The organism is Klebsiella sp. MBT K-1 (assembly GCF_002556465.1).
Taxonomy (GTDB): domain Bacteria; phylum Pseudomonadota; class Gammaproteobacteria; order Enterobacterales; family Enterobacteriaceae; genus Klebsiella; species Klebsiella grimontii.
The window spans coordinates 171,828-287,170 of the sequence record NZ_PDEL01000001.1; the positions used below are offsets into that span (position 1 = coordinate 171,828).

Consider the following 115,343-nt stretch of genomic DNA (forward strand, 5'->3'; position numbering starts at 1 on the left):
CCATTACGCTGAAATTTATGGCGGGAGTAAAAACGTCCCCTCTCCCCGTCGCCAAATACTATCCTGAATTCGTGACAGACTTAGCATAATCCTAACCGTTCAATCCTGTCCGCCGCCTCTCCTCGAGAATTTGGCACGCTTATTGTTAGTGATAATACAGCGCTGGCAGTCGCTAATTCGGCAACTCTGCATATCCGACCGCACAGCAATCATTAAGCCGTCATTTACGACCAGGATTGAAACATGAAAACTGTTAACGAACTGATTAAGGATATCAATCAACTTAACTCGCATCTCAGTGAGAAAGACTTTCTGCTGACTTGGGAACAAACGCCGGATGAGCTGAAACAGGTGCTGGATGTCGCCGCCGCGCTGAAAACGCTGCGCGCTGAAAATATCGCCACCAAAGTGTTTAACAGCGGCCTGGGTATTTCCGTGTTTCGCGATAACTCAACCCGCACCCGCTTCTCCTATGCTTCCGCGCTCAACCTGTTAGGTCTGGCGCAGCAGGATCTGGATGAGGGAAAATCGCAGATTGCCCACGGCGAAACGGTGCGTGAAACCGCCAACATGATCTCCTTCTGCGCCGACGCCATCGGCATCCGTGATGACATGTTCCTTGGCGCGGGCAACGCCTATATGCGCGAAGTCGGCGAAGCGCTGGATGACGGCCACAAGCAGGGCGTGCTGCCGCAGCGTCCGGCGCTGATCAATTTACAGTGCGATATCGACCACCCAACGCAGTCCATGGCGGACCTCGCCTGGCTGCGCGAGCACTTCGGCTCGCTGGAGAACCTGAAAGGCAAGAAGATCGCCATGACCTGGGCCTATTCGCCGAGTTACGGGAAACCGCTTTCGGTACCGCAGGGCATTATCGGCCTGATGACCCGCTTCGGTATGGAGGTCACCCTCGCCCACCCGGAAGGCTACGACCTGATCCCGGACGTTATCGAAGTGGCGAAAAACAACGCACAGGCCTCCGGCGGCAGCTTCCGCCAGGTCAACAGCATGGAGGAAGCCTTTAAAGACGCCGATATCGTCTATCCGAAATCCTGGGCGCCGTACAAAGTGATGGAAAAACGCACCGAACTGCTGCGCGCTAACGACCACGAAGGGCTGAAGGCGCTGGAGAAAGCCTGCCTGGAACAGAACGCCGGGCATAAAGACTGGCACTGTACGGAAGAGATGATGAAGCATACCCGCGACGGCGAAGCGCTGTACATGCACTGCCTGCCGGCGGATATCACCGGCGTCTCCTGCGAGGCGGGCGAAGTCACCGAAGGGGTCTTCGAGAAGTACCGGATCCCGACCTACAAAGAGGCAAGCTGGAAGCCGTACATCATCGCCGCGATGATCGTCTGCCGCAAATACGCGAACCCGGGCAAGGTGCTGGAGCAGCTGCTCAAGGACGCGCAGAAACGCATCAAATAATCCCCCGGCTGGCCCACGGGCCAGCCCCACGACTGTCGAACTTCAAAGGATAAGGATCGAGTATGTCTGCTTTCTCATTGAAAATGGATATTGCCGAAAACCGTTTATTTAACGCGGAGACTTCACCGCTGTTTTCACGCCAGCAGGCGCAGCAGGCTCGCCGCTTTCATCAAAAGATTACCGGCTATAAGCCCACGCCGCTGGTGGCGCTGAACGAACTTTCCGCCCTGTTTGGCGTGCAAAAAATCCTCGTCAAAGACGAATCCCGGCGCTTTGGCCTCAACGCCTTCAAAATGCTCGGCGGCTCTTACGCCATCGCCCGGCTGCTATGTGAAAAATACGATTTAGATATCAACGACCTCTCCTTCGAAACGCTTAAATCCAGCATCAAAGAGAAGATGACTTTCGCCACCACCACCGACGGCAACCACGGCCGCGGCGTGGCGTGGGCGGCCCGCCAGTTAGGCCAGAACGCGGTCATCTATATGCCGAAAGGCTCCGCGCAGGAGCGGGTTGACGCCATTCTGCGCCTCGGCGCGGAATGCATCGTCACCGACATGAACTACGACGACACCGTCCGCTTTACCATGCAGACCGCGCAGAATAACGGCTGGGAGGTGGTGCAGGACACTGCCTGGGAAGGCTACACAAAAATTCCGACCTGGATTATGCAGGGCTACGCCACCCTCGCCGATGAAGCGGTAGAACAGCTCTCCTCAATGGGTATCGCCCGCCCTACGCACGTGCTCCTGCAGGGCGGCGTGGGCGCGATGGCCGGCGGCGTGCTGGGCTATCTTGCCGACGTCTACGGCGCAAAGCATCTCCATTCCATTATCGTCGAGCCGGAGCTGGCCGACTGTCTCTACCGCTCTGCGCTGAAGGGCCAGATGGTCAACGTCAGCGGCGATATGGCGACCATTATGGCCGGCCTTGCCTGCGGTGAGCCCAACCCGCTGGGCTGGGAAGTGCTGCGCAACTGCGCCACGCAGTTTGTCTCCTGCCAGGACGCCGTCGCCGCCCTCGGCATGCGAGTGCTGGGAAACCCGACGGGCCAGGATCCGCGCATTATTTCCGGCGAATCCGGCGCTGTCGGTCTCGGCCTGCTGGCGGCAATTCATTTCCATCCGCAGCGCGACGCGCTGATGCACAAGCTCAAGCTGGACAGCCGCTCCGTGGTGCTGGTGATTAGCACCGAAGGCGACACCGACGTTAAGCACTATCGCGAAGTCGTCTGGGAAGGCAGGCATCCGGCGGCGCAGTAGCCGACTTGGCAAAATTCCTCCCGCCGTGCGGGAAGCTCGTATTCAGAACTGGAGAACATCGTTATGGCTAAGCAAATTCCGTTCAACGCAATCCTGGAAAAATCAAAACAGTACGAAAAAGAGATGACCCGTTTCCTGCGCGATATGATCGCTATCCCCAGCGAAAGCAGCGATGAGAAGCGCGTGGTGCACCGCATTAAAGAAGAGATGGAAAAAGTCGGCTTCGATAAAGTTGAAATCGATCCGATGGGCAACGTGCTGGGCTACATCGGCCACGGCCCGCGTCTGCTGGCGATGGACGCGCACATTGATACCGTCGGTATTGGCAATATCAAAAACTGGAACTTCGACCCGTACGAAGGTATGGAAACCGATGAGCTGATCGGCGGACGCGGCGCGTCTGACCAGGAGGGCGGAATGGCCTCCATGGTATACGCCGGTAAAATTATTAAAGATCTGGGCCTGGAAGATGAGTATACCCTGCTGGTCACCGGTACCGTTCAGGAAGAGGATTGCGACGGCCTGTGCTGGCAGTACATCATCGAACAATCCGGCATACGTCCTGAATTTGTGGTCAGCACCGAGCCCACCGACTGCCAGATTTACCGCGGGCAGCGCGGGCGTATGGAGATCCGCGTGGAGGTTCAGGGCGTCAGCTGCCACGGCTCCGCCCCGGAGCGCGGCGATAACGCCATCTTCAAAATGGCGCCGATCCTGACCGAGCTGGAGCAGCTTTCGCAGAAGCTGGGCTATGACGAATTCCTCGGCAAAGGCACCCTGACCGTTTCCGAGATTTTCTTCACCTCGCCGAGCCGCTGCGCGGTGGCGGATAGCTGCGCCGTCTCCATCGACCGCCGTCTGACCTGGGGCGAAACCTGGGAAGGCGCGCTGGATGAAATCCGCGCGCTGTCGGCGGTGAAAAAAGCCGCCGCGGTGGTCTCGATGTACAACTACGAGCGTCCCTCCTGGACCGGCCTGGTCTACCCGACCGAATGCTACTTCCCGACCTGGAAAGTGGAAGAGAACCACTTCACCGTCCGCGCCCTGAGCAACGCCTATGAAGGGCTGTTCGGCAAAGCGCCGGTGGTGGATAAGTGGACCTTCTCCACCAACGGCGTCTCCATTATGGGCCGCCACGGCATTCCGGTTATCGGCTTTGGGCCAGGGAAAGAGCCGGAAGCCCATGCGCCAAATGAGAAAACCTGGAAATCGCATCTGGTGACCTGCGCCGCGATGTATGCCGCCATCCCGCTGAGCTGGCTGGCCACGGAGTAATCGTTCGTCCTGTCTGCCGCCGCGTCCTGCGGCGGCATATTGAGGTTTCTATGCGCGTACTGATTAAAAATGGCCTCGTCGTCAACGCCGACGGCCAGGTAAAGCAGGACCTGCTTATCGAAGATGGCCTCGTCAAGCGCCTTGCCGATTCAATTGAGGCCGAACAACCCTGCGAAGTGATTGACGCCGAGGGCTGCTACGTGATGCCCGGCGGCGTCGACGTTCATACCCATTTCAATATTGACGTGGGTCTCGCCCGCAGCTGCGATGATTTCTTTACCGGCACCCGGGCCGCGGCCTGCGGCGGTACCACTACCATTGTTGATCATATGGGCTTCGGGCCCGTCGGCTGTCATCTACGCCACCAGTTCGAAGTCTATCGCGGCTACGCCGCCTATAAAGCCGTTATCGACTACAGTTTTCACGGCGTTATCCAGCACGTTAACCACGGCATTCTCGACGAGATTCCGATGATGGTGGATAGCGGCATCAGCAGCTTTAAGCTCTATCTGACCTACCAGTACAAACTCAACGATGATGAGATATTGCAGGCGATGCGCCACCTCCAGCGCGCCGGCGCGCTGACTACCGTGCATCCCGAAAACGATGCCGCCATCGCCCAGCGCCGGGCTGAATTTATCAACGCCGGTAAAACCGCGCCGCGCTATCACGCCCTGAGCCGCCCGCTGGAGTGCGAGGCGGAAGCCATCGCCCGAACCATCAACCTTGCGCAGCTGGCGGGTAACGCGCCGCTGTATATCGTGCATCTTTCCAACGCCCTGGGTCTGGAATATCTACGCCTGGCCAGAAGACGCCGCCAGCCGGTGTGGGTGGAGACCTGTCCGCAGTATCTGCTGCTGGACGAGCGCTGCTACGAGCGCGAAGACGCGCTTAACTATCTGCTCAGCCCTCCTCTGCGCAACGCCAGCAACAACGATGCGCTATGGAGTGGTATCAGCAATGGCGACATTGACACGGTCGCCACCGACCACTGCGCGTTCTCAGCACAGCAGCGCAGGCAGATCTCCGGCGGCGACTTTAGCCGCTGCCCGAACGGTCTGCCGGGAGTGGAAAACCGCCTGCTGCTGCTGTTCTCGCATGGGGTCATGACCGGGCGCATCACCCCCGAGCGCTTTGTGGCGCTCACCAGCGCCAATCCGGCGAAGCTGTTTGGCCTGTGGCCGCAGAAGGGCTTGCTGGCGCCCGGCGCCGATGGCGACGTGGTGATCATCGATCCCAAACGCACCACCACCATTCGCCACGACATGCTGCACGACAGCGCTGACTATTCACCCTATGAGGGCTTTATCTGCCAGGGCGCGATTCGCCAGACGCTCTCCCACGGCAGGGTGATTTTTGATAACGGCACCTTTAGCGGCACCGCCGGGCAGGGCCGTTTTTTACGCCGACAACCCTTTTCCACCGCTCACCTGGCCGTCAGCGGAACAGAAACGTAATGAGAGGATGCTATGAGTAAAAAAATTGTTCTCGCTCTCGGCGGGAATGCGCTGGGCGACGATCTCGCCGGACAGATGCAGGCCGTACGGCACACCGCGCGGACGATCGTCGATCTTATCGCCCTTGGCCATCAGGTGGTAGTGACTCACGGTAACGGCCCGCAGGTGGGCATGATCAACCAGGCCTTTGAAGCCGCGGCCAAGACCGAGGCCCACACGCCCATGCTGCCGATGTCGGTCTGCGTGGCGTTGAGCCAGGGCTACATCGGCTACGACCTGCAGAACGCGATTCGCGAAGAGCTGCTGTCGCGCCAGCTGGATATTCCAGTGGCGACCCTGATAACCCAGGTGGAAGTGGACGCTAACGATGAAGCTTTTCTTAATCCGACCAAGCCCATCGGCTCGTTCTTCAGCAAAGAAGAGGCCGAAAAGCTGAGCCAAAACGGCTACATCATGAAAGAGGACGCCGGGCGCGGCTACCGTCGCGTCGTGGCATCGCCTAAGCCGGTCGATATTATCGAGAAACAAACGGTAAAAGCGCTGATGGATGACTGCCACGTGGTGATCACCGTCGGCGGCGGCGGCATTCCAGTGATTCGCGAGGGTAACCATCTGCGCGGCGCCAGCGCGGTCATCGACAAGGACTGGGCCAGCGCGAAGCTGGCGGAGACGATCGACGCCGACCTGCTGATCATTCTCACCGCCGTGGAAAAGGTGGCGATCAACTTCGGTAAACCTGACGAACAGTGGCTGGATAACCTCTCCCTGCGCGATGCCGAACGTTTTATCGCAGAGGGACACTTTGCCAAAGGCTCGATGCTGCCGAAAGTGGAAGCCGCCGCCGCCTTCGCCCGCTCCCGGCCGGGACGCCAGGCGCTGATCACCATGTTAAGCAAAGCCAAAGAGGGTATTGAAGGGAAAACCGGCACCATCCTTAGCCAGTAAGCCACGCGTTGCCGGGCGCCTCCCGGCAACATTTCCCCTGGCAGGACCTCAGATTTCCACCGTCTCCACGGCATATTCCTGCTGGCCCGCCTGTTTCACCTGGTTCATCAGCCCCCCCGGCGCGCCGTTTTTCACCTGCAGGATCTCCGCCAGCACGCTGATGGCGATCTCGTTTGGCGTCTCGGCGCCGATGTCGTAGCCAATCGGCGCCCGCAGGCGGCTGATATCCGCCTCCGGCACGCCGTTCTCCCGCAGCTGGCGTACAAAGGCCTGCACTTTCCGCCGACTGGCCAGCAGCCCCAGCCAGGCGACCGGCTGGGTTATCAGCCTGTCCAGCGCCTCCCAATCCTGGTTGTTGGTGGCAATCAGCACGAAATCCTGCGGCCGTACCGCCATCGCCTCCACCACGTCCGTGAAGCTGGCGGCGTGCGCCAGCCGCGCCGAAGCGGGGAAAGCGTCGGGACAGAGGCTTGCGGCATAGGTATCGCCGACGCAGATATCAAAATCCAGCAGCGCCGCGGCGTGGGCAACCGCGCGGTTAACGTGCCCGGCGCCGACCAGCAGCAGGCGCGGGCGCAGGCCGTGAACGCTGATGTATACCGACATCGCGCCGCCGCAGTCGGAGCCCACGGCGTCGCTGCCGGTGCGCGCCATACGGCCGTGAAACATTCGCGATTCCCGCTCGCGCAGCGCCGCCTGCGCCGCATCGATAACTTTACGCTCTACCATCCCGCCGCCAATGGTCCCCACAATCGAACCGTCCTCTCGGATCAGCATCTGAGCGGCGTGTCGGGGGGTGGAGCCCCGGCTTTCAACAATCTGCGCGAGGGCAAAGGGGCGGTTCTGTTCTTCAAGCCGTGCTGCTTCTGCGAAAATATTCATACCAACCTCAAAGGCAATTTCTTTTACGGTTTTGGGGATTGTCTGCGATATTGCCCGGCTTCTCAGTTTGAGAGCTCACCCTCCGTTGAAAATACCGTCGCAGCGACCGATAATGGCTATGCAATATTTATACTGCCCCGCCGTTTTTTATCGCGAATTGTGAATCAGGTCATTTTTTTAGCCCTGGCGACGTTGAAATTAGGCTATCGCGCCGATTATTCCGTCAACCGCCGAGCCAAATTTCCGCCGCCCGCTGAAAACGCCGCCGGGCGGCCCGGGTAAATTATCATTCTGATATTTGCGATCTGATTTTGAGAAATCTCACCCGCTCAAAAAACGTATTGATTTGAGTTCTCATTCCCCAACGATGAAATTATTCACGCCGCGGCGTTGAGTTTCGACCTGGTTCACAAATTAATTATTCCGCCGCCGCGGTTTGAATAACTGGTGTGATTGTTGCTCCTCTTCCGTTATCCGTCGGGATGATGACCACCGGCAATGTCGATCTTACAATGATATCTAAGGAGTGGGTTATGGGAGATATAATGCGTCCCGTGCCGTTTGAGGAGCTATTAACGCGCATTTTCGATGAGTATCAGAGTCAGCGATCTATTTTTGGCATTCCTGAACAGCAGTTTTATTCGCCGCAGGCGCAGCGTTCGATCGGCGTATTCGGCGAAAGCTGCGCCACGCCTCTCGGCCCGGCTGCCGGGCCGCACACCCAGCTGGCGCAGAACATTATTACCGCCTGGCTAACCGGCGGGCGGTTTATAGAGCTGAAAACCGTTCAGATCCTTGACCGCCTGGAGCTGGAAAAGCCCTGTATCGATGCGGAAGATGAGTGCTTCAATACCGAATGGTCCACTGAATTTACCCTGAAAAAAGCCTGGGATGAGTACCTGAAAGCCTGGTTCGCCCTGCATCTGCTGGAGCAGGTCTTTCCGCTGGCGACGAACAAAGAGAGCAAGTCGTTTATTTTCAATATGAGCGTCGGCTACAACCTTGACGGTATTAAGCAGCCGCCGATGCAGGAATTTATCGACAACATGATGGACGCCTCCGCGCATCCTAAATTCGCCCAGTACCGCGACACGCTGAACCGCTGGCTGCAAAATAAACCCTTTATTGACAGCCTGCCAACATGCGCGCGCAAAGACGGGCTGGACAACCTGGCGCAGCGCGTACCGGCCAGGCTGGTCCAGGGCGTCACCCTCTCGACGATGCACGGCTGCCCGCCGGATGAGATCGAAGCCATCTGCCGCTATATGCTGACCGAGAAAAATCTCAATACCTTTGTGAAGCTCAATCCGACCCTGCTCGGCTATCCGCGCGTGCGCCAGATCCTCGACGCCTGCGGCTTCGGCTATATCGGCCTTAGCGAAGCGTCGTTTGACCACGACCTTAAGATCGACCGGGCGCTGGAGATGCTGACGCGCCTGATGGCGCTGGCGAAGGAGCGCAGCCTCGGCTTTGGCGTCAAGCTGACCAACACCCTCGGCACCGTCAACAACAAGGGGGCGCTGCCCGGGGATGAAATGTATATGTCCGGGCGCGCGCTGTTCCCGCTCTCTATCAACGTGGCCGCCCTGCTCTCGCGGGCGTTTGACGGCAAGCTGCCGATCTCCTACTCCGGCGGCGCCAGCCAGCTCAACATTCGCGAGATTTTCGACACCGGTATTCGCCCTATCACCATGGCCACCGACCTGCTGAAGCCGGGAGGATATCTGCGCCTGAGCGAGTGCATGCGCGAGCTGGAGAAAGCCGACGGCTGGAACATGACGCAGATCGATGTCGAGCGCCTCAACGCGCTGGCGGAAAAAGCGGTGAGCATGGACTACACCCAGAAACAGTGGAAGCCGGAAGAGCGCATTGATACTGGCGAGCCGCTGCCGCTGCTGGACTGCTACGTCGCCCCCTGCGTGACGGCCTGCGCCATCAAGCAGGATATTCCGGAGTATATCCGCCTGCTGGGCCAGCATCGCTACGCCGACGCGCTGGAGCTGATCTATCAGCGCAACGCTTTACCGGCCATCACTGGCCATATCTGCGATCACCAGTGCCAGTACAACTGTACGCGGCTGGATTACGACAGCGCGCTCAACATCCGCGAACTGAAAAAAGTGGCGCTGGAGAAAGGCTGGGACGCGTACCGTAGCCGCTGGCATAAGCCCGCGGGATCCGGCTCCCGGCACCCGGTAGCGGTGATCGGCGCAGGCCCTGCCGGTCTCGCCGCCGGCTACTTCCTCGCCCGCGCCGGGCATCCGGTCACGGTTTTTGAACGTGAAGCCAACGCCGGGGGCGTGGTACAGAATATCATTCCGCAGTTCCGCATTCCCGGGGAACTTATCCAGCACGATATTGATTTTGTCGTCGCCCACGGCGTCAAAATTGAATACGGTTGCGATCCGCATCTGAGCGTGGAAAAGCTGCAGGCGAAAGGTTTTCGTTACGTGCTGGTCGGCACCGGTACCGATAAAAACAGCGGCGTGAAGCTGGGCGGCGACAACCAGAACGTGCATAAGTCGCTGCAGTTCCTGCGCCAGTTTAACCGCGGCGCCGAGCTGAATCTGGGCAAACATGTGGCCGTGGTCGGCGCCGGCAATACCGCGATGGACTGCGCCCGCGCGGCGCTGCGCGTACCGGGCGTGCAGAGCGCGACCATCGTCTATCGCCGTTCTCAGCAGGAGATGCCCGCCTGGCGCGAAGAGTACGATGAGGCGCTGCTCGACGGCGTCGGCTTCGAGTGGCTATGTAACCCGGAACAGTTTAACGCCGACGGAACGCTCGTCGTACGCGTCATGAAGCTGGGCGAGCCGGATGAGAAAGGCCGCCGCCGTCCGGTAGAAACCGATGAACTTCGCACGCTGAAAGTCGACTCCCTGATTACCGCCATCGGCGAGCAGCAGGACGGCGAAGCGCTGTCGGCAATGGGGATCCCGCTCGACCCGCAGGGCTGGCCGGTGGTCAACGCCGATGGCGAGACCAGCAAGCCGAACGTCTTCCTGATCGGCGACGTTCAGCGCGGCCCCTCATCTATCGTCTCCGCTATCGGCAACGCGCGACGGGCCACGGACGTGATTCTGGCCCGGGAAAATATCGCCAGCCGCTACGGAAACAAAGTCTGGAACAATGTCGATCCGGCGAAGGTGTACCAGCGCAAAGGCGCCATCGCCGTCACCCTGGTGGATAAAAACCAGCGCGAGGCTTTTGTCGAGCAGGAAGCCAGCCGCTGCCTGGAGTGTAACTACGTGTGCAGCAAGTGCGTCGACGTCTGTCCGAACCGCGCCAATATTTCCGTGGCCGTCCCGGGCTTCCAGAATCGCTTCCAGACCCTGCATCTGGACGCTTATTGCAACGAATGCGGCAACTGCGCTCAGTTCTGCCCGTGGCAGGGAAAACCGTATAAAGACAAAATCACCGTGTTCAGCCTGGAGCAGGATTTTGTCAACAGCACCAATCCGGGCTTCTTCGTCGCGGGCGCCAGCGTCAAAGTGCGTCAGGACGACCAGACGTGGCAGTTGGAAATAAACGACCGCGGCCAGTTTAACGAGGTACCGGCCCAGTTGGATGCCATGTGCCGCATCATAAGCCATATTCATCAGCACCAAAGCTATCTTCTGGGAGGCGTTGAAGTATGAGTATCCTGATCCTGAAAAATGCCACCGCCGCGCAGATCTATCCGGCGAAAGTGTGGGAGAACGTCGATATCGCCATTGAGAATGATAAAATTCTCGCTGTCGGCCCCGGCCTGTGCCAGCGCTATCCGCAGGCGCAGGTGAAAGAGATGCGCGGGCAACTGGTGATGCCCGGCATGGTCTGCTCGCACAATCACTTTTATTCCGGCCTTTCCCGGGGGATTCAGGCCAATATCGCCCCCAGTCCGGACTTTATCTCCACGCTGAAAAACCTGTGGTGGCGCCTTGACCGGGCGCTGGATGAAGAGTCGCTCTACTACAGCGGGCTGATCTGCGCTATGGAGGCCGTACGTAGCGGCTGCACGGCGGTTATCGATCACCATGCGTCGCCCCACTATATCACGGGCTCCCTGAGCCAGTTGCGCAACGCCTTCCTCAAAATCGGGCTGCGCGGGATGACCTGCTTCGAAACCACCGACCGCAACTTTGGCAGCCGCGAGCTGCGCGACAGCGTTGAGGAGAACATTCGTTTCGCCAGAGAGATCGACGCCGCCCGCGAGAAGGGAGACCAGCCTTATCTGGTCGAGGCCCATATCGGCGCCCATGCGCCGTTCACCGTGCCGGATGAAGGTCTGGCGATGCTGGGCGAAGCGCTAAAAGCCACCGGCCGCGGCCTGCATATCCACGCGGCGGAAGACCGCTACGATGTCTCTCACAGCCATCACCTTTACGGCAAGGATCTGCTGGCGCGGCTGGCGGAGTTCGGCCTTATCAACAGTAAAACGCTGATTGCTCACGGTCTGTACATCTCCGATGCTGACGTGGAGCTGCTCAATGCGCAGGACGGTTTCCTGGTGCACAACGCGCGCTCCAATATGAACAACCACGTCGGCTACAACCACCGCCTGCCGCAGATCCGCAATCTGGCGCTCGGTACCGACGGCATCGGTTCCGATATGTTCGAGGAGATGAAGTTTGCCTTCTTTAAACACCGCGACGCCGGAGGGCCGCTGTGGCCGGACAGCTTCGCGAAGGCGCTGAGCAACGGCAATGAACTGTTGAATCGCAACTTCAACGCCCGCTTTGGCCGCCTTGAGGCGGGCTATAAAGCGGACCTCACCCTTTGCGACTATATGGCGCCGACGCCGCTTATCGCGGAAAACATCGCCGGGCATATCGCCTTCGGCCTGGGGTCAAACAGCGTGCGCAGCGTCATGGTGAACGGCGTGATGATCTACGAGGATCGCCAGTTCAGCTTCGACTGCGAGCCGATATTCCGCGAAGCGCAGAAAGTGGCGAAAAAAATGTGGGCGCGAATGGACGCGCTCCCCGCGTAGCCCGCGTAAAAACGCTAAACCGGCCTGGCAAGCCGGTTTTTTTTGCTGACAGAACTCGGGCGTGTGAAATTGCCCGGGGGCTTCCGCGCCGCCGGGCGCAACGTTTACAGCGACAGCAGCGCGGCGGTGGCGATATTGCGCTGCTTTTGCAGCGCGCTGAGCTGCTCTTCGGTCATGATACTCAGCGCCGCCGTCGGGCAGACGTCAACGCAGGCGGGGCCGCGCTCCCGGGCGCCGCAAAGATCGCACTTAACGATAACCGGCGTCAGGCCGGCCGCCACCTCGATGGCAATCGCCCCAAACGGGCAGGCGATCGCGCAGCTCTGGCAGCCAATGCAGCGCCCGCCGTCGGCTTCCACCTTCTCCGCCCCCATGCTCAGCGCCCCGGTCGGGCAGGCGCCCACGCAGGGCGCATTCTCGCACTGATGACACATCACCGGTACGCTAAGATCGTCGAGGCGCATCACCTTCAGGCGGGGGTGAAACTCCGCCCCCGGCGCCACGTGTTCCAGCGCACAGGCTACCTCACAGGTCCGGCAGCCGATGCAGGCCTGCGAACTGGCAACGATAAAACGGGTCATATCTCCTCCCGGGCCGTGAATTGCGCCAACATCTCGCTGGCCGCCTGCCGCCCGGCGACCATGGCGGTGACCACCAGGTCCGCGCCGGTCACGGCGTCGCCGCCGGCAAAGATTTTGTCATGGCTGGTTTGCGTCGTTCCGCGCCCTTTGCCGCCGGTGACTATCTGCCCCCAGCGGTCCAGCTTAATGCCGTGGCCGCGCAGCCACGGCATCTCGTGAGCCTGAAAGCCAAACGCCATAATGAGCACATCGGCTTTAAGTTCAAACCCGGAGTCCGGGATCGGCTGCGGCCGGCGGCGGCCGTCCGGGCCCGGATCGCCCATCTTCGTGCGGATCATCTCCACCGCGCAGACCTGCCCCTTACGGTTGAGCTGAATGCGCTGCGGCTGCACGTTAAACTCAAATTTCACCCCCTCTTCCCGCGCGTTCACCACCTCTTTTTTCGACCCGGGCATGCTTAGCTCATCGCGACGGTAGGCGCAGGTTACGCTCTCGGCCCCGCGACGAACGGCGGTGCGCAGGCAGTCCATCGCCGTATCGCCTCCGCCAAGCACCACCACGCGTTTCCCCTTGATGTCGGTCAGCGGATACTCGGCGCTCTCTTCGAGCCCCATCACCTCGCGGGTGCTGGCAATCAGAAACGGCAGCGCCTGAATCACGCCGGGGGCGTTCTCTCCCTCCAGACCGGCGGCCATCAGACCGTAGGTGCCCACGCCGAGGAAAACGGCGTCATAGTTTTTCAGCAGATCGGCAAAAGCCACGTCGCGTCCCACCTCCTGGTTGAGATGAAAATTGACGCCCATGGCGCTAAAAACGTCGCGCCGCCTCTCAAGCACGTTTTTATCCAGCTTGAACGGCGGAATACCGAAGGTCAGCAGGCCGCCGATTTCCGGATGGCGATCGAAGACGTCAACGTGCACGCCCGCGCGCACCAGAATATCGGCGCAGCCCAGTCCGGCGGGCCCGGCGCCAATCACCGCCACCCGCTCCGGGCGCGGGGCCACGTTGTCGATGGTCGGTCGCCAGCCCATCGCCAGCGCGGTATCGGTGATATAGCGCTCAAGATTGCCAATGGCGACCGAGCCGCCCTCGTTCTTTAAGGTGCAGGCCCCTTCGCACAGCCTGTCCTGCGGACAGACGCGGCCGCAAATCTCCGGCAGGGAACTGCTTTGATGGCACAGTTCCGCCGCCTCGATAATCTTGCCTTCGTTCACCAGGCGGATGAAATCGGGAATGTGGTTATGCAGCGGACAGGTCCAGTTGCACCACGCCTTCTGTGCGCAGTAGAGGCAGCGTTCGCTCTCATATTCCGCATCGCGCTCGCTCAGCGGCTGATAGATTTCGCCGAAATGCCGCAGGCGGTCATCGGCGGGCACTTTTTTCGCCCCAACGCGCGGAGGTTTATTGAGTATCGCGTTACGTCTCGCACCGCGAACGCTCTCCAGCGGTCTTTCCAGCGCGGAGCGGATCTGCCGCGCGGTGCGCAGCTGGTTAACGGCGGCTTCATCCATCAGGCGCAGCGCCTGGGTTGGACAGCTGGCTACGCAGGCCTGCTGGCCGGACGGGTGCTGACGGCAAAGATCGCACTTCTGCGCCAGCTGCGGCGCGTCGTCATCGTTGGCCACCATCTCAATGGCGCCAAAAGGACAGGCGATGACGCAGTTTTTACAGCCGATGCACAGCGCCTCGGTAAACTGAACGCTGTCGTTAGCCACGCTCAGCGCCTGAGTCGGGCACGAGCCGACGCAGGGGGCGTCGTTGCAGTGGCGGCAGGTCGTCGCGCTGCTGGCCTTGCGGTTGAAGAACACGCGGATGCGCGGAAGAAAGTCGCTGCGCTGCTGGGGCCAGCTGTCCTGGCGATGAGAGGTGACGCAGGCCACTTCACAGGCGTGGCAGCCAATACAGTTTGCAGAATCGGCAACGATAAATTTATTCATTTGCTTCCCTTTATTATTCCAGGACTCACCGGGGAGCAATGCAATAATCAGACGCTTTTTTAAAAGCGATTAATATGCCGCTCATTTTTGCGAGCAGCCTCAAAAAAACGGCTTTATTCCCGCTTAGCGACTCGATAAATATCCCCTGCCGCGGAGCGATGATGTTTTCCTTCACCCGGGTTTAATCATGTTGATAATTCACCGTATCGATCGCGATACCAAAATGAGATTCTGCCTATCTCAATGTGATAGCGCGCGTTTATTTATCGCGGGGCGTCTTGCAGGAAATTTCAGACTGGAAGATATTCCGCCCTTTTCGCGTGAGTTATTTCACACAATTCCCCATCAATTCCCTCAGCGCTTATTTTTGGCACAGCTTACGCATATCCCTCATTGTGCGCGCAACACGCTGATGAACGTATCGGCTCAGGGAGGCAGCGGCCTTCGAATCGTAACTTCAACTTTGTCCTCGCTTATACAGAGTGAAGTCGTACAGGAGATAACAACTTCATGAAAGATATCGCCAATTCCGCCTCACGAAACGGGAGCTCGACCGCGCCGGTCGATGAAGTTTTACCCGTTACGCAAATGATTCTTTATGGGCTACAGCACGTGCTGGTGATGTACGCCGGCGCCGTCGCGGTTCCGCTGGTGGTGGGCAACGCGGTAGGGCTCCCGCCGGAACACATTATTTTACTCATCAGCGCCGACCTGTTTATCTGCGGCGCGGCCACCATCGTGCAGTCGCTGGGGGTCGGTAAGTGGCTCGGCTGTCGGCTGCCGCTTATCCAGGGCTGCACCTTCGCGGCGCTAATCCCGATGGTGCTGATCGGTAAGGAGTACGGGATCGGCGGTATTTCCGGGGCGGTGATCGTGTCCGGTATATTCATCCTCTGCTGCGCGCCGTGGATTAGTAAGCTCATCCGCTTCTTTCCCAAGGTGGTGATGGGCAGCATCGTCACGCTTATCGGCATGTCAATTATGCCGGTCGCAGGCGGATGGATTGGCGGCGGCAGCAGCGAAATGAGCGGCTTTGGCGCCCCCTTCTCGCTGCTGATGGCGGCGATTACGCTGGTGATTATTCTCAATATTTACACCTTTGCCTCCGGCGTCGTGAAAAACACGTCGGTGCTGATCGGTCTTATCATCGGCACCGTACTCTGGAGCTGCTTTAAGCCTCTCGACTTTAGCCTCGTCCACGCCACCCCCTGGCTCCATCTACCGACCCTGATGCCCTTCGCCAAACCTGAGTTTCACATTATTCCCGTCGCCCTGCTGTCGATGGTGATGGTGGTGGTAATGGTGGAAACCATGTCCTCGATGATGGCGACCGGGGATATCGTCGGGAAAAAGGTGGACGCGAAGATGCTGCGCAACGGCCTTAACACCTGCGGTATCGCGACCACTATTTGCGGCTTCTTCAATCTGTTTCCCTACGCCGCGTTCGCGCAGAACGTCGGCCTGATCGGTTTAACCGGGGTGCGCAGCCGTTTTGTGGTGTCGGTCTCCGGCATCATTCTGATTCTGATGGGCGTGTTCTCAAGGATGGCGGCGCTGGTGGTGCTGATACCGAAACCGATCCTCGGCGGCGCGGGCATCGTCATGTTCGGTATGGTGGCGGTGTCCGGTATTCGTACCCTGGGGCAGGTCAACTACCGCAACAATAATAACGGTATGGTGGTGGCATTAACGCTCGGCCTCGGCATGATGCCGGTGCTGGTGCCCAACTTATTCACCCAGTTTCCGCCGATGGTTCAGCTGTTTCTGCACAGCGGGATTACGATCGGTACCCTGACGGCTATCGTCGCCAACCTCACCCTCAACGGCAGCGTACCTTTGCGCGTTAACCACGAAACGCCGGTCCCCGATCCGGCCCCGCCAAGCTCGGCGGCGCGCAACATGGCCGTCAGAACCGTCAGAATGTGGCTCCTGCTGCGCAAAGTTCAAAAGGAGAGACAGCCGGAAGAAGCCCAGGAGGGGTAATGATGCTCACCAGACTCCTGTTCGCATTGCTAACCCTGCTGCTGCTGGCGATCCCCGTCGTGCAGCAGGGGATCGCCCAGGGCCTGAACGGCCGCTTTAGTTTTGCCCTGCTGTTCTAAGGTTAAGGACCCTTGCTATGAAGAGAATAACGACCGTCTGCCCCTACTGCGCCTCCGGCTGCAAAATGCAGCTCACGGTAGAGGAGGGAAATATTACCCGCGCCGACGCCGCGATGGGAAAAAACAATCAGGGTACGCTGTGCCTGAAGGGCTACTACGGCTGGGATTTTATTAACGATACCCAGATCCTCACGCCGCGCCTGAAAACCCCGATGATCCGCCGCCAACGCGGCGGCAGGCTAGAATCCGTCTCCTGGCATGAGGCGCTCGATTACGTCGCCACCCGTCTGAGCGCCATTAAAGAGCAGTATGGGCCGGACGCGATTCAGACCACCGGATCTTCGCGCGCCACCGGCAATGAAACCAACTACATCATGCAAAAATTCGCGCGCGCCGTTATTGGTACCAATAACGTCGACTGCTGCGCTCGCGTCTGACACGGCCCTTCGGTTGCAGGTCTGCACCAGTCGGTCGGCAACGGCGCGATGAGTAATGCCATCACCGAGATCGATAATACCGATCTGGTGTTTATTTTCGGCTATAACCCAGCGGATTCGCACCCTATCGTGGCGAATCATATCCTCAACGCCAAACGCAACGGGGCGAAAATTATCGTCTGCGATCCGCGTAAAATCGAAACCGCGCGCATTGCCGATCTGCACCTTGCTCTGAAAAACGGCTCCAATATTGCGCTGCTCAACGCCATCGGGCACGTCATTATCGAAGAGGATCTGTACGATAAATCCTTCGTCGCCGGGCGTTCCGAAGGCTTCGACGCGTATCGCAACATCGTCGAAAGCTATACGCCGGAATCGGTGGAAGCCATCACCGGCATCAGCGCCAGGCAGATTCGCGAATGCGCGCGGCTGTACGCCACCGCCGGAAACGCCATGATTCTATGGGGAATGGGGGTGACCCAGTTCTGGCAGGGCGTCGAAACGGTGCGCTCCCTGACTAGCCTGGCGATCCTCACCGGCAACCTGGGGAAACCGCACGTCGGCGTTAACCCGGTACGCGGCCAGAACAACGTCCAGGGGGCCTGCGACATGGGCGCGCTGCCGGACACCTTTCCGGGCTATCAGTATGTGAAATTCCCGGAAAACCGGGAGAAGTTCGCCAACGCCTGGGGCGTCGAGAGCCTGCCGGAGAACCCCGGCTACCGCATCAGCGAGCTGCCGCACCGCGTGGCGCGCGGTGAAGTGCGGGCGGCGTATATCATGGGGGAAGATCCGCTGCAGACCGACGCCGAGCTTTCCGCCGTGCGTCAGGCCTTCGAGGATTTGGAGCTGGTTATCGTCCAGGATATTTTCATGACCAAAACCGCCGCGGCGGCCGATGTGATTCTGCCCTCGACATCGTGGGGCGAGCATGAGGGCGTCTATACCGCTGCGGACCGCGGCTTCCAGCGTTTTTTCAAGGCGGTAGAGCCGAAGTGGGATCTGAAGACCGACTGGCAGATCATCGGCGAGATCTCCACCCGCATGGGTTATCCGATGAAGTACGACAACACGCAGCAGATCTGGGATGAGCTCCGCCAGCTGTGTCCCAACTTTTTCGGCGCGACCTACGAGAAGATGGGAGAGCTGGGCTACGTGCAGTGGCCGTGCCGCGACGAGTCGGAGGCGGACCAGGGCACTTCGTATCTGTTTGCGGAGCGCTTCTCAACGCCGAACGGGCTGGCGCAGTTCTTCACCTGTGAATGGCAGGCGCCGATCGATAAGCTGAGCGACGAGTATCCGCTGGTGCTCTCCACGGTGCGCGAAGTGGGCCACTACTCCTGCCGCTCGATGACCGGCAACTGCGCGGCGCTGGCCAAACTGGCGGACGAACCGGGATATATCCAGATCAACACCGCCGACGCCAAACGGCTCGGCATTGAGGACGAAGAACTGGTGTGGGTTAACTCGCGCAAAGGCAAGGTGATTTCCCGGGCGAAGGTCAGCGACAGGCCGAATAAAGGGGCGGTCTATATGACCTACCAGTGGTGGATCGGCGCCTGCAACGAGCTGGTCACCGAGAATCTCAGCCCGATAACTAAAACCCCGGAGTATAAGTACTGCGCGGTTAACGTTGAGCGCATTGCCGATCGCCAAGCCGCCGAACGGTACGTTATTGATCAATACAACCAGCTGAAAACCCGTCTGCGCGACAGCGCCGCAGGGTAAAAAATATCGCCCCGCGGTGCGCACCCCGGGGCGATAGTGTCTCTTCTCATTCCCTTCGCCAACGCTAACCGACAGCGGCCTGATCCTTACGGCAGCGACGCGCGACCTCAAGATACTGCTGCGGAGTATCAACGTCCCAGTGAATCCCCTGACTCGCCACGGGAATAACGCGCACCGCCATCTGACCGATAACGTCTCGTAGGGTGGCCCCTTGCGGGGCGCGATGAATCAGCGAGATTGCCCGCTGCGGCAGAAGAACCGGGTGGCCTTTACCGCGCTCGTAGGCGGGAATAAGACAGCTCTCGGCGTCGGGGTTGTCCCACAGCCGGCGGTAGACGCCCGGCGTCACCTCCGGCATATCGCCCAGCGCCAGAAAGAACCGGGAGTCGCGAATATGGCTGACCCCGCACTGCACAGAAGAGAACATGCCGTCCTGATATTGCGGGTTAAAGACTACCTCAACGCCCGGATGATCCTGATAGCACGCGGCCAGTTCATCACCGCGAAACCCCGTCACCAGCACCACCCGATCGCAGAACGCCAGGGCGCTGGCCAGGGCGCTATCCAGAATCGTTCCTTTGCCCCACGGCAGCATCATTTTCCACTTGCCCATCCGGCTTGAGAGCCCGGCGGCCAGCATAATGCACTGTTTATCGACTTTTTTTCTCATTGTCATCCTCCTCCTGCAGCCGAAAAAGCGCCGCCGTCGACTGGCGACGGCGGCGCTTGCGGCGATCAGGGTTTCAGCACCGCTTTAATCGAGGTGATGATCGGCTGATATCCCGTACAGCGGCAGATATTGCCCTCCAGCGCCTCTTTCAGCTCATCGTCGCTGGGGTTCGGGTTGGTATCCAGCAGCGCCTTGGCGCTCATCAACACGCCGGGCGTGCAGAAGCCGCACTGAACGCCGCCGTGACGAATAAAGGCGTTCTGCAGTTTTTTACCGACCGGATCGTGGTGCAGCGCTTCGACGGTGGTGACCTCCGCCCCGTTGCACTGGGCGGCCAGCAGCAGGCAGGAGCAGACGGATTTGCCGTCCATAATCACGGTGCAGGCGCCGCACTCCCCCACCGAGCAGCCCTCTTTGGTGCCGGTTAGCTTCAGCTCCTCACGGAGAAAATCGATCAGGCGGACATTGTCTTTCACATCGCGGGCAATGCGGATGCCATTCACTTTTAGCTCAATATGATTCATGTTCATGGCTCCTTATTTTTTCTGCTCTGTCATGACTTCCTGCAGCATCTGCCGGAACATATCGATAAATACCGGGACCTTATAAGGCGCTGACCAGCGTCCCCCGATGGCTTTCTCTACCCTGGCGTGAAGCACGCCGGCCGCGTAGTCAATGGTGGCGGCGTCCAGCGTCCGGCCGATGAGCGCCTGCTCAACCTCAAGCAGCCGCTGCGGTTTGGCCAGCAGCGCGCCATCCACCAGACGGCACAGGCGAACCACGCCCTTATCGACCATGAACTGCCCGGTCAAGCTCTGGCGCGTAATGTTCAACGCATTGCGCCGGCCAAGCTGCAGATAGCGATTGATCAGCGGCTGCTGGGTCGGCGCCGGCAGGATAAAGCGGATAACCAGCTCATCGGGCTCAAGAAGGGTGCGATAGCCGCCGATGACAAATTCGCTGACCGGCATCCGGCGCGTCCCACGCGCGCTGCGCAGCTCCACCTCCGCCTCGTAAATAATCAGCGGCGGCATAGAATCCGCGCACGGAGCGGCGTTGACGATGTTGCCGCCGATAGTCGCCCGATTGCGCAGTTGCAGGGAGCCGACGGTTTTACAGGCGGTAACCAGCAGCGGATAGCGCTGCTGAATCAACGGATGCTTAACCAGATCGGTAAAGCAGACGCCGGAGCCAATCGAGACGCCACCCTCAACGTCAAAAATCTCCTTCAGCTCCGCCAGCCCGGCGATATTGACAAGCGGCACCTCGCCGGACAGCATCCGGGCCTGCACCAGCACATCGGTACCGCCGGCGATGGGCATCGCCCCCTTCCCGGCCATCAGCGTCAGGGCCTGCTTCAGGGTTTGCGGGACGCTCAGCGACAGGGTATTGAGGCGATGAACCTGTTTCTTATCGCCAGACTCCAGCATCTGCTCGCTCTGGCGCTCCGGCTTTTTGAGGTTGTAACCCAGGCGAATCTGCTCGAGGGTCAGCGGCAGGGTCCGGTTAGGCCGCCCGATGGCGAAGCTCACCGCATTGTTGAGGGCCGCAGCGCCGAGCTCCAGTACCGGTTCGCCGATAACTTTCGCCCCCATCGGCCCCGCTTTATCGTAGTTTTCCACCGCAATGATATCGATGTGCGGCATATCCTTGATGGTCGGCAGCAGATAGGTATCAAAGTTTTCCGATTTCACCACCCCGTGCTCGGTGTTGAAATCCTCCAGCATGCCGTAACCGATCATCCCCTGCAGCACGCCGCCGTAAACCTGGCCGCTAAAACCAACCGGGTTAATGACTTTACCGACATCGTGGGTGGCGACGACGTTATTGACGGTGATTTTGCCGGTGCGCATATCCACCGCCACGTCGGCCAGCTGGCAGCCGTACACCCAGGTGAAATAGGGGCTGCCGCAGCCCTTCTCTTCATCCCAGTGAATATTCGGCGCCACGTGCCAGCCGTAGGCGGAGAGGTTGGCCCCGGTCGCCCGGGTCATATCGCACACCTGCTGGAAGCTGAGGCTCAGCTCCGGGCGGCGGCGGTTAAACACCTTGCCGTTTTGCCAGGCGATATCGTCGATGCTCTGCGCTTTCAGCGTTTCCCTGACAGCCTCCGCCATGCGTTGTTTAATTTTGTTCGCCGCGCTCAGAATCGCCTGTCCGCCCATCAGGGTACCGCGCGAAGCGACCGTTGAGCCGCCGTCGGCGATCATCGCCGTGGCCGGTTCGCTGAACATCACCCGCTCGAGCCCAATCCCAAAGGCTTCCGCCGCCAGCAGCGACATGGTGGTCTGCAGCCCCTGTCCGTTCTCCGATACCGAGGTGGAGATGTTGACGCTGGCGTCGGCATTCACCTGAATCAGCGCCGAGGACGCATCCAGACCCTCGGCCCCCAGAGAGCAGCCGCGATGGCTCAGCGCGAAGCCAATCCCGTAGCGGATCGGTTCGCCTTCCGCGTTAAGCTTTTTGTAGTGCTCGCGTTTGGCCTCGTATTCCGCCTTGAGCAGCGTTTTCTCCAGCACCTCCTGCGCGGAGACGGTATGCTCGCTGAAGACCTGCCCGGCCATGCTGGTGTCGCCCTGCTTAAGTATGTTGCGCAGACGGAATTCGACGGGCGACAGGCCCAGTTCGCCCGCCACGTCATCCATCAGCGATTCGTTGGCGAAAATGACCTGCGGCGCGCCGTAGCCGCGGTAGGCCGAGGTGTAGTTGTTGTTGGTGTAAACGCCCACCAGATCGACGCGCACGTTAGGAATATTGTAGGGGCCCGCCGCCTGCACGGAACTGCGCCAGGTGACAAACACCGTCTGGCCGCAGTAGCTGCCGCCATCGGCGATAATGTCGATTTTAATCGCCTGAATACGCGCATCGTCGTCCACGCCAATGCGGTATTTCATCTTATAGGGGTGGCGCTTGTAGCTTTCGCGCATCGACTGTTCGCGGTTATAGGAGATCTTTACCGGCCGCCCGGTCAGGTGCACCAGCAGCGCCGCCCGGCAGGAGACGTTATCAATAATGTCATCCTTGCCGCCGAAAGAGCCGCCCAGCACGGAGCGCTTAATGTTCACCTTCGCCTGGGGCAGGTCAAGATATTTGGCAATCACCGCCCGGGTGCGGTGAGCGTTTTGAATCGACCCCTCGATGGTCATGATCTGTTCATTATTATCCAGATAGGCGGTAATCGATTCCGGCTCAATATAGCCGTGCTCCTGGAAACCCACCTCATACTCGCGTTCGAAAATATGGCTGGAGGCGGCGAATCCGGCGTCGATATCGCCCTTCGCCGTATGGTGGCGGTTAATGATGTTGCTATCGAGTTCGCTGTGAATAAGGCGCGCCCCGGGCTTCATCGCCTCTTCCGGGGAGGTAATTGGCTCCCACGGGGTGTAGGTGATTTTGATTTTATCGACCGCGATGCAGGCTGCCTCGTAGGTTTCCGCCGCCACCACGGCAACCACGTCGCCGCGATAGGCGATCTCCTTGTCGATAATCGGCGGATGATCGGGAACGATCGCCCCCAGCTTGCGCTGGCCGGGAATATCGTTCCAGGTGGCAATACGCACGACGCCGGGCACTTTTTCCGCCTCCGACAGGTCGAGCGCGTCGATGCGCCCGGCAGGTATATCCACGTAGCGACAGACGCCATACAGCATATTGTTCATAATAATGTCATCGCCGTAGACCGCTTTACCCGTCACCTTGGCGAGCCCATCGACGCGGGGCACCTCACTGCCAACCAGCAATGTATCCATATTTTTCAGTCTCCACTCACAAAGAAAGATAACGGAATAAAGCAATGGCTATGCCACCTATAAATAAAGGGTTATTTCAGGCTGAGTTATGTGAGGCGCCTCTAAAAATAGCGGCAGGTTAAACCAGAAAAAGCGGATGATATCGTCGGGAGGATTATCAAAAAGAGAGCGTGCGTATCACAATGATAATTGGCGCTTCTCAATGGTATTTCTCAGAGAGGGCCCGCCGCCAGGTATTGACCATAAGTATCATTACCCTCCATCAACCGGCGTCAAAAAGCGCGCTGACGGCGCGATCCGTTCAACTTTTCCCTTACCGCTGCGCCCTTAAAATTTCGAATAAAAAATAAAATAAACTCAATAATGAAATTTAAATTCCATAACCAGGTGTGTTAACAAATGTGATATATATCATAATTTTAACAATTCACTTCCCTGATGTCGCCGTGAAAGGGGGTAATCAATCATAAAAATTACTTTATATATCAGTTAATTATAAAAACAACCTTTATAGACACATAGATGTTACAGATAAGCCACAACGACAAAGCGAAATAAAACTTTCAAAATGTGATCTGTTTGCACTTTTGTTTCAGTTACAGCGGTAATAATACCCTCTCACTAAACGCACCCTGACCACCTTGATGGTGCAGCAGAAATCCAAACCCCGGAGGATGCAATGAAGGAAGTGAGATCAGGAGTTATCAGAACCGTTTATGTTGGCCCTTGCCATACCATCCGTTCATACCACAACGCTGCCCGGGACATGTTGAACCTCACCCATCCCGGAGGACAAAACCCCGCGTATACCGATGATTCATCATTCATCAAAAAGAAACCTCTTTGACCGGTTTTATTTAGCGCGCTGCAATCGCGCTGGATAGGAGCACTCAGGGCAAAAAACCATTTTATGTCAGCCAGGCTTCATAAAGCGAAAAGACAGAGCGTGGTTGGGATGGGATGACACATTTTTATCTCGTGCCGTTAATCAAAACAAAAGGTATAAAAATGTCTCTTATTATGAATCTGAACCTACAGCAGAGAAAGCGACTACACCAAATAACCTTAGTAGCGACATTCGGTGGCCTGTTATTCGGTTATGACACCGGCGTTATTAATGGCGCATTTTCCTCACTGAAACAATATATGGCCTTGACCCCGACCACAGAAGGTCTGGTCATGAGCGTGTTGCTGATCGGCGCCGCGCTAGGTAGCGTTTTCGGCGGAAAATTCGCGGATTTCTTTGGCAGAAGAAAGTACCTGCTCTTTTTATCCTTCATCTTTTTCATCGGCGCCTTAATGTCCGCGCTGGCGCCGGACATTACCGTACTGCTTATTTCACGTTTCATCCTCGGCTATGCCGTCGGCGGAGCCTCGGTCACCGCTCCCACCTTTATTTCTGAAGTGGCGCCCACCGAAATGCGCGGTAAGCTGACCGGCTTAAACGAAGTCGCCATTGTTATCGGGCAGCTCGCCGCCTTTGCTATCAACGCCATTATTGGCATTCTCTGGGGCCATCTACCGGACGTCTGGCGCTATATGCTGATGGTGCAGACGATCCCCGCCATCTGCCTGTTTATCGGTATGCTGCGGTCGCCGGAAAGCCCGCGCTGGCTAATCAGTAAAAACCGTCATGAAGAAGCGCTGGAAATATTAAAACAAATCCGCCCGCTTGAACGTGCAACCAAAGAGTTCAACGATATCACCACCTTGATTAAGGCCGAGGCGGACAAAAAGCTGCATTCCCAGAACGCCTTTATCACCATTCTTCAGACGCCGTGGATTTTCAAACTCCTGCTGGTCGGCGTGATTTGGGCGGCGCTGCAGCAAACCACCGGGGTCAACGTCATCATGTACTATGGTACTGAGATCCTCAGCAGCGCCGGCTTCTCAGAAAGAACCTCCCTCATCTGCAACGTACTCAATGGCGTGTTCTCCGTCGGCGGCATGCTCTTTGGCGTGCTATTCCTCGTTGACCGTTTTAAACGTAAAACCATCATTATTTATGGTTTCGCGCTGATGGCCACCCTGCACCTTATCATTGCCGGCGTAGACTACACGCTGGTCGGTGACATCAAAGCAACGGCAATCTGGCTGCTCGGCGCGATGTTCGTTGGCGTTATGCAGGGAACCATGGGCTTTATCACCTGGGTGGTGCTGGCGGAGCTTTTCCCGCTGAAGTTTCGCGGACTGTCGATGGGCATATCGGTATTTTTCATGTGGGTGATGAACGCCATCGTCAGCTATCTGTTCCCATTATTGCAGGCCAAGCTCGGTTTAGGTCCGGTATTCCTGATTTTTGCCGCGATCAACTACCTGGCGATTGTCTTTGTGATAACGGCGCTGCCAGAAACATCGAATAAATCGCTGGAGCAGCTGGAAGAGGAGCTGTCGGCAAATAAATCTACTGCAGGATTCAATACGGCCACCAAGGAAAGCGGATTATGATCGATACTATTACGCAGGATAATCTCCATCTGTCGTGCCGGGCGAAAAATAAAGCGGAAGTGCTGGCCATGATTGGCGCGGACTTCAGGTCCAGAGGGTACGTCAGCGAAGATTGCGTGGCGTTTCTTGCCGAAAGAGAGCGCCAGGTCTCCACCTTTTTGGGTAACGGCATTACGCTGCCGCATCTGCCTAAATCAGCCACCAGCATCATTGTCAAAACGGGGGTGGAGATTTATCAGTTCCCTGACGGCGTGATCTGGGACAGAAATAACGTCATGTTTATTGCCATTGGCGTGATCGCCAAAGAGAGTGAGCATATTGATGTGCTGAGAGAGGTGGCGTCGATCTTTAGCGACGAAGTCATCGCCAGAGCGCTGTCGTTGATTGCCAATAAAGAGGATTTTTTAAGGATCCTCCAGCAGAATCACTAAACACGGCCATCGCCTGATAAAAGCCTGCTTACGCGCAGGCTTTTTGCTTATTCAGGATAGACGTCGCGCTTAGCTGCCTTTGTAGGTGGAGTAGCCGTACTGGCTGAGCAGCAGCGGAATATGCAGCTTTTCATTGGTACGCGTCACGGTAAACAGTACCGGGATCTCCGGGAAAAACGTCGCCAGCTTCTGTTTGCTGAAATCATCGCCGGTTTTAAAGGTCACTTTATAAACCCCCGGCTGCATATCCCCTTCTGCTGGATACAGCGATTTAATACGCCCATCGTTATCCGTGACGCCGCTCGCGAGCGCCGTCCATTTATCCGCCTGCTGTTTTTCAAGGGTAACGGTCACACCCGACGAAGGCAGCCCCGTCTGCTGATTGAGGATATGCACGCTGAGCGTCCCGACGGGGGCGCTAAACGCGGCTGGAGCGACAGAGATTGCAGATAACAGAATCAAACTGGATAATTTTTTCACGATCTTTTCCCGTTGTGAATAATAACGTTCAAACGTTAGCACCTGGGCCGCTAAAATATATTCAACTTTTTGTGATAATCGCCTTAACGAAAGCAGGACGAGGAAAATAGCGAGCACATTCGAAGTTATAGAATTATCTGAATATAATGTGCATCCCTGGGGCGTGAATAAAGGCCCGCTCGCTTGCGCTATACTTATTTTCTCCGCGTTCACAAAAGGACTTCACATGAAGATTTGGCCTGTTCTGACGGGTGTTGCTATCGCATTAACGCTCGTCGCCTGTAAATCCCCTACGCCGCCCAAGGGCGTCCAGCCGATAAATAACTTTGACGCAAGCCGTTATCTGGGGAAATGGTATGAGGTGGCCCGGCTCGAAAACCGCTTTGAACGCGGTCTGGAGCGGGTTACCGCGACCTACGGTCAACGGAAAGACGGCGGTATCAGCGTTCTCAACCGCGGTTACGATCCGCGGAAACAGAAATGGAGCGAGAGCGAAGGTAAAGCGTATTTCACCGGCGCGCCGACCACCGCCGCGCTGAAAGTCTCCTTTTTTGGCCCGTTTTACGGCGGCTACAACGTGATTGCGCTGGATAGCCAGTATCAATATGCGCTGGTCAGCGGCCCCGATCGCGGCTATTTATGGATCCTGTCGCGCACGCCGACCATCCCGGAATCCGTGAGGCAGGAGTATCTCGGCATTGCGCGGGAGCTCGGTTTCCCGGTCGAAAAGCTCGTCTGGGTGAATCATCGATAGCGCCGGGGATAGTTCGCGGGCCTCTTTTACCAACATTATCTTCAGCCAACCTGAGGTCTGAAGATAATGTCGTAAAAGGGGGTGATAATGACAGAGTTATTGCTGGGGAGCCGCAGCCGCATCGTCAGCGCTTTTCGCGGGAGCGATACTCTCTTTAATCTCTTTGGTTTTATTCGCGGCATCGCTGGCAAGGTTATTCGCGTCAACAATCGCGTTGTCTTTAATTTTTCCCGCTTCCTGGACAATTTGATCGCTTTTCTGTCGGGCATCCTGCTTAACGGCATCGGCCTGAGCTTGCGCCTGCTGGGCAATAGCTTCCGCTTTTTTATCCGCTTCCGCCTTGATGCTGGAGGCCTGGCTGCTGAGGCTGTTGGCCTCGTCCGCCGCCTGTTTTTTTATCGCGTCGATGTGTTTATCGGCTTGATCCTTAATTGCCTCGGCTTTATCGGACGCCGCCTCTTTAATTTGTTGCGCATTGTCTTTAGCTTTATCCAGATTGGCATCCACTTTTGATGAATCATCACAGCCGGCAAGAAATAAGCATACGGCAGAAGCGATCAGCGTTTTACTCCAGAGTTTCATAGTCATTCCTTTATTTATCCATATCCCCGTAGCGGGAAGAGCATTGCAGCAGGGTTACCAGGATAATTCTCATGACAATTGTGCCATGAAGTTATTTAGCCCCAATACTTAACCCCGCATCCCTTTATTTATAATCGCTAACCAGGCAGAGTCAAGTTCCTGGCCCAGGAACGCTGCGGATATAAAAAAACCCGGGCGGGTGCCCGGGCTTGTCGCTGAAAAAATAGCTTATGCCGTGACGGCGGATTTGGCCAGCGTCGGGCCAGCTAGCGCCAGCCGGGCCCCGGCGTCGGTATCGCTGTATTGCTTAAAGTTATCCATAAACAGCTGCGCCAGGCTCTCGGCCTTCTCCTGCCATTTGTCGGCAGAAGGCCAGCCGCTACGCGGGTCAAGCAGCGCGCTGTCGACGCCGGGCACGCTTTGCGGGATAGCGAGACCGAACACCGGCACGGTTTCTTCACGCAGCTCGCCGGTGGTACCGTTTAAAATCGCGCTGATGATATTGCGCGTATCGCGCAGCGAAAGGCGCTTGCCTTCGCCGTTCCAGCCGGTATTAACCAGCCAGGCCTCGGCGCCGGCCTCCGCCATTTTGGCCGCCAGAACGCTGGCGTACTGCGTCGGGTGCAGCAGCAGGAACGCCGCGCCGTAGCAGGCGGAAAACGTCGGCGTCGGTTGAGTAATGCCGCGCTCGGTGCCGGCCAGCTTCGAGGTGAAACCGGACAGGAAGTGATACTGCATCTGCTCGGTCGTCAGGCGGGATACCGGCGGCAGCACGCCAAACGCATCGGCGGCGAGGAAAATCACCTTCGACGGATGGCCCGCGCGCGACACCGGTTTCACGATGTTTTCAATATGCGATAACGGATAAGAGACGCGGGTATTTTCAGTCTTACTGCCGTCGGCGTAATCCACGCTGCCATCGGCTCTGACCACCACGTTTTCCAGCAGCGCGTTACGGCGAATCGCGCGATAGATTTCCGGCTCGGCCTGCGGGTCAAGATTAATGGTCTTGGCATAGCAGCCGCCTTCGAAGTTGAACACGCCGTCATCATCCCAGCCGTGCTCGTCATCGCCGATCAGCTGACGCAGCGGATCGGTGGAAAGCGTGGTCTTACCGGTGCCGGAAAGGCCGAAGAACAGCGCCACGTCGCCCGCTTCGCCGCGGTTCGCCGAGCAGTGCATCGAGGCAATTCCCTGCTGCGGGAGCAGATAGTTCATCACCGAGAAGAGGCCTTTCTTCATCTCGCCGCCGTACCAGGTGCCGCCGATCAGCTGAATTTTTTCGCTGAGGTTAAACGCGACAAAGTTCTCGGAGTTAAGCCCCTGCTCTTGCCATTTATCGTTGGTGCAGCCCGCGCCGTTGAGGACAACGAAGTCCGGCGTAAATTCCGCCAGTTCCTCGGCGCTCGGCGCAATAAACATGTTTTTCACAAAGTGCGCCTGCCAGGCCACCTCGGTGACAAAGCGGACGCCGAGGCGCGTCGCCGGGCTGGCACCGCACCAGGCATCAACAACATACAGTTTCTTGCCGCTCAGCTGCCCGGCGACCAGCGCCTTCAGGTCAGCCCAGATTTCGCTGCTCAGCGGCTTATTATCGTTGCGGCCCAGGCCGGAATCGGCCCACCAGACGGTGTCACGCGTCAGCTCGTCCCTGACGATATATTTGTCGCGCGGCGAGCGCCCGGTAAAGATCCCGGTATCCACGGCAACCGCCCCGGACTCGGTCATGACGCCGCGCGCCGCGCCGGTTAATTCCGGGCTGGTTTCATGCGCAATCAGCAAGTCGTAATCGGGGTTATAAAACAGCTCGCTGCTCTCCTGAATACCGAGCGAAAGAAGAGCGTCTTTTACTGATTCAATACGTGACATGGCACTCCTGACAAACTATTGGCTGGATAAGATGCTATTAGGCTATTTCAACCTGTCAGTGAAACGGATGGATTTATTTTAATAAAAAACCATCGGGTAATTAAATAAACAGGATGAGCAGACCAGAGCCGGCGATTTAAAATCGTGCTCGTGTAGGGTTTCGCCTGTACTTTAGACATATCGCTTACACGAATAAGTCATAAGCTAACTCTGCAAAAAATGTTAACACCTGTAGATAATTATGTTAATTGCATAGTTTCTATGCGTTATGCTAAAATTGCATAGCTATTATTGCAGGGGTGGGGAAAGAGTCTGTGCTGGCGAATCTGGAAGTAAAATGGCTTTACGATGTGATTGCCCTTGAGGAGTCCAGAAGCTTTACGCTGGCGGCAAAAAGCCGGAATATCTCACAATCCTCGTTCAGCCGCCGGATTCAGGCGCTTGAGGCCTCGCTGGGCTTCAGCATCTTCGACCGCTCGGCGAACCCGCTCCAGCTCACCAACCGCGGAAAGATTTTTATCGGCTATGCGCGTAATATGCTCGACGATATGGACTTCCAGATCAGCCGAATTAAAGGGCTGAACAACACGACTCAGAAAATAAGAATCGACGCGGCGCCTTCGCTTTCCGTTTTATTGCTCCCCGAAATTATCGCCGGTTATACCGACAGAAAGAATAAAACTTTTCATGTTGAATCGATTAACGTCAACGACGCCGTGTTCAATCTGAAAGAAGGCAAGAGTGATTTTATCCTGTCGTTTTATAATGAAGAGCTGATGAACTATCCGTTTATCAATCACAAAATATTCGACTCGGCGCTGCATCTCGTCTCCCCCTGCGATAAACACGGCAGGCCGCTTTTTAATTTGCACCGCGGGGTGCTGCCGCTGATGAAATACGCCAACGACAGCTATATGGGTCGCCAGGTGAACCAGGTTATCGACCGCAAGCCGGAGATTACCTTCTCGTTAACCTTCGTATCTTCCATGAGCGAGCTATTAAAACGCATGATCCTCAACGGCGACGGGGTGGGTTGGCTGCCGCAGTACTCGATCAAGCGCGAGCTTGAGGAAGGCCGCCTGGCGATTATGGATGCGAGCCTGTCGCTGCCCATCGGCGCCTACATCTATCGCTCCGGCGCGCGGCTCAATCAGTCCGCCGAGCGTTTCTGGCAGCATATTAAGTCGACGAGCGCCGTGAGCGCATAATTCGCCTGGCGGCGGAAAATTCGCTATCATCCGCATCCACTCCTTATTCGCGCAGCCTGATGTCTACGATTATCGATACCTTTATCGCCCCGCCGTGCCACGCTGAAATCGACATACTCTATCAGGATGAGCATCTGCTGCTGATCGATAAACCCGCAGGCTTGCTCAGTCTGTCAGGGAAAAATCCGCGCAATCTCGACTCGGTACATTATCGGCTGGTACAGCAGTTTCCCGGCTGCGCTCTGGCGCATCGTCTTGATTTCGGCACCTCCGGGCTGATGGTGATTGCGCGCAACAAGGTCATCAACGCCGCCCTCTGCCAGCAGTTCAGCCAGCGTGCGGTGAGCAAAGTCTACAGCGCGCTGCTGTGCGGGCATCTGGCGGACGATGAAGGTACCATTGACGCCCCGATAGCCAAAGATCCGGCGCTGTTTCCGCTGATGACGATTTGCCCGCGCCGCGGCAAGCCAGCCCGTTCCGGCTATCGGGTGGTTGAGCGCCTGCGTTATCAAGATAGCGTGCCGGTGACGCGGGTCCAGCTGACGCCGGAAACCGGCCGCACCCACCAGCTGCGTATTCACTGCCAGCAGCTTGGTCACCCTATTCTGGGCTGCGACCTCTACGGCGGTCTGCTACTTCCGGGAACAGAACAGGCGCCGCGCCTGATGCTGCACGCCAGCGAACTGCATTTCATGCATCCGGTTAGCGGAGAGCGGATCGATGCGATAAGTCCCTGCGGGTTTTAACTCGCCCCACTCGCCAGCCCCTTTACCGAATCTCTCCCGCACGCTGATTGACGTCGACGCTTTAATTCGAATCGCGGCATTGCAAATGCAAATATCATATTTGCTCGTTAATCACCGCCTCTGTAGCTTGTGCTCTATTCATGCTTTTCATGAAAGAACATTCAGGGCGCAACGGCTTTATGATTAAACTCGATAATATTCGCAAGACCTACCCCGGCAGCGCGCATGCGGCTATTCGCGGCCTTAATCTGGTAATTAATAGCGGCGAACTGTGCACTTTCGTTGGCCCCAGCGGGTGCGGAAAAACAACCATTCTGCGGATGATTAATCAGCTGGATGTTCCTGACGCCGGTGACGTATACGTTCAGGACGTTAAGCTTGCCGCTGCCGATATTATTCAGGTGCGCCGCCAAATTGGCTTTGTCATGCAAAGCGCCGCCCTCTTTCCGCATCGTACGGTCGCGCAAAATATAGCCACGGTTCCGCGCCTTCTCGGCTGGAGCAAAAAGCATATCCAGGCGCGCATCGACGAATTAGTGGATTTGATGTCTCTCGACCGCAACGTCCTGCCCCGCTATCCGCACCAGCTTTCCGGCGGCCAGCAGGGGCGCGTGGCGATCGCCAGAGCGCTGGCCGCCGATCCGCCTGTTCTCCTGATGGACGAACCTTTTGCCGCTATCGACCCGGTCGTTCGCGAGCGCCTGCAGGACGAGCTGCTGTTGCTGCAACAGCGCCTGCGCAAAACGATCGTCCTGGTGACCCATGATATCAATGAAGCTATCCGCCTTGGCGATAGAATCGCTATCTTCCAGGAGGGCGGCGAGCTGGCGCAGTTCGCTACGCCTGACCATATTTTGTCGCATCCGGCCAGCGACTTTGTGCGCCGCTTTATCGGCCCCGAACCGAATCTGCAACGGCTGGGGAGAATTCAGGTCGGACAGCTCCCGCGCCATGACGTGCCGCTTATTGATGAGAGCCTCTCCCCCATCGCCAGCCCGCATCCGCCGGTCGCCAGTCCGCTGCGCCTGGTGCTGGACAAAAAACGGCGTCCGCTAAACTGGTACGATCCGGTTAAGCGCCGGACGCTGCCGGTCGACGCGCCGCTGGCGGCCATCAACACGCTGCGCTTTGCCTACAGCGCGCTGCTGGATGCCCCCGGCGGCGTAGTGGTTCATGTCGATGCCGACGGTGAATATCAGGGCAGCATCTCCCACGCTCTGCTGCAGAACGTGCTGGAAGGCCACGTGGATCTTCGCCGCTATGATTGACTGGCTGTGGATCCTCGACAACAAAATCATGATCGGTGAACTGCTCTGGCAGCATGTACAGCTGGTGATCGTTTCGCTGTTTTTCGGCACCCTCTTCACCGGCGTATTGATTAGCCTGACGCTGCGCTGGCCCGCGACCGCCCAGCCGCTGATCTACCTGTGCGGGATCCTGTTCACTATCCCGTCTCTGGCGCTGTTTATTCTCTTACTGCCGTTTACCGGACTGTCGCTGATGACCTCAATTATTGGCCTGACGCTCTACTCGCTGCTGATCCTGCTGCGCAACGTTATCGCCGGAATTGAGAAACTCCCGGCGACGGTGCTGGAGTCGGCGCGCGCGCTGGGCTATACCCGCTGGTTTCGTTTTGTCGATATAGAGCTGCATCTGCTGCTGCCCTCGCTGTTCGCCGGGTTACGCATCGCTTCGGTGACGCTGGTCGGACTGGTGACGGTCACCGCCTTAATTGGCCAGGGCGGTCTCGGGCAGCTTCTGTTAGCCGGGTTTAACCAGAACTTTGTCACGCCTATCGCGGTCAGCCTGGCGCTCAGCGTTGTGCTATCTCTGCTGTTGGATTCGCTGATTGCCCGCGTCGGCTATTGGCTAACGCCGTGGGCCCGCTAATGGATATCCTGCAAGCAACGTTTCACTGGTTATTACAACCGCAGCACTGGACAGGCGATGCGGGAATATTACTTCGCCTACGTGAACATCTTTATTATGTGCTGATCAGCATAGTCGTTGCCTCGGCGATTGCGCTGCCGCTGGGGATTATTCTTGGCTACTGGCGCAAGGGCGCGTTTGTGATTATTAATCTGTTTAATATTGGTCGCGCCATTCCCTCTTTAGGTTTAATCCTTTTATGCATTATTGTGTTTGGCTTTAATGATATTCCGGTATTTACCGCGCTGGTGGCGATGTCGATTCCGCCGATCCTCACCAACGCTTGGGTTGGCATTTATCATGCCGACCGTCAGCTGTGCGATGCGGCAAAAGCGCTGGGCATGACGCCGCTCCAGAGCCTGTGGCAGCTGCGGATACCGCTTGCCGCGCCGCTGATACTCGCCGGCCTGCGGACCGCGCTGGTACAGCTGATCGCGACCGCCGTCGTCGCCGCCTACGCCGGCCTTGGCGGCCTCGGGCGCTTTCTGATCGACGGACTTGGCCAGCGCGATATTCCCCAGGTTATTGCCGGTTCGCTAGTGGTATCGCTGCTGGCCATCGGCTGCGAACTGCTTTTTTCATTACTCTCCCGGCGCATCGTCCCGGCGCCGGTCGCGCAAATAAATTAATTCCCCAACAACAAAAAACCACCTGCAGGTAAAGAGGTATTATGAAGCAGCTATTTGGCATTTCCGCGCATCGTCGCCGCTTGCGTCTTTCGCTATTCACCGCGGGATTATTAAGCTTAAGTTTTAACGCCCTGGCGCAGGACGTCACCATTGGCGGAGCGAATTTCACCGAAAGTTCAATCCTTGCCAATATTTACGCCAGCGCACTAAAGAAAAACGATATTGCGGTGAAAACCCGCCTTAATCTCGGCAATCGCGAGATTATTATTCCGGCGCTGCAGAGCGGCGAAATTGATATTGTTCCGGAATATCTCGGTGCCCTGCTGAACTATTATGACGGCAAAACGCTGGCCACCAGCCAGAGCGACGTTAGCGCTGAGTTAGCCAAAGCGCTGCCGGCGGACTTTACGCTGCTCACCCCCTCCCCGGCCTCGTCCATTACCGCCTGGGCCGTGCGCGCGGAAACGGCAAAAAAATATCACCTCAGCAAGCTTTCCGACCTGCAGCCCGTGGCCCATCAGCTGACTATCGGCGGCCCGCCGGAATTCCCGGTACGCGCCCTGGGCCTGCCGGGCCTTAAGCGCGTCTACGGGCTTGAATTTAAGGCGGTGAAATCTCTGGATATGGGCGGTCCGCTGACCCGTCTGGCGCTTAACTCCGGCAAAATCGACGTCGCCACGGTCGTCTCCACTCAGGGCAACCTCGCAAAAGAGGATTGGGTAGTCCTGGAGGATGATAAGCATGAACAGCCAAGCCAGAACGTGGTGCCGCTGGTGCGCAAAGCCAGCCTGACGCCGAAAATCAGCGAAGTACTCAATGAGGTCTCCGGCAAGCTGAACAACGCCGCGCTGATCGAACTTAACCAGCAGGTAGATCTGCAGCATAAAGATCCGGCAGCGGTGGCCGAGCAGTGGGTCAAAACGCACCTCAACGGCAACTGATCGCCGCCATGCCAGGGAAGGCATCACCTCCAACTGAGCCGAGAAAATGCCAAATAATCCTATGATCCTGAACCTTTTCTTCTTCAATCCCCAGGGTGACTACCGCTTTTCCTGGCGTCACCCGCAGGCGCCGGAGAAGGAAATTTTCAGCCTCAAGTACTATGTCGATCTGGCCCGTAAAGCGGAGGCCGCGACGCTCGACGCCATTTTTGTCGCCGACCATATCGCTATCTGGGACACGGTGCCCAGCGGCTTAACCCATTACGCCAACGCCCGGCTGGAGCCCATCACTCTTCTCTCGGCGCTGGCGGCGGTAACGGAACATATCGGCCTGATGGGCACGGCGTCCACCTCTTATAACGAGCCCTATAATCTCGCCCGCTATTTCGCCTCCCTCGATTTTCTCAGCAACGGGCGGGCCAGCTGGAATATCGTGACCTCATGGCTGGAGGAGGAAGCGGCGAACTTCGGCCTTGACCACCTGCCGCAGCACGGCAGCCGCTACCAGCGCGCCGGTGAGTTTATTGATGTGGTCACTCAGCTGTGGGACTCGTGGGAAGACGGCGCGGTGCGCTATGACAAAGCCAGCGGGCTGTTTGCCGATTCCAGTAAGGTGCATCATCTTGATTTCGCGGGCGAGTTCTTCCGCGTGCGCGGGCCGCTGAACGTCCCTCGCCCGCCGCAGGGGCATCCGGTCCTGGTGCAGGCCGGCTCGTCTGAGGCGGGTAAAAATCTCGCCGCCGCCTGGTCAGATATGCATTTTGTGTTTATCAAATCTATCGCTGAGGGGCTGACCTACCGCGAAGAGATGAACCAGCGTTTGCGCAGCCACGGCCGCGATCCGGCGCATTTCAAAATCATCGCCGGCGTGTTACCGGTGGTGGTGCACTCAAACGCGGAAAAGGAGGAACGCCAGCGTCTTAACGAGCAGCTAATGAGCGACCAGATGGCCATCGACCTGCTCTCTTCCTATCTGCGCATGGATTTATCCGCTTATCCCGTCGACCAACCGCTGCCGCCGCTGCCGGAGGAAGAGACCTTTGATGGGATCCGCACCGCCCTCAGGCTGATTCGTGATTACGATCCGCGATTGCCGATCCTGGCGTTGGGCAAGCTGCTGTTGCAAAGCTCCGATAGCTGGCTGCTAATCGGCAGCGCCGAGGAGATCGCCAGCGCGCTGACGGAAACCTGGCGCGCCGGCGCCGCCGACGGTTATAACCTGATGTTCCCGCTGCTGCCGGGGGACTTCGACCGCTTCGTTGAGCAGGTGGTGCCGATTCTGCAGCGCAGCGGCGCGATGCGGGATCGCTATCCGACCGGCACGCTGCGCGAGAAGCTGGGCCTGCCGGTCGTCGAAAACCGCTTCGCCCGCCGGGATGGCAAACCGCAGGCGTCATAGCGCGGCTTCTGCTTATTTCCCCGGTGGCGGCTGGCGCCTTACCGGGGCTACGGGTTCCCAGCCGCCCGCGGATCGGTAGCCCGGACAGATGCGCAAGCATCGCCCCCGGGCAATTCAGCCACTCTGCGCTCTGCTCCCGGGGGCGGCGCTCAACGCGCCTTGCCCGGGAAAATTGCCGCCTACAGCCGCACGACGCCTCTGGCCGCCGCCTCATCACGCCACGCCAGCAGCGGCTGATAGTCCGCGCGCCGCATATCGCTGTAGCCGCAGATAAACAGCGCTTCGCAAAGCGGCCGGTAGCGTTCATCGCTCACCAACTGCTGCAATGCCTCTCTCAGCAGCCCCAGCGTCGCCGCGGACGTCGTCGCCGACGTAATCAGCGGCAGACCCGGGGCGAGCGGGCTATGCGCAATCACCGCCAGCCCCGCCAGCGCCTCCGGCTGATGGCGCTGCAGCAGCGCCCAGCTCACGCAATCAATGGCGGCGATATCCGCTGTCCCCTGCTGAAGTTCACGCAGCGACTGACGATGGCTGCCGCTAAACGCTACCGCCGAGAAGAAACGCCCATCGCGCGACAGCGGCGCGACCATTTTTAACAGCACGTTATAGCCGGACTGGGAATCCGGCGAATTGCACGCGACCCGACGCCCGCGAAAATCCGCCAGCGTCTGCCGGCTCTCCGCCTCACGCACCACCAGCAGGCTGCGGTAGTTCCGCCCTTCGCACCCCGGCGCCGAATAGTGAAAACAGCCCACCGTTTGCGCTGCCGGCAGCCGCGTCATCAGCGGATAACCGCAGGTCTGGCTCAGCAGCAGCGCCGGATGGCGCCAGTGGGTCAGCAGATCCTCAGGTACCTGATATGACAGCGTATCCTCATCCACCACGCCACGGGCCGCCAGCAGCTGCCGCACCGCCCGCCAGAGCGCCTGAGTATCCTCGTCATTCACCGCGTACATCGGAAACGCCAGCCTTTCACTCATGGTCTTTATCCGCCTTACCCTGCTGGTTGAACCCGGGATGAGCATTCACCGCCACCGATCTGGCAAAAAAATGCCGTAGCCATTCACCGTAACCGCGCACCACAAACCCGGCGTTGCGCCGCTGGTAGTCCGCCTGATTAAACAGATAGATTTTTCGCAGCCCGTACCACGGCACGCCCGGCAAATCGTGATGCACTGAATGGTAGTTGAGATTGAGAAACAGCACCCGCCAGACCAGCCCCGCTTCGTTAATCACCGAACGGGCCAGCGGATCGTCCGCGGCGCGGTGTTCAAGGAAAGAGCGCACTTTGGTCAACGCCAGCGCCGGGTAGCTGATAGCCAGCACGAAATAAAGCGGCGAAAAGCCGAGGTGATTCATCCACGCGAACAGCGCCGCCAGCAGCAGGCCGTGAACCAGCCACATCGCTATCACGTTCACCCGCCGGTGACGAAATGCCGCCAGCGCGCTGGCGAGCGTCTGGGCAATATCCAGCAGCGGCGCCACCAGCAGCCTGCCGAGAAACGTATTGCGCAGATGAATAAGGCTGCGCTGCCAGGGGGCAAAACGTCGCCAGCTCTGCGGCGTAAAATAGTAGGATTCCGGATCGTCAACGGGCTGCGTCAGCAGCTGATGATTATGATGCGCCAGGTGCGAGTCGCGATACAGCCCGTAGGGATACCAGACCGCCAGCGGCAGCGTCCCCAGCAACTGATTAAACCATGGCCGCGACGTGGGGTGACCGTGAATAAGCTCATGCTGCAATGACATATACCAGGCGGTGAACCAGATGAGCAGCAGCGTGGCGGGGAAAATCCCCAGCTCGCGCCACCAGGCCAGCGAGGCAAACCAGCCGCCGTAGACGGCAACGATCAGCAGCCAGGTGGGCAGCTCGCTGCGCCACAACCAGCTACGGGAAAACTGATGAATCCGCTCACGCTGCTGCGGATGCAGATAGACCGACCTGCTTTTTGCCATTCCTGCCGCTACCTTTTCGCGTTATCTTTTGTCCCCCGAAGATGTGAGATAACGCGTTAAATAACAAAGAAGTTAAATCACTTAGCTTTGCCAGAAAATGACCTTACCCTCTGTCGAACACGGTGATATAGCGCCACCCGGCAAAAATGCTCACGCCTGCGCAAACCAGCAGCGACGCTCCCAGCGATTGCCCCCACCCGGCCGCCAGCAGACCGGCGCCAATCAGCACATAATAAAACAGGCCGAAAAAGGCGCCGGCGGTGCCCCGACAGTCGCCGTAGGCGCTCAGCGCCGACCCCAGCACCAGCGGGATCGCCATGGCCCAGGCAAGGGTGACCAGCGCCACCGGCGCCACAAACCAGATCGATTCCCGCAGCACGTACACCGCGACGCCGCCGACGAAGTGCAGAATGCAGGCGATGGCGAGTATCCGCCCCAGCGGGACATGCTGACGCAGCAGCACGCGGTTAAGCAGCGCGCCGAGCAGCGAACCGGCGGCAAGCGCCATGCCGCTGTAGCCAAAGGTCAGGGTATCAAGATCGAATCGGGCGAACAGAAAGGGGGCCAGGCTGTAGTAGCTGAACAGGCTGACGTTAAATGCCGCCACCAGTATTGCCGCCAGCGCAATATATTTATCCCCCGCCATCCGCCGCAGCACGCGAAGAAACGGCTCCCCTGCGCGATTTTGCGGACGCGTTTCCGGCATCAGCCGCAGGCAGCCCAGCAGGAGCGCGGCGGCCAGAAGCGCCAGCGCGCTGAAGACGCCGCGCATCCCCCAGATGGCGGTCAGTCCGCCGCCGATATAGACCCCGACGGCCGGACTCACCGCCAGCGCCAGGCCGATAAACGAAAAAATCCCCGCCAGCTGCCGCCCGCTATAGCAGTCCCGCAGGACCGTCTGCGTCACTACGGAGCCGGTTGCCGCGCCAATTGCCGTCACTATACGCGCCGCCAACAGCAGCGAAAAATCCGCGGCCCACAGCGCCATCAGACATCCCATCGCATAAACGCCCAGCCCGGCCAGCAGAGCCGGACGCCGACCGTAGCGATCGCTGAATCCGCCCCACAGCAGTACGCCGACGGCAAAACCGATAAAGTAGACGGAGAGGGTTTGCGCCGCCTGCGGCGCGCTCACGGAAAATTGGGCGCTGATATCGGTCAGCGCCGGGCTATAAATCGTTTCCGCTATTTGCGGAAACATCAGTAGCGCGGTCACCAGCACCCGCGCGGCACGTCCCAACATATCCACCTCCTGATAAACAAGAGGCGCTATTGTAGGCAGGCCGTTTTTCGAACATTATAAACATAATGACTTTAAATATCGGAAATCAGACATTATGGCCTGGCTTGACGCTGATGCGGCATTCGATCCGGATACCTTAAAAACTCACCTGATTGGCGTGCAGTCGGCGTTAGGGGATCACGATTCCGGTAGCCACCAGCATAAGATGGCGCAGATTCTGTTTACCCGTCAGGGATGCGTCCGTTTGACCCTTAACGATGGCGCCCTGCTGTGCCTGCTTCCGCCGGGGCGCGCGGCCTGGATCCCCGCCGAAGTCCGCCATCGCGCGGAGATGAAAAACATTGTCGACTATCGTTCCGTCTGGTTTCAGCCGCAGCGTTACCCTCAGTTGCCAACGCAGTCGGCGATACTCAACGTGGTGCCGCTGCTGCGCGAGCTATTAGAACGCATCAGCGCCAGCCCCTGGGATACCGACTGGGAAGCCGAACCGGCGCGGCATCTTGCCGCCCTGTGCCAGGCGGAAATTCGCCTCGCGGCCCGGGAGCCGATGATGCTCGCGCTGCCGCAGGATAAACGGCTGGCGATGGTTTGCGGCGACGCGCTGCCGCCGGCGCTTGGGGCGCTCGCTGCCCGCTGCGGCGCCAGCGAAAAAACCATCAGCCGCCTGTTCCGCCGCGATACCGGGATGACCTACCAGCAGTGGCGACAACAGTGGCGATTAATGAAAGCGGTCGAGATGCTGGCAACCGGGGAGCGCATCACCGATACGGCACAGGCGCTCGACTTCGCCAGCGATAGCGCTTTTATCTACTTTTTCCGCACCATGACCGGCATGACCCCGGGGCGTTATTTTTCCGCCTGATTCTGGCCGCCCGGCGTAAACGGCGGCAGCTTGAGAAAGGTGCTTTGCAGCCCCTCGGACCACGCTTTGCGAATGGTATTGAAATAGGGATCGCTTTCGGTGATCCGATGCTGTTCGGCGCTGCTCAGGCTCCCGCTGCGGTACAGCAGCGTGTCCAGCGGCAGCCCCACCGAAAGATTACTGCGCAGGGTGGAGTCGATCGAGATCAGCGCGCAGCACATCGCCTGCTCCAGCGGAGTATCGATGGTCAACACCCGGTCGATGATCGGCTTGCCGTATTTGCTCTCGCCAATCTGGAAATAGGGCGTGTCGCGCGTGGCTTCGATAAAGTTGCCTTCCGGGTAGATATGAAACAGCCGGTGCGTTTCCCCGGCGATCTGCCCGCCGAGCAGCAGGTTGCAGTTGAAGTTGGTATTGCCGCAGTTCTGCTGATTGCTGCTGTCGCGCTGAATCACCTCCTGCAAGGTTTTACCGATCAGCATCGCCGCGTCGTATAACGAGGTCACCTGCATCAGATTGGGCTCCTGCTGGGTACGAATGCGGCCGCTGAGCAGGCTAATCACGCTTTGCGTGGTGGCCAGGTTGCCCGCCGACTGCAGCACCATGACCCGTTCGCCATCCTGATGGAAAACGTGCAGTTTTTTAAACGTTGCAATATGGTCTACTCCCGCGTTGGTGCGGGAGTCTGAGGCAAATACCAGTCCATCTGACAAACACATGGCCACACAGTAGGTCATCGTTTTTCGTTCCTGCCGTTATTGCTGCTGCGCCTGCTGCGAATGTTCGCGCACTTCAGCGTTAGTTAACATGATTTCTCCCCCGCCGCCGAGGCGGGTGCCGCGAACCGGGCACGCATCAAGATAGTCCAGCCCGGTCGCCAGCCGCAAATGTTGATTGAGGCTGCGCGTGTTATTGGTGATATCAAACGACTGCCAGCGCTCGTTGAGCCACACTTCGGCCCACGCGTGCATGGCGACGTGCTCGGCATTATCGCTGTAGACGTAGCCGCTGACGTAGCGCGCCGGGATCTCCAGCGCCCGGCAGCAGGCGAGAAACACGTGGGTGTGATCCTGGCAAACGCCCTTCGCGCGCGCAAAGGCATCGGCGGCGGAATCCTGCACCTGCGTGGCGCCCGGCGAATAGGGCATTCTCAGCAGTAGTTCGCCCATTAACTGGTTCAGGCTCTCTTCCTGCGCCTCGGGCTGATACCAGCGCTGGGCGAATTCGCGGATCGGGCCGTCAGCGCGCGTAAGCGGCGTACAGCGCAAGAAAACCAGCGGCGACAGCAGCTCCTGCGGCTCCGCGCCGATATCGTCCCCCTCTTCCGCAATATCGACGATCCCGCTGGCGCGAATGGTTATCTCTTTATGCGGATTATCCAGCGTCAGCACGTGCAGCACGTTGCCCCACGCGTCGGTGGTGGCGACGGCGGAACCGTCCGGCAAGGTCAATGACCAGGCGGTGATCTTCTGGCGACCGGTGCTGCGCGGCGTCAGGCGCAGATACTGGGTCGAAAACTTCACTTCTTCATCGTAGCCGTAGCGGGTCAGGTGATCGATAACCAGTTTCATAACGCCTCCAGATAGGTTTGTCTGATGCTGTCAGAAAGCGCGTTAATCCGCGCCAGCAGTGCATTAAGGGTGATCTGTAAATCGGCCTGCGCCAGATCGTCGCGGGTGCTGAAGCGCAGGTCGACGTTCAGCTGGTGCGCCAGGCGCAGCGGCAGGTGCGAGCGATCGTTGGCAATCTGCTCCAGCTGCCCGACGAGGTCGGAGATGCTCGCTCTTAGCGATCTCGGTACATCGTCGCGCAGGATCAGCAGTTCCATTACCGTCTCGCGGCTTACCGGCTGGCGGTAGATGCTGTTATAGGCCTCGCGGGCGCTGACCGCGTTGAGCAGCGTATCCAGCCGGTAGTACTCGCGTACCGGGTCGGGATCGCTGGTCAACTGCTGATCCTTAATCAACAGCAGCTGCGCGGTGGCGGACGCCCGTTCGATCAGCGTCCCGATGCCGATAAAGCTCAGGGCGTCATTGCGCAGCAGCGTGCCGAGAATCGCACCGCGAAACAGATGCACCCGCTCTTTGACCCATTCAAAAAAAGCGTCATTGCCCAGCTCGCCGATCCCCTGCTGGCGCAGTTTTCGCAGCTCAATGCGCGTGGCGTTGATGCTTTCCCACACCTCCGCCGACAGGCTGCCGCGCACCGCGTGGGCGTTGTTCCACGCCATCTCGACGCAGCTGAAAATGCTGTACGGGTTGTTGCCGTCGAGGGCGAAAAAATTGAGCAGATTGCTCATGGTGAAACGCGCGTGGCGCGCCTGAAACAGCTCATGAGTCAGCGACAGATTGAGCGGCAAGGCTAGATCCCGCGACTGCTGGCTATGGCGGGGGATCATCGACAGCTTCCAGGTTACGTCCAGCACCCGGGCATAGCTTTCCGCGCGCTCAAGGTAGCGCGCCATCCAGAAGAGTTCACTCGCTGTGCGGCTTAACATGATTCATCATCCTCCATCACCCAGGTATCCTTGGTGCCGCCGCCCTGCGACGAGTTCACCACCAGCGAGCCTTCGGTTAGCGCCACCCGGGTCAGGCCGCCGGGAACCAGGCGGATCTCCTGGCCGGAGAGCACGAAGGGACGTAAATCGATATGGCGCGGCGCTAGCCCCTCGTCAATAAAGGTTGGGCAGGTCGACAGCGCCAGGGTGTCCTGGGCGATATAGTTGGCCGGATTCGCCAGCAGGCGCTGGCGGAACGCTTCGCGCTCCTCTTTAGTCGAGCGCGGACCGACCAGCATGCCGTAGCCGCCCGCGCCGTGAACCTCCTTCACCACCATCAGTTCAAGATTGCTCAGCACGTAGCTGAGATCCTCCGCTTTACGGCACTGCCAGGTGGGGATATTGCTCAGGATCGGCTGCTCGCCCAGATAGAAGCGGATCATCTCCGGCACGAAGGGGTAGATCGATTTATCGTCGGCGACGCCGGTGCCGATGGCGTTCGCCAGCACCACGCCCCCGGCGCGATACACCGACAGCAGCCCCGGAACGCCCAGCATCGAGTCGGCGTGGAAGGCCAGCGGGTCAAGATACGCGTCGTCGATACGCCGGTAAATGACGTCCACCCGCCGCGGCCCCTCGGTGGTACGCATGTACACCGCCCCGGTTTTAATAAACAGATCCGCGCTTTCCACCAGCTCAACGCCCATCTGCTGGGCCAAAAAGCTGTGTTCAAAATAGGCGCTGTTAAACCGTCCGGGCGTCATCACCACCACGCACGGATCGTCCACCAGCGAGCTTTCACGCAGCGTTTGCAGCAGATAGCTGGGGTAGCGTTCGACCGGCGCAATGTGGTGCTGTTCGAACATTTCAGGATACAGCCGCATCATCATTTTGCGGTTTTCCAGCATATAAGAGACGCCGGAAGGCGTGCGCAGATTATCCTCCAGCACGTAATACTGGCCGTCGCTGTTGCGCACCATATCGACCCCGGTGATATGGGCATAGGTGTTATTGGGTAAATTTATCCCCTGCATACAGGGCTGATACTGTTCGTTCGCCAGCACCTGCTCGGCCGGGATCAGCCCGGCGCGGAGGATGTTTTGATCGTGGTAAATATCGTAAAGGAAAGCGTTGAGCGCTTTCACCCGCTGGCGGATGCCGCGGTCAATCCGCTGCCACTCGCCGGCGGGAATAATGCGCGGCACGCTGTCAAATGGGATCAGTCGTTCGGTGCCCTCATCCTCACCGTAAACGTTAAAGGTGATGCCGATACGGTGAAAGAGCAGCTCCGCCTGCGCTTTTTTCTGCCGGATAGAGAATTGATCGGTACTGCGAAACCATTGCCACCAGGCGTTATAGTGCTGACGCTGCTCTCCCTGTGCGGTAAGCATCTCATCATAATAATGCCCGTCAGGAAGCGTTATTTTTATCATGGCCGTCTCCTCCGGTTGTACTCACTTTGAGGTAATCCCGGTAAGAGATAAGCATTAATTATGCCAGGTAGCGCAGCGCGGCTGCTGGGGGTAACGTTATCGCGCCGCCGCGCCCAATTGAATAAAAAACAACCAGACGCTTTGCTTATTTATGGTTTGTTGGACGCCCGAAATGCACCAATATGGGGCGTCCGTTTCCGCTTTGCCGCCTGCGCCCGTCCCACATCGCCGAGGGTACCCAACCCGTCGGGCCATTCGGTAAAAGGCGCTCCTCTGGCCAAACATCAGCAGCGGTCAGTCGTTAACGTGCCTTAGCTCCAGCCAGTCCACCACCAGACCCGGTTTGATAAAATCAAAGCCCACCCGATATTTCCCCGGCTGCAGCTCGATCCGGCACAGCTTCTGCACGCTCTCCCGGCCAAGAGTGCCGTTGGTCTGGATGGTCGCCACGAACTGGTCATTGAGCAGCAGATTGCAGGCGGTTTGCGCCAGCGGCGCGCCGTTGGCGTGTACATTGACCAGAACATCGTAGCGCGCGGCCTGCTCAACGCTCAGCACCAGCTCCTCGTCGCAGCGCAGACGCGATTGCTCGGCGATTTTTATCGCTCCCTCGCAGTCCGCGGCGCAGCCCGGTTCCGCCGCCAGACGGACGATATCCGCCCGCGGTTTCTCCCCGCGCTTAAACACCTGGGTCTGCAGCATAAAATGGAGGATGTTTGCCGCGCTACGCTGCAGTTCGCCGAGCGTCAGTTCACCTTTCGCCAGCGCCGCAAGGGTATTATCCCCGGCCGCGTTAATCTCCGCGCCGTTATTGTTGACCACCATATAGAGATCGTTCTGCGCGCGGATCATCGCCGCGGTGTTGTGGGTGCTCGCCGCGCCGCCATCGATGGGGTCGTTCATCGTAGCCCACCAGTCGGTCATGACGATCCCGCGAAAGCCCCACTCCTCGCGCAGTACGGTGGTGGTGAGATCGTAGTTGGATGCGGCATGGTAGCCGTTGAGCGGGTTATAGGCGGTCATCACCGCGCTGGCGCCGCCGGTTTTCACCGCGTATTCGAAACCTTTCAGATAGATTTCGCGCAGCGCGCGCTCCGACACCACCGAGTCCGCCCTGGCTCTGGCGAATTCCTGATTATTACAGGCGAAGTGCTTGAGGGTCGCTATCCCGCCGCCGCTGCGAATGCCGCGAACCACCGCCGCCGCCATCATTCCGGTAAGCAGCGGGTCTTCGGAAAAGTATTCGAAATTACGCCCGTTGAGCGGATGGCGCTGGATGTTCATCCCCGGCCCCAGCAGCAGGTCAATACCGTTGCGCAGCAGCTCTTTTCCCTCCATCACGTATAAGCGCTCAACGAGGATCGGATCCCAACTGGAGGCCAGCAGCGTCCCGCTGGGGAGCAGTGTGGCCTTCGCGCCGTTATCCATACGGATGCCGGAAGGCCCATCGGCGGTGGATGCCAGCGGGATCCCTTTTTCCAGCAGGCTATCGGCCACTCCGCCAAAGGCCGACGCGACGCCGGGGGTGACTTTATGGCTGCACATGCCTTCTCCGCGCGCCAGGCAGGCCAGCTCCTCCACCGACAACTGGGCAATAAAGGCGTTCATCGTGGCGCGCCCTTCAGCAACGTCGCTGAGAGTAAGCCCCTGGTTGCCGGTGAGGGTAATCGTCTCCGGCAGGCGCGCCTCAATCCTCGAGCGCAGATTAATCTCCCGGCGCGGCACGTCTTCCCATTCGATCTGATAGCGGCCATCGTCGCCGTCGGCAACCGGTTTAATACGGACAAAAGGCACCGTCGGGGCCAGTACCTGCTGGTGACGGGACAGGACCCGCAGCGTCTTCTGCGAATACCCCGCCTCTCCGTCAACCGGTAACGGCTGCAGATCGCGTACGCTGTTGCCGATCAGCACGCGGTAAAGACCGGGTTCCATCACGTAGCAATGCGGGTGACCTGTCGCCCCGCTATCGTCCAAAGACGCAAAACGCTCCAGCGGGATCGATAGCGTTAAGGTTTCGCTTTCACCCGGCCGCAGCAGGTGGGTTTTAGCGAAGGCCATCAGCGCCCGGGCCGGTTTGCCGAGCGATCCCTGCGGTGCCTGGAGGTAGATTTGCACCACTTCTTTGCCGGCAAAGCGGTCGCCGCGGTTAGTCACGGTAACGGTCGCCTTGATCCGATCGCCGAAGGCCTGCGCCCGCGCCGATGACAGGGTGAAGCGGGTGTATGAGAGACCAAACCCGAAAGGAAACTGCAGGCGCTGGGGACAAAAGGTTTCGAAGTAGCGATAGCCGACGTAAATATCTTCCTGATAAAGGTTTTGCGCTTGTGCTCCCCAGCAGGGCGATGCCGGATGGTCATCCAGAGAGGCGACGATGCTGCCTACCAGCTTACCGGAGGGCGTTACATCGCCGTACAGCAGCGACGCAGCCGCCCGGGCGCCGTCGGCGCCCCCGTGCCAGACGTACAGCAGCGCACGAACGCGTTTACGCAGCAGAGGATCGTCAGCCCATGAGAGATCGATAAGCCCGGCGGTATTCAGCACCACCGCCACGTCATCAAACTCGCGGCAGACCTGGCGCAGCAGAGTTATCTCGTCGGCGGTTAGCCGATAGCCGCCTTCTACATCGCCGTTGTCCTGGTCCTCCCCCGCGGTACGGCCAAGCACAATCACCGCCAGGCTGGAGACGGCGCGCGCCTGGCGAATCTGCTGGTCGCTAAGCGGCATCTCGTGCTGATGCCAGGGCTCGGCGGCCCAGGCTCCTCCGCCGTTGTCAAAGGGATGCTGCGCAATCCAGCGTTCATAGAGCCCGGCCAGTTGCTCATTCAGCCTCTCCCCGTTTCGCGCGCGCATCGCCTGCAGCAAGGTTGTCCGGCTCACCACGTTAACCGCCCCGCCTGACCCGGTGCCGCTGCAATAGTAGTCAATCTGCGTACGGCCAAACAACGAAACCGGCTGCCCGGGATCGAGCGGCAGCATTTGGCGATCGTTTCTCAGCAGCACCGCGCCTTCGGCGGCAGCGGCGGCGGCAAATTCGGCAAACCCTTCCAGCGGGGTCCCCGCTTTACTGTCAAACATGGCGTTGTCCTGTTAACTCATGCCTCCGCGGGAGGCTTAATCACATAATGAACAGAGCCCGCACGATGCGGGCTCTGCATTGATCAGAAGAAATATTTGAAGCGTAGACGACCGCCATAGCGGGAGTCTTCCTGGCCGTCGCCGCTGGTCGGGTTGGATTCAATCCACGAGGCGTAGGCGCCAAGATAGATGTTGAAGTTCTTCATATTCATGACGTTCGGGAACAGGTAAGACGCATGAATCGTGTGGATATCGTATTTGCCCGGATCGGCAATCCAGCAGCTATCGTCGCAGTTAGCGACAAAATTAGCAGTGTTAAAGCGGTCGATCTTGTTATGCGCGTAAATATAGCCAAGCTCGAAGCCGCGCCACAGGGAGTTCACCCCCGCGGTGAAGTCGGTTTCATCCTCGGCGTCCATCCAGGCGAGGTTAAGATTGGTCACCACGCCATCCAGCGGATCGGTTTTTTGCCCGTTCCACGTCATCGTATAGCCATAGCCGGTACGGCTGGACTGATCGACCCAGTGCCCTTTCGCATCGTGATAGCCATAGGCGTTATTGACCACGTTGCTTTCCATCGCGATGGCAGTGGAGAAGCGCCCGCTGTTCCACGCGACGACCGGGCGCAAATAGGCCACATTTTTCTCATTTTCCAGGTCAGTCCCGTGATACTGCTTATCCTGGAACAGCGTGCTGCCGTCTTCCAGCAGGGTATTGAGTTCGAAATACCAGTTATCAAAGGTTTTGCTGACCAGGAAGTTGCCGCCGCTGCTGCTACGGCCGCGCCCTTCCTTCATCATGTAGATATAGCCGTAGCCGTCGCTGTAAAGATCGTTGGCGGTGTTGCCGGAGTATTCCACGAACGTATCCTGGTTCAGCGGGAACATATCGTAAGCCTCAAAGCGCCCAACCTTCACCTTCCAGTCTTTTTCCTGACCAAAGAAGAACACCGCATCATCAAGGTTCATTTTGCCGTTCAGGTCCGCCAGCGGCTGGACGGAAAAACCGGCGAAATTGCCGTTATCCATTTTGCGCATGCCGTCAAAACCTAACAGCAGTCGGCCGTTAATATCCCAGCGTTCGTTATTGCCCGGCGCCCAGTCTTTATTCGCCGTGGTTTTTACCGAGGTCAGGCTGCCGCTGCTGCTGGCGCCGTCCATGTTGAATTCGACATCGCCATAAAACTTGATATCGCCGTAGCCGGAGAGCGTCAGTTTCGTCGGCTCAGCGCCCGGTGCGACAGGCTCCGCGGACTGCACCTTCACCGTTGGCGCGCTTTTCGCCGCGACGGCCTGCTGCCGGGTTAACGTCTGGATCTTCGCTTCCGCATCGGCCGCCCGTTGCTCAGCGTTCATTAAACGCTGTTCCAGCTGGGCTAACCGTTTTTCAATATCCGCAGATTGATTATTTGTCGCGGCCAAAAGACCAGAGGAGAATACGCCACTAATAACCAGAGCTATATATTTCACTTTCATTATTAACGTCCCTAATTACATTATTATTTGTTTCATCCAGGTTTTCATCGGGGCTATTCAGGGAAATAATCTGCATAGCCCTTTTAATACAGCGTTGAATTATCAGGATTCGGCGAAGGTTCCGTGGTTCAAGTCATCGACGATGCCGTTCATTCTATTTTCTGTTAAGCCATAAAATTTAATAGAGATAGCGGTAAGAACATAAAAAATGGAAGGAACTAACGTGAACAGCAGCACCACGCCCTGGACGGCTGAAGCCGGCTGCACCGCGGTGTTAGCGGCGTAATGGTAATAGGCCAGCACCCAGCCAAGAATCGCCCCGCCGACCGCCACGCCCAGCTTAATGACAAAGATATTTGCCGCGACGTTCATACCGGTTATACGCCGCTGGGTTTTCCATTCGCCATAGTTATTGACGTCGGTAATCATCGACCACTGCAGCGCGCCGTTGCCGCCCTGAATGATGGAAATCAGAATATGCACGCCGAGTACCGCAATCCAGTATTGCACCGGAAGCATAAAGCATACGACGCCCAGCGCAGCGGTGAGCAGATTAATCCAGAACGAAAATCTGACCTTACAGAAACGGGTGCCGAATGGTTTGGCCAGCACCGACCCCAGCATTGAGGCAAACATGCCGCCGAGCATGAATATCGTAATAACGTCCGAGCCTTTATTCAGCACGTTATTCACGTAATACACCACCGCACCGCCGCGAATAACCACGGCAACCAGCATCATAAAGTTGTAAACGGAAAGAATACGCCACTGATCGTTACGAAAAAGAATTTTCACATCGCGAGCAATATTCAGGTTCTCTTCTTTGATCGGCTGCACGCGTTCTTTGGTGGTGGCAAAGCAGATAACAAACATCAGGCAGCCAATCACGCCGAATAACGCCATGGAGACCTGAATACCGGTAGCGCGGTCGCCAGGATAGAGAAAATCAGCCAGCGGCAAAATAAACGCGGTACCGAGCGCGCCGCCAATCGGAGTGATGGCAAAACGCCAGGATTGCAGGGAGAGGCTCTCGCGCGGATCGGAGGTCAGGGCCGCCCCCAGCGAGCAATAAGGAATATTAATCGCCGTATACATCAACGTCATGAATATATAAGCCGCAACGGCGTAGACAATTTTCCCCGAGTCGGAAAAGGACGGAATGGAATACACCAGCACGCAGCTCACCGCAAAGGGCACGCAGATCGCCAGCAGCCACGGACGGAAGCGGCCCCAGCGGGTAGAGGTGGCATCAGCAATCGCCCCCATGATCGGATCGGTAATCGCATCCAGCAGACGAACCAGCAAAAACATCGTCCCCATCACGGCGGGCGGCAGGCCATAAATATCGGTATAAAAGTAAGCGAGGATTGCCACGGACGAGTCAAACACGATGTGACTTGCCGCGTCCCCGAGGCTATAGCCTACTTTTTCTCTGACTGAAATTTTGTCGCCAGCGGACATACACCACTCCTTTATGCAAAATGAAACCGGTTTCGGTAATGTCTGCATTTTTTACTTATCCGCTATGCTGGCGCCATTATGTTTTTTTATTAATTATTTATGTTTTTTAATTTATGTGATCCTGTCAGCTTTCAGCCGTATTAATCCGAGACTTTTTGCATGACAGATCACAGCTTTTAATCCTTTGCGTATTTTTTAATACGCGATAAGCGAAAACAGCACCCGCATATATAAATAGCAGCTAGTTTTCTATTTTCTTACCTGAGGCTCGCACGGCGTTTTTAATTTATACGAAAACATTCACACTAGAAATATAAATAGCCTGGTTTTATATAATTAAGATTATAATATTGTACTGTTCAGGAGATGGCCGGCCGGGGGTCTTCTGAGGCAGGTAATTTCTCTGTTTTGCTGCAAAATGTTAGCTTCGACACGCGCAGCGGCGGATATTCGTCTAAGGTTTTCTGATGGCCGAATGCAGTGGCACATAGTCTGCAATGATAAGGAGAACAACCTATGACGAGTCCCGTTTCCCGTCGCCCCGCCACCCTGCCCTATGCTCTTCGTCTCGCGCTCGGGGGCGCGTTTGTCGCCCTGGCGACGCTGACGGCTCAGGCTGAAGAAACCCGCCCAATCCCGCAATCACCCGATATTCTGCTCGGTCCGCTATTTAACGATGTGCAAAGCGCAAAGCTTTTTTCCGACCAGAAAACGTTTGCCGACGCCATCCCGAACGGCGACCCGCTGATGATCCTGGCCGATTATCGTATGCAGAAAAGTCAGACCAGTTTTGATTTGCGGCACTTCGTCGAGCTCAACTTTACCCTGCCTCGCGAAAACGACCAGTACGTTCCGCCAAAAGGACAAACGCTGCGCCAGCATATCAACGGTTTATGGCCGGTGCTGACCCGCAGCACCGTCGAGGTGGAAAAGTGGGATTCACTGTTGCCGCTGCCAAAACCCTACGTGGTGCCCGGCGGACGCTTTCGTGAAGTCTATTACTGGGATAGCTACTTCACAATGCTAGGCCTCGCGGAGAGCGGCCACTGGGATAAAATTGAAGATATGGTGACCAACTTTGCCGCAGAAATCGACGCCTGGGGGCATATTCCCAACGGCAACCGTACCTACTATCTGAGCCGCTCGCAGCCGCCTTTCTTCCCGTTTATGGTCGAACTGCTGGCCACGCACGATGGCGATGAGGCGCTCAAAAAATGGCTGCCGCAGATGGAGAAAGAGTACCAGTACTGGATGGATGGCGCCGAAGCGCTTGAGCCCGGCGGCGCCAGTAAGCGCGTGGTGCGTATGGCCGATGGTTCGCTGCTGAACCGCTACTGGGACGATAACGACACGCCGCGTCCGGAATCCTGGCTGGACGATGTCACCACCGCCAAAAACAATCCCAACCGCCCGGCCACTGAAATCTACCGCGATCTGCGCTCCGCCGCGGCATCCGGCTGGGACTTCAGCTCCCGCTGGATGGATAACCCGCAGCAGCTCGGCACCATCCGCACCACCTCGATTGTTCCGGTCGACCTCAACTCGCTGATGTTCCACATGGAAAAAGCCATCGCCCGCGCCAGTAAAGCCGCTGGCGATAGCGCGAAAGCCGCGCAGTATGACGCGTTGGCCAACGCCCGACAGAAAGCGCTGGAGAAATACCTGTGGAACGATAAAGAGGGCTGGTACGCCGATTACGATCTGAAAAGTCATAAGGTGCGCAATCAGCTGACCGCCGCGGCGCTGTTCCCGCTGTACGTCAACGCCGCCTCCAGCGAGCGCGCCGCTAAAGTCGCCGCCGCGACCGAAGCGCGCCTGCTCAAACCGGGGGGCCTGACCACCACGACCGTCAATAGCGGCCAGCAGTGGGATGCGCCAAACGGCTGGGCGCCGCTGCAGTGGGTCGCCGCGGAAGGCCTGCAAAAATATGGTCAACAGAAAATAGCGATGGAGGTGAGCTGGCGTTTCCTCAGCAATGTTCAGCATACCTACAACAGCGAACAGAAGCTGGTGGAAAAATATGACGTCAGCTCGACGGGAACCGGTGGCGGCGGCGGCGAGTATCCGTTACAGGACGGATTTGGCTGGACTAACGGGGTCACCCTGAAGATGCTGGACCTGGTGTGTCCGAAAGAGAAACCCTGTGATTCGGTTCCGGCCACCCGCCCGGCGGCGAATGACGATACCAGTAAGGCGACAGATAACGCGGCTCAACCCGCGGCCAATAATTCTATTGCGCCAGGGGATAAAAAAGTCGCGCAGTAAACCTTCGCGCGGCGGGTCTCCGCCGCGCATCTATTTTCTCCATATGGTTATATTTTTACGCTTATCTTGAGTCGGCTAATTAAAAATACTACTCTGGCACTCGGGAAGACCTCTCCCGGGAAACGCCTGTTATGACTGGCACAAGGAATAAAAAGTGAATGCAGTCGTCAGTTTTATCTCCGATTTACATCCATTATCCTTTATGGGCTATCACGTTTTATCCACCACGGTTATATATATCGTGGCCAATATCATTATATCGATGACTCGCCCTACTGAGAAAGGCACGCCGATACCGCCCCCCTATTCCATCCCCCCCTCATTTTTAGCCTGGCTGCATGATAAAGCGACCGGTATTATTCAGTTGGCTACGTTTAGACTATTAAGGAAAAATTACGTCACCATCATTCATTCAGCCCAGGGTATCGAGCTGCGCGCGAATCAGCAGTACGCGGAGTGTAAAATGACGTGCGTAGAAAAAATCCTCTTTAACCACTTTTCTTCACCAAAACCCGGCAACCAGAATTTACCCCTTGAACTTTACGTCGCCCAGAAAAATCACTGGTCTACGGATACCCGCTGCGCGGGCCTGATGCTAAGCCCTACGCAACAAACGTGGAACATGATATTAGTTGCCGTTCCTTCATTGTTTTTAATCGCCATATTAGGCTGGAAAACGTTATTCGCTAATAACGCTCTGCTTAATTTCAGCGTATTTAGCTGGCTTGCGATGTTTGTCGTTTCCGGTCTGTGGTGGCTGTTAATGTTACTCATCACCTTAAATGTTACCCGGCTGGACCGGGAAGGTATCTCGATTAATATTCTTCGTAGTTATGTTGATAAATTAAAGAATACTCTTGTCGCCGATAAGGAACAGATAACCGATGAAACGGCTGATTATTGCGTCGCTATCGGCAAAACCAGCCTGCTCCCCGAGCGCTATCGCGAATACCGGGAAATCATCAAATCGATAAATTATCCATTTTCTGTGCAACGGCTTGATTAACCATCGGGTGAGACGCTATAAGCAAAATGCTTCGACTGGATAACAACGATATCTCGTATAACGGCGCCCATGCCTGCATCGATTTCTTGCGAGGGGCACTGGCGCTAAATAGCGATAAAATGGATGGCGCCACGGCCATGCTCTGTCTTGCGGTAAACGGTGTCGATTCTCTCCCGGAAAGCTATCGGGAATATAAAGATTTGATTGCTCCGATAAGCTATATCTCTTCGCTTCGCACGGAGGATTAGGAATACCTGAAGAGTTTACCCCGCACAACGCCTGGTCCGCGGGGTAAAATGATGCCCTACATCGCGTCCAGCGCTTTTTGCAGCTTCCAGATATAGCGCGGCGCCTGCGGAGCCGGGTGTTTCTTCACTACATGCTCAAAGAAATCATCGGCGTCCATATCGTTAATCTCCTCGATCGCATCCTGGCGATTGGACGAGAACGTCCGCAGCAGCGCGCCTGCGCCGTTAGCATAGGAGACCACCACCGCGTAGCGCATCACCTGCGGGTCTTTAATTCCCGCCAGCGGACCGTTTTCGAGAATGCTTAAATAAGCGGCCCCCATGGATATATTACGCTCGGGATTTTTCAGCTCGCTCACCGAAGGATCTCCGCTCCAGCCCATCCGCCGGTAAACATCGCGACCGGAGGTCGAGGGTTTCAGCTGCATCAGGCCAACCGCGCCGGATTTGCTGACCACCGTCGGGTTGCCGCCGGATTCAATGGCGATGATCGCGGTAATCAGCTGCGGGTCAACGCCCCATGCAGCACCGGCTTTTTCGCTGATTGGCATCCACTGCATCGCCCGCTTAACCGGGACTTCCGGATTCCACGGCGGGTTACGATAATCGTGTTTTGAACTACAACCGGCCAACAATACACATAAAAAAACACACCATCTCAATTTCACACATCTATCCTTATTGGCTGAAGTTTGCCGCACGGAGATGACAATAAACGCTCCAGGCGGCATGATAACCCTTTCATTCTTAGCAAGGAATTGTCATGTCTCAGTTTTATCTCATCGCCCCTTCCGGTTACTGCATCAACCAGGAGGCGGCGTACCGCGGCGTACAGCGTCTGCAGGAGGCCGGGCATCAGGTCGCGCACCAGCAGGTCATTCCCCGCCGGGCGCTGCGGTTTGCCGGAACTGAGAATGAACGCCTTGGCGACATCAACCAGCTCGCCGCCCTCGACGGCAAAAACCGTATCGTGCTGGCGGTACGCGGCGGCTACGGCGCGACTCGCCTACTGCCGCACATTGACTGGCAGGCGCTGATCGCCCGCCAGCAGCAGGATCCGCTGCTTATTTGCGGCCACAGCGATTTCACCGCCGTTCAGATGGGCCTGCTGGCAAAGGGTAGCATAATCACTTTTAGCGGACCGATGCTGGCGGGAAACTTCGGCGCGGAAACGCTGAACGAATTTACTGAACACCATTTCTGGCAGGCGCTGCGCGACCCGGCGTTTACCCTCGAATGGCACGGCGAAGGCCCGGACTGCCGCGCCGACGGCACGCTGTGGGGCGGCAACCTGGCGATGCTGACCTCGCTTATCGGCACCCCGTGGATGCCGCAGATTAGCGACGGAATTCTGGTGGTGGAAGATATTAACGAACACCCGTTCCGCGTTGAACGAATGCTATTGCAGCTGCTTAACAGCGGTATTCTGGCGCGCCAGCGGGCAATTATCCTCGGCAGTTTTACCGGCGCAAACGCCAACGACTACGATGCCGGTTACGATCTGCCGATGGTATACGACTACCTTCGCCAGCAGCTTAACATTCCGGTCATCAGCGGTCTGGATTTTGGTCACGAACAGCGCACGGTCACCCTGCCGTTTGGCGCCAGAGCATTGCTGGTCAACAACGCGTCCATCACCACGTTAAGCATCAGCGGCCACCCGGTTCTGGCAGAATAAAAATTCCTCTAACGCATATCCCGATCGGCGTCAGATTGTTAAAATGGTGTAGTTTTTAATTTATCTTCACGCCGGTAAGGAGTACGTCAACATTGGACGCCGCTGCGGTCATCAGTCTGTTTATCCTGGGTTCTGTTTTAGTAACCTGTAGTATTTTATTAAGTTCCTTTTCCTCACGCCTCGGCATCCCGATCCTGGTTATCTTCCTCGCCATTGGGATGCTGGCGGGGATTGACGGTATCGGCGGCATTCCGTTTGACAATTACCCTTTCGCCTACATGGTGAGCAACCTGGCGCTGGCGGTTATCCTGCTTGACGGCGGGATGCGCACTCAGGCCAGCTCCTTTCGCGTGGCGCTGTGGCCCGCGCTGTCGCTCGCCACGGTCGGGGTGCTGATCACCTCGGCCCTGACCGGACTGATGGCGGCCTGGCTGTTTCATCTCAACCTGATTGAAGGGCTGCTGATCGGCGCTATCGTCGGCTCGACTGATGCCGCGGCGGTGTTCTCTCTGCTCGGCGGTAAAGGACTGAATGAACGCGTCGGCTCGACGCTGGAAATTGAATCCGGCAGCAACGACCCGATGGCGGTGTTCCTGACCATCACCCTTATCGAGATGATTCAGCAACATGAGACCGGCCTGAGCTGGATGTTTGCGGTGCATATCGTGCAGCAATTCGGCCTGGGTATCGCTATCGGTCTCGGCGGCGGCTATCTGCTGCTGCAGATGATTAATCGCATTGTGCTGCCGGCCGGGCTTTACCCGCTGCTGGCGCTGAGCGGCGGGATCATGATTTTTGCCGCGACCACTTCGCTGGACGGCAGCGGCATCCTCGCGGTCTACCTGTGCGGTTTCCTGCTCGGCAACCGGCCGATTCGCAACCGCCACGGTATTCTGCAAAACTTCGACGGCCTGGCGTGGCTGGCGCAGATCGCCATGTTCCTGGTGCTCGGCCTGCTGGTCACGCCGTCAGACCTGTGGCCTATCGCTATCCCGGCGCTCATTCTGTCGATGTGGATGATCTTTATCGCCCGTCCGCTGTCGGTATTTGCCGGTCTGCTGCCGTTTCGCGGCTTTAACCTGCGCGAACGGATATTTATCAGTTGGGTTGGCCTGCGCGGCGCGGTACCGATTATTCTCGCCGTATTTCCGATGATGGCCGGTCTGGACAATGCGCGGTTGTTCTTTAACGTGGCCTTCTTCGTGGTGCTGGTGTCGCTGCTGTTGCAGGGAACGTCGCTCTCCTGGGCGGCGAAGAAAGCCAAAGTGGTGGTGCCGCCGATCGGATCGCCCATCTCCCGCGTCGGGCTGGATATTCACCCGGAAAACCCGTGGGAGCAGTTCGTTTACCAGCTTAGCGCCGAAAAATGGTGCGTCGGCGCGGCGCTGCGCGACCTGCATATGCCGCCGGAAACGCGGATTGCCGCGCTGTTTCGCGACAACGTTCTGCTGCACCCTACCGGCAGCACCCGACTGCTGGAGGGCGATATTCTCTGCGTTATCGGCCGCGAGCGCGATTTACCCGCGCTGGGTAAACTGTTCAGCCAGTCGCCGCCGGTCGCGCTCGATCAGCGCTTCTTTGGTGATTTTATCCTCGACGCCAATGCCAAGTTCGCCGACGTCGCGCAGATTTACGGCATCGATGGCGGTGAGGAGTTCCGCGATCGCCAGCAGTCGCTGGGTGATGTCGTGCAGCAGCTGTTGGGCGCCGCGCCGGTCGTCGGCGACCAGGTGGAATTTGCCGGCATGGTGTGGACGGTGGCGGAAAAAGAAGAGGATCATGTCCTGAGGGTGGGCGTACGAATGGCGGGAGATGAGGCGGAGTAACCCGCCCCACGACAAGTTACACCGTCACAACCGGTACGCGCGGCGCCAGCGCGCACATTAACTCATACCCGACGGTGCCGCAGGCGGATGCGACATCGTCGATTTTAATCTCTTTGCCCCACAGCTCGACCGGCGCGCCGATCCCTGCCTGCGGGCAGGGAGTCAAATCCACCGCCAGCATATCCATCGAGATGCGCCCTACCGTCGCGGTGCGAACGCCGTCAACCAGCACCGGCGTACCGCTCGGCGCCAGACGCGGGTAACCATCGGCGTAGCCGCAGGCAACGATGCCGATGCGCCGCTCCTCCGCCGTACGCCAGGTCGCGCCGTAGCCGACCGCTTCCCCGGCTTTCAGGTTCTGCACGGCAATAATTTCGCTGCTTAACGTCATCACCGGTTTCAGTCCGGTGTTGGCCACATCCTGCCACAGGCCGGAAGGCGAAGCGCCGTACAGCACGATCCCTGGCCTCACCCAGTTAAAATGCGACTCCGGATGCCACAGGGTGGCCGCCGAATTCGCCAGCGAGCGCGGGCAATCCAGCCCTTCCGCCGCCTGCTCAATACGCCGCATCGGCTCCACGATGCCGTCCGGGTTTTCCGCTTCGGCAAAATGCGACATTAACGTCATTTCACTGACGTTATGCAGCGATCGCAGCTGCTGCCAGACGATGTGCAGACGATCCGGCATAAAACCCAGCCGATTCATCCCGCTATTCACCTTGACGTAGATATCGAGCGGCGCGTGCAGCTTCGCCTGCTGGAGCGCCTTGATTTGCCAGTTACTGTGCACGCTGGTGGTCAAACGGTACTTATCAAACAGGGCCAGCTCATCGGCGTGGAAAAAGCCTTCCAGCATCAGTATCGGCCCTTTCCAGCCCAGCTCGCGCAGCAGGATCGCCTCTTCAAGATTGAGCATCGCGAAACCGTCCGCGGCGCTAAGCGCGTTCCAGACTCTCGCCAGGCCGTGGCCATAAGCATTGGCTTTGACCACCGCCCACAGGCGCGAAGCGGGCGCCGCGCGGCGAACAATTTGTTGATTCTGGCGTAAGGCTGACATATCAATGCTGGCCTTTACAGGACGAGACATGAAAGCTCCTTGTTAATTGTGAACGCCATGCAGATGCTGAGCGCGGGCCGGCGTAAAGCCGCGACCGTAGCGGGCGACGGCAAGATCGTCATACGGGATCGCCGGCGTACGCCCGGAGATCAGGTCGCTAATCAGCTGCCCTGAACCGCAGGCCATGGTCCATCCCAGCGTACCGTGGCCGGTATTCAGCCACAGATTTTTATACGCTGTGCGGCCCACCACCGGCGTACCGTCCGGGGTCATTGGACGCAGTCCGGTCCAGAAGGTCGCCTGTTCAACGTGGCCGCCGCGCGGGAACAGATCGCGCACCACCATCTCCAGGGTTTCACGCCGCGGCTGCAGCAGTTCTTTATTAAAACCGACAATTTCCGCCATTCCGCCAACGCGAATCCGACGATCAAAGCGGGTGATGGCGATTTTGTACGTTTCATCAAGGATAGTCGATACCGGCGCGCCGTCCTCTTCCGCGATCGGAATGGTCAGCGAATAGCCTTTCAGAGGGTAGACCGGAATGTCCACCAGCCCTTTCAGCATGGCCGTCGAATAGGAACCGAATGCCATCACGTACGCGTCCGCTTTAATGATTTCAGCGCCGCACTTCACGCCGGAGATGAGATCCCCTTCATAGAGCAGTTCATCGACGGGGGTATTAAAACGGAAGGTCACGCCCGCCTGTTCCGCCATGCGGGCCAGACGGGTGGTGAAGAGCTGACAGTCGCCGGTTTCATCATTGGGTAAACGTAAACCGCCCGTCAGCTTGTGGCTCACTTCAGCCAGCGCCGGTTCAACTTCCAGCAGGCGATTCGCCTCCAGCAGTTGGTAAGGCACGCCCGCCTCCTGCAGCACCGCGATATCGCGGGTGGCGTTTTCGAACTGCTTGTCGGTGCGGAAAAGCTGCAGCGTGCCGCCCTGCCGACCTTCATATTGGATACCGGTACTCTCGCGCAGCGCCTTCAGGCAGTCGCGGCTGTACTCCGCCAGGCGCACCATGCGTCCTTTATTTTCCATATAGTGGCGAGTGTCGCAGTTGCGCAGCATCTGCCACATCCATTTCAGCTGGAACGGGGTGCCATCCAGCCCGATGGCCAGCGGCGCGTGGCGCTGGAACATCCACTTAATCGCCTTCAAGGGTACGCCCGGCGCCGCCCACGGCGCGGCATAGCCGGGAGAGATCTGCCCGGCGTTAGCGGCGCTGGTCTCTTCGGCCGGCCCCGGCTGACGATCGATAACCGTCACTTCATGTCCTGCCTGGCTTAAGTACCAGGCGCTAGCGACTCCTACTACCCCACTTCCCAGTATGACGACGCGCATAGCGGCTCCGTAATCGTTAAAGAACAATCATCTGATTACAAATTGATAACTCAGATGAAAATATTATTCAACATACGCTTTATTTATGGTGACTTATCTCACAGGGTTCTGCGCCAGCGCAGCCCCCGTCGGTTTACCATCTCCTGCTGCGCCTCATTTTTCTACAGAATAAAATTCTGTTTAAATCGTGGAATATCGCGTTTCAGATGGTGAAATCGCGAAGAAAAGAAAATGCGGATGGACGCAGTTTGCGACGCCGTGTTCTATGCTTGTTAAGAGGTTTTCCGTACAGAGAGAACCATCAACAACGAGGGCGCGCTAATGGCTACGATTGATTCCATGAACAAGGACACAACCCGTTTAAGCGATGGACCCGATTGGACTTTTGAGCTGCTGGAGACCTATCTGGCAGAAGTCGACCGGGTGGCGAAGCTGTATCGTCTTGACACCTATCCGCACCAAATCGAAGTCATTACATCCGAACAGATGATGGATGCCTACTCCAGCGTCGGGATGCCGATTAACTATCCGCACTGGTCGTTCGGTAAAAAATTCATTGAGACCGAACAGGCCTATAAGCACGGTCAACAGGGGCTGGCTTATGAAATCGTCATTAACTCCAACCCCTGTATCGCCTATTTGATGGAAGAGAACACCATCACCATGCAGGCGCTGGTCATGGCGCACGCCTGCTACGGGCATAACTCGTTTTTCAAAAATAACTACCTCTTTCGCAGCTGGACCGACGCCAGTTCAATCATCGACTATCTCATCTTCGCGCGGAAATACATCACCGAATGTGAAGAGCGCTATGGCGTAGATGAAGTCGAGAAGCTGCTCGACTCCTGCCACGCCTTGATGAACTACGGCGTTGACCGCTATAAACGTCCGCAGAAAATCTCCCTGCAGGAGGAGAAGGCGCGGCAAAAAAGCCGGGAAGAGTATCTCCAGAGTCAGGTGAATATGCTGTGGCGCACCCTGCCGAAGCGCGAAGAGGAAAAGACGATTGAAGCGGCGCGCCGCTATCCTTCAGAGCCGCAGGAAAATCTGCTCTATTTTATGGAGAAAAACGCGCCGCTGCTGGAACCCTGGCAGCGTGAAATCCTGCGTATTGTGCGCAAGGTCAGCCAGTATTTTTATCCGCAGAAGCAGACTCAGGTCATGAACGAAGGCTGGGCGACCTTCTGGCATTACACCATCCTTAATCATCTTTATGACGAAGGAAAAGTGACCGAGCGCTTTATGCTGGAGTTTCTGCACAGCCACACCAACGTGGTGTTCCAGCCGCCCTATAACAGCCAGTGGTACAGCGGCATTAACCCCTACGCGCTGGGTTTCGCCATGTTCCAGGATATTAAACGTATTTGTCAGTCGCCGACGGAAGAGGATAGATACTGGTTCCCGGATATTGCCGGTTCAGACTGGCTCGAAACGCTGCACTTCGCGATGCGCGACTTCAAAGATGAGAGCTTTATCAGCCAGTTCCTGTCGCCGAAAATCATGCGCGATTTCCGCTTCTTTACCGTGCTCGATGACGATCACAATAACTATCTGGAAATATCCGCTATTCATAATGAAGAAGGATATCGTGAGATTCGTTCGAAGCTTTCAGCGCAGTACAACCTGAGCAACCTCGAGCCGAATATTCAGGTATGGAACGTTGACCTGCGCGGCGACCGCTCGCTCACCCTGCGCTACGTTCCGCATAACCGTGTGCCGCTGGATAAAGGCCGTCGCGAGGTGCTTAAGCACGTCCACCGCCTGTGGGGGTTTGACGTTCTTCTTGAGCAGCAAAACGCCGATGGTAGCGTTGAGCTGCTGGAACGTACGCCGCCGCGGCCCAATCCGCTATAGCGCGTGAAAAGCAAAACGCCCGGTGATAGCACCGGGCGTTTTTTATTCGTTGGCGGGGTCTAGCGCATATTAATCGCCAGGTCACCCGGCAAATTCTTCTGCATACGGTGCCAAATCTCACCGCTGTCATGCCCGTAGCGGCGCACGATTTCATAAACCTGTTCATGAAGCTTTTCTTCACATACCTTCGCCAACTGGTGATAGAAGCCGAGCGCCAGGCTACGCGCTTCCGGGTTGGCAAAATAGTGACGGCCAATCCGGGTGTATAAGCCTTTCATTCCATTGAGGATCAGGCCGTAGATGGGATTACCTGAAGCAAAGGCCAGACCGCGGAAAATGTTATAATCGAGTTCGGCAAAAGCGTCGGCGTGGTCTTCAATTTCACGCGCGCTCGCCAGAACTTCCAGCGCCTTGTCAGGATGCTGGCGGAAAGCGGTACGGATAAAAATCGTCGAAATATTGGTACGTACGGACAGCAGATTATCAATCAGCTGCGGTACGCTGTCATGATCGAGACGCGCCAGGGTTTCGAGAATATTCAGGCCTGAAGTTTCCCAGAAGTTGTTCACCTTGGTAGGCTTACCGTGCTGAATGGTTAACCAGCCATCGCGCGCCAGACGCTGCAACACTTCACGTAAGGTTGTACGGGTAACACCAATCAGTTCAGAAAGTTCACGTTCAGCGGGAAGAATTGAACCAGGAGGAAAGCGGTTATTCCAGATACTTTCAATGATGTACTCTTCAGCGAAACCCGCAGGGCTTTGCGCCTTAATGACCATAATAAGATTTCCATTACACAGCGTTGCTATTCGACTCATCATACCAGAGCGGCCAAAAGGCAGATAGCGCCAGAAAGTAATTAAAAAGGGATCGCCGTTTCATTTTCAACTTTTCATTTCACACTTTCTGTTGCTAAAGAATGTGATGCGAAGAAAGTTGCGCCCCATTTTGCGCAACTGGTAATCTTGCGTATAGTTACGCATAAAATCATGTTTCAGAATTTGGCGGAGAAAGGATGTCTGTCGTGGAAATGTCGTATGGCCGCGCCCTGTGGCGCAACTTTCTTGGTCAGTCCCCGGACTGGTACAAACTCACTCTCATCATTTTCTTAATCGTTAATCCGCTGGTATTTTATCTTCATCCGTTTATTGCCGGGTGGCTGCTGGTTATCGAATTTATTTTCACCCTGGCGATGGCGCTCAAATGTTATCCGCTGCTGCCGGGCGGTCTGCTGGCGATCGAAGCGGTGTTTATCGGGATGACCACGCCCGGGCATATCCGGGCGGAAGTTGCCGCTAACCTTGAAGTCCTGCTGCTGCTGATGTTTATGGTGGCGGGGATCTATTTCATGAAGCAGCTGCTGCTGTTCATCTTCACCCGTTTGCTGCTCGGCATCCGCAGCAAGATGCTGCTGTCGCTGGCGTTTTGCGTCGCTTCCGCCTTTCTTTCCGCATTTCTTGACGCGCTGACCGTTGTCGCGGTCGTGATTAGCGTCGCCGTGGGTTTCTACGGTATTTATCACAAAGTCGCTTCGGCGCGGCCGGACGATGACGATATGCTCGACGACAGCCATATCGAGCAGCACTATCGCGATGTCCTGGAGCAGTTTCGCGGCTTCCTGCGCAGCCTGATGATGCACGCCGGGGTCGGCACCGCGCTCGGCGGCGTGATGACGATGGTTGGCGAACCGCAGAACCTGATTATCGCCAAAGCCGCGGGCTGGCACTTCGGCGAATTCTTCATGCGCATGCTGCCGGTAAGCTTGCCGGTGCTGGTCTGCGGCCTGCTCACCTGCCTGCTGCTGGAGAAATTCCGCCTGTTTGGCTACGGCGAACCGCTGCCGCCAACCGTGCGTAAAGTGCTGCAGGATTTTGACGATCGTAGCCGTCAGAGCCGCAGCCGACAGGATCGCCTGCGTCTTATCGCCCAGGGGATTATCGGCGTTTGGCTAATCATCGCCCTGGCGCTGCACCTTGCGGAAGTCGGTCTGATTGGCCTGTCGGTCATCATTCTGGCGACCACGTTTTCCGGGGTCACCGATGAACACGCCATCGGCAAAGCGTTTACCGAAGCGCTGCCGTTTACCGCGCTGCTGACGGTCTTTTTCGCCGTTGTGGCGGTGATTATCGATCAGCACCTGTTTGCGCCGGTGATCGAATTCGTTCTCCAGGCCTCGCCGCACGCCCAGCTGTCGCTGTTTTACCTGTTTAACGGCCTGCTGTCGTCGATTTCGGATAACGTCTTCGTCGGCACCGTCTATATCAACGAGGTCAAGTCCGCTCTGGAGCAGGGAAGCATCAGTTTGCCGCAGTTCGAGCTGCTGGCGGTGGCGATCAATACCGGCACCAACTTGCCATCGGTCGCCACGCCGAACGGCCAGGCCGCGTTTCTGTTCCTGCTGACTTCCGCGCTGGCTCCGCTGATTCGCCTCTCCTATGGCCGGATGGTGTGGATGGCGCTGCCGTATACCCTCGTCCTGACCCTCGTCGGCCTGGCCTGCGTCGAGTTTACCCTGATGCCGGCTACCCAGTGGATGCTGGAGCACGGTTGGCTGGTGACGCCGCAGCTGCTGAAATAAAATCATCCATGCCCGGCTCAAAACGCCGGGCATTCCATATTCGTTTACGTAATATTTTCAGACTAGCTGCTGGCGTCGCTACGGTTTTCGTTTACACTGCCATGATTTAGCATGTTCCAGGGAAATGATTATGTTGCGATATTTAAACCAGTGCTCAAGGGGACGCGGTGCCTGGCTCCTGATGGCGCTAACCGCGTTTATTCTTGAATTGGTGGCGTTATGGTTCCAGCACGTGATGCTGCTGCAGCCGTGCGTACTGTGTATTTACGAGCGCTGCGCGCTATTTGGCGTGATGGGCGCCGGTATCGTCGGCGCCATTGCGCCAAAAACCCCTCTGCGCTATGTCGCGATTGTGATTTGGCTCTACAGCGCCCTACGCGGGCTGCAGCTGTCATGGGAACACACCATGATTCAGCTTCACCCTTCCCCTTTCCAGACCTGCGATTTCGCCGCTCGTTTCCCAACGTGGCTGCCGCTGGATAAATGGCTGCCTCAGGTGTTTGTCGCTACCGGTGACTGCTCCGTACGCCAGTGGGAATTCCTGACGCTGGAAATGCCGCAGTGGCTGGTTGGCATCTTCGCCGCCTATCTGGTGGTCGGTGTCCTGGTGCTTATCGCTCAGCCGTTTAAACCTAAAAAGCGCGATCTGTTTGGTCGCTAAGAACCATTGCTGATAATGCGCTCCTCCGGGAGCGTTTTTTTTTGCCTGCGCGTTGACGTTGTTGCCATAAAGGTGCATATTAAATACATCTTATAAATGTTAACTGAGGAGCACATGATGTCTCATTTGCGTATTCCCGCTAGCTGGAAGGTAAAACGCTCCACCCCATTCTTTACCAAACAGAACGTCCCTGCCGCTCTACTGACGCACCACAACACCGCTGCGGGTGTTTTCGGCCAGCTTTGCGTGATGGAAGGCACGGTAACCTACTATGGTTTCGCCGATGAACAGGCGACAGAACCTGAGGCAAAGGTTGTTATCAACGCCGGGCAGTTCGCGACCAGCCCGCCGCAGTACTGGCACCGCATTGAGCTCAGCGACGACGCGCAGTTCAATATTAACTTTTGGGTTGCGGACGACGCCGACGGTGAAAGCGGGCTGTTCCACGCGAAGAAAAGCTAACTGAGCGCCTACTGCGCCCAGTCTGGTTTATTCAGGATATGATCCTGCCAGTCAACCACGGTGGCTTCTTTCACCGCAATATGGCGAACCGAGATGCGTTCGCCATGCATCGCCGCCTTCGAACCGGTTAACAGCGGATGCCAGTGCGGCAGCGGCTGGCCTTCCGCCAGCAGACGATAGGCGCAGGTCGGCGGCAGCCATTCAAACGTAGGCAGATTGTCGCGGGTTAGCTTAATGCAGTCCGGCTCATATTCGAAGCGGCGCTCATAGTTACGGCACTGGCAGGTTTTGATATTGAGCTGACGGCAGGCGACGTTGGTAAAATAGATTTCGTCGGTATCCTCATCCATCAGCTTATGCAGGCAGCACTGTCCGCAGCCGTCGCAAAGTGATTCCCACTCCGCATCGCTCATTTCATCCAGTGTTTTTTGTTGCCAGAAAGGTTGTTCGCTCATTGGGATGTCCGTCATTGCAATTCAGGGTGCACCTTATAACCAGTCTGGCACGCCGTTGCAAGTTTTGCCGCCCGGAGATGGCGGCAAGAGGTCGTTACAGCACGCGGGTGGTCAGCGATAAGCCGTTAAACCCCACATCCAGCTCGTCGCCGCTGGCGAGCGGCCCCACGCCTTCCGGGGTACCGGTCAGCACCACGTCACCGGCTTTCAGGGTGAAGAAGCGCGACATATAGGCGATCAGCGGCACAATTTTATGGATCATGTCGGCCGTGGTGCCATGCTGGCGCACTTCGCCGTTCACCTTCAGGCTCAGCGGCGTATTCTGCGCGTCGCCGTGAAATTCGGCGGCGGGAATAAACCCGGAAATCGGACAGGCGTTATCAAAGCCTTTCGCCTTTTCCCACGGCTGACCGGCCTTTTTCAGTTTACCCTGCAGATCGCGCAGAGTGAGGTCCAGCGCCACGCCATAGCCGGCGATGGCTTTAAGCACGTGATCTTCGGTCGCCTGACGCAGCGTGCCGCCAATCAGCACCGCCAGCTCAACTTCATGGTGCACCGAACCCAGGCCCTCAGGCAGCACCAACGGCTGGCGGATGTCGCATAGCGCCGTCTCAGGTTTAATAAACAGCACCGGCTCTTCCGGCGTCGCACTGCCCATCTCCTTAATGTGTTTTGCATAGTTGCTGCCCACGCAAACCACTTTGCTTACCGGATAATCCAGTAGCGCACCCTGCCAGTTATGATGTTGGTACATTTTTTACCTCTGTGGGTTAATCAGATTTATTCCCCTGTTCCGCCAGGTGTTTCTTGAGTAAATTTTCAGATGGCGGAGGGAGTTGAAGGTAATAGCCCTGATCGGCCAGCGCCTGCTTCACTTTATCCAAATCGGCGTGAATGAGTTTTTTTCGTCCATCAAGCGGCAGAATCATTGCCAGTTTAGGCGTACCGAAGCTATACATTAATTCATCAGGAACGCGGGAGAAATCGTCCTTTTTTTCGACATATAAATAGGTTTGCTCACGTTTAGTACTTCGATAGATCACACAAAACATAGTTTTACTCGGAATTAGACCTGCGGTCACTTGCCTCTATATATGAGTGACTATAACATGCCTTTTAGTCTTCGGAATATCACCGCACTTCAGCGAGTGATAAACAGCAAATTGAGTAAGGCCAGGATGTCAAATACGCCAATCGAACTTAAGGGCAGTAGCTTCACCTTATCTGTGGTTCATTTGCACGATGCAAATCCCGAGGTTATTCGTCAGGCGTTAGAAGACAAAATCGCCCAGGCTCCCGCCTTTTTACGTCATGCCCCCGTGGTGGTGAATATCAGCAGCATTGAAGATGACGTCGACTGGCGCCCTCTCCATGAAGCTATTGCGGCCACCGGACTGCGTATTATGGGCGTAAGCGGATGTAAACTTCCTCGGCTGAAAACCGAAATTGACCGCGCCGGGATCCCGTTATTAACCGAAGGGAAAGAAAAAACCACCCGTCAGGCCCCGCCAGCACCCGTCGCGCCGCCGCCAGTTGTTAATCAGATCACAAAAACGCGTTTGATTGATCAGCCGGTACGTTCCGGTCAGCGTATTTATGCGCCACACTGTGATCTAATTGTTACAAACCATGTGAGTGCCGGGGCTGAACTTATTGCCGATGGTAACATCCATGTATATGGCATGATGCGGGGACGTGCGCTTGCCGGCGCTGGCGGCGACAGAGACGCCCAAATATTTTGTACCAACCTCTCGGCGGAACTGGTTTCCATCGCCGGGGAATACTGGCTGAGTGATAACATTCCGGCCGAATTTTATGGCAAAGCGGCGCGTCTACGTTTAGACGACAGCGCTTTGACGATTCAATCGTTGAATTAATCCCTTTTTAACAAGGAATTTCTATGGCACGCATTATTGTTGTGACTTCGGGTAAAGGAGGCGTTGGCAAGACCACCTCCAGCGCGGCCATCGCTACTGGTTTGGCCCAGAAGGGAAAGAAAACGGTCGTTATCGACTTCGACATCGGCCTGCGTAACCTTGACCTGATCATGGGCTGTGAACGCCGGGTCGTTTATGACTTCGTCAACGTCATCCAGGGCGATGCCACGCTGAACCAGGCGCTTATCAAAGACAAGCGCACGGAGAACCTCTATATCCTCCCGGCCTCCCAGACGCGTGACAAAGACGCCCTGACCCGCGAAGGCGTAGACAAAGTTCTCGAAGAACTGAAAAAGATGGATTTTGATTTTATCGTCTGTGACTCCCCTGCAGGCATCGAAACCGGTGCGCTGATGGCGTTATACTTCGCTGATGAAGCCATCATCACCACTAACCCGGAAGTCTCCTCCGTTCGCGACTCCGACCGTATCCTCGGCATCCTGGCCTCTAAATCCCGCCGTGCGGAAAAAGGTGAAGATCCGATTAAAGAGCATCTGCTGCTGACCCGCTATAACCCAGGCCGCGTCAACAAAGGCGACATGCTGAGCATGGAAGACGTGCTGGAAATTCTGCGCATCAATCTGGTGGGCGTGATTCCGGAAGATCAGTCCGTGCTGCGCGCGTCTAACCAGGGCGAACCGGTTATTCTGGATGATACCTCGGACGCGGGCAAAGCCTATGCCGATACCGTTGAACGTCTGCTCGGAGAAGAACGTCCTTTCCGCTTCGTAGAAGAAGAGAAGAAAGGTTTCCTCAAACGCCTGTTCGGAGGATAAATTATGGCATTACTCGACTTTTTTCTCTCGCGGAAAAAGAACACGGCCAACATTGCGAAAGAGCGCCTGCAAATCATCGTCGCGGAGCGCCGTCGCGGCGACGCGGAGCCGCACTATCTTCCGCAGCTGCGTAAAGACATTCTTGAAGTGATTTGCAAATATGTGCAAATCGACCCGGAAATGGTCAGCGTGCAGCTTGAGCAGAGAGACGGTGATATTTCGATTCTGGAGCTGAACGTGACCCTGCCGGAAACTGAAGAGTCGAAATCCTGAGCCTGAAGGTATAAAAAAAACCGGCGTCGCGATGCGAAGCCGGTTTTTGTTACTTTGCAGACCAAACGTTAGCGCGGGTATTCGCTTAATAGCGCATTCAGGCGATCGGCCATCAATGCGCCTCGCCAGCCGGATACCAGCTCAGGCTGCCCGTTGCCGCTTTTTAATCCCCAGTGCCAGTTCAGCAGCTGGTTAATCTGCCTTCTTGAGGCCAGCAGCTCGGCGCTGACGCCTTTCTCGGCGCTCACGGTCTGCACAAGCGCTTTAATATCTTTAAACAGCTTGCGGTAGCCCGGCATATCGATCAGATTCTGCAGCGGCTCAGGCAGCGCCTCTTCCGGCAGCGCCTGCGCTTTCTCGACGAGGCCGATCAGCGTCTTGCCGTGGAAACGAATTTCGCTGCCCGACAGTCCCAGGCTATCAAGTTCACCCAGGCTGGTGGGCATATAGCGCGCCACGTTCCACAAATGTTCTTCGCGAATGACAAAGTTGACGGCCAGGTCGCGCTCGCGCGCTTTACGCAAACGCCAGTCCGCCAGCAGCTGCAGGCAGCCCAGCTGGCGAGTGCGCAGCTGCCAGGCGTTACCGATATCGCGCCACGCCTCGGCAGGATCCTGCACCTCCTGGCGGCGCTGCTGCATCAGCTGACACTCATCCAGCGCAGCGGAGAGCCAGCCTGCGCTGTCGGTTTCAGCCATCAGCTTTCCGGCAATCGGCAGCAGGTACCAGACATCGGCGGCGGCATAAATGCACTGGCGTTCGGTTAGCGGACGCGCCAGCCAGTCGGTACGGGATTCACTTTTATCCAGCGCCACACCGGTAAACTCTTCCACCATCGACGCAAAGCCCCAGGACATCGGGCGACCGCAAAAGGCGGCCAGAATTTGCGTATCGATCAGCGGCTGCGGCATCAGATGAAAGGCATTAAGGAATACTTCCAAATCCTCGCTACCGGCGTGCAGAAATTTGGTCACGTCTTTATTCAGCAGCAGTTCGCGCATCGGTTGCCAGTCGGTGATGACCAGCGGGTCGATCAGCGAAACCTGGGTGCCGTCGAACAGCTGGAGCAAACCGAGCTGCGGGTAGTAGGTGCGAGTACGGACAAACTCCGTATCCAGCGCAATGGCGGAAACCGCGCTTGCCGCGTCACAGACGGCGCGCAGGCCATCGTTGGTGGTGATCATCTGATAGTTCAAATCATACTCTCTTAACTTGCGCCCATAAAAAACGCCGGCTTAGCCGGCGTCTGGCGATTCACTCTTAGCTCAGGCTTTATTGTCTACTTTAGCGCGGGCTTCGTCACGCAGTTCTCGACGTAAAATTTTCCCAACGTTGGATTTCGGCAGCTCATCGCGAAACTCAACGTGCTTCGGAACCTTGTAGCCGGTTAGCTGGCGACGGCAAAAGGTAATCAGCATCTCTTCCGTCAGCGTCGGGTCTTTCTTGACCACGAAAATTTTCACCGCTTCACCGCTGCTGCCGGACGGCACGCCGACCGCGGCCACTTCCTGAACCCCGGCGTGCTGCATCACCACATCTTCGATTTCATTCGGATAGACGTTGAAGCCCGAGACAAGAATCATATCTTTTTTGCGGTCGACGATGCGCAGGAAGCCCTCTTCATCCATCACCGCGATGTCGCCAGTATGCAGCCAGCCGTCCTTAATAATTTCCGCGGTGGCATCAGGACGCTGCCAGTATCCCAGCATCACCTGCGGCCCTTTCACGCACAGCTCCCCCGGCTCCCCCGGCGGTACTTCATTATCGTCGTCATCCACCAGCTTCGCTTCGGTGGAGGGCACCGGCAGGCCGATGCTGCCGCTATGATAATCAATATCGTGCGGGTTGACGCTCACCAGCGGCGCGCACTCGGTCAGGCCATAGCCTTCCAGCAGATACTGCCCGGTCAGCTTAACCCAGCGTTCGGCCACCACCTGCTGCACCGGCATGCCGCCGCCGGCGGAGAGATGCAGGGAGGAGAAGTCGAGCTGCTGAAACTCTTGGTTATTGAGCAGCGCGTTAAACAGGGTGTTGACCCCGGTCATCGCGGTGAAGGGATATTTCGCCAGCTCTTTGACCAGGCCTGGAATATCGCGCGGGTTGGTGATCAGCAGATTCTGCCCGCCCAGCTCGATAAACAGCAGGCAGTTCATGGTCAGCGCAAAAATGTGGTACAGCGGGAGCGCGGTAACGACCAACTCTTTGCCGCGATGCAGCAGCGGCCCGTAGGTGCCGTTGACCTGCTCAAGGTTCGCCAGCATATTGCGATGCGTCAGCATCGCTCCCTTCGCCACGCCGGTTGTTCCGCCGGTGTACTGGAGAAAAGCGAGATCCTGAGGGACGATTTCCGGCTTGATGTACTGCATACGGTAGCCGTGCTGCAGCGCGCTGCGAAACGAGATGGCGTCCGGCAGATGGTATTTTGGCACCAGCCGTTTGATGTACTTCACCACAAAGTTAACCACGGTGCCTTTCGCCGGGGAAAGCTGATCGCCCATACGGGTTAAAATCACGTGCTTAACCTGGGTTTTATCAACCACCTTTTCCAGGGTATGCGCGAAGTTGGAGACAATCACGATGGCGGCGGCGCCGCTGTCGTTGAGCTGGTGCTCCAGCTCGCGCGGGGTGTAGAGCGGATTGACGTTCACCACGATCATCCCCGCGCGCAAGATACCAAACAGCGCTACCGGATATTGCAGCAGATTCGGCATCATCAGGGCGACGCGGTCGCCTTTTTGCAGACCCAAACCTTCCTGAAGGTAAGCGGCAAACGCCCGGCTGCGCTCCTCCAGCTTACGGTAGGTCATCACCTCGCCCATATTGATAAATGCCGGTTGGTCGGCATAGCGGCGGACGGCATGTTCAAACAGTTCAACCAGGGATTGATAGCGGTCAGGGTTTATCTCCGCAGGAACGTCCGCGGGATAACGGTTTAGCCAAACCTTTTTCACTGCATCACCTCTGAAATAGTTATTCGTCGTCATCACAGCCCCTGATCAACAAACATTCTGTTAACATTATATTAACTCAGCGTACCAGTTTATTAATTAGGCGTTGTACAGGTTGCGAAGCGCGTCACTATTTATTTTTCTTATTTGACTGAAAACGAAGAAACAGCGGACCAGCCGCTGTTTCTTTTTGCTTACAATAGCTACAAAATCATTCAGTTACGACGTTTCTAACTTCGGCAGGGCCCGGGTTATACCAGCCCCAGCCGCCGTAACCGTAGCCCCACGGGCGCGGGCCGAACATCCACGGGTCCATCATTGGCTGCGGGGGCATCACCACCTGCTGCACAACGTTCCAGCGCTTGTAGCCGATGGCATTCATCAACATGAATTTATACGGCGTATTCCCCACTTTGCCGTCGACGACGCCGACGATCGGGCCAACCACGGTGACCAGCTGCCCGCGAAAATCCACCGGGTCGATAAAGCCGTTTACGTCGGCAAAAATACGCCCGCGCGACGGTTCGCCCAGCGCCGGACGCGCGGCGCCGTCGAGCGGAACGGTGGCAATTTCCAGGCGGGTTTTACCCTGCTGGTTCTGTACGCTAACCACCTTGCCGCCAAAACGCGCTTCCTGACCGACATACAGCTGCGGCGCGTTCATTACCCGGACTAGATCCTGCTGCGGCGTCGGGGTGGTGCCCTTTATGGCATCCGGCACCGAAGCGCACCCGCTCAGCGCAGCAACGACTGCCGCCGCGACTAACCAACGCACTACCCTTTTTTGACCCGCCATGACGCGACTCCTTCCTTCTTCTCAGACATATAGTTACTGAGATTCACTCGCGGCCAGGAAGTTTCTTCCACGCCACTTCATTACGTAAATAAACCGGTTCAGCGTGTTCGACGGCCACGGTTTTTCCCGCCGTCAGCAGATAGCAGGCCAGCGGCAGCATATCCTGCGCTTCTGGCAGCTGAATGTCGCCATCGACGAGCGTTAAACCACAGCCGTTAGCCAGATCGGGCCACGCCTGCCAGCCGGTGCCAACGGTGGCCCACTCGCCTTCCAGCCGCTGAAGCCGCTCGCGAACCGCTTCCGGCTTCAGCACCGCCTCGCTCTCTTCGCCGTGCCAGACGCCCTGCTCATCGCGCTGATATTCCGCCCAGTAGACCTCGCCCATTCTGGCGTCGATGGCCGCCAGCACGCGGGTTGCGCCGGTTTTGCGCCACGCGCCCTGCGCCATGGTTGCCAACGTGGACACACCGATCATCGGCAGCTCGGCCCCCAGCGCCAGCCCCTGGGCGATACCGATACCGATACGCACGCCGGTGAAGCTCCCCGGCCCGCGGCCAAAGGCCAGCGCGTCAAGGTCGGTTAATTGCGTGCCACTCTCATTGAGGACCTCCTGCACCAGGGGCAGGATACGTTGGGTATGTTCACGGGGGCAGATTTCAAAATGAGCACTGAGGGTGCCATCATTCCACAGCGCCGCGGAGCAGGCCTCCGTGGCGGTATCGATAGCTAAAATTCGCATGGGTTGTCGCGCTCTCGCTCTAGCAGATTGACAAAATGGCGCGCAGCTTACCACATTTTGCGCCGGATTACCTCGCCGGCGGCACCGCAAGAAAGCGTACCGCCCGGCGGATGTCGCGCGTGCGCGGCGCGGGCGGCAGGCTGGCGAGGAAGGTCGCGCCGTAGGGACGCATCACCAAACGGTTGTCGCAGATAACCAGTACCCCACGATCGGTAACATCGCGGATCAGACGCCCCACGCCCTGTTTAAGAGTAATCACCGCGTCCGGCAGCTGCACCTCATCAAAGGGATCGCCGCCGCGCAGACGGCAATCTTCCATCCGCGCTTTGAGTAGCGGATCTTCCGGCGAGGTGAACGGCAGTTTGTCGATAATCACCAGCGAGAGGGCATCGCCGCGCACGTCCACGCCTTCCCAGAAGCTGCTGGTCGCCACCAGCAGCGCATTCCCGGCGCTGACGAACTGCTGTAAAAGCTGGCCTTTACTGGTTTCCCCCTGCAGCAACACCGGCAGGGTCATGGTGGCGCGGAACTGCTCCGCCAGATCGCGCATCATGGCGTGGGAAGTGCACAGCATAAAGCAGCGCCCGTCGTTAGCCTCAATCAGCGGTTTGAGCATCGCCGCCAGATGCCGCGCCGCGCCGGGCTGGTTGGGTAACGGCAAATTACGCGGCACGCACAGCAGCGCCTGATGGGCGTAATCAAAGGGGCTGGGCAGCAGCAGCGTTTGCGCTTCACCGATGCCCAGGCGATCGGTGAAATGATGTAAATCGTCATTGACCGAGAGCGTGGCCGAGGTAAAGATCCAGCTCCCCGATTTTTGCGCCATCACCTCTTTAAATTTATCCGCCACCGTCAGCGGGGTCAGCGCCAGGGTGAAGGTGCGGGAAGTACACTCATACCAGTAGCTAAATCCCGGCTGGCTGGTCTCTTTCAGCCGCTTCAGGCGGCCACGATAAAGGGTTGCCCGCTCAAAGGCGGCATCAAGCAGCGCCGAGCGGCCCAGCGACAGCTTTGCCACGTCGTAACAGAGTTCGAGCGCATCATCAAGCAGCAGCAGCGCGCGCTGAATGTTGTGGTCAGCCAGCAGCTCTCGCAGGTTGCCGCGATAGCCCGGTTCCCCCAGCTGCAGGCGAAAATCCTGCGCGCTCTGGGCCAGCCGGTCGGCGCACTTCTGCAGCTGCTGAGTGTCTTTGAGCTCGGTACGATAAGCAATAGTAATGTCTTTTGCCAGGTCCAGCAGCTGGCGGCTGGAGAGCGATTGTCCAAAGTACTGGCTGGCGATGTCCGGTAGCTGATGCGCTTCGTCGAAGATCATCACTTCCGCTTCGGGGATCAGCTCGGCAAAGCCGCTCTCTTTGACCACCATATCGGCGAGGAACAGATGATGGTTGACGACGACCACGTCGGCATCCATCGCCTTTTTCCGCGCCTTCACCACAAAACAGTCTTTATATAACGGGCAGTCGCTGCCGAGGCAGTTGTCGTTGGTGCTGGTGACCAGCGGCCAGGCCTGGGAATCTTCGGCGACGCTAACGCAGGTGCTGATATCGCCATCGACGGTTTGATTAGACCATGAACGCAGCAGAATAACGTCGCTGAGGGTTTGTACCGGCAGGTCTCCCCCGGCAAGGGCCTGCTGCTCCAGACGCTCAAGGCACAGGTAGTTCGACCGCCCTTTCAGCAGGGCCAGCTTACCGGTGTACTTCAGCGCTTTGGCGACGGTAGGCAAATCGCGACTGTAGAGCTGATCCTGTAGCGCTTTCGAGCCGGTGGAGATAATGACTTTTTTGTTGGCGCGCAGCGCAGGCGCCAGATAAGCGTAGGTTTTCCCGGTCCCGGTACCCGCTTCAACCACCAGCGGACGGGTTTCTTCAATCGCGCTGGCGACGGCGAAAGCCATCTGGCGCTGCGGCTCGCGTGGTTTAAATCCCGCAATCGCGCTGGCCAGCTGGCCGTCTGCTGCAAAATCGTCGATCACATTACCCCCTGGTTATTTGGACAGTGATTATGTCAGGGTGGAGGGGTTTTCGCCAGTGCGGGTAGTGACGCAGGTGCAACATTGTGGCAGTCTTGCCGCAGCTTAATGAACCGGAACAAAGAGGAAATAAACATGACCATTACGCGTATTGATGCCGAAGCCCGCTGGTCTGATGTGGTGATTCACAACCAGACGCTGTACTACACCGGCGTGCCGTCCAACCTGGATGCCGACGCCTGCGCGCAAACCGCCGATACCCTGGCGCAGATTGACGCGGTGCTGGAGAAACAGGGCAGCAGCAAGTCGCGTATTCTTGATGCGACGATTTTCCTTGCCGACGGCGCAGATTTTGCAGCGATGAACCAGGCCTGGGATGCATGGGTCGTCGCCGGTCATGCCCCGGTACGCTGTACGGTACAGGCGAAGCTGATGAATCCGAAATACAAAGTCGAGATTAAAATCATCGCCGCAGTGTAAGACAGCCGTGGCCCCGTAGCCCGGGCAAGCGTAGCGCCGCCCGGGAAGACAAAGCCTCAATCCCTGCGCATTCCCCGGATAGCGGCGTAAACGCCTTATCTGGACTACATATCAGCCAGGCCGGCCAGGCGCAGCGCCGTCGGGAGGCAAGAAGCATTGTTGTATCAGCCCGGGCACCACATGAGCTGTTCCTTCAGCTGCAGCGTCTCCTGCGGCACGCATTTCAGCGCTTCACGATAGCTGCCGGCTTGTTTTGCATACCCCCGCACAGACTGCAGCAGCACGCGCAGCGCGCTATCCCACACAATCCCCTGCAGGTCGCTATAGGGCCAGAGATCCGGTTCCCGAATAAACGGCACCAGGTAATCAATCCCCTGCTTCACGCCTCGCCCATCGCGGATGGCGTTCCAGCGGTCAAACTCGACGTGCTCGGCATAGCGGTTGAGCAGCAGATGCGCTTCCAGGTTAAACAGCGAGTAGTGGAAAGGGATGGTACGTTCGAGCTCCATGGTCTGCTTGCCATCCTGGTCAATCTGCGCCGCCATCCGCTGGGTGATCCCCTGCTCGATGATCCGCGCCGCCAGCCCTTTATCGCCATAGAACAGCGCGTTAACCGTCCGCTGGGCGTCGTACCAGGTGCCGTGGTTGTTGTGCCAGACGTACTCTGAGTGGCCAATTTCGCTGTAGTACATCCAGTGGTTAAAATCGCGGAACCACTGGTGCAGGCCGATAATATCGTCGGTATCCAGCACGTTCGCCGCACTCACCAAGCCGATGGTATCCACCACCATCCACATTAAGCGGGTGTCAATCAGCCCTGTGCCGCGGCCGGAAACAATCCCCGGGATCGCCTGGCCATAGTTCAGATGCGGATTCATTCGCGTGTCGGCATCGAGGAACCAGCAGCGGATCTGCACGGCCGCCGCCTGCGCGTACTGGCGCTGGCCGGTGAAGTACCACGCCAGTCCCAGTGTCAGACAGCGTTCGCACATGCGGATAATGCGCGAGGTGTCGGTATCGTTATTTTCACACTGCGGGTTGATATGCCCATCGCGGCGAATGTAGGGCAGCCCGTTGGGACGCCGCGGGTTTGGCCACCAGTAGGTCCCCAGACTGTAGTAATCGTGCGCATCGCCGCTCGCCGGGCGCAGTTTTTTGTGCACCACGCTTTCCGGCGCTTCGCGGCGCAGAATGTCGGCCTCTGACACCAGCTTGCTCAGCGCCAGCTGCAGCGGCGAGAACGGCTGTTTTAAGCCCGCCCGGGCGTTTTCCAGGCAGGTTTCATCAAGGGTGTACAGCTTCATCGCCACCTTAAACTTCCTCCCGGCACGCTATGCGTTGACCGCTTTGCGCATCAAAGAGGTGCACGCCCGAGAGTTTCGGCTGTAGCCATATCTTATCCCCCTCTTTTACTGCCAGACGCTGTTTGAACACCGATGTAAACGCCCCGCCGCCGGTATCGCAGAAGAGCTGCATATCCGAGCCGGTGTTCTCCACCGCCGTCACCTTCGCCGCCAGCGCATCGTCGCGCGCTTCATGGACCACGTTGACCTGCTCGGGGCGAATGGCGTACACCACCTGCTGGCCGTCGGTCACCCGTAACCCCGCGGGCAACGCCAGCAGCGAGCCATCTTTCAGACGCAGGCTGGTCGCGTTGCCGTTCAGCACAACCTCGCCGGGAAGCTGGTTAATTTCCGGCGAACCGATAAATCCGGCCACGAACAGATTCGCCGGCCGGTCGTACAGCTCCAGCGGGGTACCCGCCTGTTCAATTCGCCCATCGCGCAGGACGACGATCATCTGTCCCATGGTCATGGCCTCAATCTGATCGTGGGTGACGTATACCGAGGTGGTTTTCAGCCGACGATGCAGTTCGCGGATCTCGCCGCGCACCTGGGTTCGCAGCTTGGCGTCAAGGTTGGAGAGCGGTTCATCGAATAAGAATACTTGCGGCTTACGCACGATCGCCCGCCCCATCGCCACGCGCTGGCGCTGGCCGCCGGAGAGATCTTTGGGCAGGCGTTCCAGCAGCGGCTCCAACCCCAGTAGCGCCGCCGCTTCATTGACCTTCTGATTGATCTCCGCTTTCGGCAGTTTAGCCATCTTTAGGGCAAAGCCCATATTTTCACGCACCGTCATCTGCGGGTAGAGCGCGTAGCTCTGGAACACCATCGCGATATCGCGCAGCTTCGGTTCTACCTCGGTGACGTTGCGTTCGTTGATATGCACCTCGCCACCGGAAATCTCTTCCAGCCCGGCAATCATGCGCAGCAGCGTGGACTTGCCGCAGCCGCTGGGGCCCACAAGGACGCAGAATTCACCGTCCGGGATAGTCAACGACACGTCTTTAATCACGTGCGCGTCACCATACGATTTACGCACGCTATTCAGTACAACAGATCCCATTGATAACTCCTTATCCTTTGACCGCGCCGGACATAATCCCGCGATTAAAATGTTTTTGCAGACCCAGGTAGACGATGATGCTGGGCAGCATCGCCAGCAGCGTTATGGCGATAAAAATGTTCGGCGTGATGCTCTCATCGGTACGCAGCGTGCCGAGGATCACCGGAATGGTATTCAGGCTGTCCTGGTTGACAACGATCAGCGGCAGCAGGTACTGGTCCCAAATCATAATAAAGCCGAAGGTCACCACCGTGCCGAGCGCCGGTTTCACCAGCGGCAGGATGACGTGGAAGAAAATCTGCCACTCGTTAGCGCCATCAATCCGCGCCGCCTCCTCCAGCTCTTTCGGAATCGCCGACATAAATTCAGTCAGGACAAAGATAGAGAACGCCCAGCCGACAACCGGTAAAATCATCCCGAGGTAGCTGTTGTAGAGCGAGGCATCGATAAACGGCAGTCGCCAGTTAATAATCATGTACAGCGGAATGGCGATGACCTCTTCCGGCAGCATCATGGTGGACAAAATCACCAGGCTCACCAGCGCCACGCCGCGAAACTTCTTCCGCGCCAGCGCATAGGCCGCCAGCGCGCTGACCGACACCTGCAGAACGGTGCCGAAGAACACCACCAGAATGGAGTTCAGCAGATACTGCCAGACGCCAATATCCATCCACGCAAAGATGAAGTTTTCAAATGAGAACTGATTCGGCCAGGCCAGCAGTTCGCCCGGTTTCACCGGCGCACCGCTGAATGCCGTGGCGACGATGCCCCAGAACGGACCGACAAAGACAATCAGCAGCAGCGCGTAGATGCACCAGCGTCCTGCTGTATCCCAACGTTTACTTAACATCGCGGCTCCTTAGTAACGGGCGATACGTTTTTTCAGCGTCAGATGACAAATGGTTAACAAAACCGTGAAGGTGAACAGCAGAAACGACACCGCCGAAGCGTAGCCATAGTCAAACTGCTCAAAACCCAATTTATAGATGTGGGTCATGACCATTTCCGTGGCGTTAGACGGCCCCCCGCCGGTGGTGGCATACACCTCGGCAAACACGCGAAAACCACGAATGAAGGAGAGCATCAGCACCACCGAGAGCGCCGGGATCATGCCAGGCAGCGTGACGTAGCGCAGGCGGTTCCACCAGCTGGCGCCGTCAACGTTCGCCGCATCGTATAAATCGCGGCTGATCCCCGCCAGGCCGGCAATAAAAATCACCATGTTGTAAGGCACCGCCTTCCAGATATGCAGCAGCATGATGACCCCCAGCGCCTGATCGGAGCTGGCAAGAAAGCCCTGGTCGGCGACGCCAAACCAGCTCAGGATGTGGTTAACCACGCCGTTGGGCGTTGGGTTGAATAAAATTCGCCACATTTCGGCGACGATCGCCGCGCTGGTGACCGCGGGTAAAAAGATGGCGGTGCGAATAAAACGCAGATGGCGCGCCGGACCTTCCAGCAGCATGGCGAGAAAGAAGGCCAGGATAGCCGCGGCGAACATCGTTACCACCACGTACAGCAGCGTGTTCACCACCGCCGCGTGCAGCTCGGCGTCGGCAAAAGCGCGGGTGAAGTTATCCAGCCCTACCCACTCGTTGGGCTGATTAAAGTTGACCTTGTAAAAGCTCATCACCAGACCCTGAATCATGGGGATAAACTTAAACCAGCTGAAAATAATTAGCGCAGGCGCTAAAAACAGCCACGGGATCAGCGCCCGCTTACGCTTTGCGCTCAGCCATCCGGCCGAGTCAGGCGAAGCGGCCTGCTTTATCGGCGAGGACTTCGTCTCATGCAGCGTCATAACCTATGTCCTCAGTTAGCCAGCACATTTTGTTTTTTCAGCTCAGCGTTCACCTTGCCGTCGAGCGTCTTCAGCTCGCCGGGAATATCGCTGCTGCAGTCGGCAAAAATGCGGTTAAAGCCTTCGGCTGCCACCTGACGCACCGGCGTCCAGTTGGGAATTTGCGGCACGTAGCGCCCCTGTTCATTGTAAAGTCGGGCGAAAGTCTCCCAGCGCGCGTCCTGATAAACGGCTTTGACGTCGACGTTCTTATTCACCGGCAGGCGCACCACCGGTATATGCTGGCTGCCTTTACCCATGCCGATTTCCTGACCTTCCGGGGAAATCATAAATTCGATAAATTGACGCGCCGCCTCTTTCTGCACACTGCTCTTCATCATAAAGACCGTGGTGCCCTCGGCGAGGGTGGCCTCACCTTTAGGCCCCACCACCGGAATCACTTCAAAGTTGTCTTTACCCGGGTCTTTATCGAACAGCGCGATATGGTACGGGCCGCTGAAGAACATGCCGCTTTGCCCGGAACGGAAGGAGGGAATAACGTCGGCGGTGGTGGCGTTAATCGCCCCCGGCTGCGTGACTTTGTCGCACATCATGGCGCGCATAAAGGTCATCGCCTGAGCCACTTCCGGCGTATTGAGCGAAGCGCTGAATTTTCCGCTCTCTTCTTTAACGAAATCGCCGCCCGCCTGCCAGATAAAGCTACTCATAAACCAGCTGGCGTAGCCGCGCGTCGTGGAGGCGGGAACGATAAATCCGTAGGTATCATTTTTGCCGTTGCCATCGGGATCCTGGGTGGTGAAGGCTTTTGCCAGGGCCTGAATATCATCCCAGCTCTTCGGCTGCGGCAGCCCCAGTTTTTCCCGCCAGTCTTTGCGCACAAACAGGGCGAAAGTTTGCGCGGAGGTCGGTACGCCATAGTATTTACCGTCGATATAGCGGGTGCTCTTCCATGCCGTCTGGAATAGCTGGTCGCCGCCCGCGATCGCCTGCGGGTCAATTTCTTCGGCAATACCCAACTGGATAAACTGCCCCAGCGACGCCGCATCGTTAAAAATCAGATCGGGTAAGGCGTTGCCCGCCGTGGCGCGCGCCAGCCGCTGTTCAAAGTCGGTGGTGGCGTTGAAATACTCAATTTTGATACCGGTTTTTTCTTCAAACTTTTCCGCCTCTTGTTTGTAGATATTCTTCGAGTCATTGCTGGCGCGGATCCAGACGTTGAGGGTAGTCGCGGCGTAGCTTTGGCTAACGCCGAGCCCGAGCGCGGTAAGAAGTAACAATGAACGTAATTTATTGGCAGACATGATGGCATATCCTTTATTGTAGGGCACCAAGGTAATTAAATTCTCAATTAATACATAAAAAGAAATGTGAATATCGCTCAGGCGTTAATACAGCTGACGCAAGAAATATTTCCATTCATTAGATAGAAATGTATTTCCCAATACAACCATGCAAAAAAGAAATTGCGTTTCAAAAACCAGAAAATTGAGATAGATCACACCAAAAAGTGACAAGAAAAGTGACGAAAAACAAATAACATTTAAAATCAATATATTATAAATTTACTAATTTTGTTAAAAGATTCAAAAAATAGAGAAAAACGGCAAAATACGTGATGTACACTGCATTAATAGCGTCATTATTTATCCAGGCCGTTAAACTTGAAGGACGTCACAAAAAAAATCACTTTGTCTTTTACACTGCTCGCCATCGAATATTTAAATATATTGTTTTTAATTACACCGCCTGTTTTTCGCGTCCTTTAAATACGCGTCAGGTATAATTCTGTTGTTATCTTTTCTCATATTTGCAGAAGGGTTATCACGATGAACTCAATACCTCGCCGAGGTTTGTTATGCATTGCGCTGTTTTGTTCCGGCCTGAGCGCCGCCTCGTATGCCGCTGAGCCGTACACGCTAGACGGAAAGGATTTAGCCTTTAGCCGCCAGCAGATCGCCGCGAAAGATCCGCTATTTGTTCAGGCGCAAGCGGCGCTGCTAAAGAAAGCCGATCTGGCGCTCAATCATCCGCTGTTCTCGGTGATGGATAAAACGCTGGTCGCCGCCAGCGGCAATAAGCACGACTACTACAGCTTTCCGCCTTACTGGTGGCCAAACCCTGATACCCAGGACGGGCTTCCCTATATCCGCAAAGATGGGCAAACCAACCCTGACGCCAATAGTGACGCCACCGATAAAAACCGGCTGGTGAAAATGAGTAACGACGTGTCAACGCTGGCGCTGGCGTGGTACTTCTCTCACGACGATCGCTACGCGCAAAAAGCGGCTGCGCAGTTAAAGACCTGGTTCCTCGATCCCAAAACGCGAATGACCCCCAACCTGCAGCATGCCCAGGCCATTCCCGGCATTAATACCGGACGCGGTATCGGCATTATTGATAGCCGCGCGCTGGTTGATGTCGTTGACGCGATCGCCCTGCTGCAATCCTCAGCTGCGCTGAGCGATAACGACGTTAGCGCATTAAGGCAGTGGTTTGGCGACTATTACCACTGGATGACCACCAGCCAGAACGGCTTTGAAGAAGAGAACTGGCATAACAATCACGGCAGCTATTTTGATATGCAGGCCGCCGCCTTCGCCCTGTTCAGCGGTAAAATCGACGAGGCGAAAAAGCGCCTGTACATCACCCAGCTGCGGCGTATTGCGGGACAATTTGATATTGAAGGCCGCCAGATGGCCGAGCTGGAGCGCACGCGTCCGTGGCACTACAGCAATTTCAACCTCGAAGCCTACAACCGCCTCGGGCGACTGGGCGAGAAGGCGGGCGTCGATATCTGGAACTTCACCCTCGACGACCATAGCCTGCGCAAAGGCTATCAGTACATCGCCGGGTTTATTAACAGCGATACGCCATGGCCCTGGAAAGATATCGATAAAATGGATGACAAGAAAGCGCTGCGCAATATCGCCACCGCCGCACACGCCTGGCCGGAAGATCCGCTGTTCAGTGACAAAGCGCAGTGGCTGCGGGCGAAATATCCCGACGATATCACGACGCTTATCGCCCCGCTTTCCGCATCGTCAGAGGTCAGGGATAACCGCTAATGAAACAATTTTCTGGGCTCTGGCCCGACATTGTCGGACGCGCAGCCGCGAATAGCGGACTGCTTGAACGGCTAGTGAAGGATGCGCAGCCGGTACTTCAGGCAGCGGTTCGCATTCCGCAGTCAGGCATCGCCAGCTGGAATCTCTATTACTTTTGTCCGCGCCACGGCGTACGCCTGACGTGGCGGGCGGATACGCCCTACCAGCATGCCTGCCCGGTCGATGGGGAAATATTTAGCGGCGAACCGTGGGACGGCGCCTGGTGGCGCGAGATGAATGGCCGAAACGCCAGCGCCTGTCAGCAGCTTGGCCTGCTATGGCGGCTGACCGACGAAACGGCGTATCGCGATAAAGTTCGCACGCTGCTGATGGGTTACGCGGATGTCTATCCCGGCTATGCGATTCACGGCGATATTCCCAACAACGGGCCGGGAAAGATGAACGCCCAGACGCTGTGCGAAGCCAACTGCATTCTGGAAATGGCGCTGGGTTATGACTTTATTCGCGACAGCCTGCCCCCCGGCGAGCAGCGGCACATCAGTGAAAACCTGCTGCGCTGTGCGGCCACGTTTTTGCGCGACCATCGTAGTCCGCAGATTCACAACCATGAAGTCAAAATCAGCGCGGCGCTTGGCGTACTGGGTTTCGTCCTCGAAGATGAAGCGCTGCTGGAGTTTGCCGTTAACCAGCCGTACGGCCTGCGCTGGCAGCTGGAAAACGGCCTGCTGGCAGAAGGGCTTTGGTTTGAAGGTTCGATTCACTATCACTATTACGCGCTGCAGGGCTTTTTCGCCTTCGAGAAGCTGGCGCGCGGCACCCGCTGGAGCCTGCTGGACGGCCCCTGGTATCAGGCGATGCTGAAGTTCCCGCTGGCGCTGCTGCTGCCGGACGGCACTTTCCCCCGCCTTAATGACTGCCTCGCCGGGCAGGAAAAGCTCCATCACCGGGATCTGTACGAGTTCGCCTGGTTTATCTGGCGTGACCCGCAGTACGCCGCGGTCCTGCAGTTTACCGAAACGGCGCCCGATGAGCGTGAAACCCTACTATGGCGCGAACGGTCTCTGCCGGAATCCCCCCTGGCGCTCATCCCGCAGCAGTCGCTGTTTGCGCCGGGCGCGGGTCTGACGCTATGGCGACGGCCGCAGCAGGCGCTGCTGATTAAGCACAGTCCCTGGGGCGGCGAACACGACCATTACGACCGGCTGGGGCTGATGCTCTGGCATCGCGACGGCTGGCTGCTCACGGATATGGGCACCACCGGCTACGGCGCGAAAATGCACTACGACTACTACAAAAACAGCGCCACCCACAATACGCTTTGCGTTAATCAGAGCAACCAGCCTCCGGCCAATCCGCAGGTGCTGGGCCGGCATATGGATGACGACTTTCTGTGGCTGGATAGCGAGGTTGATTGGGGCAAACCGCCGCCGGAGCTCAACAGCCATAGCCGCGTCGAATGGGACGCTACGGCCTGGCGGGACGTGCGCTTCCGCCGTCGCCTGCTGTGGCTTGAAGATGTGCTGATCGATCTTTCCTCCGTGGAGAACCCGCATCGCCAGCAGCTCGACTGGACGCTGCATCTGGCGGCACAGGCGCTGGACCAGAGCGGCACCGCCCGGCCCTTTTCGCTCAGCGGCCCGCTGCGGCGAATGACCGAAGCAACCGTGACGCCGCTGAACGGCTGTCAGCCGCGCCACTTTGCGCGCGGCGGCGATACCGTTGCGCTCTGGCTGTCCGGTGATGGTGAACTCTGGCAAGGGCTGGCGCCCGATAACCCGGCGATTCGCAATCTTAGCTATCTGGTCATACGCAATCACCTGCCGCAGGCGCGTTTTGTGTGTCTGTGGGATCTGGCAAACAGCGCGCCGCTGACGGAAGTGAACGTGCACCATACGCCAGTCGGTACGCAAATTACCTTCTGGCGCGGCGAGCGCGTGACGCACGTGACGTTGTACGACGAGCCAGGGAAACGACCTGATGCGATCCTTCCGCTCGCGGAAAGCGGCGTCTCACCTCAGTACGCAGAGTAATTTACTCGTCTTCATCCTCAAAGCGCGCCACAATCCGATCTCCGGTATGCGAGGCGCGCAGTTCATCCGCCACCAAAGCGATGGCCTGGCCGCTGCTCATGCCCTGCGACATCAGCTCCTGAATTCGTTCCACTGCTTTTTGCTGTTGCTCGTGGCTCAGCGAAGGTAAACCTGCAAACATCACTTACTCCTGCTACATTGTGGGGCGTAATTATTTCACGCCGTCCTCTCGTATACCAGCGGGCGGTCACGATCAGGATTAAAGAAGACCATGTTGTCCCCCGCTATGCTTTCCCTGCCCTGGCGTCCGGATGCCGCTGAAGACTATTTTAGCCCATTAAGTTCACAGCCCTGGGCGATGCTGCTGCACTCGGGTTTTGCCGAACATCCGCATAATCGTTTTGACATTGTTGTCGCCCAGCCGCGCGCAACGCTGGTGACTCGCGGCAATATGACCGTCATAAACGATGGGGAAACCGTCTCAACCTCTGCCGCCGATCCGCTCACTCTCGTGCATCAACAGCTGGCGCGCTTTAACCTGCAGCCGCAGGCTCATCCGCAGCTGCCGTTTCTCGGCGGGGCGCTGGGGCTGTTCGGCTACGATCTGGGTCGTCGCTTTGAAAATCTGCCGGCGCAGGCCGAGGCGGATATCGATCTGCCGGATATGGCGGTAGGCATTTATGATTGGGCGTTAATCGTCGATCATCAGCGCCGGGAAGTGTCGTTATTCAGCTATGGCGATCCGCAGGCGCGGCTGGCGTGGCTGGAAGCGCAGGCCGAGCCTGCCGCGGCCCCCTTTGCCCTCACCTCAGGGTGGCGCTCAAATATGAGCCGCGCGGAGTATGGCGAAAAGTTTCGCCAGGTTCAGGCTTATCTGCACAGCGGCGACTGCTATCAGGTTAACCTGGCGCAGCGGTTTACGGCGAGCTATCGCGGGGATGAGTGGCTGGCCTTCCGTCAGCTAAACCGTGTTAATCGCGCGCCGTTCAGCGCCTTTATTCGCCTCCAGGAGGGCGCCATATTAAGCCTGTCGCCCGAGCGTTTTATTCAGCTCCGGCAAGGCGAAATTCAGACCCGGCCCATCAAGGGGACGTTGCCCAGGCTGGCCGATCCTGAGCAGGACGCGCTGCAGGCGCAAAAGCTGGCGAACTCAGCAAAAGACCGCGCCGAAAACCTGATGATCGTCGATTTAATGCGTAACGATATTGGCCGGGTTGCTGTCCCCGGTAGCGTTCGCGTTCCTGAGCTGTTTGTGGTGGAGCCCTTCCCCGCCGTGCATCATCTGGTGAGCACCGTGACCGCCAGACTGCCCGCGCATCTGCACGCCGCCGACCTGCTGCGCGCGGCCTTTCCCGGCGGCTCAATCACCGGCGCGCCGAAGGTCAGAGCGATGGAGATCATCGATGAACTGGAGCCGCAGCGGCGCAACGCGTGGTGCGGCAGCATCGGATATCTCAGCTTCTGCGGCAATATGGATACCAGCATTACCATCCGTACGCTGACGGCCTGCCGGGGGCGGATCTACTGCTCCGCCGGCGGCGGAATTGTGGCCGATAGCGAAGAGGCGGCGGAATATCAGGAAACTTTTGATAAAGTTAATCGTATCCTGCATCAACTGGAGAGCTAGCACATGGCGGACAGCGCCCTCGAACTTGACGATTTCCTTTCGCGTTTTCAGCTTCTGCGCCCGCAGCCGACGCGCCACGCGCTCAACCAGCGTCAGGCTGCGGTGCTGGTACCGATTGTGCGCCGCCCGCAGCCGGGGCTGCTGCTGACCCAGCGTTCGCCGCTGATGCGCAAGCACGCGGGCCAGGTCGCCTTCCCCGGCGGCGCGGTGGATAACAGCGATGCGACCCTGATCGCCGCCGCGCTGCGCGAGGCCCACGAAGAGGTGGCGATCCCGCCGGAGTCGGTCGAGGTGATCGGCGTTCTGCCGCCGGTCGATAGCGTAACCGGTTTTCAGGTCACCCCGGTGGTGGGCATTATTCCGCCTGACCTGCACTATCACGCCAGCCAGGATGAAGTCGCCGCGGTCTTCGAAATGCCGCTGGCCGAAGCGCTGCGCCTGGGGCGCTATCACCCGCTGGATATCCATCGCCGCGGCAATTCGCATCGCGTCTGGCTATCCTGGTATCAGCATTATTTTGTCTGGGGAATGACCGCCGGCATTATCCGTGAACTGGCGCTACAGATAGGCTCCCGCCCTTAGCTATACTAAAACTGAGACGGCGTTCTCAGCATTAGTAAATCCATGGTTACTCATTAGTTTAATTCATGTGAATACTTAAGCTGATGGCCCGGTTCCCTCTTACACTATGCGCAGTTATTACATCGTTGCCGCACCCGCGGCAACCCTGTCAGGAGTGTTAGCGTGATTAGTATATTCGACATGTTTAAGGTGGGGATCGGTCCCTCATCTTCCCATACTGTAGGCCCGATGAAGGCCGGTAAACAGTTCGTCGATGACCTGGTCGAAAAGGGATTGCTTAATGAAGTGACTCGCCTGGCGGTCGACGTCTACGGCTCACTGTCATTAACCGGCAAAGGCCACCACACGGATATCGCCATTATTATGGGTCTGGCGGGCAATCAGCCCGATACGGTCGATATCGACGCGATTCCGGCGTTTATCCGCGACGTTGAAGAGCGCGGACGCCTGCTGCTGGCCCAGGGGCAGCATGAAGTCGACTTCCCGAAAAATGACGGCATGCGTTTTCGTAGCGACAACCTGCCGCTGCATGAAAACGGCATGACCATTCACGCCTGGTCTGGCGAGAAAGAGATCTACAGTAAAACGTATTATTCCATCGGCGGCGGTTTTATCGTCGATGAAGAACATTTCGGCAAAGAGAGCGCCAGCGAACTCGCCGTTCCGTATCCGTTTAAATCCGCTCAGGAGATGCTGGGCTACTGCAAACAGACCGGCATGTCGCTCTCCGGCATGGTGATGCAGAATGAGCTGGCGCTGCACAGCAAAAAAGAGATTGAAGACTATTTCGCCAATATCTGGCAGACCATGCGCGCCTGTATCGATCGCGGGATGAATACCGAAGGCGTCCTGCCCGGTCCGCTGCGCGTTCCTCGTCGCGCCTCGGCGCTGCGACGGATGCTGGTTGCCAGCGATAAGCTCTCTAACGACCCGATGAACGTGGTGGACTGGGTCAATATGTTTGCGCTGGCGGTCAACGAAGAAAACGCCGCCGGTGGCCGGGTGGTAACGGCCCCGACCAACGGCGCCTGCGGCATCGTTCCGGCGGTGCTGGCCTACTATGACCACTTTATCGAGCCCGTCAGTCCGGATATCTATATTCGTTATTTCCTGGCGTCAGGGGCTATCGGCACGCTGTACAAAATGAACGCCTCCATTTCCGGCGCGGAAGTGGGCTGTCAGGGCGAAGTGGGCGTGGCCTGCTCGATGGCGGCCGCGGGCCTGGCTGAAATCCTTGGCGCCAGCCCGGAGCAGGTCTGCGTGGCGGCGGAAATCGGCATGGAACATAACCTGGGACTGACCTGCGACCCGGTGGCCGGACAGGTACAGGTTCCGTGCATTGAACGCAACGCAATTGCCTCCGTCAAAGCGATTAACGCCAGCCGGATGGCAATGCGCCGCACCAGCGAGCCGCGCGTCTCGCTGGATAAGGTCATTGAGACCATGTATGAAACCGGTAAAGACATGAACGCCAAATACCGGGAAACGTCGCGCGGCGGCCTGGCTATCAAAGTTCAGTGCGACTAATCATAGCTCAACAGAATGCGCCCAAGGGCGCATTCTTCTTTTTCCGCTCTATATTATTATCTGCGCCCACTACACTTGCTCTATAACGGCTGTTACTCTCATTAACACTTTTAGCCGACAGGGCGTCGCGCATGCAGACTGCACAAAAAGTCATCACAACGTATCGCCGGAAACGCATTCTGGTTTGCCTGCTGGTCGCGCTACTGACGCTGACAACAACCTTAGTAATACGATTTATTTCACAGCGTAGCTTAAATCAGCAACGCGTCCAGATGAGCACCAACAAGATGGTGGCCGCGATGGATAATATTCTGCGGCCTCTGGCGGCCCAGCACGTCGCGCTACTGCATCTTGTCAATAAGCCCTGTCAGGACGTGCACCTCACGTTACGTAAGCTGGCGGCGTCGCTGCAAACGGTGCGCTCCATCGCGCTGGTCCAGTCGAACCTGCTGTACTGCTCGAGTATTTTTGGCCAACGCAACATTCCGATACACCAGCTACAGCCGGCATTACCCACCCATCACCCCCTGCTCACCTTCAGCTACGACGCCTCGCTGCTCAAAGGAACGCCGGTGCTTATCCAGTGGTATCCCGCTTCGCTTAGCGGCGCCGACGGCGTGCTGCTGGTGATCAATATCGAGCTGCTGGGCGAGTTAATTTTCAACGCAAAATCAGCGCTAATCAGCGGAATTGGCCTTAACGTCGGCGAAAGAAGCTTTATTAGCGGTTCGGGGCTGAGTAAACAGGAAGCCCTGCCGGGCGAGCAAATCATCTACCGCCAGCCGTCGACCGAGTTCCCCTTTACCATTAGCGTCAGCGGGCCAGGAGCCTCGGCGGTCGCCCTTAACGAACTGCCGGCCGAGCTTCCGCTGGCGCTGGTAATCAGCCTGTTAATGACCGGCATCGCCTGGCTGGCGACCGCCGGAAGAATGAGCTTTTCCCGCGAAATTAATCTCGGTATTGCCGCGCACGAGTTCGCCCTCTGGTGCCAGCCCCTGCAGAACTTGCGCACTCGGCAGTGCTGCGGCGTTGAGATACTACTGCGCTGGAATAACCCGCGCAGAGGCGAAATCTCGCCGGACGTGTTTATTCCAATAGCCGAAGGATATAACCTGATCGTCCCCCTCACCCGCTATGTGATCTCCCAGACGGCCCACAAATTAGCCTGCTTTCCGCAGGACAAACATTTTCACATCAGCATTAACGTCGCCGCCCGCCATTTCGCCAACGGCGAGCTGCTGCGCGATCTGCATCACTACTGGTTTAGCGCCCATCCCATTCAGCAGCTGGTCGTTGAGCTCACCGAGCGTGACGTCCTGCAGGATGGCGACCACCATATGGCCGAGCATCTTCATTTCAAAGGGGTCCAGCTGGCTATCGATGATTTCGGCACCGGCAACAGCTCCCTTTCGTGGCTGGAAAAGCTGCGCCCTGATGTCCTGAAAATTGATAAATCGTTTACCAGCGCCATTGGGATTGATAGCGTTAACGCGACGGTGACCGATATGATCATTGCTCTCGCCCATCGGCTGAAAATTGTGACGGTCGCGGAAGGCGTCGAGACCCAGGATCAGGAAGCGTATCTGCGCGGCAACGGCGTCGATTTATTGCAGGGGTTTTATTACGCCCGGCCAATGCCGGTAGAGGACTTTCCGCAGTGGCTGGCGGCGGAAAAGCGTCGGGAAATGAACGCCTAAAAATGCCCGCCGGCCTGAGGCCGACGGGCATCAACGTTACTCTTCTTCGTCGTTGTACTGACGCAGCTTGACGACGCGCACCAGGTCGACGCGATAGTCGTTGGCTTCAATGATGGTGAACTGCAGAGGCGACAGCTCAAGCACGTCGCCAGGGCGCGGAATATGGCCGTTGACGGCAATCACCAGGCCGGCAACGGTGGCGATATCTTCATCCTCATCGACCAGATCGTCTACGCCCAACGCCTGCTGCAACGCATGCACGTCGGTTGAACCTTTCACCAGCCAGCCGTCGCCATCGATGACAATTTCCGGCGTTTCGTCAGCATCCGGGAACTCACCGGCAATCGCCTCCAGTACGTCCAGCGGCGTAACCAGCCCCTGTACGACGCCAAACTCGTTAGTCACGATGACAAAGCTACCGCGGGCGCGGCGCAGCACGCCGAGCAGGTTGATCGGGTCCAGCGTTTCCGGGACCACAATCGCCGGAGAGGCGGAAGCCAGCGCGGCCACGTTGTCACCCGCTTCCAGCGCCACCAGCATCTCTTTCGCCCGCACGATACCGATGATTTCATCCAGCTCGCCGCGACAGACCGGGAACAGGCTGTGCGGGGAAGAGAGCAGCTGGCGGCGAATTTCATCTTCGCTTTGCTCGGCGTTCACCCAGCTAATTTCCCCGCGCGGGGTCATAATACTGCGCAACGAACGCTGGGCCAGGGTCAGTACGCCATTAATCATATAGCGCTCTTCTTCCGCAAACGCGCCTTCCGGTATCGGCACCACGGACGAGCTGTCGCTATCGTGCGCCGGAGCGCTCTGCTTACGCCCGCCCATCAGGCGCAGGATCGCATCGGCAGTACGCGCGCGCAGAGGCAGGGTCGATTGATGGCGAATAAAGTTACGGCGCGCAATCTGGTTAAAGAACTCGATGGTTATCGAGAAGCCAATCGCGGCGTACAGGTAACCTTTCGGTATATGGAAACCAAACCCTTCCGCCACCAGGCTCAGGCCGATCATCAGCAGGAAGCTCAGGCAGAGCACCACCACCGTCGGATGCTGGTTGACGAAATTAGTCAACGGCTTCGAAGCCAGCAGCATCACCGCCATCGCAATCACCACCGCCGCCATCATCACCGGCAGGTGGTTAACCATCCCGACCGCAGTAATCACGGCATCCAGCGAGAACACGGCGTCAAGTACGACGATTTGCAGTACCACCACCCAGAAACTGGCATATCCTTTACCATGACCGGAGTCATGCTGGCGGTTCTCCAGCCGTTCATGCAGTTCGGTGGTCGCCTTAAACAGCAAGAATATCCCGCCGAGCAGCATAATAAGATCGCGTCCGGAGAACGAAAAATCGGCAACGCTGAAAAGCGGTTTCGTCAGGGTCACCATCCACGAAATGACCGACAGCAGCCCCAGACGCATAAACAGCGCCAGCGAAAGGCCGATCAGGCGCGCCTTATCGCGCTGCTTAGGCGGCAGCTTGTCGGCAAGGATGGCGATAAACACCAGGTTGTCGATACCCAGTACGATTTCAAGGACGACAAGCGTCAGCAAACCGGCCCAAATAGAGGGATCCATTAAGAATTCCATGAGCAGCTCCAGTTAACGACAGGCATAGTCATCGCTGTGTCATGCACAGACGAGACACTTGTTGCTGGTGAAAAGACGTAGCAGGTGACGGCGGCACGCGCGTGCCGGAAGGTGAAATGACGTCGGTGACGGTCCATATAGCGGGCTATGCCCTATACTCCTGAGTAATTAAACGGAACGTAAACATAGCAAAATATAGAGCAATATTGGAAAAAATTTACCTGTCTTTGCAATAGCTAAGACTATTTTTTGCGCTGCAAAATAATTACCAACCGATGCAAAATTAGCGGAGCTTCATCACATTAATTATTTTTTCACTGTCTAAAATAATTCGCTGTAGTAATTACTTTATATCTTACACCCTTACTGAATCGATTTTGTTCGCAAGAGTGATTCAGGATGTATCACAACAGATGATGCATTCACGATTATAAAGGAGGTAGCAAGTGACGATTGCTATTGTAATAGGCACACATGGTTGGGCTGCAGAACAGCTGTTAAAAACGGCAGAAATGCTGCTGGGCGAACAGGAAAACGTTGGCTGGATCGATTTCGTTCCTGGCGAAAACGCAGAAACGTTGATTGAGAAGTACAACGCCCAGTTGGCAAAGCTGGATACGGCTAAAGGCGTGTTATTTCTCGTCGATACATGGGGAGGCAGCCCGTTTAACGCGGCCAGCCGCATTGTCGTCGATAAAGAACATTATGAAGTCATCGCGGGCGTCAATATCCCGATGCTGGTCGAAACGTTGATGGCGCGCGACGACAACCCCTCGTTTGATGAACTGGTCGCCCTGGCGGTGGAAACCGGTCGTGAAGGCGTGAAAGCACTGAAAGCGAAGCCGGTGGAAAAGGCCGCCCCTGCTCCGGTTCAGGCTGCAGCGCCGAAAGCGGCAGCGCCATTGAAGCCAATGGGTCCAAACGACTACATGGTTATTGGGCTGGCGCGTATCGATGACCGTTTAATCCACGGCCAGGTCGCCACTCGCTGGACCAAAGAAACTAACGTTTCGCGCATTATCGTCGTCAGCGACGAAGTGGCGGCGGATACCGTACGTAAAACGCTGCTGACCCAGGTTGCTCCTCCGGGCGTTACCGCCCACGTAGTAGACGTGGCGAAGATGATTCGCGTCTATAACAACCCCAAATACGCAGGCGAGCGCATTATGCTGCTGTTCACTAACCCAACGGACGTTGAACGTGTTGTTGAAGGCGGTGTGAAAATCACCAGCGTCAACATCGGCGGCATGGCTTTCCGTCAGGGCAAAACGCAGGTGAATAACGCCATTTCGGTCGATGAAAAAGATATTGAAGCGTTCAAGAAGCTGAACGCCCGCGGTATCGAACTGGAAGCCCGCAAAGTTTCCACCGACCAGAAACTGAAAATGATGGATCTGATCGGCAAGGTGAAATAAGCCTCTCTGCGGATCGCAACTCAATTTTCAACTTAAGACTTAATCAACAGGAGAAGTACAATGGAGATTACCCTTCTTCAGATTGTGCTGGTGTTCATCGTCGCGTGTATTGCGGGTATGGAGTCGGTACTTGATGAATTTCAGTTCCACCGTCCTCTGGTGGCCTGTACGCTGATTGGCGCCGTTCTCGGGGATATGAAAACCGGTATTATCATCGGTGGTACCCTGGAAATGATCGCCCTCGGGTGGATGAACATCGGCGCCGCCGTTGCGCCTGATGCTGCGCTTGCATCCATCATCTCAACCGTTCTGGTTATCGCGGGCCACCAAAGCATCGGTGCCGGTATCGCGCTGGCAATTCCGCTGGCGGCAGCGGGCCAGGTGCTGACCATTATCGTCCGTACCATTACCGTTGCCTTCCAGCACGCTGCGGATAAAGCGGCGGAAAATGGTAACCTGACGGCCATCTCCTGGCTGCACGTTTCGTCGCTATTCCTGCAGGCGATGCGTATCGCTATTCCTGCGGTTATCGTGGCGATTTCCGTCGGTACCAGCGAAGTACAGGGTCTTCTGAACGCCATTCCTGAAGTGGTTACCGGCGGTCTGAACATCGCGGGCGGCATGATCGTGGTAGTGGGTTACGCGATGGTCATCAATATGATGCGCGCCGGCTACCTGATGCCGTTCTTCTACCTGGGCTTTGTTACCGCCGCGTTCACCGATTTCAACCTGGTTGCTCTGGGTGTGATTGGTACGGTAATGGCTGTCCTCTACATTCAGCTGAGCCCGAAATATAACCGCGTCGCGGGTGCGCCTGCGCAGGCTGCTGGTAATAACGATCTCGACAACGAACTGGACTAACAGGTGAGCGAAATGGTTGATATGACTAAAAATACCACCGAGAAAAAACTCACTCAGAGTGATATTCGTGGCGTGTTCATTCGTTCTAACCTGTTCCAGGGTTCATGGAACTTCGAACGTATGCAGGCGCTGGGCTTCTGCTTCTCCATGGTACCGGCTATTCGTCGCCTGTATCCGGAGAACAACGATGCGCGCAAACAGGCGATTAAGCGTCACCTTGAGTTCTTTAACACCCATCCCTACGTTGCGGCGCCGGTACTTGGCGTAACGCTGGCGATGGAAGAACAGCGTGCTAACGGCGCAGAAATCGACGATGGCGCCATCAACGGTATCAAAGTTGGCCTGATGGGCCCGCTGGCCGGCGTGGGCGACCCGATCTTCTGGGGTACCGTTCGTCCGGTATTCGCCGCGCTGGGCGCAGGTATCGCCATGAGCGGCAGCCTGCTCGGCCCTCTGCTGTTCTTTATCCTGTTTAACGCGGTGCGTCTGCTGACCCGTTATTACGGCGTCGCTTACGGTTACCGTAAAGGTATCGACATCGTTAAAGATATGGGCGGCGGCTTCCTGCAGAAACTGACCGAGGGGGCGTCAATTCTCGGCCTGTTTGTCATGGGGGCGCTGGTTAACAAGTGGACGCACGTGAACATCCCGCTGGTGGTTTCCACCATCACCGGTCAGGATGGCCAGACTCGCGTCACCACCGTGCAGACCATCCTTGACCAGCTGATGCCGGGCCTGGTGCCGCTGCTGCTGACCTTCGCCTGTATGTGGCTGCTGCGTAAGAAAGTTAACGCCCTGTGGATCATCGTGGGCTTCTTCGTCATCGGTATCGCCGGTTACGCTGTCGGACTGCTGGGCCAGTAATCAACACGTTGTGCGCCGGGGGCTTGCCCCCGGCTTTTTTATTTGGAGGATGGATGACAATCACGGACCTGGTGTTAATCCTGTTTATTCTCGTTTTGCTCGCGTTTGCGGTTTACGACCAGTTCATCATGCCGCGCCGTAATGGCCCCGTTTTGCTGGCTATCCCCCTGCTCCGCCGCAACCGCGTCGATGGCATTATCTTCGTCGGCCTCATTGCTATCCTGATTTATAACAATATTGCTAACCACGGCGAACTTATCACCACCTGGTTATTATCTGCCCTGGCCTTAATGGGGCTATATCTGTTCTGGATCCGCTCTCCCAAAATCATCTTCAAGCAGCAGGGCTTTTTTTTCGCCAATATCTGGATCGAATATCAGCGCATTAAAGAGATGAATTTATCGGAAGATGGCGTACTGGTTATGCAATTAGAACAACGGCGCCTGCTTATTCGCGTACGAAATATCGACGATCTGGAAAAGATATACAAAATTCTCGTTTCCACTCAATAGCTTAAGAATATAGCCTACGCTATATTTACCCTTTCCCCCCGCGCCTGGAATATAGCCGAGGCTATATTCCAGGCGTTAACTTCAGCGATATTTATTAACTAATCATTTACCTATAGATTGAAATGAAAATCGTTATCATTTGGTTGGGAAAATAACCGATTTCTGTTATTGTTTTATATTCTAAAATTATGTTAAGGTTGCGCCCGTCATTGGGGAGTAGCCAATTTTCTGCCTGGCAGAAAATGTCCGTGTCAACATACTCGTTGCAAAACGTGGCACGTGCGGGTTGAAGCAGAACGTATTCAATCAGGCGAGACCATAGACGCATCACTGCTGTACGCGGCGCTTTATCATCAGGCGAGCTGCGTATTTTTACTGGGGGCAGCGATGTGTCATATGGATTATCCCCGGTCAGGACGCTCTCATGAATGTATCTGCTACAATTCTTCTTGCCTTCGGCATGTCCATGGACGCCTTCGCGGCCTCTATTGGAAAAGGCGCGACCCTCCATAAACCTAAATTTTCTGAAGCCCTGCGGACGGGTCTGATCTTTGGCGCTATCGAAACGCTCACCCCGCTTGTCGGCTGGGGTTTGGGGATGCTCGCCAGCCAGTTCGTCCTCGAATGGAACCACTGGATTGCCTTTGTGCTGCTGGTTTTTCTCGGCGGTCGAATGGTTATCGAAGGGTTACGCGGCGGCGATAGCGATGAGTGCGAAGCTCCGCGCCGTCACGGTTTCTGGCTACTGGTCACCACCGCTTTCGCCACCAGCCTGGATGCGATGGCCGTCGGCGTTGGCCTGGCGTTTTTGCAGGTCAATATTATCGCCACCGCGCTGGCTATCGGCTGCGCCACGTTGATGATGTCGACGCTGGGCATAATGGTAGGACGTTTTATCGGCCCGCTGCTCGGCAAACGGGCGGAAATCCTTGGCGGTATCGTGCTGATCGGCATTGGCGCCCAGATCCTCTGGAGCCATTTCTCAGGCTAATCCTCAGGCATCGCGCTGCCAGCAGTGAATAGAAAAATCGGTCTGGCAGTCAAACAGCGCCTGCTGGCGCAGCGCCTCCCTCACCGGCGGCTTCGCCCGCCACGCAAACGGCGTCATTTGCAGTAAAGCTTCCGCCTCGCTGCCGTTAAGCTGCATCGGATAGGCCAGCTGCTGCTGGTGACGTAAGGTAAATCCTGCCATCTCTTCCCTGCTCTGCGCGTGCAAACGCACGTCGTCGTAGATCAACCCTTTCAGCTCCATCAGGTGGCGAGGTCCCGGCGTCGCGGTGATAACCCAGCCGCCGGGCCTGACAACGCGCGCCAGCTCAAGGGCATTGCAGGGAGCATAAATACGTACTATCGCGTCCAGGCTCGCATTCTCAAACGGCAAACGCTGGCGGGAAGCGACGCAAAAGCTGACCTGCGGATAACGTTTCGCCGCCGCGCGGATAGCCGATTTCGACACATCCAGGCCCCAGCTATGGGCCGCAATGGCGGCAAAAGCGTGCGTGTAGTAGCCTTCCCCGCAGCCAATATCCAGTAAATCCGTCGGTGCGAAGGTTTGCAGATAAGCGCAGATAGCGTCGCGAAGCGGCTGATAGTGCCCCGCGTCGAGGAACGCGCGCCGGGCCTGCATCATTTCAGCGCTGTCGCCCGGATCGCGGGAGCGCTTAAACTGCACCGGCAGCAAATTGACGTACCCTTCCTTCGCCAGATCGAACTGATGCCGCTGCAGGCAGATATAGCTATTATCGCGGCGCTCAAGCGGCGCGTGGCAAAGTGGGCAACTGTAAGACATGACAACTCCGGTGTGCTGAAAGGGCGAAAGTGTAGCGCTATTCGCCCCTCCAGGCCACCGTTACAGCGCAGGCGACGGGGCTCCGTCGCGATGCATCACGATAAGATTTTCCGCCCCCTGCGGCATCCCATCGGGCATAACGTTCTCCAGGCGCAGCACATCCCCCATAATCTGGCTGAATACCGGCGCCGAAACCGCCCCGCCGTAATACGAACCGTTGCTGGGATCGTTCATCACGACCACCAGCGCGAATTTCGGATTACTGGCGGGCGCAACGCCGGCGGTATAGGCAACGTACTTATCGATATATTTACCATCCGGCCCGATTTTTTTGGCGGTACCGGTTTTTACCGCCACCCGATAGTCGCGTACCGCCGCTTTGGTCCCGCCGCCGCCCGGTAAAGCGACGCTCTCCATCATATGTTCGACTTCATGCACGATTCGCTCCGGCATCACCCGGGTACCCATCACCGGCGGATCAATACGGGTTATCGATAGCGGACGCTCGATACCGTAACTGCCGATAGTGGCATAGACGTGCGCCAGCTGGAGCGGCGTGACCATCAGACCGTAGCCGAAGGCGAATGTCGCCCGGTCCAGCTGACCCCAATAGCGGCGCTGCGGCATCAGCCCGGCGCTCTCGCCGGTCAAACCCAGGCCGGTAGAGTCGCCAAAACCGAACGCTTTATAGGTATCGATAAGATGCTGAATCGGCATCGCCAGCGACAAATGCGAAACCCCGGTATCGCTGGATTTTTGCAGAATACCGGTGAGGGAGAGTTCAGGATAGTAACCCACGTCGCGAATACGATGACCATCGAGGACAAACGGATGAGTATCCACCACGCTATCTGGCTGAACAATGCCCTGCTGGAGCGCGGTCATCAGCACCAGCGGTTTAACCGTCGACCCCGGCTCGAAAGTATCGCTGATGGCGCGATTGCGAAAATCATCCAGCTTCGCATCATCGCGATTGTTCGGGTTGAAGTCCGGGTAGCTGGCCATCGACAGAATCTCCCCGGTATCGATTTTAATTAATACCGCCGCCCCTGAATCCGCTTTGTTCCAGCGCACGGCGTTATCCAGCGCGTCCTCGGTCACCGTTTGCAGACGTTCATCGATACTGAGCTGCAAATTGTGGGCCGGAACCGCCGGGACTTCGGTGATATTTTCGATGACGTTGCCGTGCCGGTCTTTACGCACCAGACGACGACCGGGCTGACCGGTCAACTGGGCGTTAAAGCTTTTCTCTACGCCTTCGATACCCTGGTTATCAATATTGGTAAAACCCAGCAGATTAGCGGCAACGTGCCCCGCCGGATAAAAGCGGCGCGACTCATCGCGCAGATTGATCCCCGGCAGGTGAAGCTTATCAATCCACTCCGCCTGCTCCGGATTGATCTGGCGCGCCAGGTAGAGAAACCGCGCGTGAGGATGCGCTTCGACGCGGTGGGCCAGCTCGCTAAGGTTGAGATGTAAAGCTTGCGCCATTGCCTGCCAGCGCGGACCGTAGCCGACGCCCCCCTTTTCGAGCGTGGTTTGCGGATCGACCCAGACGGCGCTCACCGGCACGCTGACCGCCAGCGGTCGGCCCTCGCGGTCGCTAATCATGCCGCGCTGCACATCAATAGGCTCCTCGCGCAGGGATCGCATGTCCTCTTGTTTAACCAGATTGTCAGGGGAGACAATTTGTAGCCAGCCGACCCGGACCAACAGCAGTCCCATACAGCAAAGAATCGCCACGCACAACAACCCAAACCTTAGCGGGGTAAAGTTGGCGGCTGACTTAAGTTTGTTCTTTTGCACCTTAGCTCCATCATTATTTTGCAAGCATCTGATTTAACAGAAATAGACAAAACAGGTTGCTAAACAGTGCTAATAACGATGTTGATTTGCAACAAAGCGCAACGGAGGGTGGTAAATGGACATATTTTGCAATAAATGCTAAAAAGCCCCGCAGTTGCGAGGCTTTCTTACAAGATTCAGTGGTCTTAAATCAGATAGCAGTTACGTTAACTGCAGCTGGACCTTTCTGGCCGTCCTGAATTTCGAACTCAACGTTCTGGCCTTCAGCCAGAGTTTTGAAACCGTTACCCTGGATAGCGGAGAAGTGTACAAACACATCTTTGCTGCCATCAGCCGGAGTAATGAAGCCAAAACCTTTAGACTCGTTGAACCACTTAACTTGACCTTTAATCTTTGCCATTTGCAAAATTCCTTAGACTGTTTTCTTCGCCCGTGGGGCGCTTACATAGATAAAACTGACACATGACTGCATGAGGCACTAATATAAGGTTCGGCAGAGAAGCGGTATTCAACGACAACGTGTTTACTCAGGACTTCTTTACTGAAAATGCCACACATAAACAGAACTGTACCTCGTTTAACCCGAAACGTGTTATCACATACTACGTAAATAATGGCAAGCCATTTTTAGACGGGTCTCGATCGCTCGCACAGATTATAAGGGAATCATTTGATCGCCTGCACATTTATGCGACTTTGCTCGCTCTGACTTATCCTTATCGCGTCCTGCTTGCGCCCCCGGGATATCCTCTCTTGCGGCCACTTATCCGTCGTAGCTCAACGACTTCAGAGCCCCCGTCCCCGGCTGCAGTGAAACCGCCAATTTTAGGGGGAGACAAAAGTCACTGCATAAAGATGCATATAAAAGCTCATAACGATAGATGAAAAATTGCTTTAACGCAGTCATTTCATAATATCGAAACGCGTAAATTGAAGAGCTTAAAATATTGTCTATACTAATATTCCACGACAATAATGAAGAGCTGATGACAGCGAAGTCCGACTATTCTTTTATTTGATTAATTAAACAAAGCAATATAAGGCCGAGTGGGAAAGCCGCTTCCGCTGGCCCGTGCGCGCGAAAAAAGCTGAAGAGGTTTTATAGATAAGAATAAGTTATACAACCGGGTGAGATACAGGCGCACACCGCAAACGTGCGCACCTGTCGGTCGGATCAGCGCTCTGCAACAAGACGGATGAAATCGTCGTCGCCTTTTCCCTTTTCGGCTACTGAAGGTTCAGCGGCGATCTCCTTCTCAGGCGCATTGGCCTCACAGAGACGGCGCAGCAGCGCGTTTTGCCGCTTTTGCTGATCCAGCAGCGCCTGCAGCAGCGCTATCTGCTCATTGGCGCGCGAACTGGCACGATTAACAAAAAACCATAACAACAGGCCGACAAGCAGCAGCACAACAGAAAGCGCCACGGATGCCAGGCTTACAATCCCAGGATTTAGTAACTCACTCATTTCACCACCTCAAAGAGAAGGCGCTCATTCTACCACCCGCGCAGCAGAAGAAAATCAATCATATTAAAAATGTCTTACCAGGGAATAAATTTATTGATAGTGCAGATGCCGCTGAAGAACTGTACATCCTGATCGCACATTACGTTAAGCATCTGAGTCCATAGCAGTAAGCAACCTGCAATGATGACTGTCAGCAAAACCCACCGTAATTTTTTCACTCCACACTCCGCATCAGTATCAGATGTCGCCAGGATAACATGACCTTCTTAAACCGCGGCTAACTGTAATACGAAAGGCAAGTTTAGGAATCATAGACTTGTTTCAACTGGTGTTCATGCCAGAATGGACGCAAGGATAATACAAATAATGAGGCAACAATGCGATTGATCATTCGTACCATTGTGGTGCTGGCTATCTTGTGGATTGGCGTGTTATTAAGCGGTTACGGCGTATTAATGGGCAGCAGTGAGAACGCCGGGGGGCTGGGATTGCAGTGTAAATATCTCACGGCTCGCGGCATCAGTACCGCACAGTATGTTCATTCCAGCAGCGGTATTATCGGCATCACCGATTGCCCTATTCTGCGTAAAAGCGCCACGGTGGTTGATAACGGCTAGTCGCGAGCGGGCTACAGATTCTGTAGCCCGATTCACGCGCAAATCAGAACGGATAATCGTTATAGCCCATCTGTTCGGAAATTTTACGCGCCGCCGTATGCAGCATCGCGACATACTCGTTCAGGCGCTCTTCCGAGAAACGCAGCGTCGGGAAAGAGATACTCAGACCGGCGATAACCACGCCGAAGCGGTCGAAAACCGGCACCCCGATGCAGCGCAGCCCTTCTTCCTGCTCTTCGTTATCTTCGCCATATCCCTGCTCGCGGACCTTATCCAGAACCGCCAGCAGCTCTTCGGTGCTGGTGATGGTCCGATCGGTGCTGCGTTTGTACTCCACGCCTTCCAGAATCTGCTCAACCTCGGAACGATCGCGCCAGGCCAGCAGCACTTTACCGATCGCGGTGCTGTACAGCGGGTTACGACGCCCAATGCGCGAGTACATGCGCAAATTGTACATTGAGTCGATTTTGTGGATGTAAACGATGCTGTCTTCATCCAGGGCGCCCAGGTGGACGGTCTCTTTCGTCAGGCGTGAAAGCTCGCGCATCTGAATATCAGCGCTACGTACCAAATCAACGTTCTGCAAAGCCCGCGCGCCAAGTTCAAAGAGTTTCAGGGTCAGAGAATATTTCTCGGATTCGCCTTCCTGAGCCACGTACCCCAGCGATTTCATGGTCTGCAAAAAGCGATAAACGGTGCTTTTTGACATCATGACGCGCTGGGACAGTTCGGTAATGCCAATTTCACGCTCTTCGCCAAGCGCCTGCAGGATGCCAAAAACCTTCAATACCGAAGAGACAGAATCTGGCTGTTTATCCAAATCTGCAACTGCCATTTATCACCTCATCGCAACTGTTTTATAAAAATTAGAACCGGTTTTTATTATAAATTCGCATCCCGCGAGCCGCAATCGTTCTTCTGCCTATTCGTTACAAATCTGCGACATGCCGCTGAATAATCAATGCTAAAATTATTACCCAGTTAATAGTCCCCGATAAGATACAGACCTCACATGGATAAAAAACTCTCCGATGGGCTGCCTTTACCGCAGCGTTACGGTGCCATTCTGACCATTGTATTAGGCCTGGCGATGGCGGTGCTGGATGGCGCGATCGCCAACGTCGCCCTGCCGACCATCGCCAGCGATTTAAACGCGTCCCCGGCATCCTCTATCTGGATAGTGAATGCCTACCAAATCGCCATTGTTATCGCGCTGCTGCCGCTCTCTTTCCTCGGCGATATGGTCGGCTATCGGCGTATTTATAAAATCGGCCTGGCGCTTTTTACCTTCACGTCGCTGGCCTGCGCCCTCTCCACAAGCCTGGAAATGCTGACCCTGGCGCGCGTGGCGCAGGGCCTCGGCGGCGCGGCGCTGATGAGCGTTAACACCGCCCTTATTCGCCTGATTTATCCCCAGCGTTTTCTCGGCCGCGGAATGGGGATCAACTCTTTCGTGGTGGCGGTCTCCTCCGCGGCGGGACCGACCATCGCCGCCGCGATTCTCTCGATGGCTTCATGGCAATGGCTGTTTTTGATTAACGTTCCGCTGGGCATTATTTCCCTGCTCCTCGCGATTCGCTATCTGCCCGCCAACGCGGGCCGCAGCAAGGTCACCCGCTTCGACCTGCCGAGCGCGATCATGAATGCCCTCACCTTTGGTTTACTGATTACCGCGCTCGGCGGTTTCGCCCAGGGCCAGTCCGGCGAACTGGTTGCGGCGGAGATCGTTGCCATGCTGGTCGTCGGATTCTTTTTTGTCCGCCGTCAGCTCAGGATGCCAGTCCCCCTGCTGCCGATTGACCTGCTGCGTATCCCGCTATTCTCTCTGTCAATTTGTACCTCGATATGCTCCTTCTGCGCCCAGATGCTGGCCATGGTTTCACTGCCGTTCTTCCTGCAGTCAATGATGGGACGCAGCGAGGTGGAAACCGGTCTGCTGCTGACGCCGTGGCCGCTGGCCACCATGGTGATGGCGCCGCTGGCAGGCTATTTGATTGAGAAAGTTCACGCCGGGCTGCTGGGCGCGATTGGCCTTCTCGTCATGGCCTGCGGCCTGTTCGGCCTGGCTTTACTGCCCTCCGCCCCCACGGATCTGGATATTATCTGGCGCATGGCGCTCTGCGGCGCGGGCTTTGGTCTGTTCCAGTCGCCCAACAATCACACCATCGTATCTTCAGCGCCGGCTCATCGTAGCGGCGGCGCAAGCGGCATGCTGGGGACCGCGCGCCTGCTTGGGCAGAGTACCGGCGCCGCGCTGGTGGCGCTGCTGTTTAATCTGTCAGGAAATAGCGGAACCCACACCGCTCTTATGCTGGCCGGGATCCTTGCCGTTGTCGCCGCGGCCGTCAGCGGGCTGCGCGTCACGCAGCCACGCGCCAGGCTGTAGCCCTTAATCGACATAAAAAAATCCGCAGCCCGAAGGTTGCGGATTTTTGTTTTATTACAGCCGGGAACAGAGCGTTACTTCAGATATTCGCCGCTGCGCAGGGCTTCAATACGCTTATCCAGAGGCGGGTGAGTCATAAACAGCTCGCTCATGGATTTCGCTTTACCGTTAATGCAGAACGCCATCATGCTGCTGGCTTCCTGCGGCTCATAGCTGGTTTTCAGGCGCTGCAGCGCGGCGATCATTTTCTCACGCCCGACCAGTTTTGCTGAACCGGCGTCGGCATGGAACTCGCGGTAGCGGGAGAACCACATGGTGATGATGCTCGCCAGAATACCAAATACCAGCTCCAGCACCGTAGCGACCGCAAAATAGATCAGCGGGTTGCCGTTGCTGTTTTCACCTTCATCCCGGTTGCCGCCGAGAAAGCCCGCCGCAATCTGCGCGATAACGCGCGAGATAAAGATAACGAAGGTGTTCACCACCCCCTGAATCAACGTCATGGTAACCATGTCACCGTTGGCAATATGGCTAATCTCATGCGCAATGACCGCTTCCGCTTCATCACGGCTCATGTTCTGCAGCAGCCCGGTGCTGACGGCCACCAGCGACGCGTCGCGGCGCGCGCCGGTCGCAAAGGCGTTAATATCCGGCGCATGGTAGATAGCCACCTGCGGCATACCAATGCCCGCCTGCCGCGCCTGCTGCGCGACGGTATTCATTAGCCAGCGCTCGGTTTCATTACGCGGCTGCTCAATGACTTCCCCACCCACCGATTTCAGCGCCATCCATTTCGACATCAGCAGCGAAACGATTGAACCGCCGAAACCAAACAACAGCGCCATGATCAGCAGCCCGGTCATGCTGCTTGACTGAATTCCCGTCAGGCTTAGCACCAGCCCGAACACCACCATCACTGCCAGGTTGGTCAGCAGGAAAAGCGCGATTCGCATCATAATTTTCTTTTAACCTCGATTTAACAAAACGCACTATGCGATTACCCACATGGTATGGGTAGGACGCCAATTTTCAACCATCAGGCCCCGCTAAGTCACGAGAAAGACACAACTTTACATTTTGTAGCATATTGCTGACGCTGGGCAAAAGCGTTGACATTTTGTTGAATTCAGGCCGTCAGAGTTGGCAAGGACGGAAAAGAAAACGGGCACAAATTATTGTGCCCGTTGGGGATTTATTTACTGGCCGGGGGCTCTACCGCGGGCCGATCCTTTTCCTCATGGGCCAGGTCGAGCGCAATGTGAACCGTTTCATCAAGATACGGATCGGGCTCCTGGTAATCCTTCGGCAGATCTTCCAACTTCTTCAGTAACGGCTTGCCTTCGCGTTTCAGGCGATCGTTAACGCGGGCCAGACGAATCGCATCATCTTCTTCGTTCTCCTTTTCACGCTGCGCGTAGTTCAGGGAGACGATGTTGCGTTTGTCTTTCATCGCGTTATAGCGAGCAATGTCCTTCATGATGTACTGGAATTCAGGATCTTTAGCGATACGCGCATCGTGACGTTTGAGCAGCTCCGGCCCAAACGGCGTCAGGTCACCGTATTTCACGTAGGTTGCCGCATTGACGCTGTCCCACGGTAGCGCGTTATCTTCATACTGCTCACCGGTTTCACGCTCTTCCGTTCCGGTCGGCATCATGATGTCCGGCGTCACACCCTTACGCTGAGTACTACCGCCATTGATGCGATAGAATTTCTGAATGGTGTACTGTACGGAGCCCAGCGCCGGCCAGTCAGGACGCAGCATCTGATCGTAGATACGGTTCAGCGAACGGTACTGCTGGACGGTCCCCTTGCCAAAGGTCGGCTCCCCGACGATCAGCGCGCGACCGTAGTCCTGCATCGCGGCGGCGAAAATTTCAGAAGCCGAGGCGCTGAAACGGTCGACCAGCACCACCAGCGGGCCTTTGTAGTACACCACGCCGTCGGTATCGCTGTCTTCGCGCACTTTACCGTTGTTATCGCGCACCTGAACAACCGGACCGGATGGAATAAACAGACCAGAAAGCGAAACCGCTTCGGTCAGCGCTCCGCCGCCGTTGCTGCGCAGGTCGATAACGATGCTGCTGACGTTCTGTTTCTCCAGCTTCTGCAGCTGAACCTTCACGTCATCCGTCAGGCCAACATAGAAACCAGGGATATCCAGCACGCCAACTTTTTCTTTGCCGACGGTTTTGACGGTCATTTTAACCGCGCGGTCTTCAAGACGGATGCGTTCGCGCGTGAGGGTAACAATCCGCGTTTTCGCGCCTTTACCCGCAGGCAGGATCTCCAGGCGAACCTTGCTGCCCTTTGGACCTTTGATTAACGCGACCACGTCATCAAGACGCCAGCCGATCACATCAACCATGCCTTTACCCGGCTGGCCGACGCCAACGATACGGTCACCCACGCTGATGGCTTTACTCTTCGCCGCAGGACCGCCGGCCACCAGCGAATTGATCACCGTGTAGTCGTCATCCATCTGCAATACCGCGCCGATACCTTCGAGAGACAGGCTCATTTCGGTATTGAACTGCTCGGTATTGCGCGGTGAGAGATAGTTGGTATGCGGGTCGATTTCACGCGCAAAGGCGGTCATCGCCAGTGAGAAAACATCTTCGCTGTTGGTTTGCGCCAGACGGCGAATGGCAAACTTGTAGCGGCGGGTTAAGGTTTCGCGAATCTCTTTATCATCTTTGCCCGCCAGCTTCAGGCTGAGCTGATCGAACTTCACCTTGGCATCCCACAGCGCATTCAGCTCGGCTTCATCTTTCGGCCAGGGCGACTTGCTGCGGTCAAGGTTAAAGTTATCATTGCCGGCAAAGTCCATCGGACGTTCCAGCACTTTCAATGCATATTGATAACGCTCGAAACGACGTTTCTGCGCCAGGTTATACAGGTCGTAAAAAACGTCCAGCTTCCCGCTGCGCAGCTCATCGCCGATTTGATTCTTTTTCGCGGCAAACTGCGCCACGTCGCTGGCCAACAGCACGTTATGGCTGTAATCCAGCAGGTTCAGATAACGATCGAAAATTTTTGCCGAAAAGGCATTGTCGAGATCGAACTGACGGTAGTGGGAACGGGTAAAGCGCGATGTCACGCGCTCGCTCACCGTTGCGTGCTGCGGCTCTTCTTTCAGCACGGGGATTTGATCAATCCGGGTTATATCGTCCACGGCGAACGACTGGCCTGCGATTACCAGCAGGCCCGCCAACGCGGTGAGCTTAAAGAATTTGTTCATGCCTGGCCCGGCCTCCGTTTCAGAACACCAGGTGTTCTGCGCGTACAATCATTGACATACCAGAAGTCAGCTGTACACGAACGCCATCTTTGGTGATTTCCAGGACGGTGGCGTCCATTGCATTATTACCTGCTTTCACCTTCAGTGCCTGGCCAACGGTCAATACAGACACATCTGATACAGGGGTATGACGCTCTTCGCGCGGCGCTTTAGCTGCTGGTGTCGGGCGCGGTTTACGCTGCTCAGCGCCTTCTTTACGACGCGCCTGAGCCTGAGGACGAGGTTTACGCTCGCGACGAGCCCCCTCTTCCGGCTGGCCAGCGGCGGCGGCGGCTTCGCGTTTTTTCGCTTGCTGCGCTTCACGCTGCGCCTGGACGCGGGCTTTTGCTTCTTCAAGCTGCTGGCGGGCGTGAGCGACATGCTGCTCTTCCAGTTCGCCGCACGGGTTGCCGTCGAGGTCAACGCGGACTGCGCCAGGCTTAACGCCGTACAGGTAACGCCAGCTCGAAGTATAAAGACGCAGTGCAGCGCGAAGTTGGGTTTTGCTGAGATTCATCTCTCCGCCAACGCGCTCAACGAGATCCTGAAAAATACCGACTTTCAGGGGACGAGCTTCGCCTTCAGCGCTAAAACACTGAGGGAAGCGTTCGGCCAGAAACGCAATGACTTCTTTACTGCTATTCAACTTAGGTTGATTTTCCATGAAATTTCCTGATTACAACGGACGTAGCCAACAAGCCGCAGGCATGAACAGGCGTCATTATAATGACGTCATCGGTAAATGCTACGTTATCCGTTGATTATCCTGCGACGCGGGTGAATATTTTTTGATAATCAGTCGCAGAAATGAGTTTTTCCAGATGCGCGACCAGTTCTGCCAGCCCCTGCTCATCTTCAGCGGTGAAGCGGGAATGGGCCGTGCTATCGATATCCAGCACGCCGATAGTCCGATCGTTCACCCGTAACGGGAAGACAATTTCCGAATTACTGGCGGCGTCGCAGGCGATGTGACCATCAAACGCGTGAACGTCTTCTACCCGCTGCACGCGATTCTGCGCAACGGCAGCGCCGCATACGCCGCGCCCTACCGGAATCCGCACGCAGGCCAGCTTGCCCTGGAACGGGCCAAGGACCAGCGTATCGCCTTCCAGGAGATAAAAACCGGCCCAGTTCACTTCAGCCAGCCGCTCGAACAGCAGCGCGCTGGTATTTGAAATCATGGCCAGAAAACTGGTTTCGCCTGCCATTAACGCCTGAAAATCGCGGTTCAGATCCGCGTAGAATTCTTGTTTGTTCATTATTTATTCGCTTAGTTGTCTTACTACCTTACACTTACAGCCTAATAAAATAAGCTTTAAATGCATTCATGCTCAAGATGAATTCATTCCTGAGTTAAGATAGAGAGATACACTCATTTCTGTAAGCTATAAATGCCACTAAAAACACCCAGGATTACGCCAGCAAAAAAAATGATCGTCTACTCGGTCAGCGCGCCTGTTGCGCACGCTCACTATCAGCGCTGCCCGCAGTGCGATCTGCTGTTTCGTTTACCGGTCCTCAAAAAGAATCAAAGCGCCTGGTGTCCTCGCTGCAACGCCAAAGTGCGCGATGGCCGCGACTGGTCGCTTACCCGGCTGGGCAGCATGGCGATCGCGATGCTGCTGCTGATGCCTTTTGCCTGGAGCGAACCGCTTCTGCGCTTACATCTCTTAGGCGTGCGCATCGACGCTAACGTCCTTCAGGGCATCTGGCAAATGACCGGCCAGGGCGATCCGCTCACGGCGGCGATGGTGCTGTTTTGCGCGGTCGTCGCGCCGGTGCTGCTGGTCGTCTCAATCGCCTACCTGTGGCTGGGTAACGTGCTGGGCATGAATCTGCGCCCGATACTGCTGATGCTGGAGCGGCTCAAAGAGTGGGTGATGCTGGATATTTACCTGGTCGGTATCGGCGTCGCCTCAATCAAAGTACAAGATTACGCCTTTCTGCAGCCCGGCATCGGGCTTATCGCCTATATCGCGCTCACCCTGCTCAGCATCCTGACGCTTATTCATATGAACGTTGAGGAGCTGTGGGAGCGTTTTTATCCCCAGCGCCCGGCGCTGCGGCCGGACAATAATCTCCAGGTTTGTCTCGGCTGTCATTATACCGGACATCGTGATTCCCGTGGGCGCTGCCGCCGCTGTCACACGCCCCTGCGCCACAGGCGCCGCCAAAGCCTGCAAAAGAGCTGGGCCGCGCTGATCGCGTCGATGGTTTTCCTGCTGCCTGCCAACCTGCTGCCGATCTCGATTATCTACGTCAACGGCGCGCGCCAGGACGACACCATTCTTTCCGGCATTATGTCGCTGGCCAGCAGCAACGTGGCCATCGCCGGAGTGGTGTTCATCGCCAGTATCCTGGTCCCATTCACCAAAGTTATTGTATTGTTTACCCTGCTGGTCAGCATACAATTCAAGTGTGAACAGGGGTTACGTACCCGCATCCTGCTGCTGCGGCTGATTACCTGGATCGGCCGCTGGTCTATGTTGGATCTTTTTGTCATCGCATTAACCATGTCGCTGATCAACCGCGATCAGCTCCTCGCGTTTACGATGGGGCCCGCCGCGGTCTATTTTGGCGCCGCGGTAATATTAACTATCCTTGCTGTTGAATGGCTGGACAGCCGCTTACTTTGGGACGCACATGAGTCAGGAAACGCCCGCTTCGCCGACTGAAGCCAAAATTAAAACTAAACGCCGCATTTCGCCCTTCTGGCTGCTGCCGGTCATTGCGCTACTGATTGCCGGTTGGCTGATATGGACCAGCTATCAGGATCGCGGTACGACGATCGTTATCGACTTCCAGTCGGCCAACGGTATCGTTCCTGGGCGCACGCCTATCCGCTATCAGGGGGTAGAAGTCGGTACGGTCGAGAATATCTCGCTGAGTAAAGATCTGAGTAAAATTGAGGTTTCAGCCAGCGTCAAAGGCGATATGAAAGATGCGCTGCGCAAGGAGACGCAGTTCTGGCTGGTGACGCCGAAAGCTTCTCTTGCCGGCGTGTCGGGCCTCGATGCGCTGGTTGGCGGCAACTATATCGGCATGATGCCCGGTCAGGGCGAGCCTGAGGATCACTTTGTCGCTCTCGACACCCAGCCGAAGTATCACATCAATAACGGCGAGCTGATGATTCATCTCAAGTCAGCGGATTTGGGCTCGTTAACCAGCGGCTCGCTGGTCTATTTCCGCAAAATTCCGGTCGGCCGGGTGTATGACTACGCTATTAACCCGAACAATCAGGGCGTCACGATTGACGTACTGATCGAGCGCCGTTTCACGAACCTGGTGAAAAAAGAGAGCCGTTTCTGGAACGTCTCCGGCGTGAAAGCAGATGTCAGCCTGAGCGGCGCGAAGGTCCAGCTGGATAGCCTCTCGGCGCTGGTGAACGGCGCCATCGCCTTTGATTCCCCCGATGACTCTGCGCAGGCTCAGCAGAACACGGATTATCATTTATATGAAGACCTGGCGCACAGCCAGCGTGGGGTGGTGGTCAAACTGGATCTTCCCGACGGCGCGGGCTTAAAAGCCGGCTCTACGCCGCTGATGTACCAGGGTCTCGAGGTTGGCCAGCTCAGCAAGATGAATCTCAATTCCGACGGGAAAGTGACCGGCGAAATGACCGTCGATCCGAGCGTCGTCAGCCTGCTGCGCGAGAAGACGCTGATTCAGATGAAGAAGCCGAAAATCTCTCTGGATAACCCCAGCGTCAGCGCCCTGCTGACCGGCACTACCTTTGAACTGGTCCCCGGTGAAGGTGAGCCGCGCAACCAGTTTGCGGTACTGCCTGCCGATAAATCCATTCTGGAAGAACCGGATGTCGCGACCGTCACGCTCACCGCGCCGGAGAGCTACGGTATCGACGCCGGGCAGCCGCTGATTTTGCATGGCGTCCAGATTGGTCAGGTTCTGGAGCGCAAGCTGAACGCCGATGGCGTCACGTTCCAGGTGGCGATTATGCCGGAGTACCGTTCACTGGTTCGCGGCGATAGCAAATTCGTGGTCAACAGCCGGATTGACGTCAAAGTCGGCATCGACGGCGTGCAGTTCCTCGGCGCCAGCGCCAGCGAATGGGTCAACGGCGGGATCCGCATTATTCCGGGCGACAAGGGTGCGATGCAAAGCCGCTATCCGCTGTATGCAAACCAGGAAAAGGCGCTGGAAAACAGCATGAGCGATCTGCCGACCACCACGCTTACGCTCTCAGCTGAGACGCTGCCGGACGTGCAGGCCGGCTCCGTGGTGCTGTACCGTAAATTTGCGGTCGGGGAGATCATCACCGTTCAGCCGCGCAAAAACGCCTTTGAGATCAATATCCATATCAAGCCGGAGTATCGCCATCTGCTGACCAGCAACAGCGTGTTCTGGGCCGAAGGCGGCGCCAAAGTGCAGCTTAACGGCAGCGGTCTGACGGTGCAGGCTTCCCCGCTCTCCCGCGCGCTGAAGGGCGCGATTAGCTTTGATAACCTCAGCGGCGCCAGCGCCAGCGCGCGGATCGATAACAAACGGGTGCTGTATGCGTCGGAAACCGCCGCTCGCGCGGTGGGTGGGCAGATAACCCTGCACGCCTTCGACGCCGGTAAAATCGCCGAAGGGATGCCGATTCGCTATCTGGGGATCGATATTGGTCAGATCCAGTCGCTGAATTTAATTACCGCGAAAAACGAAGTGCAGGCGAAAGCGGTGCTCTACCCGGAATACGTCAACACCTTTGCCCGCGCCGGAACGCGTTTCTCGGTGATTACGCCGCAGATTTCCGCGGCGGGCGTTGAACATCTGGATACCCTTTTCCAGGCCTATATCAACGTCGAGCCTGGCCGCGGTTCACCGCGTCGTGATTTCGAAATTCAGGAAACCACGATCAGTGATTCACGCTATATCGACGGCCTGAGCATTATCGTCGAAGTACCGGAAGCGGGTTCGCTGGGTATCGGCACGCCGGTACTGTTCCGCGGGCTCGAAGTGGGCACGGTGACCGGCCTGATGCTCGGTTCGATGTCGGATCGCGTGATGGTACAGCTGCGAATCAGCAAGCGTTATCAGTATCTGGTGCGCAACAACTCGGTGTTCTGGCTGGCTTCCGGCTATAGCCTCGACTTTGGCCTGATTGGCGGGGTGGTGAAAACCGGTACCTTTAATCAGTTCATTCGCGGCGGTATCGCGTTTGCCACGCCTCCGGGTACGCCGCTGGCGCCGAAAGCGCAGGATGGCAAACACTTCCTGCTGCTGGAGAGCGAACCGAAAGAGTGGCGCGAATGGGGCACCGCCCTGCCGCGCTAAGCATAACAGGCTCCGGTGTCCGCCGCCGGAGCCTTTATGGTAAACTACGCCCCCTTTTTTCCTTGTGGTGCGCTCCCCGTGGCTCAAAACGCTGTCTATCTTCCTGAAGAATTCCTCGCTCAAATGCGTGCGGCCATGCCGACGCATCTCTCTTTTGACGACTTTATCGCCGCCTGCCAGCGCCCGCTGCGGCGGAGCATTCGCGTCAATACGCTGAAAATCACGGTGGCTGATTTTTTGCAGCTGGTAGCCCCCTATCGCTGGCAGCTCACGCCGGTTCCGTGGTGCGAAGAGGGTTTCTGGATCGAGCGTGAAGACGAAGACGACCTGCCGCTGGGCAGCACGGCCGAGCATCTTAGCGGGCTGTTTTATATCCAGGAAGCCAGCTCCATGCTGCCGGTCGCCGCGCTGTTTGCCGATGGTGAAACGCCGCAGCGGGTGATGGATGTCGCCGCCGCGCCGGGCTCTAAAACCACGCAAATCGCCGCGCGCATGGGCAATGAAGGCGGCATTCTGGCCAATGAGTATTCCGCCAGCCGGGTTAAAGTCCTGCACGCCAATATCAGCCGCTGCGGAATTAGCAACGTGGCGCTGACCCATTTCGATGGTCGGGTATTCGGCGCCGCGCTGCCGGAATGCTTTGACGCGATCCTGCTCGACGCCCCCTGCTCCGGCGAAGGGGTAGTACGTAAAGACCCCGATGCGCTGAAAAACTGGTCACCGGAAAGCAACGCGGAGATCGCGCTAACCCAGCGTGAACTTATCGACAGCGCGTTTCACGCCCTTCGCCCCGGCGGGACGCTGGTTTACTCCACCTGCACCCTGAACCGGCAAGAAAACGAAGAGGTGGTCAACGGGCTGCTAGCGCGCTATCCGCAGGCGGTGCAAGTTCTGCCGCTCGGCTCGCTGTTCCCCCAGGCCAGCGAAGCGCTGACCGACGAGGGTTTCCTGCACGTCTTTCCGCAGATTTTTGACTGCGAAGGGTTCTTCGTCGCCCGCTTACGCAAAACCGCCGCCATCGAGCCGCTCCCGGCGCCGGGCTATAAAGTCGGGAAATTCCCCTTCACGCCGCTTAAAACCCGCGAATCCGCCGCCGTTATTGCCGCCGCCGCCGCGGTCGGTCTGCAGTGGAGCGCCGAGCATACGCTCTGGCAGCGTGATAAAGAGATCTGGCTCTTCCCGCAGGCGCTCGAAGCGCTGTTCGGTAAAGTGCGCTTTTCCCGCATCGGGATCCGGCTCGCCGAAACCCACAACAAAGGCTACCGCTGGCAGCACGAAGCGGTGATTGCGCTTGCCGCGCCGGCCGCGCCCTTTGCGCTAACTCAGGCCGAAGCGGAAGAGTGGTACCGCGGTCGCGACGTCTATCCGGAAACGCTCCCGGAGAAGGATGATGCGATTGTCACCTATCAGGGCGCGCCGCTCGGGCTGGCGAAAAAAGTCGGGTCGCGTTTAAAAAACAGCTATCCCCGCGAACTGGTGCGCGACGGTAAGCTTTTTAGCAAAAAAGCGTGATGGCGCCTCGAAAAACAGCACTTTTTCACTGGCGCTTTACGCCCGTTTGTCTACGCTGAAAAATGTCGGCCTCAACTGGTCGTACCACAAATTAGCAGACAAACGGGGTGAATTTATGAGTAAAACCAGCGTACGTATCGGCGCGTTTGAAATAGACGACGCCGAACTGCACGGCGAACAGCAGGGAGAGCGAACGTTAAGCATTCCCTGCAAATCCGATCCGGATTTATGCATGCAGCTTGATGCATGGGACGCGGACACCAGCGTGCCCGCCATACTTGATGGTGAACATTCCGTCCTCTACCGTAAGCACTACGATCGCCAGTCCGATGCCTGGATCATGCGCCTCGCCTGATTCAAATGAACCCGTCGCCTGAGACGGGTTATTTATTTCCCCGCTTTTCCGACATCTCCTACACTTAACAATATGTTTTTCAGGATATGAGGCCAGGATGTTTGCCTTAGTACTGTTTATTTGTTACCTGGACGGCGGCTGTGAAGATATCGTTGTTGATGTTTACGATAACGAGCGGCAGTGCATAACCGCCATGGACGATCAGCGGATACGCCACGGCGGCTGCTTTCCGGTAGAAGATTTTATCGACAGTTTCTGGCTCCCCGCCCGAGAATACAGCGATTTTTAGCCCGCCAGCTGTAGCGCCACCAGGGTTAGCTCTCCACCAAATACGGCCCCTGTATCGATATAATGCTGGTTATCGCTGTCGTAGCGCCGTTGGAGCGGCGTATGGCCGAACCAGAAATGATCGGCGCCAGCAATCGCGCCGTGTCGCCCGGCGAAATGGTCGGTAAGCCGCTGCCGACGCCACAACACCTGATGCTCATCGACGGCGCGCTGCCAGCGATATACCGCGGCGGGGTAATCAGCATGGGCAATCACGTGCACCTGCCCACCGCTGTGGAGTTCGATAATCAGCGGTAGGTCGCGGCAGGAGGCGATAAGCTCCGCAAGGCACCGCCTCTGGTTCTGCGGGGATTGCGTATACCAGCCGCCTCCGTTCATCTCCCA

The 115,343-nt window shown here is 57.0% G+C and carries 99 protein-coding genes and 2 pseudogenes (1 of these 101 only partly in view); 51 read left to right on the top strand and 50 right to left on the bottom strand.

Features of this window, described 5'->3' with window-relative positions; all coding sequences use genetic code 11:
- Window positions 1-243: 243 nt before the first annotated feature.
- The 5 genes from ygeW to arcC all read left to right on the top strand — a co-directional run bounded on the left by ygeW (window position 244) and on the right by arcC (window position 6,370).
- A complete protein-coding gene (ygeW, locus tag CMQ96_RS00790) occupies window positions 244-1,431 on the top strand; it encodes a knotted carbamoyltransferase YgeW (protein ID WP_004133351.1) in 1,188 nt (395 codons plus the stop codon).
- Window positions 1,432-1,493: 62 nt separating this feature from the next.
- The gene (gene dpaL, locus CMQ96_RS00795) at window positions 1,494-2,693 is read left to right on the top strand and encodes a diaminopropionate ammonia-lyase (RefSeq protein ID WP_098065674.1); all 1,200 of its coding nucleotides are present in this window, start codon (window positions 1,494-1,496) and stop codon (window positions 2,691-2,693) included.
- A gap of 63 nt (window positions 2,694-2,756) precedes the next feature.
- Window positions 2,757-3,968 (top strand): YgeY family selenium metabolism-linked hydrolase, encoded by a 1,212-nt coding sequence (locus tag CMQ96_RS00800; protein ID WP_098065676.1) that lies wholly within the window; start codon window positions 2,757-2,759, stop codon window positions 3,966-3,968.
- A 50-nt stretch (window positions 3,969-4,018) separates the two neighbouring features.
- Entirely contained in the window at window positions 4,019-5,425 is a 1,407-nt protein-coding gene (gene hydA, locus CMQ96_RS00805) for a dihydropyrimidinase (RefSeq protein WP_098065678.1), read from the top strand.
- A 12-nt stretch (window positions 5,426-5,437) separates the two neighbouring features.
- Window positions 5,438-6,370, top strand: a complete 933-nt coding sequence (gene arcC / locus CMQ96_RS00810; RefSeq protein WP_098065680.1) for a carbamate kinase — start codon at window positions 5,438-5,440, stop codon at window positions 6,368-6,370.
- 105 nt (window positions 6,371-6,475) lie between these two features.
- On the opposite strand, the pseudogene CMQ96_RS00815 reads toward arcC, so the two are convergent.
- Window positions 6,476-7,252 (bottom strand): annotated as a pseudogene (locus tag CMQ96_RS00815) (XdhC family protein); the annotation flags it as partial.
- Window positions 7,253-7,785: 533 nt separating this feature from the next.
- On the opposite strand from CMQ96_RS00815, the gene ygfK reads away from it, so the two are divergent.
- Entirely contained in the window at window positions 7,786-10,890 is a 3,105-nt protein-coding gene (gene ygfK / locus CMQ96_RS00825) for a putative selenate reductase subunit YgfK (protein ID WP_098065682.1), read from the top strand.
- Window positions 10,891-10,892: 2 nt separating this feature from the next.
- Window positions 10,893-12,224, top strand: a complete 1,332-nt coding sequence (gene ssnA, locus CMQ96_RS00830; RefSeq protein WP_171016422.1) for a putative aminohydrolase SsnA — start codon at window positions 10,893-10,895, stop codon at window positions 12,222-12,224.
- Between the two features lie 104 nt (window positions 12,225-12,328).
- Here ssnA and CMQ96_RS00835 read toward each other — a convergent pair whose 3' ends face one another.
- Complete coding sequence (locus tag CMQ96_RS00835) at window positions 12,329-12,805, bottom strand: 4Fe-4S dicluster domain-containing protein (RefSeq protein WP_024357850.1); 477 nt, start codon at window positions 12,803-12,805, stop codon at window positions 12,329-12,331.
- Window positions 12,802-14,742: a formate-dependent uric acid utilization protein YgfT gene (ygfT, locus tag CMQ96_RS00840; protein ID WP_049085325.1), complete on the bottom strand. Its 1,941-nt coding sequence runs from the start codon at window positions 14,740-14,742 to the stop codon at window positions 12,802-12,804. The genes CMQ96_RS00835 and ygfT overlap by 4 nt, the downstream gene beginning before the upstream one ends.
- 510 nt (window positions 14,743-15,252) lie before the next feature.
- On the opposite strand from ygfT, the gene CMQ96_RS00845 reads away from it, so the two are divergent.
- A complete protein-coding gene (locus CMQ96_RS00845) occupies window positions 15,253-16,725 on the top strand; it encodes a nucleobase:cation symporter-2 family protein (protein WP_004133613.1) in 1,473 nt (490 codons plus the stop codon).
- A gap of 136 nt (window positions 16,726-16,861) precedes the next feature.
- Window positions 16,862-19,009, top strand: coding sequence for a formate dehydrogenase subunit alpha (fdhF, locus tag CMQ96_RS00850; RefSeq protein ID WP_098065684.1), 2,148 nt, complete (start codon window positions 16,862-16,864; stop codon window positions 19,007-19,009).
- Window positions 19,010-19,073: 64 nt separating this feature from the next.
- On the opposite strand, the gene CMQ96_RS00855 is transcribed toward fdhF, so the two are convergent.
- The 3 genes from CMQ96_RS00855 to CMQ96_RS00865 form a co-directional block, all read right to left on the bottom strand.
- Window positions 19,074-19,679, bottom strand: coding sequence for an NTP transferase domain-containing protein (locus tag CMQ96_RS00855; RefSeq protein ID WP_098065686.1), 606 nt, complete (start codon window positions 19,677-19,679; stop codon window positions 19,074-19,076).
- A 65-nt stretch (window positions 19,680-19,744) separates the two neighbouring features.
- Window positions 19,745-20,203 (bottom strand): (2Fe-2S)-binding protein, encoded by a 459-nt coding sequence (locus tag CMQ96_RS00860; protein ID WP_098065688.1) that lies wholly within the window; start codon window positions 20,201-20,203, stop codon window positions 19,745-19,747.
- A 12-nt stretch (window positions 20,204-20,215) separates the two neighbouring features.
- Window positions 20,216-23,428, bottom strand: a complete 3,213-nt coding sequence (locus CMQ96_RS00865; RefSeq protein WP_098065690.1) for a molybdopterin cofactor-binding domain-containing protein — start codon at window positions 23,426-23,428, stop codon at window positions 20,216-20,218.
- A 1,008-nt stretch (window positions 23,429-24,436) separates the two neighbouring features.
- Here CMQ96_RS00865 and CMQ96_RS00870 point away from each other — a divergent pair.
- Both CMQ96_RS00870 and CMQ96_RS00875 read left to right on the top strand, forming a co-directional pair.
- Window positions 24,437-25,876, top strand: a complete 1,440-nt coding sequence (locus tag CMQ96_RS00870; RefSeq protein ID WP_004133618.1) for a sugar porter family MFS transporter — start codon at window positions 24,437-24,439, stop codon at window positions 25,874-25,876.
- On the top strand, window positions 25,873-26,307 hold the full coding sequence (locus tag CMQ96_RS00875; protein WP_004133620.1) for a PTS sugar transporter subunit IIA: 435 nt from the start codon (window positions 25,873-25,875) through the stop codon (window positions 26,305-26,307). The genes CMQ96_RS00870 and CMQ96_RS00875 overlap by 4 nt, the downstream gene beginning before the upstream one ends.
- A 69-nt stretch (window positions 26,308-26,376) precedes the next feature.
- Here the strand turns inward: CMQ96_RS00875 and uraH are convergent, their stop codons facing one another.
- Window positions 26,377-26,787, bottom strand: coding sequence for a hydroxyisourate hydrolase (gene uraH / locus CMQ96_RS00880; protein WP_024357847.1), 411 nt, complete (start codon window positions 26,785-26,787; stop codon window positions 26,377-26,379).
- Between the two features lie 226 nt (window positions 26,788-27,013).
- On the opposite strand from uraH, the gene CMQ96_RS00885 reads away from it, so the two are divergent.
- A complete protein-coding gene (locus CMQ96_RS00885; RefSeq protein ID WP_004133622.1) occupies window positions 27,014-27,541 on the top strand; it encodes a lipocalin family protein in 528 nt (175 codons plus the stop codon).
- Window positions 27,542-27,637: 96 nt separating this feature from the next.
- Here the strand turns inward: CMQ96_RS00885 and CMQ96_RS00890 are convergent, their stop codons facing one another.
- A complete protein-coding gene (locus tag CMQ96_RS00890; RefSeq protein WP_024357846.1) occupies window positions 27,638-28,123 on the bottom strand; it encodes a hypothetical protein in 486 nt (161 codons plus the stop codon).
- A gap of 228 nt (window positions 28,124-28,351) precedes the next feature.
- Window positions 28,352-29,992, bottom strand: a complete 1,641-nt coding sequence (pckA, locus tag CMQ96_RS00895) for a phosphoenolpyruvate carboxykinase (ATP) (RefSeq protein WP_064342851.1) — start codon at window positions 29,990-29,992, stop codon at window positions 28,352-28,354.
- Window positions 29,993-30,306: 314 nt separating this feature from the next.
- Here pckA and CMQ96_RS00900 point away from each other — a divergent pair, with 314 nt between their 5' ends.
- From CMQ96_RS00900 to CMQ96_RS00930, 7 genes are all read left to right on the top strand, one after another.
- Window positions 30,307-31,200: a LysR substrate-binding domain-containing protein gene (locus tag CMQ96_RS00900; protein WP_004133627.1), complete on the top strand. Its 894-nt coding sequence runs from the start codon at window positions 30,307-30,309 to the stop codon at window positions 31,198-31,200.
- A 59-nt stretch (window positions 31,201-31,259) separates the two neighbouring features.
- Window positions 31,260-31,946 (top strand): RluA family pseudouridine synthase, encoded by a 687-nt coding sequence (locus CMQ96_RS00905; protein WP_004133628.1) that lies wholly within the window; start codon window positions 31,260-31,262, stop codon window positions 31,944-31,946.
- Window positions 31,947-32,125: 179 nt separating this feature from the next.
- The gene (locus CMQ96_RS00910) at window positions 32,126-33,214 is read left to right on the top strand and encodes an ABC transporter ATP-binding protein (protein ID WP_098065806.1); all 1,089 of its coding nucleotides are present in this window, start codon (window positions 32,126-32,128) and stop codon (window positions 33,212-33,214) included.
- Window positions 33,207-33,836 carry an ABC transporter permease gene (locus CMQ96_RS00915; RefSeq protein ID WP_004133630.1) on the top strand — a complete coding sequence of 210 codons (630 nt, stop codon included), beginning with the start codon at window positions 33,207-33,209 and terminating at the stop codon, window positions 33,834-33,836. Before CMQ96_RS00910 ends, CMQ96_RS00915 begins: the two co-directional genes overlap by 8 nt.
- Window positions 33,836-34,504 carry an ABC transporter permease gene (locus tag CMQ96_RS00920; protein ID WP_004133632.1) on the top strand — a complete coding sequence of 223 codons (669 nt, stop codon included), beginning with the start codon at window positions 33,836-33,838 and terminating at the stop codon, window positions 34,502-34,504. Before CMQ96_RS00915 ends, CMQ96_RS00920 begins: the two co-directional genes overlap by 1 nt.
- Window positions 34,505-34,545: 41 nt before the next feature.
- A complete protein-coding gene (locus CMQ96_RS00925; protein WP_098065692.1) occupies window positions 34,546-35,445 on the top strand; it encodes an ABC transporter substrate-binding protein in 900 nt (299 codons plus the stop codon).
- A gap of 61 nt (window positions 35,446-35,506) precedes the next feature.
- The gene (locus tag CMQ96_RS00930; RefSeq protein WP_098065808.1) at window positions 35,507-36,844 is read left to right on the top strand and encodes an LLM class flavin-dependent oxidoreductase; all 1,338 of its coding nucleotides are present in this window, start codon (window positions 35,507-35,509) and stop codon (window positions 36,842-36,844) included.
- Between the two features lie 179 nt (window positions 36,845-37,023).
- Here the strand turns inward: CMQ96_RS00930 and CMQ96_RS00935 are convergent, their stop codons facing one another.
- The 3 genes from CMQ96_RS00935 to CMQ96_RS00945 all read right to left on the bottom strand — a co-directional run bounded on the left by CMQ96_RS00935 (window position 37,024) and on the right by CMQ96_RS00945 (window position 40,043).
- Window positions 37,024-37,824 (bottom strand): phosphate/phosphite/phosphonate ABC transporter substrate-binding protein, encoded by an 801-nt coding sequence (locus CMQ96_RS00935; RefSeq protein ID WP_064410986.1) that lies wholly within the window; start codon window positions 37,822-37,824, stop codon window positions 37,024-37,026.
- On the bottom strand, window positions 37,817-38,800 hold the full coding sequence (locus CMQ96_RS00940; protein WP_024357840.1) for a fatty acid desaturase: 984 nt from the start codon (window positions 38,798-38,800) through the stop codon (window positions 37,817-37,819). The genes CMQ96_RS00935 and CMQ96_RS00940 overlap by 8 nt, the downstream gene beginning before the upstream one ends.
- 103 nt (window positions 38,801-38,903) lie before the next feature.
- A complete protein-coding gene (locus CMQ96_RS00945; protein ID WP_049086343.1) occupies window positions 38,904-40,043 on the bottom strand; it encodes a multidrug effflux MFS transporter in 1,140 nt (379 codons plus the stop codon).
- A gap of 94 nt (window positions 40,044-40,137) precedes the next feature.
- Between CMQ96_RS00945 and CMQ96_RS00950 the strand changes: the two genes are divergently transcribed.
- Window positions 40,138-40,905, top strand: coding sequence for a helix-turn-helix transcriptional regulator (locus CMQ96_RS00950; protein ID WP_024357838.1), 768 nt, complete (start codon window positions 40,138-40,140; stop codon window positions 40,903-40,905).
- Here CMQ96_RS00950 and CMQ96_RS00955 read toward each other — a convergent pair.
- From CMQ96_RS00955 to CMQ96_RS00985, 7 genes are all read right to left on the bottom strand, one after another.
- Window positions 40,890-41,642, bottom strand: a complete 753-nt coding sequence (locus CMQ96_RS00955; RefSeq protein ID WP_004121932.1) for a proteasome-type protease — start codon at window positions 41,640-41,642, stop codon at window positions 40,890-40,892. The genes CMQ96_RS00950 and CMQ96_RS00955 overlap by 16 nt on opposite strands.
- Window positions 41,643-41,660: 18 nt before the next feature.
- Window positions 41,661-42,476 (bottom strand): transglutaminase family protein, encoded by an 816-nt coding sequence (locus CMQ96_RS00960; protein WP_004121934.1) that lies wholly within the window; start codon window positions 42,474-42,476, stop codon window positions 41,661-41,663.
- Window positions 42,473-43,402: an alpha-E domain-containing protein gene (locus tag CMQ96_RS00965; protein WP_004121935.1), complete on the bottom strand. Its 930-nt coding sequence runs from the start codon at window positions 43,400-43,402 to the stop codon at window positions 42,473-42,475. Before CMQ96_RS00965 ends, CMQ96_RS00960 begins: the two co-directional genes overlap by 4 nt.
- Window positions 43,396-44,835 (bottom strand): circularly permuted type 2 ATP-grasp protein, encoded by a 1,440-nt coding sequence (locus CMQ96_RS00970; protein WP_024357837.1) that lies wholly within the window; start codon window positions 44,833-44,835, stop codon window positions 43,396-43,398. The genes CMQ96_RS00965 and CMQ96_RS00970 overlap by 7 nt, the downstream gene beginning before the upstream one ends.
- 294 nt (window positions 44,836-45,129) lie before the next feature.
- Window positions 45,130-47,910: a glycoside hydrolase family 3 protein gene (locus tag CMQ96_RS00975; RefSeq protein ID WP_098065695.1), complete on the bottom strand. Its 2,781-nt coding sequence runs from the start codon at window positions 47,908-47,910 to the stop codon at window positions 45,130-45,132.
- 83 nt (window positions 47,911-47,993) lie between these two features.
- Window positions 47,994-49,385, bottom strand: coding sequence for a carbohydrate porin (locus CMQ96_RS00980; RefSeq protein ID WP_049086339.1), 1,392 nt, complete (start codon window positions 49,383-49,385; stop codon window positions 47,994-47,996).
- Window positions 49,386-49,487: 102 nt separating this feature from the next.
- Entirely contained in the window at window positions 49,488-50,846 is a 1,359-nt protein-coding gene (locus tag CMQ96_RS00985) for a glycoside-pentoside-hexuronide (GPH):cation symporter (protein ID WP_004138536.1), read from the bottom strand.
- A gap of 516 nt (window positions 50,847-51,362) precedes the next feature.
- Between CMQ96_RS00985 and CMQ96_RS00990 the strand changes: the two genes are divergently transcribed.
- The 3 genes from CMQ96_RS00990 to CMQ96_RS01000 all read left to right on the top strand — a co-directional run bounded on the left by CMQ96_RS00990 (window position 51,363) and on the right by CMQ96_RS01000 (window position 54,365).
- The gene (locus tag CMQ96_RS00990) at window positions 51,363-53,111 is read left to right on the top strand and encodes an alpha,alpha-trehalase (RefSeq protein WP_004138534.1); all 1,749 of its coding nucleotides are present in this window, start codon (window positions 51,363-51,365) and stop codon (window positions 53,109-53,111) included.
- Window positions 53,112-53,265: 154 nt separating this feature from the next.
- On the top strand, window positions 53,266-54,117 hold the full coding sequence (locus CMQ96_RS00995) for a hypothetical protein (protein WP_004138533.1): 852 nt from the start codon (window positions 53,266-53,268) through the stop codon (window positions 54,115-54,117).
- A 26-nt stretch (window positions 54,118-54,143) separates the two neighbouring features.
- Window positions 54,144-54,365 (top strand): hypothetical protein, encoded by a 222-nt coding sequence (locus CMQ96_RS01000; RefSeq protein WP_064342858.1) that lies wholly within the window; start codon window positions 54,144-54,146, stop codon window positions 54,363-54,365.
- A gap of 56 nt (window positions 54,366-54,421) precedes the next feature.
- On the opposite strand, the gene emtA is transcribed toward CMQ96_RS01000, so the two are convergent.
- A complete protein-coding gene (gene emtA, locus CMQ96_RS01005) occupies window positions 54,422-55,033 on the bottom strand; it encodes a membrane-bound lytic murein transglycosylase EmtA (protein ID WP_009651970.1) in 612 nt (203 codons plus the stop codon).
- Window positions 55,034-55,128: 95 nt separating this feature from the next.
- On the opposite strand from emtA, the gene ldcA reads away from it, so the two are divergent.
- Entirely contained in the window at window positions 55,129-56,043 is a 915-nt protein-coding gene (gene ldcA / locus CMQ96_RS01010) for a muramoyltetrapeptide carboxypeptidase (protein WP_049090164.1), read from the top strand.
- Window positions 56,044-56,135: 92 nt separating this feature from the next.
- Window positions 56,136-57,869, top strand: a complete 1,734-nt coding sequence (locus tag CMQ96_RS01015) for a potassium/proton antiporter (protein ID WP_024357831.1) — start codon at window positions 56,136-56,138, stop codon at window positions 57,867-57,869.
- Between the two features lie 16 nt (window positions 57,870-57,885).
- Here CMQ96_RS01015 and dadX read toward each other — a convergent pair whose 3' ends face one another.
- Together dadX and CMQ96_RS01025 are read right to left on the bottom strand one after the other, a co-directional pair.
- Window positions 57,886-58,956 (bottom strand): catabolic alanine racemase DadX, encoded by a 1,071-nt coding sequence (gene dadX, locus CMQ96_RS01020; protein WP_049086310.1) that lies wholly within the window; start codon window positions 58,954-58,956, stop codon window positions 57,886-57,888.
- Between the two features lie 12 nt (window positions 58,957-58,968).
- Window positions 58,969-60,267, bottom strand: coding sequence for a D-amino acid dehydrogenase (locus CMQ96_RS01025; RefSeq protein WP_024357829.1), 1,299 nt, complete (start codon window positions 60,265-60,267; stop codon window positions 58,969-58,971).
- Window positions 60,268-60,588: 321 nt separating this feature from the next.
- On the opposite strand from CMQ96_RS01025, the gene CMQ96_RS01030 reads away from it, so the two are divergent.
- Window positions 60,589-62,121 (top strand): SpoVR family protein, encoded by a 1,533-nt coding sequence (locus tag CMQ96_RS01030; protein ID WP_004138526.1) that lies wholly within the window; start codon window positions 60,589-60,591, stop codon window positions 62,119-62,121.
- Window positions 62,122-62,180: 59 nt separating this feature from the next.
- Here CMQ96_RS01030 and fadR read toward each other — a convergent pair whose 3' ends face one another.
- Window positions 62,181-62,900 (bottom strand): fatty acid metabolism transcriptional regulator FadR, encoded by a 720-nt coding sequence (fadR, locus tag CMQ96_RS01035; protein WP_004121962.1) that lies wholly within the window; start codon window positions 62,898-62,900, stop codon window positions 62,181-62,183.
- Between the two features lie 245 nt (window positions 62,901-63,145).
- Between fadR and nhaB the strand changes: the two genes are divergently transcribed.
- The 3 genes from nhaB to CMQ96_RS01050 all read left to right on the top strand — a co-directional run bounded on the left by nhaB (window position 63,146) and on the right by CMQ96_RS01050 (window position 65,822).
- The gene (gene nhaB / locus CMQ96_RS01040; RefSeq protein ID WP_098065810.1) at window positions 63,146-64,699 is read left to right on the top strand and encodes a sodium/proton antiporter NhaB; all 1,554 of its coding nucleotides are present in this window, start codon (window positions 63,146-63,148) and stop codon (window positions 64,697-64,699) included.
- Between the two features lie 130 nt (window positions 64,700-64,829).
- A complete protein-coding gene (dsbB, locus tag CMQ96_RS01045) occupies window positions 64,830-65,360 on the top strand; it encodes a disulfide bond formation protein DsbB (RefSeq protein WP_004103253.1) in 531 nt (176 codons plus the stop codon).
- A gap of 117 nt (window positions 65,361-65,477) precedes the next feature.
- The gene (locus tag CMQ96_RS01050; RefSeq protein WP_004138523.1) at window positions 65,478-65,822 is read left to right on the top strand and encodes a DUF1971 domain-containing protein; all 345 of its coding nucleotides are present in this window, start codon (window positions 65,478-65,480) and stop codon (window positions 65,820-65,822) included.
- 8 nt (window positions 65,823-65,830) lie between these two features.
- Here CMQ96_RS01050 and CMQ96_RS01055 read toward each other — a convergent pair whose 3' ends face one another.
- The 3 genes from CMQ96_RS01055 to CMQ96_RS01065 all read right to left on the bottom strand — a co-directional run bounded on the left by CMQ96_RS01055 (window position 65,831) and on the right by CMQ96_RS01065 (window position 67,329).
- Window positions 65,831-66,277: a YcgN family cysteine cluster protein gene (locus CMQ96_RS01055; RefSeq protein WP_004121966.1), complete on the bottom strand. Its 447-nt coding sequence runs from the start codon at window positions 66,275-66,277 to the stop codon at window positions 65,831-65,833.
- 94 nt (window positions 66,278-66,371) lie between these two features.
- Complete coding sequence (locus CMQ96_RS01060; RefSeq protein ID WP_098065700.1) at window positions 66,372-67,031, bottom strand: fumarylacetoacetate hydrolase family protein; 660 nt, start codon at window positions 67,029-67,031, stop codon at window positions 66,372-66,374.
- A 16-nt stretch (window positions 67,032-67,047) separates the two neighbouring features.
- Window positions 67,048-67,329, bottom strand: coding sequence for a YcgL domain-containing protein (locus tag CMQ96_RS01065; protein ID WP_004138522.1), 282 nt, complete (start codon window positions 67,327-67,329; stop codon window positions 67,048-67,050).
- A gap of 126 nt (window positions 67,330-67,455) precedes the next feature.
- Between CMQ96_RS01065 and minC the strand changes: the two genes are divergently transcribed.
- The 3 genes from minC to minE are packed head-to-tail and all read left to right on the top strand — an operon-like array spanning window position 67,456 to window position 69,263.
- A complete protein-coding gene (gene minC / locus CMQ96_RS01070; protein WP_024357828.1) occupies window positions 67,456-68,154 on the top strand; it encodes a septum site-determining protein MinC in 699 nt (232 codons plus the stop codon).
- A gap of 23 nt (window positions 68,155-68,177) precedes the next feature.
- Window positions 68,178-68,990, top strand: a complete 813-nt coding sequence (gene minD / locus CMQ96_RS01075) for a septum site-determining protein MinD (RefSeq protein ID WP_004121970.1) — start codon at window positions 68,178-68,180, stop codon at window positions 68,988-68,990.
- A 3-nt stretch (window positions 68,991-68,993) separates the two neighbouring features.
- On the top strand, window positions 68,994-69,263 hold the full coding sequence (gene minE / locus CMQ96_RS01080; RefSeq protein ID WP_002910902.1) for a cell division topological specificity factor MinE: 270 nt from the start codon (window positions 68,994-68,996) through the stop codon (window positions 69,261-69,263).
- Between the two features lie 68 nt (window positions 69,264-69,331).
- Here minE and rnd read toward each other — a convergent pair whose 3' ends face one another.
- The 5 genes from rnd to CMQ96_RS01105 form a co-directional block, all read right to left on the bottom strand.
- Window positions 69,332-70,447, bottom strand: coding sequence for a ribonuclease D (gene rnd, locus CMQ96_RS01085; RefSeq protein ID WP_162685360.1), 1,116 nt, complete (start codon window positions 70,445-70,447; stop codon window positions 69,332-69,334).
- 81 nt (window positions 70,448-70,528) lie between these two features.
- Window positions 70,529-72,214, bottom strand: a complete 1,686-nt coding sequence (fadD, locus tag CMQ96_RS01090; RefSeq protein WP_098065702.1) for a long-chain-fatty-acid--CoA ligase FadD — start codon at window positions 72,212-72,214, stop codon at window positions 70,529-70,531.
- 208 nt (window positions 72,215-72,422) lie between these two features.
- Window positions 72,423-73,007 carry a Slp family lipoprotein gene (locus CMQ96_RS01095; RefSeq protein WP_024357825.1) on the bottom strand — a complete coding sequence of 195 codons (585 nt, stop codon included), beginning with the start codon at window positions 73,005-73,007 and terminating at the stop codon, window positions 72,423-72,425.
- A 43-nt stretch (window positions 73,008-73,050) separates the two neighbouring features.
- The gene (tsaB, locus tag CMQ96_RS01100; RefSeq protein ID WP_024357824.1) at window positions 73,051-73,746 is read right to left on the bottom strand and encodes a tRNA (adenosine(37)-N6)-threonylcarbamoyltransferase complex dimerization subunit type 1 TsaB; all 696 of its coding nucleotides are present in this window, start codon (window positions 73,744-73,746) and stop codon (window positions 73,051-73,053) included.
- A gap of 67 nt (window positions 73,747-73,813) precedes the next feature.
- Entirely contained in the window at window positions 73,814-75,724 is a 1,911-nt protein-coding gene (locus CMQ96_RS01105) for an ATP-dependent DNA helicase (protein WP_049099800.1), read from the bottom strand.
- Window positions 75,725-75,856: 132 nt separating this feature from the next.
- On the opposite strand from CMQ96_RS01105, the gene CMQ96_RS01110 reads away from it, so the two are divergent.
- Window positions 75,857-76,201 carry a RidA family protein gene (locus CMQ96_RS01110; RefSeq protein ID WP_004113724.1) on the top strand — a complete coding sequence of 115 codons (345 nt, stop codon included), beginning with the start codon at window positions 75,857-75,859 and terminating at the stop codon, window positions 76,199-76,201.
- Between the two features lie 164 nt (window positions 76,202-76,365).
- Here CMQ96_RS01110 and CMQ96_RS01115 read toward each other — a convergent pair whose 3' ends face one another.
- Genes CMQ96_RS01115 through CMQ96_RS01135 form a run of 5 tightly spaced genes read right to left on the bottom strand, consistent with a single transcriptional unit; the run spans window position 76,366 to window position 81,709 of the window.
- Window positions 76,366-77,505, bottom strand: coding sequence for an alginate lyase family protein (locus tag CMQ96_RS01115; RefSeq protein ID WP_029669640.1), 1,140 nt, complete (start codon window positions 77,503-77,505; stop codon window positions 76,366-76,368).
- Between the two features lie 7 nt (window positions 77,506-77,512).
- Window positions 77,513-78,607, bottom strand: coding sequence for an ABC transporter ATP-binding protein (locus tag CMQ96_RS01120; protein ID WP_004138500.1), 1,095 nt, complete (start codon window positions 78,605-78,607; stop codon window positions 77,513-77,515).
- Between the two features lie 10 nt (window positions 78,608-78,617).
- Window positions 78,618-79,457 carry a carbohydrate ABC transporter permease gene (locus CMQ96_RS01125; RefSeq protein ID WP_004121979.1) on the bottom strand — a complete coding sequence of 280 codons (840 nt, stop codon included), beginning with the start codon at window positions 79,455-79,457 and terminating at the stop codon, window positions 78,618-78,620.
- A gap of 9 nt (window positions 79,458-79,466) precedes the next feature.
- The gene (locus CMQ96_RS01130) at window positions 79,467-80,408 is read right to left on the bottom strand and encodes a carbohydrate ABC transporter permease (protein WP_004121980.1); all 942 of its coding nucleotides are present in this window, start codon (window positions 80,406-80,408) and stop codon (window positions 79,467-79,469) included.
- Window positions 80,409-80,419: 11 nt separating this feature from the next.
- The gene (locus CMQ96_RS01135) at window positions 80,420-81,709 is read right to left on the bottom strand and encodes a sugar ABC transporter substrate-binding protein (RefSeq protein WP_004138498.1); all 1,290 of its coding nucleotides are present in this window, start codon (window positions 81,707-81,709) and stop codon (window positions 80,420-80,422) included.
- 525 nt (window positions 81,710-82,234) lie between these two features.
- Here CMQ96_RS01135 and CMQ96_RS01140 point away from each other — a divergent pair.
- Together CMQ96_RS01140 and CMQ96_RS01145 are read left to right on the top strand one after the other, a co-directional pair.
- Complete coding sequence (locus CMQ96_RS01140; RefSeq protein ID WP_049089559.1) at window positions 82,235-83,473, top strand: alginate lyase family protein; 1,239 nt, start codon at window positions 82,235-82,237, stop codon at window positions 83,471-83,473.
- Window positions 83,473-85,503, top strand: coding sequence for a heparinase II/III family protein (locus CMQ96_RS01145; RefSeq protein WP_098065704.1), 2,031 nt, complete (start codon window positions 83,473-83,475; stop codon window positions 85,501-85,503). The genes CMQ96_RS01140 and CMQ96_RS01145 overlap by 1 nt, the downstream gene beginning before the upstream one ends.
- Before the next feature lies 1 nt (window position 85,504).
- On the opposite strand, the gene CMQ96_RS01150 is transcribed toward CMQ96_RS01145, so the two are convergent.
- Window positions 85,505-85,684: a YoaH family protein gene (locus CMQ96_RS01150; protein WP_004103292.1), complete on the bottom strand. Its 180-nt coding sequence runs from the start codon at window positions 85,682-85,684 to the stop codon at window positions 85,505-85,507.
- A gap of 90 nt (window positions 85,685-85,774) precedes the next feature.
- On the opposite strand from CMQ96_RS01150, the gene pabB reads away from it, so the two are divergent.
- From pabB to CMQ96_RS01170, 4 genes are all read left to right on the top strand, one after another.
- Complete coding sequence (gene pabB, locus CMQ96_RS01155; RefSeq protein ID WP_024357819.1) at window positions 85,775-87,130, top strand: aminodeoxychorismate synthase component 1; 1,356 nt, start codon at window positions 85,775-85,777, stop codon at window positions 87,128-87,130.
- 3 nt (window positions 87,131-87,133) lie between these two features.
- Entirely contained in the window at window positions 87,134-87,712 is a 579-nt protein-coding gene (locus CMQ96_RS01160; protein ID WP_004121986.1) for a CoA pyrophosphatase, read from the top strand.
- Window positions 87,713-87,874: 162 nt separating this feature from the next.
- A complete protein-coding gene (gene sdaA / locus CMQ96_RS01165; protein ID WP_004138492.1) occupies window positions 87,875-89,239 on the top strand; it encodes an L-serine ammonia-lyase in 1,365 nt (454 codons plus the stop codon).
- Between the two features lie 131 nt (window positions 89,240-89,370).
- On the top strand, window positions 89,371-90,936 hold the full coding sequence (locus tag CMQ96_RS01170) for an EAL domain-containing protein (protein ID WP_024357818.1): 1,566 nt from the start codon (window positions 89,371-89,373) through the stop codon (window positions 90,934-90,936).
- 36 nt (window positions 90,937-90,972) lie between these two features.
- On the opposite strand, the gene yoaE is transcribed toward CMQ96_RS01170, so the two are convergent.
- Window positions 90,973-92,532, bottom strand: coding sequence for a CNNM family cation transport protein YoaE (gene yoaE, locus CMQ96_RS01175; protein WP_049114332.1), 1,560 nt, complete (start codon window positions 92,530-92,532; stop codon window positions 90,973-90,975).
- Window positions 92,533-92,978: 446 nt separating this feature from the next.
- Between yoaE and manX the strand changes: the two genes are divergently transcribed.
- From manX to mntP, 5 genes are all read left to right on the top strand, one after another.
- Window positions 92,979-93,947 (top strand): PTS mannose transporter subunit IIAB, encoded by a 969-nt coding sequence (manX, locus tag CMQ96_RS01180; protein ID WP_004138485.1) that lies wholly within the window; start codon window positions 92,979-92,981, stop codon window positions 93,945-93,947.
- Window positions 93,948-94,007: 60 nt separating this feature from the next.
- Window positions 94,008-94,808 carry a PTS mannose transporter subunit IIC gene (gene manY, locus CMQ96_RS01185; protein ID WP_004121991.1) on the top strand — a complete coding sequence of 267 codons (801 nt, stop codon included), beginning with the start codon at window positions 94,008-94,010 and terminating at the stop codon, window positions 94,806-94,808.
- 12 nt (window positions 94,809-94,820) lie between these two features.
- Window positions 94,821-95,672, top strand: a complete 852-nt coding sequence (locus CMQ96_RS01190) for a PTS mannose transporter subunit IID (RefSeq protein ID WP_004103307.1) — start codon at window positions 94,821-94,823, stop codon at window positions 95,670-95,672.
- A gap of 53 nt (window positions 95,673-95,725) precedes the next feature.
- On the top strand, window positions 95,726-96,184 hold the full coding sequence (locus CMQ96_RS01195) for a DUF986 family protein (protein WP_098065706.1): 459 nt from the start codon (window positions 95,726-95,728) through the stop codon (window positions 96,182-96,184).
- A gap of 424 nt (window positions 96,185-96,608) precedes the next feature.
- Window positions 96,609-97,175 (top strand): manganese efflux pump MntP, encoded by a 567-nt coding sequence (mntP, locus tag CMQ96_RS01205; protein ID WP_082237028.1) that lies wholly within the window; start codon window positions 96,609-96,611, stop codon window positions 97,173-97,175.
- A 3-nt stretch (window positions 97,176-97,178) separates the two neighbouring features.
- Here mntP and rlmA read toward each other — a convergent pair whose 3' ends face one another.
- From rlmA to mgrB, 6 genes are all read right to left on the bottom strand, one after another.
- Window positions 97,179-97,973 carry a 23S rRNA (guanine(745)-N(1))-methyltransferase gene (rlmA, locus tag CMQ96_RS01210; RefSeq protein ID WP_098065708.1) on the bottom strand — a complete coding sequence of 265 codons (795 nt, stop codon included), beginning with the start codon at window positions 97,971-97,973 and terminating at the stop codon, window positions 97,179-97,181.
- 60 nt (window positions 97,974-98,033) lie between these two features.
- Complete coding sequence (ftsI, locus tag CMQ96_RS01215; RefSeq protein ID WP_049089561.1) at window positions 98,034-99,779, bottom strand: peptidoglycan glycosyltransferase FtsI; 1,746 nt, start codon at window positions 99,777-99,779, stop codon at window positions 98,034-98,036.
- A gap of 190 nt (window positions 99,780-99,969) precedes the next feature.
- Window positions 99,970-100,179 carry a transcription antiterminator/RNA stability regulator CspE gene (gene cspE, locus CMQ96_RS01220; RefSeq protein WP_001062678.1) on the bottom strand — a complete coding sequence of 70 codons (210 nt, stop codon included), beginning with the start codon at window positions 100,177-100,179 and terminating at the stop codon, window positions 99,970-99,972.
- A gap of 41 nt (window positions 100,180-100,220) precedes the next feature.
- A complete protein-coding gene (locus tag CMQ96_RS01225) occupies window positions 100,221-100,337 on the bottom strand; it encodes a DUF2627 domain-containing protein (RefSeq protein WP_004134862.1) in 117 nt (38 codons plus the stop codon).
- A 616-nt stretch (window positions 100,338-100,953) separates the two neighbouring features.
- Window positions 100,954-101,244: a YebO family protein gene (locus CMQ96_RS01235; protein ID WP_004134855.1), complete on the bottom strand. Its 291-nt coding sequence runs from the start codon at window positions 101,242-101,244 to the stop codon at window positions 100,954-100,956.
- A 74-nt stretch (window positions 101,245-101,318) separates the two neighbouring features.
- On the bottom strand, window positions 101,319-101,462 hold the full coding sequence (mgrB, locus tag CMQ96_RS01240) for a PhoP/PhoQ regulator MgrB (protein WP_004134851.1): 144 nt from the start codon (window positions 101,460-101,462) through the stop codon (window positions 101,319-101,321).
- A gap of 159 nt (window positions 101,463-101,621) precedes the next feature.
- Here mgrB and CMQ96_RS01245 point away from each other — a divergent pair, with 159 nt between their 5' ends.
- Window positions 101,622-101,861, top strand: a complete 240-nt coding sequence (locus tag CMQ96_RS01245) for a YobH family protein (RefSeq protein WP_004122000.1) — start codon at window positions 101,622-101,624, stop codon at window positions 101,859-101,861.
- Between the two features lie 43 nt (window positions 101,862-101,904).
- Here the strand turns inward: CMQ96_RS01245 and kdgR are convergent, their stop codons facing one another.
- Window positions 101,905-102,696 carry a DNA-binding transcriptional regulator KdgR gene (kdgR, locus tag CMQ96_RS01250; protein ID WP_004134849.1) on the bottom strand — a complete coding sequence of 264 codons (792 nt, stop codon included), beginning with the start codon at window positions 102,694-102,696 and terminating at the stop codon, window positions 101,905-101,907.
- A gap of 177 nt (window positions 102,697-102,873) precedes the next feature.
- On the opposite strand from kdgR, the gene CMQ96_RS01255 reads away from it, so the two are divergent.
- On the top strand, window positions 102,874-104,247 hold the full coding sequence (locus tag CMQ96_RS01255; RefSeq protein ID WP_049089562.1) for an MFS transporter: 1,374 nt from the start codon (window positions 102,874-102,876) through the stop codon (window positions 104,245-104,247).
- Between the two features lie 74 nt (window positions 104,248-104,321).
- Here the strand turns inward: CMQ96_RS01255 and htpX are convergent, their stop codons facing one another.
- The 4 genes and pseudogenes from htpX to CMQ96_RS01275 form a co-directional block, all read right to left on the bottom strand.
- Window positions 104,322-105,203, bottom strand: coding sequence for a protease HtpX (gene htpX / locus CMQ96_RS01260; protein WP_004122003.1), 882 nt, complete (start codon window positions 105,201-105,203; stop codon window positions 104,322-104,324).
- A 236-nt stretch (window positions 105,204-105,439) separates the two neighbouring features.
- On the bottom strand, window positions 105,440-107,488 hold the full coding sequence (gene prc, locus CMQ96_RS01265) for a carboxy terminal-processing peptidase (protein ID WP_024359858.1): 2,049 nt from the start codon (window positions 107,486-107,488) through the stop codon (window positions 105,440-105,442).
- A 19-nt stretch (window positions 107,489-107,507) separates the two neighbouring features.
- Window positions 107,508-108,191, bottom strand: a complete 684-nt coding sequence (proQ, locus tag CMQ96_RS01270) for an RNA chaperone ProQ (protein WP_098065710.1) — start codon at window positions 108,189-108,191, stop codon at window positions 107,508-107,510.
- 81 nt (window positions 108,192-108,272) lie between these two features.
- Window positions 108,273-108,786 (bottom strand): annotated as a pseudogene (locus tag CMQ96_RS01275) (GAF domain-containing protein).
- Window positions 108,787-108,918: 132 nt separating this feature from the next.
- Between CMQ96_RS01275 and yebS the strand changes: the two are divergent.
- The 5 genes from yebS (at window position 108,919) to CMQ96_RS01300 (ending at window position 114,960) form a co-directional block, all read left to right on the top strand.
- The gene (gene yebS, locus CMQ96_RS01280; RefSeq protein ID WP_049099796.1) at window positions 108,919-110,202 is read left to right on the top strand and encodes a membrane integrity lipid transport subunit YebS; all 1,284 of its coding nucleotides are present in this window, start codon (window positions 108,919-108,921) and stop codon (window positions 110,200-110,202) included.
- Complete coding sequence (locus CMQ96_RS01285; RefSeq protein WP_004122010.1) at window positions 110,171-112,804, top strand: PqiB family protein; 2,634 nt, start codon at window positions 110,171-110,173, stop codon at window positions 112,802-112,804. Before yebS ends, CMQ96_RS01285 begins: the two co-directional genes overlap by 32 nt.
- Window positions 112,805-112,882: 78 nt before the next feature.
- The gene (rsmF, locus tag CMQ96_RS01290; protein ID WP_049287116.1) at window positions 112,883-114,316 is read left to right on the top strand and encodes a 16S rRNA (cytosine(1407)-C(5))-methyltransferase RsmF; all 1,434 of its coding nucleotides are present in this window, start codon (window positions 112,883-112,885) and stop codon (window positions 114,314-114,316) included.
- Window positions 114,317-114,431: 115 nt separating this feature from the next.
- The gene (locus CMQ96_RS01295) at window positions 114,432-114,671 is read left to right on the top strand and encodes a YebV family protein (protein ID WP_004103329.1); all 240 of its coding nucleotides are present in this window, start codon (window positions 114,432-114,434) and stop codon (window positions 114,669-114,671) included.
- 97 nt (window positions 114,672-114,768) lie between these two features.
- Window positions 114,769-114,960 (top strand): YebW family protein, encoded by a 192-nt coding sequence (locus CMQ96_RS01300; RefSeq protein WP_004134836.1) that lies wholly within the window; start codon window positions 114,769-114,771, stop codon window positions 114,958-114,960.
- Here the strand turns inward: CMQ96_RS01300 and pphA are convergent.
- Window positions 114,957-115,343 carry the 3' portion of a protein-serine/threonine phosphatase gene (gene pphA / locus CMQ96_RS01305; protein WP_098065712.1) on the bottom strand. The gene runs 267 nt beyond the window's last position, so the window shows 387 of its 654 coding nt (coding positions 268-654); the start codon falls outside the window, past its right edge; it ends in the stop codon at window positions 114,957-114,959. The genes CMQ96_RS01300 and pphA overlap by 4 nt on opposite strands.

Coding starts and splice junctions, on each gene's coding strand:
- ygeW (WP_004133351.1), top strand. CDS start 244: ATGAAAACTGTTAACGAACTGATTAAGGATATCAATCAACTTAACTCG.
- dpaL (WP_098065674.1), top strand. CDS start 1,494: ATGTCTGCTTTCTCATTGAAAATGGATATTGCCGAAAACCGTTTATTT.
- CMQ96_RS00800 (WP_098065676.1), top strand. CDS start 2,757: ATGGCTAAGCAAATTCCGTTCAACGCAATCCTGGAAAAATCAAAACAG.
- hydA (WP_098065678.1), top strand. CDS start 4,019: ATGCGCGTACTGATTAAAAATGGCCTCGTCGTCAACGCCGACGGCCAG.
- arcC (WP_098065680.1), top strand. CDS start 5,438: ATGAGTAAAAAAATTGTTCTCGCTCTCGGCGGGAATGCGCTGGGCGAC.
- ygfK (WP_098065682.1), top strand. CDS start 7,786: ATGGGAGATATAATGCGTCCCGTGCCGTTTGAGGAGCTATTAACGCGC.
- CMQ96_RS00835 (WP_024357850.1), bottom strand. CDS start 12,805: ATGACCCGTTTTATCGTTGCCAGTTCGCAGGCCTGCATCGGCTGCCGG.
- ygfT (WP_049085325.1), bottom strand. CDS start 14,742: ATGAATAAATTTATCGTTGCCGATTCTGCAAACTGTATTGGCTGCCAC.
- CMQ96_RS00845 (WP_004133613.1), top strand. CDS start 15,253: ATGAAAGATATCGCCAATTCCGCCTCACGAAACGGGAGCTCGACCGCG.
- CMQ96_RS00855 (WP_098065686.1), bottom strand. CDS start 19,679: ATGAGAAAAAAAGTCGATAAACAGTGCATTATGCTGGCCGCCGGGCTC.
- CMQ96_RS00860 (WP_098065688.1), bottom strand. CDS start 20,203: ATGAATCATATTGAGCTAAAAGTGAATGGCATCCGCATTGCCCGCGAT.
- CMQ96_RS00865 (WP_098065690.1), bottom strand. CDS start 23,428: ATGGATACATTGCTGGTTGGCAGTGAGGTGCCCCGCGTCGATGGGCTC.
- CMQ96_RS00870 (WP_004133618.1), top strand. CDS start 24,437: ATGTCTCTTATTATGAATCTGAACCTACAGCAGAGAAAGCGACTACAC.
- CMQ96_RS00875 (WP_004133620.1), top strand. CDS start 25,873: ATGATCGATACTATTACGCAGGATAATCTCCATCTGTCGTGCCGGGCG.
- CMQ96_RS00885 (WP_004133622.1), top strand. CDS start 27,014: ATGAAGATTTGGCCTGTTCTGACGGGTGTTGCTATCGCATTAACGCTC.
- CMQ96_RS00890 (WP_024357846.1), bottom strand. CDS start 28,123: ATGAAACTCTGGAGTAAAACGCTGATCGCTTCTGCCGTATGCTTATTT.
- pckA (WP_064342851.1), bottom strand. CDS start 29,992: ATGTCACGTATTGAATCAGTAAAAGACGCTCTTCTTTCGCTCGGTATT.
- CMQ96_RS00905 (WP_004133628.1), top strand. CDS start 31,260: ATGTCTACGATTATCGATACCTTTATCGCCCCGCCGTGCCACGCTGAA.
- CMQ96_RS00910 (WP_098065806.1), top strand. CDS start 32,126: ATGATTAAACTCGATAATATTCGCAAGACCTACCCCGGCAGCGCGCAT.
- CMQ96_RS00915 (WP_004133630.1), top strand. CDS start 33,207: ATGATTGACTGGCTGTGGATCCTCGACAACAAAATCATGATCGGTGAA.
- CMQ96_RS00920 (WP_004133632.1), top strand. CDS start 33,836: ATGGATATCCTGCAAGCAACGTTTCACTGGTTATTACAACCGCAGCAC.
- CMQ96_RS00925 (WP_098065692.1), top strand. CDS start 34,546: ATGAAGCAGCTATTTGGCATTTCCGCGCATCGTCGCCGCTTGCGTCTT.
- CMQ96_RS00930 (WP_098065808.1), top strand. CDS start 35,507: ATGATCCTGAACCTTTTCTTCTTCAATCCCCAGGGTGACTACCGCTTT.
- CMQ96_RS00935 (WP_064410986.1), bottom strand. CDS start 37,824: ATGAGTGAAAGGCTGGCGTTTCCGATGTACGCGGTGAATGACGAGGAT.
- CMQ96_RS00940 (WP_024357840.1), bottom strand. CDS start 38,800: ATGGCAAAAAGCAGGTCGGTCTATCTGCATCCGCAGCAGCGTGAGCGG.
- CMQ96_RS00945 (WP_049086343.1), bottom strand. CDS start 40,043: ATGTTGGGACGTGCCGCGCGGGTGCTGGTGACCGCGCTACTGATGTTT.
- CMQ96_RS00950 (WP_024357838.1), top strand. CDS start 40,138: ATGGCCTGGCTTGACGCTGATGCGGCATTCGATCCGGATACCTTAAAA.
- CMQ96_RS00955 (WP_004121932.1), bottom strand. CDS start 41,642: ATGACCTACTGTGTGGCCATGTGTTTGTCAGATGGACTGGTATTTGCC.
- CMQ96_RS00960 (WP_004121934.1), bottom strand. CDS start 42,476: ATGAAACTGGTTATCGATCACCTGACCCGCTACGGCTACGATGAAGAA.
- CMQ96_RS00965 (WP_004121935.1), bottom strand. CDS start 43,402: ATGTTAAGCCGCACAGCGAGTGAACTCTTCTGGATGGCGCGCTACCTT.
- CMQ96_RS00970 (WP_024357837.1), bottom strand. CDS start 44,835: ATGATAAAAATAACGCTTCCTGACGGGCATTATTATGATGAGATGCTT.
- CMQ96_RS00975 (WP_098065695.1), bottom strand. CDS start 47,910: ATGTTTGACAGTAAAGCGGGGACCCCGCTGGAAGGGTTTGCCGAATTT.
- CMQ96_RS00980 (WP_049086339.1), bottom strand. CDS start 49,385: ATGAAAGTGAAATATATAGCTCTGGTTATTAGTGGCGTATTCTCCTCT.
- CMQ96_RS00985 (WP_004138536.1), bottom strand. CDS start 50,846: ATGTCCGCTGGCGACAAAATTTCAGTCAGAGAAAAAGTAGGCTATAGC.
- CMQ96_RS00990 (WP_004138534.1), top strand. CDS start 51,363: ATGACGAGTCCCGTTTCCCGTCGCCCCGCCACCCTGCCCTATGCTCTT.
- CMQ96_RS01000 (WP_064342858.1), top strand. CDS start 54,144: ATGCTTCGACTGGATAACAACGATATCTCGTATAACGGCGCCCATGCC.
- ldcA (WP_049090164.1), top strand. CDS start 55,129: ATGTCTCAGTTTTATCTCATCGCCCCTTCCGGTTACTGCATCAACCAG.
- dadX (WP_049086310.1), bottom strand. CDS start 58,956: ATGTCTCGTCCTGTAAAGGCCAGCATTGATATGTCAGCCTTACGCCAG.
- CMQ96_RS01025 (WP_024357829.1), bottom strand. CDS start 60,267: ATGCGCGTCGTCATACTGGGAAGTGGGGTAGTAGGAGTCGCTAGCGCC.
- CMQ96_RS01030 (WP_004138526.1), top strand. CDS start 60,589: ATGGCTACGATTGATTCCATGAACAAGGACACAACCCGTTTAAGCGAT.
- fadR (WP_004121962.1), bottom strand. CDS start 62,900: ATGGTCATTAAGGCGCAAAGCCCTGCGGGTTTCGCTGAAGAGTACATC.
- dsbB (WP_004103253.1), top strand. CDS start 64,830: ATGTTGCGATATTTAAACCAGTGCTCAAGGGGACGCGGTGCCTGGCTC.
- CMQ96_RS01050 (WP_004138523.1), top strand. CDS start 65,478: ATGTCTCATTTGCGTATTCCCGCTAGCTGGAAGGTAAAACGCTCCACC.
- CMQ96_RS01055 (WP_004121966.1), bottom strand. CDS start 66,277: ATGAGCGAACAACCTTTCTGGCAACAAAAAACACTGGATGAAATGAGC.
- CMQ96_RS01060 (WP_098065700.1), bottom strand. CDS start 67,031: ATGTACCAACATCATAACTGGCAGGGTGCGCTACTGGATTATCCGGTA.
- CMQ96_RS01065 (WP_004138522.1), bottom strand. CDS start 67,329: ATGTTTTGTGTGATCTATCGAAGTACTAAACGTGAGCAAACCTATTTA.
- minC (WP_024357828.1), top strand. CDS start 67,456: ATGTCAAATACGCCAATCGAACTTAAGGGCAGTAGCTTCACCTTATCT.
- minD (WP_004121970.1), top strand. CDS start 68,178: ATGGCACGCATTATTGTTGTGACTTCGGGTAAAGGAGGCGTTGGCAAG.
- minE (WP_002910902.1), top strand. CDS start 68,994: ATGGCATTACTCGACTTTTTTCTCTCGCGGAAAAAGAACACGGCCAAC.
- rnd (WP_162685360.1), bottom strand. CDS start 70,447: ATGATCACCACCAACGATGGCCTGCGCGCCGTCTGTGACGCGGCAAGC.
- CMQ96_RS01095 (WP_024357825.1), bottom strand. CDS start 73,007: ATGGCGGGTCAAAAAAGGGTAGTGCGTTGGTTAGTCGCGGCGGCAGTC.
- tsaB (WP_024357824.1), bottom strand. CDS start 73,746: ATGCGAATTTTAGCTATCGATACCGCCACGGAGGCCTGCTCCGCGGCG.
- CMQ96_RS01110 (WP_004113724.1), top strand. CDS start 75,857: ATGACCATTACGCGTATTGATGCCGAAGCCCGCTGGTCTGATGTGGTG.
- CMQ96_RS01115 (WP_029669640.1), bottom strand. CDS start 77,505: ATGAAGCTGTACACCCTTGATGAAACCTGCCTGGAAAACGCCCGGGCG.
- CMQ96_RS01120 (WP_004138500.1), bottom strand. CDS start 78,607: ATGGGATCTGTTGTACTGAATAGCGTGCGTAAATCGTATGGTGACGCG.
- CMQ96_RS01125 (WP_004121979.1), bottom strand. CDS start 79,457: ATGTTAAGTAAACGTTGGGATACAGCAGGACGCTGGTGCATCTACGCG.
- CMQ96_RS01130 (WP_004121980.1), bottom strand. CDS start 80,408: ATGACGCTGCATGAGACGAAGTCCTCGCCGATAAAGCAGGCCGCTTCG.
- CMQ96_RS01135 (WP_004138498.1), bottom strand. CDS start 81,709: ATGTCTGCCAATAAATTACGTTCATTGTTACTTCTTACCGCGCTCGGG.
- CMQ96_RS01140 (WP_049089559.1), top strand. CDS start 82,235: ATGAACTCAATACCTCGCCGAGGTTTGTTATGCATTGCGCTGTTTTGT.
- CMQ96_RS01145 (WP_098065704.1), top strand. CDS start 83,473: ATGAAACAATTTTCTGGGCTCTGGCCCGACATTGTCGGACGCGCAGCC.
- CMQ96_RS01150 (WP_004103292.1), bottom strand. CDS start 85,684: ATGTTTGCAGGTTTACCTTCGCTGAGCCACGAGCAACAGCAAAAAGCA.
- pabB (WP_024357819.1), top strand. CDS start 85,775: ATGTTGTCCCCCGCTATGCTTTCCCTGCCCTGGCGTCCGGATGCCGCT.
- CMQ96_RS01160 (WP_004121986.1), top strand. CDS start 87,134: ATGGCGGACAGCGCCCTCGAACTTGACGATTTCCTTTCGCGTTTTCAG.
- CMQ96_RS01170 (WP_024357818.1), top strand. CDS start 89,371: ATGCAGACTGCACAAAAAGTCATCACAACGTATCGCCGGAAACGCATT.
- yoaE (WP_049114332.1), bottom strand. CDS start 92,532: ATGGAATTCTTAATGGATCCCTCTATTTGGGCCGGTTTGCTGACGCTT.
- manY (WP_004121991.1), top strand. CDS start 94,008: ATGGAGATTACCCTTCTTCAGATTGTGCTGGTGTTCATCGTCGCGTGT.
- CMQ96_RS01190 (WP_004103307.1), top strand. CDS start 94,821: ATGGTTGATATGACTAAAAATACCACCGAGAAAAAACTCACTCAGAGT.
- CMQ96_RS01195 (WP_098065706.1), top strand. CDS start 95,726: ATGACAATCACGGACCTGGTGTTAATCCTGTTTATTCTCGTTTTGCTC.
- mntP (WP_082237028.1), top strand. CDS start 96,609: ATGAATGTATCTGCTACAATTCTTCTTGCCTTCGGCATGTCCATGGAC.
- rlmA (WP_098065708.1), bottom strand. CDS start 97,973: ATGTCTTACAGTTGCCCACTTTGCCACGCGCCGCTTGAGCGCCGCGAT.
- cspE (WP_001062678.1), bottom strand. CDS start 100,179: ATGGCAAAGATTAAAGGTCAAGTTAAGTGGTTCAACGAGTCTAAAGGT.
- CMQ96_RS01225 (WP_004134862.1), bottom strand. CDS start 100,337: ATGTGTGGCATTTTCAGTAAAGAAGTCCTGAGTAAACACGTTGTCGTT.
- CMQ96_RS01235 (WP_004134855.1), bottom strand. CDS start 101,244: ATGAGTGAGTTACTAAATCCTGGGATTGTAAGCCTGGCATCCGTGGCG.
- CMQ96_RS01245 (WP_004122000.1), top strand. CDS start 101,622: ATGCGATTGATCATTCGTACCATTGTGGTGCTGGCTATCTTGTGGATT.
- kdgR (WP_004134849.1), bottom strand. CDS start 102,696: ATGGCAGTTGCAGATTTGGATAAACAGCCAGATTCTGTCTCTTCGGTA.
- CMQ96_RS01255 (WP_049089562.1), top strand. CDS start 102,874: ATGGATAAAAAACTCTCCGATGGGCTGCCTTTACCGCAGCGTTACGGT.
- htpX (WP_004122003.1), bottom strand. CDS start 105,203: ATGATGCGAATCGCGCTTTTCCTGCTGACCAACCTGGCAGTGATGGTG.
- prc (WP_024359858.1), bottom strand. CDS start 107,488: ATGAACAAATTCTTTAAGCTCACCGCGTTGGCGGGCCTGCTGGTAATC.
- proQ (WP_098065710.1), bottom strand. CDS start 108,191: ATGGAAAATCAACCTAAGTTGAATAGCAGTAAAGAAGTCATTGCGTTT.
- yebS (WP_049099796.1), top strand. CDS start 108,919: ATGCCACTAAAAACACCCAGGATTACGCCAGCAAAAAAAATGATCGTC.
- CMQ96_RS01285 (WP_004122010.1), top strand. CDS start 110,171: ATGAGTCAGGAAACGCCCGCTTCGCCGACTGAAGCCAAAATTAAAACT.
- CMQ96_RS01295 (WP_004103329.1), top strand. CDS start 114,432: ATGAGTAAAACCAGCGTACGTATCGGCGCGTTTGAAATAGACGACGCC.
- CMQ96_RS01300 (WP_004134836.1), top strand. CDS start 114,769: ATGTTTGCCTTAGTACTGTTTATTTGTTACCTGGACGGCGGCTGTGAA.